The organism is Pseudomonas cannabina (genome assembly GCF_900100365.1).
In the GTDB taxonomy this organism is placed as follows: Bacteria; Pseudomonadota; Gammaproteobacteria; order Pseudomonadales; family Pseudomonadaceae; genus Aquipseudomonas; species Aquipseudomonas cannabina.
On sequence record NZ_FNKU01000001.1, the window covers coordinates 2,873,903 to 2,987,715 of the forward strand.

106 protein-coding genes, 4 tRNA genes, 2 pseudogenes and 1 riboswitch (2 of these 113 running past the window's edge) are annotated in these 113,813 nt (G+C 59.1%); of the genes and pseudogenes, 41 read left to right on the forward strand and 71 right to left on the reverse strand.

Annotation, left to right across the window (positions count from 1 at the left end):
* Both alaS and ltaE read right to left on the reverse strand, forming a co-directional pair.
* Window positions 1-338, reverse strand: partial view of an alanine--tRNA ligase gene (alaS, locus tag BLT55_RS13445; protein WP_054079652.1) — the 5' end (the start) only. Its footprint begins 2,287 nt before the window's first position; only the first 338 of its 2,625 coding nucleotides appear in the window; its start codon is at window positions 336-338; its stop codon lies beyond the left edge, outside the window.
* A 144-nt stretch (window positions 339-482) separates the two neighbouring features.
* Complete coding sequence (gene ltaE, locus BLT55_RS13450) at window positions 483-1,496, reverse strand: low-specificity L-threonine aldolase (RefSeq protein WP_055001259.1); 1,014 nt, start codon at window positions 1,494-1,496, stop codon at window positions 483-485.
* Window positions 1,497-1,708: 212 nt separating this feature from the next.
* Window positions 1,709-1,875, forward strand: a riboswitch (FMN riboswitch).
* 127 nt (window positions 1,876-2,002) lie between these two features.
* Here ltaE and BLT55_RS13455 point away from each other — a divergent pair.
* Window positions 2,003-2,515 (forward strand): 6,7-dimethyl-8-ribityllumazine synthase, encoded by a 513-nt coding sequence (locus tag BLT55_RS13455; protein ID WP_007251353.1) that lies wholly within the window; start codon window positions 2,003-2,005, stop codon window positions 2,513-2,515.
* A gap of 436 nt (window positions 2,516-2,951) precedes the next feature.
* On the opposite strand, the gene astE is transcribed toward BLT55_RS13455, so the two are convergent.
* The 14 genes from astE to acs form a co-directional block, all read right to left on the reverse strand.
* A complete protein-coding gene (gene astE, locus BLT55_RS13465) occupies window positions 2,952-3,959 on the reverse strand; it encodes a succinylglutamate desuccinylase (RefSeq protein WP_055001839.1) in 1,008 nt (335 codons plus the stop codon).
* An 11-nt stretch (window positions 3,960-3,970) separates the two neighbouring features.
* Complete coding sequence (locus BLT55_RS13470; protein WP_007251355.1) at window positions 3,971-4,258, reverse strand: hypothetical protein; 288 nt, start codon at window positions 4,256-4,258, stop codon at window positions 3,971-3,973.
* Window positions 4,259-4,319: 61 nt separating this feature from the next.
* Entirely contained in the window at window positions 4,320-5,666 is a 1,347-nt protein-coding gene (astB, locus tag BLT55_RS13475; RefSeq protein ID WP_055001838.1) for an N-succinylarginine dihydrolase, read from the reverse strand.
* Between the two features lie 49 nt (window positions 5,667-5,715).
* Window positions 5,716-7,185 (reverse strand): succinylglutamate-semialdehyde dehydrogenase, encoded by a 1,470-nt coding sequence (gene astD, locus BLT55_RS13480; protein ID WP_162234996.1) that lies wholly within the window; start codon window positions 7,183-7,185, stop codon window positions 5,716-5,718.
* Window positions 7,182-8,207, reverse strand: coding sequence for an arginine N-succinyltransferase (astA, locus tag BLT55_RS13485; protein ID WP_007251358.1), 1,026 nt, complete (start codon window positions 8,205-8,207; stop codon window positions 7,182-7,184). The genes astD and astA overlap by 4 nt, the downstream gene beginning before the upstream one ends.
* A 63-nt stretch (window positions 8,208-8,270) precedes the next feature.
* Window positions 8,271-9,302: an arginine/ornithine succinyltransferase subunit alpha gene (aruF, locus tag BLT55_RS13490; RefSeq protein ID WP_055001836.1), complete on the reverse strand. Its 1,032-nt coding sequence runs from the start codon at window positions 9,300-9,302 to the stop codon at window positions 8,271-8,273.
* Window positions 9,303-9,434: 132 nt separating this feature from the next.
* Entirely contained in the window at window positions 9,435-10,652 is a 1,218-nt protein-coding gene (locus BLT55_RS13495; RefSeq protein WP_055001835.1) for an aspartate aminotransferase family protein, read from the reverse strand.
* A 235-nt stretch (window positions 10,653-10,887) separates the two neighbouring features.
* Window positions 10,888-11,880, reverse strand: a complete 993-nt coding sequence (gene argR / locus BLT55_RS13505) for a transcriptional regulator ArgR (protein WP_007251361.1) — start codon at window positions 11,878-11,880, stop codon at window positions 10,888-10,890.
* Window positions 11,881-12,016: 136 nt separating this feature from the next.
* Window positions 12,017-12,781: an ABC transporter ATP-binding protein gene (locus tag BLT55_RS13510; protein WP_054079650.1), complete on the reverse strand. Its 765-nt coding sequence runs from the start codon at window positions 12,779-12,781 to the stop codon at window positions 12,017-12,019.
* Window positions 12,782-12,803: 22 nt separating this feature from the next.
* Window positions 12,804-13,916, reverse strand: coding sequence for a succinylglutamate desuccinylase/aspartoacylase family protein (locus tag BLT55_RS13515; RefSeq protein ID WP_055001834.1), 1,113 nt, complete (start codon window positions 13,914-13,916; stop codon window positions 12,804-12,806).
* A gap of 1 nt (window position 13,917) precedes the next feature.
* Window positions 13,918-14,616: an ABC transporter permease gene (locus BLT55_RS13520; RefSeq protein ID WP_007251365.1), complete on the reverse strand. Its 699-nt coding sequence runs from the start codon at window positions 14,614-14,616 to the stop codon at window positions 13,918-13,920.
* Window positions 14,613-15,302: an ABC transporter permease gene (locus BLT55_RS13525; protein ID WP_002554442.1), complete on the reverse strand. Its 690-nt coding sequence runs from the start codon at window positions 15,300-15,302 to the stop codon at window positions 14,613-14,615. Before BLT55_RS13525 ends, BLT55_RS13520 begins: the two co-directional genes overlap by 4 nt.
* Window positions 15,303-15,375: 73 nt before the next feature.
* The gene (locus BLT55_RS13530; protein WP_007251366.1) at window positions 15,376-16,152 is read right to left on the reverse strand and encodes an ABC transporter substrate-binding protein; all 777 of its coding nucleotides are present in this window, start codon (window positions 16,150-16,152) and stop codon (window positions 15,376-15,378) included.
* A 530-nt stretch (window positions 16,153-16,682) separates the two neighbouring features.
* Window positions 16,683-18,638 carry an acetate--CoA ligase gene (gene acs, locus BLT55_RS13535; protein WP_055001833.1) on the reverse strand — a complete coding sequence of 652 codons (1,956 nt, stop codon included), beginning with the start codon at window positions 18,636-18,638 and terminating at the stop codon, window positions 16,683-16,685.
* Between the two features lie 345 nt (window positions 18,639-18,983).
* On the opposite strand from acs, the gene BLT55_RS13540 reads away from it, so the two are divergent.
* Complete coding sequence (locus tag BLT55_RS13540) at window positions 18,984-19,250, forward strand: DUF2790 domain-containing protein (protein WP_055001832.1); 267 nt, start codon at window positions 18,984-18,986, stop codon at window positions 19,248-19,250.
* A gap of 129 nt (window positions 19,251-19,379) precedes the next feature.
* Here the strand turns inward: BLT55_RS13540 and BLT55_RS13545 are convergent, their stop codons facing one another.
* Window positions 19,380-20,939 (reverse strand): sigma-54-dependent transcriptional regulator, encoded by a 1,560-nt coding sequence (locus BLT55_RS13545; RefSeq protein ID WP_055001831.1) that lies wholly within the window; start codon window positions 20,937-20,939, stop codon window positions 19,380-19,382.
* A gap of 249 nt (window positions 20,940-21,188) precedes the next feature.
* Between BLT55_RS13545 and phhA the strand changes: the two genes are divergently transcribed.
* The 4 genes from phhA (at window position 21,189) to BLT55_RS13565 (ending at window position 24,355) form a co-directional block, all read left to right on the forward strand.
* On the forward strand, window positions 21,189-21,986 hold the full coding sequence (gene phhA / locus BLT55_RS13550) for a phenylalanine 4-monooxygenase (protein WP_055001830.1): 798 nt from the start codon (window positions 21,189-21,191) through the stop codon (window positions 21,984-21,986).
* Window positions 21,987-22,020: 34 nt separating this feature from the next.
* Window positions 22,021-22,377, forward strand: coding sequence for a 4a-hydroxytetrahydrobiopterin dehydratase (locus BLT55_RS13555; RefSeq protein WP_055001829.1), 357 nt, complete (start codon window positions 22,021-22,023; stop codon window positions 22,375-22,377).
* 449 nt (window positions 22,378-22,826) lie between these two features.
* A complete protein-coding gene (locus tag BLT55_RS13560) occupies window positions 22,827-23,006 on the forward strand; it encodes a hypothetical protein (protein WP_007251375.1) in 180 nt (59 codons plus the stop codon).
* 149 nt (window positions 23,007-23,155) lie between these two features.
* Complete coding sequence (locus BLT55_RS13565) at window positions 23,156-24,355, forward strand: MFS transporter (protein ID WP_055001828.1); 1,200 nt, start codon at window positions 23,156-23,158, stop codon at window positions 24,353-24,355.
* 314 nt (window positions 24,356-24,669) lie between these two features.
* Here BLT55_RS13565 and arfB read toward each other — a convergent pair whose 3' ends face one another.
* The 8 genes from arfB to BLT55_RS13610 form a co-directional block, all read right to left on the reverse strand.
* Complete coding sequence (gene arfB, locus BLT55_RS13570; RefSeq protein WP_003314723.1) at window positions 24,670-25,083, reverse strand: alternative ribosome rescue aminoacyl-tRNA hydrolase ArfB; 414 nt, start codon at window positions 25,081-25,083, stop codon at window positions 24,670-24,672.
* A 31-nt stretch (window positions 25,084-25,114) separates the two neighbouring features.
* Window positions 25,115-26,524 carry an amino acid permease gene (locus BLT55_RS13575; protein ID WP_055001827.1) on the reverse strand — a complete coding sequence of 470 codons (1,410 nt, stop codon included), beginning with the start codon at window positions 26,522-26,524 and terminating at the stop codon, window positions 25,115-25,117.
* 267 nt (window positions 26,525-26,791) lie between these two features.
* Window positions 26,792-28,018, reverse strand: coding sequence for a 23S rRNA pseudouridine(2605) synthase RluB (gene rluB, locus BLT55_RS13585; protein ID WP_055001826.1), 1,227 nt, complete (start codon window positions 28,016-28,018; stop codon window positions 26,792-26,794).
* Window positions 28,019-28,202: 184 nt separating this feature from the next.
* Window positions 28,203-28,394, reverse strand: a complete 192-nt coding sequence (locus BLT55_RS13590) for a DUF1289 domain-containing protein (protein WP_055001825.1) — start codon at window positions 28,392-28,394, stop codon at window positions 28,203-28,205.
* Window positions 28,395-28,697: 303 nt separating this feature from the next.
* Window positions 28,698-29,465 (reverse strand): SMC-Scp complex subunit ScpB, encoded by a 768-nt coding sequence (gene scpB, locus BLT55_RS13595; RefSeq protein WP_055001824.1) that lies wholly within the window; start codon window positions 29,463-29,465, stop codon window positions 28,698-28,700.
* A 15-nt stretch (window positions 29,466-29,480) separates the two neighbouring features.
* Window positions 29,481-30,212, reverse strand: coding sequence for a segregation and condensation protein A (locus BLT55_RS13600; RefSeq protein WP_183132134.1), 732 nt, complete (start codon window positions 30,210-30,212; stop codon window positions 29,481-29,483).
* 86 nt (window positions 30,213-30,298) lie between these two features.
* Window positions 30,299-30,928: an L-threonylcarbamoyladenylate synthase gene (locus BLT55_RS13605; RefSeq protein WP_055001823.1), complete on the reverse strand. Its 630-nt coding sequence runs from the start codon at window positions 30,926-30,928 to the stop codon at window positions 30,299-30,301.
* Between the two features lie 13 nt (window positions 30,929-30,941).
* Window positions 30,942-31,805 carry a PHP domain-containing protein gene (locus BLT55_RS13610; protein ID WP_055001822.1) on the reverse strand — a complete coding sequence of 288 codons (864 nt, stop codon included), beginning with the start codon at window positions 31,803-31,805 and terminating at the stop codon, window positions 30,942-30,944.
* 65 nt (window positions 31,806-31,870) lie between these two features.
* On the opposite strand from BLT55_RS13610, the gene BLT55_RS13615 reads away from it, so the two are divergent.
* The 5 genes from BLT55_RS13615 (at window position 31,871) to BLT55_RS13640 (ending at window position 35,604) form a co-directional block, all read left to right on the forward strand.
* Complete coding sequence (locus BLT55_RS13615) at window positions 31,871-32,467, forward strand: septation protein A (RefSeq protein WP_055001821.1); 597 nt, start codon at window positions 31,871-31,873, stop codon at window positions 32,465-32,467.
* Window position 32,468: 1 nt separating this feature from the next.
* Window positions 32,469-32,768, forward strand: coding sequence for a YciI family protein (locus tag BLT55_RS13620; RefSeq protein ID WP_007251384.1), 300 nt, complete (start codon window positions 32,469-32,471; stop codon window positions 32,766-32,768).
* 88 nt (window positions 32,769-32,856) lie between these two features.
* Window positions 32,857-33,534, forward strand: a complete 678-nt coding sequence (locus tag BLT55_RS13625; protein ID WP_074800532.1) for a response regulator transcription factor — start codon at window positions 32,857-32,859, stop codon at window positions 33,532-33,534.
* 151 nt (window positions 33,535-33,685) lie between these two features.
* Window positions 33,686-34,165, forward strand: a complete 480-nt coding sequence (locus tag BLT55_RS13630; RefSeq protein WP_007251387.1) for a Spy/CpxP family protein refolding chaperone — start codon at window positions 33,686-33,688, stop codon at window positions 34,163-34,165.
* A gap of 86 nt (window positions 34,166-34,251) precedes the next feature.
* Window positions 34,252-35,604, forward strand: coding sequence for a sensor histidine kinase (locus tag BLT55_RS13640; protein WP_074800535.1), 1,353 nt, complete (start codon window positions 34,252-34,254; stop codon window positions 35,602-35,604).
* A gap of 30 nt (window positions 35,605-35,634) precedes the next feature.
* Here BLT55_RS13640 and BLT55_RS13645 read toward each other — a convergent pair.
* A pseudogene (locus tag BLT55_RS13645) lies at window positions 35,635-35,964 on the reverse strand (nitroreductase family protein); the annotation flags it as partial.
* A 173-nt stretch (window positions 35,965-36,137) separates the two neighbouring features.
* Here BLT55_RS13645 and BLT55_RS13650 point away from each other — a divergent pair.
* Window positions 36,138-37,592, forward strand: a complete 1,455-nt coding sequence (locus BLT55_RS13650; RefSeq protein WP_054999738.1) for a TrkH family potassium uptake protein — start codon at window positions 36,138-36,140, stop codon at window positions 37,590-37,592.
* Window positions 37,593-38,258: 666 nt separating this feature from the next.
* The gene (locus BLT55_RS13665) at window positions 38,259-38,570 is read left to right on the forward strand and encodes an Mpo1-like protein (RefSeq protein ID WP_055001600.1); all 312 of its coding nucleotides are present in this window, start codon (window positions 38,259-38,261) and stop codon (window positions 38,568-38,570) included.
* 18 nt (window positions 38,571-38,588) lie between these two features.
* Here the strand turns inward: BLT55_RS13665 and BLT55_RS13670 are convergent, their stop codons facing one another.
* Window positions 38,589-39,410 carry a UDP-2,3-diacylglucosamine diphosphatase gene (locus BLT55_RS13670; RefSeq protein WP_055001599.1) on the reverse strand — a complete coding sequence of 274 codons (822 nt, stop codon included), beginning with the start codon at window positions 39,408-39,410 and terminating at the stop codon, window positions 38,589-38,591.
* 94 nt (window positions 39,411-39,504) lie between these two features.
* Window positions 39,505-39,807 carry an Rdx family protein gene (locus tag BLT55_RS13675; protein WP_055001598.1) on the reverse strand — a complete coding sequence of 101 codons (303 nt, stop codon included), beginning with the start codon at window positions 39,805-39,807 and terminating at the stop codon, window positions 39,505-39,507.
* 242 nt (window positions 39,808-40,049) lie between these two features.
* Here BLT55_RS13675 and BLT55_RS13680 point away from each other — a divergent pair, with 242 nt between their 5' ends.
* The gene (locus tag BLT55_RS13680; RefSeq protein WP_055001597.1) at window positions 40,050-41,138 is read left to right on the forward strand and encodes an LLM class flavin-dependent oxidoreductase; all 1,089 of its coding nucleotides are present in this window, start codon (window positions 40,050-40,052) and stop codon (window positions 41,136-41,138) included.
* 58 nt (window positions 41,139-41,196) lie between these two features.
* On the opposite strand, the gene BLT55_RS13685 is transcribed toward BLT55_RS13680, so the two are convergent.
* A complete protein-coding gene (locus BLT55_RS13685; protein WP_055001596.1) occupies window positions 41,197-42,102 on the reverse strand; it encodes a LysR family transcriptional regulator in 906 nt (301 codons plus the stop codon).
* A 202-nt stretch (window positions 42,103-42,304) separates the two neighbouring features.
* Between BLT55_RS13685 and BLT55_RS13690 the strand changes: the two genes are divergently transcribed.
* The 4 genes from BLT55_RS13690 (at window position 42,305) to BLT55_RS13705 (ending at window position 46,914) form a co-directional block, all read left to right on the forward strand.
* Entirely contained in the window at window positions 42,305-42,925 is a 621-nt protein-coding gene (locus BLT55_RS13690) for a cysteine dioxygenase family protein (RefSeq protein WP_055001595.1), read from the forward strand.
* Entirely contained in the window at window positions 42,922-44,505 is a 1,584-nt protein-coding gene (locus BLT55_RS13695; RefSeq protein ID WP_055001594.1) for a rhodanese homology domain-containing protein, read from the forward strand. The genes BLT55_RS13690 and BLT55_RS13695 overlap by 4 nt, the downstream gene beginning before the upstream one ends.
* 193 nt (window positions 44,506-44,698) lie before the next feature.
* Window positions 44,699-45,688, forward strand: coding sequence for an ABC transporter substrate-binding protein (locus tag BLT55_RS13700; RefSeq protein ID WP_055001593.1), 990 nt, complete (start codon window positions 44,699-44,701; stop codon window positions 45,686-45,688).
* A gap of 47 nt (window positions 45,689-45,735) precedes the next feature.
* Window positions 45,736-46,914, forward strand: coding sequence for an acyl-CoA dehydrogenase family protein (locus BLT55_RS13705; RefSeq protein ID WP_055001592.1), 1,179 nt, complete (start codon window positions 45,736-45,738; stop codon window positions 46,912-46,914).
* 15 nt (window positions 46,915-46,929) lie between these two features.
* On the opposite strand, the gene BLT55_RS13710 is transcribed toward BLT55_RS13705, so the two are convergent.
* On the reverse strand, window positions 46,930-47,838 hold the full coding sequence (locus BLT55_RS13710) for a LysR family transcriptional regulator (protein ID WP_055001591.1): 909 nt from the start codon (window positions 47,836-47,838) through the stop codon (window positions 46,930-46,932).
* A gap of 128 nt (window positions 47,839-47,966) precedes the next feature.
* On the opposite strand from BLT55_RS13710, the gene BLT55_RS13715 reads away from it, so the two are divergent.
* From BLT55_RS13715 to BLT55_RS13725, 3 genes are all read left to right on the forward strand, one after another.
* Window positions 47,967-49,397, forward strand: a complete 1,431-nt coding sequence (locus BLT55_RS13715; protein WP_055001590.1) for a mechanosensitive ion channel family protein — start codon at window positions 47,967-47,969, stop codon at window positions 49,395-49,397.
* A 141-nt stretch (window positions 49,398-49,538) separates the two neighbouring features.
* Window positions 49,539-50,261: a pirin family protein gene (locus BLT55_RS13720; RefSeq protein WP_055001589.1), complete on the forward strand. Its 723-nt coding sequence runs from the start codon at window positions 49,539-49,541 to the stop codon at window positions 50,259-50,261.
* Between the two features lie 221 nt (window positions 50,262-50,482).
* Window positions 50,483-50,839, forward strand: a complete 357-nt coding sequence (locus BLT55_RS13725) for a cupin domain-containing protein (protein ID WP_310886917.1) — start codon at window positions 50,483-50,485, stop codon at window positions 50,837-50,839.
* Window positions 50,840-50,932: 93 nt separating this feature from the next.
* Here BLT55_RS13725 and BLT55_RS13730 read toward each other — a convergent pair.
* The 4 genes from BLT55_RS13730 to BLT55_RS13745 form a co-directional block, all read right to left on the reverse strand.
* Window positions 50,933-51,008: transfer RNA gene (locus BLT55_RS13730), tRNA-Gly, on the reverse strand.
* 4 nt (window positions 51,009-51,012) lie between these two features.
* Window positions 51,013-51,088: transfer RNA gene (locus BLT55_RS13735), tRNA-Glu, on the reverse strand.
* A gap of 100 nt (window positions 51,089-51,188) precedes the next feature.
* A tRNA-Gly gene (locus tag BLT55_RS13740) sits at window positions 51,189-51,264 on the reverse strand.
* Window positions 51,265-51,266: 2 nt separating this feature from the next.
* Window positions 51,267-51,342, reverse strand: a tRNA-Glu gene (locus BLT55_RS13745).
* Window positions 51,343-51,668: 326 nt separating this feature from the next.
* Between BLT55_RS13745 and BLT55_RS13750 the strand changes: the two genes are divergently transcribed.
* Window positions 51,669-52,427 (forward strand): hypothetical protein, encoded by a 759-nt coding sequence (locus BLT55_RS13750; RefSeq protein ID WP_055001587.1) that lies wholly within the window; start codon window positions 51,669-51,671, stop codon window positions 52,425-52,427.
* 50 nt (window positions 52,428-52,477) lie between these two features.
* Here the strand turns inward: BLT55_RS13750 and BLT55_RS13755 are convergent, their stop codons facing one another.
* Window positions 52,478-52,960 carry a GAF domain-containing protein gene (locus BLT55_RS13755; protein WP_007251404.1) on the reverse strand — a complete coding sequence of 161 codons (483 nt, stop codon included), beginning with the start codon at window positions 52,958-52,960 and terminating at the stop codon, window positions 52,478-52,480.
* A complete protein-coding gene (locus tag BLT55_RS13760; RefSeq protein WP_054079645.1) occupies window positions 52,957-53,847 on the reverse strand; it encodes an ATP-binding protein in 891 nt (296 codons plus the stop codon). The genes BLT55_RS13755 and BLT55_RS13760 overlap by 4 nt, the downstream gene beginning before the upstream one ends.
* Before the next feature lie 89 nt (window positions 53,848-53,936).
* Between BLT55_RS13760 and BLT55_RS13765 the strand changes: the two genes are divergently transcribed.
* Entirely contained in the window at window positions 53,937-56,288 is a 2,352-nt protein-coding gene (locus BLT55_RS13765) for a hybrid sensor histidine kinase/response regulator (protein ID WP_055001586.1), read from the forward strand.
* Window positions 56,289-56,294: 6 nt separating this feature from the next.
* On the opposite strand, the gene BLT55_RS13770 is transcribed toward BLT55_RS13765, so the two are convergent.
* Window positions 56,295-56,780: a glutathione peroxidase gene (locus tag BLT55_RS13770; RefSeq protein ID WP_055001585.1), complete on the reverse strand. Its 486-nt coding sequence runs from the start codon at window positions 56,778-56,780 to the stop codon at window positions 56,295-56,297.
* Between the two features lie 111 nt (window positions 56,781-56,891).
* A complete protein-coding gene (gene msrB / locus BLT55_RS13775; RefSeq protein ID WP_007251408.1) occupies window positions 56,892-57,287 on the reverse strand; it encodes a peptide-methionine (R)-S-oxide reductase MsrB in 396 nt (131 codons plus the stop codon).
* Window positions 57,288-57,474: 187 nt separating this feature from the next.
* Here msrB and BLT55_RS13780 point away from each other — a divergent pair, with 187 nt between their 5' ends.
* The 3 genes from BLT55_RS13780 (at window position 57,475) to BLT55_RS13790 (ending at window position 60,923) form a co-directional block, all read left to right on the forward strand.
* On the forward strand, window positions 57,475-58,686 hold the full coding sequence (locus tag BLT55_RS13780) for a pyridoxal phosphate-dependent aminotransferase (RefSeq protein WP_007251409.1): 1,212 nt from the start codon (window positions 57,475-57,477) through the stop codon (window positions 58,684-58,686).
* Between the two features lie 266 nt (window positions 58,687-58,952).
* Window positions 58,953-59,840: a protease HtpX gene (htpX, locus tag BLT55_RS13785; protein WP_007251410.1), complete on the forward strand. Its 888-nt coding sequence runs from the start codon at window positions 58,953-58,955 to the stop codon at window positions 59,838-59,840.
* 315 nt (window positions 59,841-60,155) lie between these two features.
* A complete protein-coding gene (locus BLT55_RS13790; protein WP_055001584.1) occupies window positions 60,156-60,923 on the forward strand; it encodes a DODA-type extradiol aromatic ring-opening family dioxygenase in 768 nt (255 codons plus the stop codon).
* Between the two features lie 12 nt (window positions 60,924-60,935).
* Here the strand turns inward: BLT55_RS13790 and BLT55_RS13795 are convergent, their stop codons facing one another.
* The 10 genes and pseudogenes from BLT55_RS13795 to BLT55_RS13845 all read right to left on the reverse strand — a co-directional run bounded on the left by BLT55_RS13795 (window position 60,936) and on the right by BLT55_RS13845 (window position 72,755).
* Complete coding sequence (locus BLT55_RS13795) at window positions 60,936-61,607, reverse strand: type II secretion system protein GspK (RefSeq protein ID WP_050775048.1); 672 nt, start codon at window positions 61,605-61,607, stop codon at window positions 60,936-60,938.
* Between the two features lie 59 nt (window positions 61,608-61,666).
* Window positions 61,667-62,062, reverse strand: coding sequence for a type II secretion system protein (locus BLT55_RS13800; RefSeq protein WP_055001583.1), 396 nt, complete (start codon window positions 62,060-62,062; stop codon window positions 61,667-61,669).
* Window positions 62,063-62,142: 80 nt separating this feature from the next.
* Window positions 62,143-64,443: pseudogene (locus BLT55_RS13805) on the reverse strand (TonB-dependent receptor).
* Window positions 64,444-64,542: 99 nt separating this feature from the next.
* A complete protein-coding gene (locus tag BLT55_RS13810) occupies window positions 64,543-64,947 on the reverse strand; it encodes an ExbD/TolR family protein (RefSeq protein ID WP_055001582.1) in 405 nt (134 codons plus the stop codon).
* 1 nt (window position 64,948) lies between these two features.
* The gene (locus BLT55_RS13815) at window positions 64,949-65,635 is read right to left on the reverse strand and encodes a MotA/TolQ/ExbB proton channel family protein (protein ID WP_007251415.1); all 687 of its coding nucleotides are present in this window, start codon (window positions 65,633-65,635) and stop codon (window positions 64,949-64,951) included.
* Between the two features lie 9 nt (window positions 65,636-65,644).
* A complete protein-coding gene (locus BLT55_RS13820) occupies window positions 65,645-66,352 on the reverse strand; it encodes an energy transducer TonB (RefSeq protein WP_082438202.1) in 708 nt (235 codons plus the stop codon).
* Window positions 66,353-66,934: 582 nt separating this feature from the next.
* Window positions 66,935-68,071 carry a glycerophosphodiester phosphodiesterase gene (locus BLT55_RS13830; RefSeq protein WP_007251417.1) on the reverse strand — a complete coding sequence of 379 codons (1,137 nt, stop codon included), beginning with the start codon at window positions 68,069-68,071 and terminating at the stop codon, window positions 66,935-66,937.
* A gap of 90 nt (window positions 68,072-68,161) precedes the next feature.
* Entirely contained in the window at window positions 68,162-69,319 is a 1,158-nt protein-coding gene (locus BLT55_RS13835; RefSeq protein WP_055000274.1) for a hypothetical protein, read from the reverse strand.
* Window positions 69,320-69,859: 540 nt separating this feature from the next.
* The gene (locus BLT55_RS13840) at window positions 69,860-71,539 is read right to left on the reverse strand and encodes a DEAD/DEAH box helicase (RefSeq protein WP_007251419.1); all 1,680 of its coding nucleotides are present in this window, start codon (window positions 71,537-71,539) and stop codon (window positions 69,860-69,862) included.
* Between the two features lie 454 nt (window positions 71,540-71,993).
* Entirely contained in the window at window positions 71,994-72,755 is a 762-nt protein-coding gene (locus BLT55_RS13845; RefSeq protein WP_055000273.1) for a spermidine synthase, read from the reverse strand.
* A gap of 171 nt (window positions 72,756-72,926) precedes the next feature.
* Between BLT55_RS13845 and BLT55_RS13850 the strand changes: the two genes are divergently transcribed.
* On the forward strand, window positions 72,927-74,273 hold the full coding sequence (locus BLT55_RS13850) for a class II 3-deoxy-7-phosphoheptulonate synthase (protein WP_055000272.1): 1,347 nt from the start codon (window positions 72,927-72,929) through the stop codon (window positions 74,271-74,273).
* Window positions 74,274-74,292: 19 nt separating this feature from the next.
* On the opposite strand, the gene BLT55_RS13855 is transcribed toward BLT55_RS13850, so the two are convergent.
* The gene (locus BLT55_RS13855) at window positions 74,293-74,526 is read right to left on the reverse strand and encodes a DUF1127 domain-containing protein (protein ID WP_055000271.1); all 234 of its coding nucleotides are present in this window, start codon (window positions 74,524-74,526) and stop codon (window positions 74,293-74,295) included.
* Window positions 74,527-74,593: 67 nt separating this feature from the next.
* Here BLT55_RS13855 and BLT55_RS13860 point away from each other — a divergent pair, with 67 nt between their 5' ends.
* Window positions 74,594-75,475 (forward strand): LysR substrate-binding domain-containing protein, encoded by an 882-nt coding sequence (locus BLT55_RS13860; protein ID WP_055000270.1) that lies wholly within the window; start codon window positions 74,594-74,596, stop codon window positions 75,473-75,475.
* Here the strand turns inward: BLT55_RS13860 and BLT55_RS13865 are convergent.
* Complete coding sequence (locus tag BLT55_RS13865; RefSeq protein WP_055000269.1) at window positions 75,465-76,211, reverse strand: sulfite exporter TauE/SafE family protein; 747 nt, start codon at window positions 76,209-76,211, stop codon at window positions 75,465-75,467. The two genes, BLT55_RS13860 and BLT55_RS13865, sit on opposite strands and share 11 nt — an antisense overlap.
* A 293-nt stretch (window positions 76,212-76,504) precedes the next feature.
* Between BLT55_RS13865 and BLT55_RS13870 the strand changes: the two genes are divergently transcribed.
* The 3 genes from BLT55_RS13870 to BLT55_RS13880 all read left to right on the forward strand — a co-directional run bounded on the left by BLT55_RS13870 (window position 76,505) and on the right by BLT55_RS13880 (window position 78,679).
* Window positions 76,505-76,978: a MarR family winged helix-turn-helix transcriptional regulator gene (locus tag BLT55_RS13870; protein ID WP_007251426.1), complete on the forward strand. Its 474-nt coding sequence runs from the start codon at window positions 76,505-76,507 to the stop codon at window positions 76,976-76,978.
* Window positions 76,979-77,215: 237 nt separating this feature from the next.
* The gene (locus BLT55_RS13875; RefSeq protein ID WP_054999579.1) at window positions 77,216-77,635 is read left to right on the forward strand and encodes an organic hydroperoxide resistance protein; all 420 of its coding nucleotides are present in this window, start codon (window positions 77,216-77,218) and stop codon (window positions 77,633-77,635) included.
* 24 nt (window positions 77,636-77,659) lie between these two features.
* On the forward strand, window positions 77,660-78,679 hold the full coding sequence (locus tag BLT55_RS13880; protein WP_054999578.1) for an alpha/beta hydrolase: 1,020 nt from the start codon (window positions 77,660-77,662) through the stop codon (window positions 78,677-78,679).
* Between the two features lie 102 nt (window positions 78,680-78,781).
* Here the strand turns inward: BLT55_RS13880 and BLT55_RS13885 are convergent, their stop codons facing one another.
* Window positions 78,782-79,351, reverse strand: coding sequence for an elongation factor P (locus BLT55_RS13885; RefSeq protein WP_002554550.1), 570 nt, complete (start codon window positions 79,349-79,351; stop codon window positions 78,782-78,784).
* A gap of 98 nt (window positions 79,352-79,449) precedes the next feature.
* A complete protein-coding gene (gene earP, locus BLT55_RS13890; protein ID WP_054999577.1) occupies window positions 79,450-80,586 on the reverse strand; it encodes an elongation factor P maturation arginine rhamnosyltransferase EarP in 1,137 nt (378 codons plus the stop codon).
* A gap of 154 nt (window positions 80,587-80,740) precedes the next feature.
* Between earP and BLT55_RS13895 the strand changes: the two genes are divergently transcribed.
* The 3 genes from BLT55_RS13895 to BLT55_RS13905 all read left to right on the forward strand — a co-directional run bounded on the left by BLT55_RS13895 (window position 80,741) and on the right by BLT55_RS13905 (window position 81,955).
* Window positions 80,741-81,139: a hypothetical protein gene (locus BLT55_RS13895; RefSeq protein ID WP_007251430.1), complete on the forward strand. Its 399-nt coding sequence runs from the start codon at window positions 80,741-80,743 to the stop codon at window positions 81,137-81,139.
* 3 nt (window positions 81,140-81,142) lie between these two features.
* The gene (locus BLT55_RS13900) at window positions 81,143-81,625 is read left to right on the forward strand and encodes a GreA/GreB family elongation factor (RefSeq protein WP_054999576.1); all 483 of its coding nucleotides are present in this window, start codon (window positions 81,143-81,145) and stop codon (window positions 81,623-81,625) included.
* A 123-nt stretch (window positions 81,626-81,748) separates the two neighbouring features.
* A complete protein-coding gene (locus BLT55_RS13905; protein WP_054999575.1) occupies window positions 81,749-81,955 on the forward strand; it encodes a hypothetical protein in 207 nt (68 codons plus the stop codon).
* 74 nt (window positions 81,956-82,029) lie between these two features.
* On the opposite strand, the gene BLT55_RS13910 is transcribed toward BLT55_RS13905, so the two are convergent.
* On the reverse strand, window positions 82,030-83,307 hold the full coding sequence (locus BLT55_RS13910; RefSeq protein ID WP_054999574.1) for an aromatic amino acid transport family protein: 1,278 nt from the start codon (window positions 83,305-83,307) through the stop codon (window positions 82,030-82,032).
* Window positions 83,308-83,706: 399 nt separating this feature from the next.
* Between BLT55_RS13910 and BLT55_RS13920 the strand changes: the two genes are divergently transcribed.
* Both BLT55_RS13920 and BLT55_RS13925 read left to right on the forward strand, forming a co-directional pair.
* Complete coding sequence (locus tag BLT55_RS13920) at window positions 83,707-84,546, forward strand: TlpA disulfide reductase family protein (RefSeq protein WP_054999573.1); 840 nt, start codon at window positions 83,707-83,709, stop codon at window positions 84,544-84,546.
* Between the two features lie 73 nt (window positions 84,547-84,619).
* The gene (locus tag BLT55_RS13925; protein ID WP_054999572.1) at window positions 84,620-85,189 is read left to right on the forward strand and encodes a TetR/AcrR family transcriptional regulator; all 570 of its coding nucleotides are present in this window, start codon (window positions 84,620-84,622) and stop codon (window positions 85,187-85,189) included.
* A 101-nt stretch (window positions 85,190-85,290) separates the two neighbouring features.
* Here the strand turns inward: BLT55_RS13925 and BLT55_RS13930 are convergent, their stop codons facing one another.
* The 15 genes from BLT55_RS13930 to mtnA all read right to left on the reverse strand — a co-directional run bounded on the left by BLT55_RS13930 (window position 85,291) and on the right by mtnA (window position 104,599).
* Window positions 85,291-85,620, reverse strand: a complete 330-nt coding sequence (locus tag BLT55_RS13930; RefSeq protein ID WP_054999571.1) for a ComEA family DNA-binding protein — start codon at window positions 85,618-85,620, stop codon at window positions 85,291-85,293.
* 149 nt (window positions 85,621-85,769) lie between these two features.
* Window positions 85,770-87,773 carry a polysaccharide biosynthesis protein gene (locus tag BLT55_RS13935; RefSeq protein WP_054999570.1) on the reverse strand — a complete coding sequence of 668 codons (2,004 nt, stop codon included), beginning with the start codon at window positions 87,771-87,773 and terminating at the stop codon, window positions 85,770-85,772.
* A 97-nt stretch (window positions 87,774-87,870) separates the two neighbouring features.
* Window positions 87,871-88,887, reverse strand: a complete 1,017-nt coding sequence (locus tag BLT55_RS13940; RefSeq protein ID WP_054079640.1) for an MraY family glycosyltransferase — start codon at window positions 88,885-88,887, stop codon at window positions 87,871-87,873.
* Window positions 88,880-89,884, reverse strand: coding sequence for a UDP-glucose 4-epimerase family protein (locus tag BLT55_RS13945; RefSeq protein ID WP_054999569.1), 1,005 nt, complete (start codon window positions 89,882-89,884; stop codon window positions 88,880-88,882). The genes BLT55_RS13940 and BLT55_RS13945 overlap by 8 nt, the downstream gene beginning before the upstream one ends.
* 201 nt (window positions 89,885-90,085) lie before the next feature.
* Complete coding sequence (locus BLT55_RS13950) at window positions 90,086-91,513, reverse strand: MBL fold metallo-hydrolase (protein WP_054999568.1); 1,428 nt, start codon at window positions 91,511-91,513, stop codon at window positions 90,086-90,088.
* 385 nt (window positions 91,514-91,898) lie between these two features.
* A complete protein-coding gene (locus BLT55_RS13955) occupies window positions 91,899-92,876 on the reverse strand; it encodes an IS5 family transposase (protein ID WP_007247761.1) in 978 nt (325 codons plus the stop codon).
* 254 nt (window positions 92,877-93,130) lie between these two features.
* On the reverse strand, window positions 93,131-93,373 hold the full coding sequence (locus tag BLT55_RS13960; protein ID WP_054079639.1) for a lipopolysaccharide assembly protein LapA domain-containing protein: 243 nt from the start codon (window positions 93,371-93,373) through the stop codon (window positions 93,131-93,133).
* Between the two features lie 24 nt (window positions 93,374-93,397).
* Window positions 93,398-93,694 carry an integration host factor subunit beta gene (ihfB, locus tag BLT55_RS13965; RefSeq protein ID WP_003218804.1) on the reverse strand — a complete coding sequence of 99 codons (297 nt, stop codon included), beginning with the start codon at window positions 93,692-93,694 and terminating at the stop codon, window positions 93,398-93,400.
* Between the two features lie 215 nt (window positions 93,695-93,909).
* Window positions 93,910-95,601 (reverse strand): 30S ribosomal protein S1, encoded by a 1,692-nt coding sequence (rpsA, locus tag BLT55_RS13970; protein ID WP_002554562.1) that lies wholly within the window; start codon window positions 95,599-95,601, stop codon window positions 93,910-93,912.
* Window positions 95,602-95,722: 121 nt separating this feature from the next.
* On the reverse strand, window positions 95,723-96,412 hold the full coding sequence (cmk, locus tag BLT55_RS13975; protein WP_055000932.1) for a (d)CMP kinase: 690 nt from the start codon (window positions 96,410-96,412) through the stop codon (window positions 95,723-95,725).
* Window positions 96,409-98,013: a prephenate dehydrogenase/arogenate dehydrogenase family protein gene (locus BLT55_RS13980; protein WP_055000931.1), complete on the reverse strand. Its 1,605-nt coding sequence runs from the start codon at window positions 98,011-98,013 to the stop codon at window positions 96,409-96,411. The genes cmk and BLT55_RS13980 overlap by 4 nt, the downstream gene beginning before the upstream one ends.
* Before the next feature lie 57 nt (window positions 98,014-98,070).
* Window positions 98,071-99,165, reverse strand: coding sequence for a prephenate dehydratase (gene pheA, locus BLT55_RS13985; protein WP_007251444.1), 1,095 nt, complete (start codon window positions 99,163-99,165; stop codon window positions 98,071-98,073).
* Window positions 99,165-100,250 (reverse strand): 3-phosphoserine/phosphohydroxythreonine transaminase, encoded by a 1,086-nt coding sequence (gene serC, locus BLT55_RS13990; protein WP_055000930.1) that lies wholly within the window; start codon window positions 100,248-100,250, stop codon window positions 99,165-99,167. Before serC ends, pheA begins: the two co-directional genes overlap by 1 nt.
* Window positions 100,251-100,433: 183 nt before the next feature.
* Complete coding sequence (gene gyrA / locus BLT55_RS13995) at window positions 100,434-103,220, reverse strand: DNA gyrase subunit A (RefSeq protein ID WP_007251446.1); 2,787 nt, start codon at window positions 103,218-103,220, stop codon at window positions 100,434-100,436.
* A gap of 302 nt (window positions 103,221-103,522) precedes the next feature.
* The gene (gene mtnA, locus BLT55_RS14000; protein WP_007251448.1) at window positions 103,523-104,599 is read right to left on the reverse strand and encodes an S-methyl-5-thioribose-1-phosphate isomerase; all 1,077 of its coding nucleotides are present in this window, start codon (window positions 104,597-104,599) and stop codon (window positions 103,523-103,525) included.
* A 120-nt stretch (window positions 104,600-104,719) separates the two neighbouring features.
* Between mtnA and BLT55_RS14005 the strand changes: the two genes are divergently transcribed.
* From BLT55_RS14005 to BLT55_RS14025, 5 genes are all read left to right on the forward strand, one after another.
* On the forward strand, window positions 104,720-106,051 hold the full coding sequence (locus BLT55_RS14005) for a TRZ/ATZ family hydrolase (RefSeq protein WP_007251449.1): 1,332 nt from the start codon (window positions 104,720-104,722) through the stop codon (window positions 106,049-106,051).
* Window positions 106,052-106,133: 82 nt separating this feature from the next.
* The gene (gene ubiG / locus BLT55_RS14010) at window positions 106,134-106,832 is read left to right on the forward strand and encodes a bifunctional 2-polyprenyl-6-hydroxyphenol methylase/3-demethylubiquinol 3-O-methyltransferase UbiG (protein ID WP_007251450.1); all 699 of its coding nucleotides are present in this window, start codon (window positions 106,134-106,136) and stop codon (window positions 106,830-106,832) included.
* 3 nt (window positions 106,833-106,835) lie between these two features.
* The gene (gene mupP / locus BLT55_RS14015; protein ID WP_055000929.1) at window positions 106,836-107,507 is read left to right on the forward strand and encodes an N-acetylmuramic acid 6-phosphate phosphatase MupP; all 672 of its coding nucleotides are present in this window, start codon (window positions 106,836-106,838) and stop codon (window positions 107,505-107,507) included.
* 26 nt (window positions 107,508-107,533) lie between these two features.
* Window positions 107,534-108,274 carry a YciK family oxidoreductase gene (locus tag BLT55_RS14020; RefSeq protein ID WP_055000928.1) on the forward strand — a complete coding sequence of 247 codons (741 nt, stop codon included), beginning with the start codon at window positions 107,534-107,536 and terminating at the stop codon, window positions 108,272-108,274.
* Between the two features lie 190 nt (window positions 108,275-108,464).
* On the forward strand, window positions 108,465-109,391 hold the full coding sequence (locus tag BLT55_RS14025; protein WP_055000927.1) for a GGDEF domain-containing protein: 927 nt from the start codon (window positions 108,465-108,467) through the stop codon (window positions 109,389-109,391).
* Between the two features lie 23 nt (window positions 109,392-109,414).
* On the opposite strand, the gene BLT55_RS14030 is transcribed toward BLT55_RS14025, so the two are convergent.
* The 3 genes from BLT55_RS14030 to BLT55_RS14040 all read right to left on the reverse strand — a co-directional run.
* Window positions 109,415-110,167 carry an iron-containing redox enzyme family protein gene (locus BLT55_RS14030; RefSeq protein ID WP_375233506.1) on the reverse strand — a complete coding sequence of 251 codons (753 nt, stop codon included), beginning with the start codon at window positions 110,165-110,167 and terminating at the stop codon, window positions 109,415-109,417.
* Between the two features lie 65 nt (window positions 110,168-110,232).
* Window positions 110,233-112,689, reverse strand: a complete 2,457-nt coding sequence (locus BLT55_RS14035; RefSeq protein WP_055000925.1) for an EAL domain-containing protein — start codon at window positions 112,687-112,689, stop codon at window positions 110,233-110,235.
* A 121-nt stretch (window positions 112,690-112,810) separates the two neighbouring features.
* A protein-coding gene (locus BLT55_RS14040) for an ABC transporter ATP-binding protein (protein ID WP_055000934.1) crosses the window boundary here: on the reverse strand, window positions 112,811-113,813 show its 3' portion. 815 nt of this gene lie beyond the right edge of the window; the window shows 1,003 of its 1,818 coding nt (coding positions 816-1,818); its start codon lies off the right edge, out of view — the gene reads right to left on this strand; its stop codon occupies window positions 112,811-112,813.

Below are 113,813 nucleotides of genomic sequence, written 5' to 3' on the forward strand. Positions count from 1 at the left end.
AGGAAGGTCCAGGCGTAGGTAATGGCGTCACGCTTGAAATAGTCACCAAAGCTGAAATTACCCAGCATTTCGAAAAAAGTGTGGTGACGAGCGGTATAGCCGACGTTTTCCAGGTCATTGTGCTTGCCACCGGCGCGCACGCATTTCTGACTGGTGACTGCGCGGGTGTAGGCGCGTTTTTCCTGGCCCAAAAAGCAGTCCTTGAACTGGTTCATGCCTGCGTTGGTGAACAGCAGGGTCGGGTCATTGCCCGGAATCAAGGAGCTTGAAGCAACACGGGTGTGGCCTTGCTCTTCGAAGAAGCCAAGGAAGGCTTCACGGATTTCTGCGCTTTTCATAGGTTCTTCCACGGAGACTGCGGCCAGAGGCTAGTGCATGACGTCAACTGACGTCGCAACGGCAAAGGGCCGCATTATATAGGCGTTGCGCCCTCGGTACAGTGTGTTTGTGCGATAGAAACAAGTAACTGGATTATCGGCATGTCATGGGTGTTCAAAGGCTGCGAATGCTGCGATCACCTGCTCTGCCTGAGCACGTGAAACATTCAGGTGCGTGACCATGCGCAGTCGCGGCGCTGCGGTGAGCACGATGCCACGCCCGGTGCAAAAAGCCCTGAGCGCTGCGGCGCGGTCACCAACTTGCACATAGACCATGTTGGTCTGTACCGGCTCGACGCTATAACCCAGCTCGCTCAGGCCCGCAGCCAGAAATGCTGCGTTGGCATGATCGTCCGCCAGCCGCTCGACCTGATGATCCAGCGCGTAGAGCCCTGCCGCCGCAAGGCTGCCAGCCTGACGCATGCCGCCGCCAAGCATTTTGCGCAGGCGGCGCGCCTTGGCGATCAGCGACTGCGAACCGCACAACACCGAACCGACCGGCGCACCCAGGCCCTTGGACAGGCACACGGACACGGAATCGAAGTGCCGGGTAATCTCGCGCGCGTCGACGCCCAGTTTGACCACTGCGTTATACAGCCTGGCACCGTCGAGATGCAGCGCGATGCCCTTATCCCGCGTCAGTTTGCGCGCGGCGGCCAGATAAGCCTGAGGCAGCACTTTGCCTTGCATGGTGTTTTCCAGTGCCAGCAAGCGTGTGCGGGCAAAGTGAAAATCATCGGGCTTGATGGTGTCGAGTACATGCTGAAGGTCGAGCGAACCGTCGGCCTGCACTTCCAGCGGCTGTGGCTGGATCGATCCCAGCACTGCAGCGCCACCTCCTTCATATTTATAGGTGTGCGCCTGCTGGCCGACGATGTATTCATCACCGCGCTCACAATGCGCCATCAGCGCCATCAGCGCCAGCAGATTGCTCATGGTGCCGGAAGGCACGAACAGCGCGGCGTCAAACCCGAGGCGTTCGGCCAGCGTCGCTTCGAGCAGGTTGACCGTCGGGTCTTCCCCGTACACATCATCGCCCACGGGCGCATTCGCCATGGCGTCAAGCATGCCCGGCGTAGGCAGAGTCACTGTGTCGCTGCGCAGATCGATGACATTCACAAGAAAGCTCCCTGAATTCGAAGGTCGATAATGCATGCAACCTTTGGCTTGCAACAAGGCATTACTCAAGCCGCAGGACATGATAATCAAGCGCCGCCGCTGCCGATACACCGTTCCCTTAGAAGAAAAAGGCAGGTGCACCGTACGAAAGTGTCCATGCATGTAACGAGGATCTGTGATAAAAATCCTCCGCCGGCCACGTAACGTGACGGCAACGTTCTCAGGGCGGGGTGCAATTCCCCACCGGCGGTAATGACGCGCAATGCGTCTAGCCCGCGAGCGCTTGGAGGTCGCGGCTTTGGCTGGCGATCGGCAAGGTCAGCAGACCCGGTGTGATTCCAGGGCCGACGGTCATAGTCCGGATGAAGAGAGAGCGGGATTGGTGTCTGCAAGAACGTCTGCAAAACCTCATCATGAACGACATCGTTCAGGAGGCTTTCCTACGCGACTTGAATCCCTTTCGATCCAAAATGCCCTGTTTTTTTCATAAACAGGAGTCAGAACACGTGCAACCTACTGCAATCGACAGCAAAAGCAAAAGCCATTCGAACGAACGCGTCGCTTTCATCCAGGCCTGCTGGCACAAGGATATTGTCGACCAGAGCCGTAAAGGCTTCATCGCTGAAATGGCCAATCAGGGCTATGCCGAAAGTGACATCGACATCTTTGAAGTCGGCGGCGCCTTCGAAATCCCGCTGCACGCAAAACTACTTGCCAATACCGGTCGTTACGCAGGCATCGTTGGCGCCGCGCTAGTGGTGGACGGTGGGATCTATCGTCATGAATTCGTTGCGCAATCGGTCGTCAGCGCGTTGATGCAGGTCCAGCTGGAAACCGAAGTACCGGTCTTCTCGGTAGTCCTGACACCACACCACTTCCACGCAGGCGAAGAGCACCAGAAATTCTTCTTCGATCACTTCGTGCACAAAGGTGAAGAAGCGGCCAAGACTTGCGCGGATACCCTGAACAAGGTACGCAGCCTGCGTCGCCTGGAAGCACAGCACAAAGCGGCCTGCTAAGGTATCGACCCTGCGCGCTCGTCGGTATGCACAATTCCAGATGAGCGCGCAGAGCGGGGCTTCTGCCCGAAGGGCGTGGGAGATTCAGGAGTTTACGACGGCTGCGAAGCGGCCCTGAAACAGGTCATTTCGGCTGTACCTGTTGGACCGTATGTGCTGGCTTTGCTGCCGGTTCCCGGCAGTTCGCGGACAAGTCCGCTCCCACTTTAACGTTCGCACCTGTGGGAGTGGACTTGTCCACGAAGACTGACTATCAAACACCGACTGGGTCATTGAAGAGACCTGTTCAGGCATAAACCCAGAAACATATTGCTCACATGCTGCGCAGCAGAGGGCGCCAGGCCGGACCTCTTCGCGGACAAGTCCGCTCCCGCTAAAACAGGCAGTTCGCGGACAAGCGGAACGTCGCCCGGTCAGCTCCCACACAGGCGAAGCGTCAGCCAAGCCCATTCGCATCAGCCGGCACAATCACGATCCCCGCCCGCAGGCCGTTTTTGACCTTCGGGTTGGGGAAGATGATTCGCGCGCCCTCTTCTTCCACCACCCAGCGTGAATCACTGACGTCTTCGGCCAGCACGTAGCCTTTTTGCAGTTCGGAAAAGTTTTCCACGTCATCGGCCAGGTTAAAGGTGAACGCGTCACTGCGCTTGATCACTTCCCGGGCGACGCTGAACAATTGCAGCCCCTCCAGACACTCATCCAGCTCAGGCTCGGTGCCTTCTATGATCTGCTCCAGACGCATACGCAACGGCGCGAGGTTGACTTGCTGGTTCTGGCCGAACGGCCGCGCCTTGCCAAGCTCCAGCGTGAACGCCTCGGCCCCCAACTGCTCGTAGGTGTAGGCGCTGAACACGATGGACGGCTTGTTCTGCAACAGCACCGCGCTCATGCCCGCAGCGCGCAGCCGCGCCAGTTCGCGACGCGAGTGCTGGCGCCCCTCTTTCCACGGGTACAGCGCAAACTGCTCGATCTTCGAGCCACGAATCGCGGTGTGCAGGTCGTAATGCAGGCGATAACGATCCGGCACGCTGAAAAAACTCGCCGCCAGGCGTTCCAGTTCGCCAGCGCGCAGGGCTTCCGCACCATCACTTTGCTCGTGCCGACCGTTGAACAGCCGGTTGACGTCCTGCTCGACATACCGTGTGCCAGCCCGCATGGCGGCAGGGTTGCCGAACAGGAATAGAATACGTGCGCGCGGTTTCAGATCTCCGCGCGCGATGCTGCGGATCAGTTCGTCCAGCAGCTCGACAGGTGCAGTCTCGTTGCCATGAATACCGGCCGACAGCAGCAGATCAGTGCCATTGCCACGAGCTTCTGGCGGGCGGACTTCCAGAGCCCCCTCTCCCAGCCAGCGCATCCGCACGCCGTCGACGGTCAGTTGAGTCTTTTCCGCTGGCTCACGTCCAGCCAGGGTCAGTTCAAGCAGTTTGCCGAGGGCGAGCATGCTGGGTTTCCTCAGTGATTGCAGTCAGGACCGTGGACGTGACCGTCTTCTTCAGCGCCGATATCGGCCGGTTCCATTTCCAGCTGCAGGCTGACCAGATTGGTCGCCAGCGGGCGCAACAGCAGGTTGGCGTATTCGGCGTCGTCTTCCTCGACGTCAACACCGATCAGCAACTGGCCACGGCCGTCCTGCTGAATCCACAGTTCCTTGCCCTGCCAGATGATGGCAACGCGGGTGCAGGATGTTTCCAGCTGGGTGCCGTCGGTGTCTTCAAGGATCAGTTGCAGGGCGTCGCTCATATCGGAATGCTCTCTATCAAGAAAATCGTGCGCCGGACAGCTGCCCGACGCGCAGGGTGTTTCAATTCAGTTGAAACGGATAAACGGCGCCCAGTTTAAGGATTTGCGTCAGTTCATCCAATGCCGTCCGGCATTCCGTCAACAATCGCGGGTCAGCCAGATCGTTTTCACTCATGCGATCACGGTAATGCCGGTCCACCCATTGCGTCAGGGTTTCGTACAACGGTGCAGTCATAATCACGCCCGGATTCACTGCCGCCAGCTCGGCTTCATTGAGTGCCACACGCAAGCGCAGGCACGCCGGACCGCCACCGTTCTGCATGCTTTGCTTGAGGTCAAATACCTTGACCTCGGCCACCGGGCTTTCATCGGCGATCAAACGTTGCAGGTAGCCCCAGACAGTGGCGTTGGCCTGGCATTCCTGCGGCACGATCAGCAGCATCGAACCATCGGCGCGCGACAGTAACTGACTGTTGAACAGGTACGAACGCACTGCATCCTGAACCGAGACGTCGGCACGCGGCACGCAGATCGCCCGCAATTGCCCGCCCACCCGGCCGAGTTTATCGCGCAGCTCGCCGAGCATTTTCTCGGTATGGAGAAACGCATCCTCGTGATAGAACAGCACCTCGCCATTACCGACCGCGATCACGTCGTTGTGAAATACACCCTGATCGATAACCGCAGGGTTCTGCTGGCCGTAGACCACGCCCTCGTCACTCAAACCGTGCAGGCGCGCGACGGCTCGTGACGCCTCGAGTGTCTGGCGCGCGGGATACTTCTGCGGCGCGGGGTAACGGGTGTCGAAAGCACTGCGGCCAAACACGAAAAACTCCACACCGGCCTGACCGTAGTCCTGACAGAAGCGCGTGTGGTTGGCCGCACCTTCGTCGCCAAACTGCGCCACGGGCGGCAACGCCGGGTGATGGGCAAAATGCCGCGCATCGGCAAACATCGCCCCCAGCACGCGGCTGGTGGTCGGGTGCTCGATGCTGCGGTGGTATTTGCAATTGAGGTTGGCGGCGGTGAAATGCACGCGACCATCAGCAGTGTCGGCGCTGGGGCTGACCGTCGCCGCATTGGCCACCCACATGCTCGAAGCCGAGCAACTGGCGACCAGCAACGGCATGTCCTGACGGGCCGCTTTTTCGATCACCTGCGCATCGCTACCGGTGAAACCCAGTTGCCGCAGACCGGCAACGTCGGGGCGCTCCTGCGGCGCGAGCACACCCTGAGTAAAACCCAGGTCCATCAGCGCTTTCATTTTTGCCAGGCCTTGCAGCGCCGCCTCGCGCGGGTTCGCACTCTGCTGGCTGTTACTCTGGGAGGCGACGTTACCGTAGGACAACCCGCCGTAGTTATGGGTTGGCCCGACCAGACCGTCAAAATTCACTTCACAGGACTTCATCGGCAAGGCTCCGTGGATCTGTTTTTATAAGCAATCGTGGCGCGCACTGTCAGTTCAGCCTGATACCGGGAGTCAAGGTCGCTGGCAAGGTCAGGCTGCCGGTTTCCAGCGATGCGACCGGATACGCACAATAATCGGCCGCGTAATTGGCGCTGGCGCGGTGGTTGCCTGAGGCCCCGACGCCGCCGAACGGCGCGCTGCTGGCAGCTCCGGTCAATTGCTTGTTCCAGTTGACGATCCCGGCGCGGCTTTGCAGCCAGAACTGCTGATAGCGCGCTGCGGAATCGGACAGCAGACCGGCCGCCAGCCCATAGCGAGTAGCATTGGCTTCGGCGATGGCCGCATCGAAATCGGCGTAGCGAATCACTTGCAGCAACGGACCGAACAGCTCTTCGTCGAGCCTGTCGGGCACCGCGCTGACATCGATAATGCCCGGCGACAGTAACGCAGCGCCAGGCTGTGGCTGGCGCATTTCCAGCAAGGTCACCGCACCGTTGGCGAGCAGGTCGCGCTGCGCGTCGAGCAAAGCGCGCGCTGCCTCAAGCGAAATCACCGAGCCCATAAATGGCGCAGGCTGCTGGTCAAACGCACCCACCTCGATGTTCGCACTCACCGCCACCAGTCGCGCCAGCAAGGCATCACCCCAGTCACCTTCGGGAACCAGCAAACGACGCGCACAGGTGCAACGCTGGCCCGCCGAAATAAACGCTGACTGAATGATGGTGTACACCGCGGCTTCGATGTCTTGAACCTGATCGACCACCAGCGGATTGTTGCCGCCCATTTCCAGAGCGAGAATTTTGTCCGGGCGCCCGGCGAATTGCTGATGCAGCACGTTGCCGGTGCGGCTCGAGCCAGTGAAGAACAGCCCGTCGATCCCCGCATTGGCCGCCAGCGCGATACCGGTTTCGCGACCACCCTGCAGCAGGTTCAGCACACCGGCAGGCAGCCCGGCCTCGATCCAGCACTTGACCGTCAGTTCAGCGACTTTCGGCGTCAGTTCGCTGGGTTTGAACAGCACGGTATTACCGGCCAGCAACGCGGGAACGATATGGCCGTTAGGCAGGTGCCCGGGAAAGTTGTACGGCCCGAACACCGCGACCACGCCATGCGGCTTGTGGCGTAGCACAGCCGTAGCGTCGCCCAGCGGACCGCTCTTCTCGCCGGTTCTTTCACGATAGCTCTGCACTGAAATGGCGATCTTGTTGACCATGCTGGTCACTTCGGTCGCCGATTCCCACAACGGCTTGCCGGTTTCCTCACCGATGCACTGCGCCAGTTCGTCAGCGTGCTGCTTGAGGCTGGCCGCGAACGCTTCCAGCACGGCGATGCGCTGATCCAGCGAGCGAAGTGCCCACTCAGGAAACGTCTGGCGTGCTGCCTGCACGGCCTGTTCGACCTGCTCGGCCGTCGCGCCTTGCCCGGACCACAGCGTTTGCTGGGTCACCGGGTTCAACGAAATGAACGGCTCGCCCTGCCCGGCCTGCCAGGCACCTGCGATATACAGCGTACTCATCAAATGCCCTCCCGCGCCGCAGACAGCGGCACCGCGCGCACATTGTCACCGGCACTCATGCGCAGGCGTCTGGCCGTTTGCGGGTCGACCACCAGCGTACCGGCGGCAAAGCGCGCAGCACCGACGGTCACCCGGCAGTCTTCACGCTTGCGGTTGTAAATCAGAAATTGCGGCGCGTCGTCACCCGGTGTACCGATGGCCAGCACCAGGGTCTGACTGTCCTTTACCGCGCGGATCTTACCGGTCTCGCACTCGATGGCCGGCCCCGCATCGAAGATGTCGACGTAGCCCTGATACGAGAAGCCCTCGGCCTTGAGCATGGCCAGCGCTGGCTCGGTATCAGCGTGCACACGACCGATCACGTTGCGCGCGTCCTCGGACAGAAAGCAGCTGTACAGCGGAAACTTGGGCATCAGTTCAGCGATGAAGGCCTTGTTGCCGACGCCGGTCAGGTAATCGGCCTGGCTGAATTCCATCTTGAAGAAATGCCGTCCCAGACTTTCCCAGAACGGCGAGCGGCCACTCTCGTCGGACATGCCGCGCATTTCGGCAATAATCTTGTTACCGAACAGTGTCGGAAATTCGGCAATGAACAACATGCGCGCTTTCGACAGCAAACGACCATTGAGGCCATTGCGCGAATCGCTGTGCAGGAACAACGAGCACAACTCGGAATTGCCGGTCAGGTCGTTGGCCAGAAACAGCGTCGGGATTTCCCGGTAGATGTTCAGTTCCTGCGAGGCGCTGACCGTCAGCCCGACCCGGTAGTTGTACCAGGGCTCACGCAGACCGACCGCGCCCGCGATGGCAGAAATACCCACCACGTTCCCGTCGTCGTCCTCGAGCACGAACAGGTAATCGGCGTCGCCGCGCTCGGCTTCCCCGCGAAAGGTCTTTTCAGCCCAGCCGACACGGTGCGCCAGGCGCTGCTCGTTGGCAGGCAGGGTGGTCAGACCGGCGCCGGTGCTGCGCGCCAGCTCGATCAACGCGGGCAGGTCGCTGCTGCGTACGGGACGAACGATCATGGTATCTCCTCAGCGGCTCATCGAGAGCCTTGAAACTGGCTAATCAGCAATCGAACGTCAGGCTCAGACCGCGACGATCCGCACACTGGCACCTTCACCGACACCCAGTGCGTCGGCAGCTTGCAGGCTCAGCACCACCGGTCGGCCGGGCGCCCAGTCGAGTTCCAGCAGCACGGCGCGGTAATCCTGCAGCAGGCCATTGGCGACCAGATACAGCCGCCCGCCTGTGCCGACGTCGCTGCTTTTCGCAGTCTCGATCTTGACTGGCACCAGACGGCTCTGCGCAATGGAACGAATCCCCGACACCTTGGCATGCAGGGTCGGGCCGCCGTCAAAGATGTCGATGTAATGATCGGTTTCAAAACCTTCGCGCATCAGGATGTCGAAGGTGATCTGCGCACGCGGATGCACCTGGCCCATGGCCTCCTGCGCAGCATCGGGCAGCAAGGGCACGTAGATGGGGTAATGCGGCATCAGCTCGGCGAGAAAGGTCCGGCTTTTCAGCCCGCACAAGCGCTCGGCGGCGGCGTAATTGAGGTCGAAGAAGTTGCGCCCGATGGCGTCCCAGAACGGCGAATCGCCCTGCTCGTCGCTGTACCCGACAATCTCGGTCACCACCGAATCGGCAAAGCGCTCCGGGTGACTGGCAACAAACAGCAGACGGCCGCGCGAATTGAGTTCCGACCAGGACGTGCCCACCAGCTCCGGAACCACGTAGAAGCTGGTCAGCAGACTGTTGCCGGTCAGGTCGTGGCACTGGGAGAGCACGTGGATCTTGTTATGGATTTTCAGCTCGCGAGATGCATGCACGAAGGTTTCGTTGCGAAAACTGTAGAACGGCTCGGAATAGCCCGCCGACGCGACGATACCCGAACAGCCCACCAGCTTGCCGCTTTCGCTGTCTTCTAAAACGAAGAAGTAGGTTTCTTCGCCGTTGAAGCTGACCTCGGCGGCGAACGAGGCCTCCGACGAGCTGATTTTGTCGGTCAGGCGGCCAGCATCGTCGGGCAAGGACGTGACACCGATAGGGCTGTCGGCAGCGAGGCGTTGGACCTCGGCCAGATCAGCCATTTGCGCAGGGCGCATTACCAGCATGGTGCCACTCCTTGTAGATCGACCGGACGCTACGACCGCTTTGATAAACGCGCCATGCAGCGTCAGGCTGCACAGCACAGAAAAATGTCCGGTGCCGCCCGATGAGGCAGGCACCGGAATACAACCGATGAATCAGGACGTCAGCTTGACGATGGCGCGCTCGAAGCGGTTCAGACCTTCTTCGATGTCCGCGTCTTCGATCACCAGGCTCGGCGCGAAACGAATCACGTCAGGACCGGCTTGCAGAATCATTAGGTCCTCGGCTTCTGCGGCGTTGAAGATGTCCTTGGCCTTGCCTTTCCAGGGCTCGGACAGCACGCAACCGATCAACAGGCCCAGACCGCGCACTTCGGTGAACACGCCGTATTGCTGGCCGATGCTTTCCAGACGGGTCTTGAACTGTTGATGCTTGCGCTGTACGCCAGCCAGCACTTCGGGTGTGTTGATGACGTCGATCACTGCTTCACCCACCGCACAGGCCAGCGGGTTGCCGCCATACGTGGTGCCGTGCACGCCGACGGCGAAGTGCCTGGCGAGTTTTTCAGTGGTCAGCATGGCCGCCAGCGGGAAGCCGCCGCCGATACTTTTCGCGCTGGAAAGAATGTCCGGGGTCACGCCGTAATGCATGTAAGCAAACAGATGGCCGCTACGGCCCATGCCGCTCTGCACTTCGTCGAACACCAACAGTGCGTTGTGCTCGTCACACAGTTTGCGTGCACCTTGCAGGTAGTCGAGCTGGCCCGGCAACACGCCGCCTTCGCCCTGAATCGGCTCGAGCACCACGGCGCAGGTCTTGTCGGTCACGGCCGCTTTCAGCGCTTCAAGGTCGTTGTACGGCACATGGCTGATACCGGTGATCTTCGGCCCGAAACCGTCGGAGTACTTCGGCTGGCCGCCGACGCTCACGGTGAACAAGGTGCGGCCGTGGAAGCTGTTGACCGCAGCAATGATTTCGTACTTCTCGGGGCCGTACAGGTCGTGCGCCACACGACGCGCCAGCTTGAAGGCGGCTTCGTTGGCTTCGGCACCGGAGTTACAGAAGAACACCCGCTCGGCGAAGGTCGAATCCACCAGTTTTTTCGCCAGCCGCAGGGTTGGCTCGTTGGTGAACACGTTGGACACATGCCAGAGATTATTGGCCTGCTCGGTCAAGGCACCGACCAGCGCCGGATGGCAGTGGCCCAGAACGTTGACGGCGATCCCGCCCGAAAAATCCACCAGTTCGCGCCCCGCCTGATCCCAGACCCGGGAGCCCGCACCGCGCACAGGGATGAACCCGGCTGGAGCGTAATTGGGGACCATTACCTGGTCGAAATCGGCGCGTTGCACCGCAGCATGCTCAACGGACATCGGAGTCTCCTGATGAGGAACGCCTGCCTGAAACTGGCGAGCGATGGGAAGATTGTAAGGACTGAATTCTGTTCGGCCTTGCCGCCAGGCGACAACTTGTTACAGCGCAAAACCGGGTTTTTTCAAGGTTTTCGGCAATGCGACATATTGCGTCACAAAGGCGCAGTTTAAACAGATTGAGCGTGGGTGTCTGGACCTGCGCTGCCGAGGCAACGCATCTGTTACAACGGCGAAATCAACCGCGCTCGGCAGGCACCGGCGAAAGCTCGAACGGGCTGCTGCTGCGTCGCTGATTGCGGTCTTCACGCGGTGTGGCGCCGAAGAAGTTGCGGTAGGCGCTGGAGAAATGCGGTCCTGACGAGAATCCGCAGGACAGGCCGATCTGGATGATCGATTTGCTGGTCTGCATGAGCATCTGGCGCGCCTTGTTCAGGCGCAGTTCCAGGTAGTACTGGCTGGGCACGCGGTTGAGGTACTGCTTGAAGATCCGCTCCAGTTGACGGCGCGATACGCACACGTGCTGGGCAATTTCGTCGGTGGTCAGCGGCTCTTCGATGTTGGCTTCCATCAGCAGCACGGCCTGGGTCAGCTTCGGATGGCTGGAGCCGAGGCGATTCTGCAGCGGAATGCGCTGGCGCTCGCCGCCTTCGCGAATGCGCTCGACCACCAGTTCTTCAGACACTGCACCGGCCAGCTCCGCGCCATGATCGCGAGACAATACCGCCAGCAGCAGGTCGAGCACCGACATGCCACCGCAGGCGGTGAGGCGGTCGCGATCCCAGTCGAACAGATGGCTGGTGGCAATGACTTTCGGGAAACGCTCGGCGAAGTCATCCTGCCAGCGCCAGTGCACGGCAGCGCGATAGCCATCCAGCAAGCCCAACTGCGCGAGCGGATAAACCCCCGCCGACAGTCCGCCAATCGAACAACCTGCGCGCACCAATTGCTTGATCGCACTGCCCAGCGCCGGGGCCACCGAAGCGGGTGGCTCGTCGGCCAGCAGAAACAGTTTTTGAAAGCCGTCCAACTGGCCTGCCCAGGGTTTGCCCGGCAATTGCCAGGCACCGGCATCCGCCGCAGGTTCACCCGCCTCGGCTTGCAGAAACGCCAGCTCATAGACCACCTCAGGATGAACCCGCTGAGCAACGCGCAAGGCTTCCTCGGCAAGCGCCAGGGTCAGGGCTTTGGTGCCGGGCCAGACAAGGAAACCGATTCGATGGGCAGTCATTGGGACATCCGCTACGTATTGCCGCAAAAGCCAAGCCCGCAATAAAGGGCTCGATCTGGAACATCCAGGTCAGGTTGCGCGCCGCGCAGCATGCCCTGTTCTGCTGTAAAAAGGCACCGCCCGGCGATGCCGATCGTCACTTGAGGCTGCCGGACAGAAACTGTTGCAAACGCTCGGTTTGCGGGTTGGCCAGCACTTCACGCGGATCGCCACGCTCCAGCACCACACCCTGATGCAGAAACACCAACTGGTTGGACACTTCGCGGGCAAAGCCCATTTCGTGGGTCACCACCACCATGGTCCGGCCTTCCTGCGCCAGGCCCTGCATGACCTTGAGCACGTCACCGACCAGCTCCGGGTCGAGCGCCGAGGTCGGCTCGTCGAACAGCATCACTTCGGGCTCCATCGCCAGCGCGCGGGCAATCGCCACACGCTGCTGCTCGCCACCGGACATGTGCCCTGGGTAAGCATCTTTGCGATGCGAGACACCGACCTTGGCCAGATAGTGCTCGGCCTTTTCCAGTGCTTCCTTCTTCGAAACGCCCAGAACGTGAACCGGCGCTTCAATGATGTTTTGCAGCGCGGTCATATGCGACCACAGATTGAAGTGCTGAAACACCATGGACAGCCGCGAACGCATGCGCTGCAGCTGTTTGGCATCGCCAGCCTTGAGGCCGCCGTCCTTGTTCGGCACCAGCTTCAGCTCTTCGTTGTTGAGCAGAATCTTGCCGGCATGCGGCTGCTCGAGCAGATTGATGCAGCGCAGGAAAGTGCTTTTCCCCGAACCGCTGGAGCCGATGATACTGATGACATCGCCAGCCCTGGCAGTCAGGGACACGCCTTTGATCACTTCGTGACTGCCATAGCGCTTGTGCAGGTCCTGCACTTCCAGTTTGTTCATGCTTTCGGTTCTCATAGAACGGTCAGTCACTGAGCAGACGCCCATGACGCAACGCGGTGCGCCCCGCCACTTTGGCCAGCCAGAAACCGGGTTGAGCGTAGCGAAGCCGCTCGATGGCGAACAACACCCCGGCGGTATTCGCGCAAATGGTACTGACCTGATCGGACAGCGGATCGATGACCTCGAACAACGGCTCGCCGACTTCCACAGAGTCGCCGGCAGCACGCAGGAACGTCACCACACCGGGATGCGGCGCATAAAGCAATTCAGTGCCTTCGAACGGCATGCCTTCGCAGGCTTCGTGCGCGGGCTTTGGCCAGTCGCCACTGATGAAGCCCTGTTCGGCCAGAAACGCCAGAATGCCCTCGGCATGCGCTTGCGCCTGCGGCTTGCCGGTATCGGCCTGACCGCCCAGCTCGATGGTGGTCGACAGGCAGGCCAGCGGAATCTGCGCTTGCGGAAAAATCCGCGACAGACGCAGCCACGGCAGCGAGCAGGCTTCATCGAACGAGCTGCCGCCGGAATCCTCGGCCAGCAACGCCACTTGAATATTCAGGTGCGCCGACAGCGAACGCCACTGCGGCCAGTGCTGTGGCAAGGCGTACATGTGCAATGCGGCGTCGGCATCGCAATGCAGGTCGAGCACCACATCGGCGATACAGGCGTGCTTGAGCAAAATGCGCTGCATGCCTTGCAACTCGGATTGCGCTGCGGGCAGATTTTCCAGCGCAGTGGTCATCGCCTGACGAATCAACCGGGTGTTGGCGCGCAGGTCATCGCCCAGTTGGCCTTCCAGCAATTCGGCGACCGGCTCGCTCAATTCGGTGAAGTCACGGTTGAAGTTCTTGCCGCTGCCGAACTCGAAGCGTCCTTGATGCGCGCCTTGCAGCAACTGGCCCAGGCCCAGCGGATTGGCGACCGGTACCAGCTCGATCACACCCTTCAGCGCACCCTGCTGCTCCAGCCGGGTCAGGCGTTTTTTCAGTTCCCAGGCGGTGCGCATGCCCGGCAACTCGTCTGCATGCAGGCTGGCCTGAATGTAGGCTTTGCGCTCGCCGGTACCAAATCGAAAGACACTGAGTGTGCGCTCGGTGCCAAGGGTACTCCACGGCAATACATGATCGATTCTTTGCATGTCAGGCCTTTCTTGGGGCGAGGTAGCCCAGCCAGCGGCGTTCGGCAATCTTGAACAGCCGCACCAGAATGAAGGTCAGGCACAGATAGAAAACGCCTGCGGTGACGTAGGCCTCGAACGGCAGGTAGAACTGCGCGTTGATCGTCCGCGCCGCGCCGGTGATATCGATGAGGGTCACGATGGAGGCCAGACTGGTGGTCTGCAACATCATGATCACCTCATTACTGTACTGCGGCAGCGCCCGGCGCAAGGCCGACGGCAGCAGAATGCGGCGATACATCTTGGCTTTCGACATGCCCATGGCCCGCGCCGCCTCGATCTCGCCCGCCGGCGTGGCCTTGAGGCTGCCGGCGATGATTTCGGCGGTGTAAGCGCTGGTGTTGATGGAAAATGCCAGGCAGGCGCAAAAAGTTGCGCTAGACAGCCACGGCCAGAGGAAGCTTTCACGTACCGCGTCGAACTGCGCCAGCCCGTAATAGATCAGGAACAGTTGCACCAGCATCGGCGTGCCGCGAATCACGTAGGTGTACAGCCAGGCCGGCAGGTTCACCCACGGGTTTTTCGAGACGCGCATCAGGCCCAGCGGCAACGCGGCCAGTAACCCGAAGGCGAGGGAAATCGCCAGCAGCTTGAGGGTGGTCAGCAAACCGCCGAAATACAGCGGCAGGTTTTCCCAGATCATGTTGTAGTCGAAGATCATAGGTCAGCCGCCCTGACGCCTACCGAGTAGCGTTTTTCCAGATAACGCAAAGCGAGCAGCGACACACTGGTAATCACCAGGTACATCGCTGCAACCGCCAGAAAGAAGGTGAAGGGTTCGCGGGTGGCATCGGCCGCCTGCTTGGCCTTGAACATCATGTCCTGCAAGCCGACCACGGAAATCAGCGCGGTGGCCTTGGTCAGCACCAGCCAGTTGTTGGTGAAGCCGGGTATCGCCAGACGGATCATCTGCGGCACCAGAATGCGGAAAAACACTTTGCCGCTGCTGAGACCGTACGCCATGCCTGCCTCGGCCTGACCTTTGGGGATCGCCATGAAAGCACCGCGAAATGTCTCCGACAGGTACGCACCAAAGATAAAGCCCAGGGTGCAGATACCGGCCAGCAACGGATCGAGGTCGATGTAGTCGTCGAAACCCAGCAACGGCGCGACGCGGTTGAGCAAGTCCTGACCGCCGTAGAAAATCAGCAGGATCAGGACCAGATCCGGTATTCCGCGAATCACCGTGCTGTACAAATCGCCCAGCCAGGCGATCCAGCGCACCGGCGACAGACGCAGCGCCACGCCGATCAGACCGAGAACGATCGCCAGAGCCATCGACGACAGGGCCAGCTGCAATGTCAGCCATGCACCTTCGAGGATGACAGCCCCGTAACCTTTCAACATGATGTGCGGTCCTCAAGCGTGGAATAAAAATGGCGCAAGCCAGGGTCTGCTTGCGCCATCTCGTTGCAGCGAATTACTTGCCGTAGATATCGAAGTCGAAATACTTGTCCTGAATAGCCTTGTACTTGCCGTTGGCGCGAATCGCGGCAATCGCAGCGTTGAGGCGGTCAAGGTTGGCCTTGTCACCTTTGCGCACGGCGATACCGATGCCGTCACCGAAGTATTTCGGATCAGCGAACGACGGGCCGACAAATGCATAGCCTTTGCCTGCGTCGGTTTTCAGGAAACCGTCCTGCAGCAGCGTGGCGTCAGCGATGGTGCCGTCCAGACGACCTGCACCGATGTCCAGGTAGATTTCGTTCTGCGAACCGTAAGGGGTCACAACGACACCCTGCGGAGCCAGCACTTCACGGGCGAAACGCTCGTGGATCGAACCACGCTGCACGCCGATCTTCTTGCCCTTGAGTTCAGCCAGGCTGTCGCTGACCGTGGTGCCGTCCTTCATCACCAGACGCGCTGGAGAGTTGTAGTACTTGCCGGTGAAATCCACCGATTTCTTGCGGTCGTCGGTGATGGACATCGACGACAGGATGGCGTCGATCTTGCGCACTTTGAGCGCCGGGATCAGGCCGTCGAATTCCTGCTCGACCCAGGTGCACTTGACCTTCATTTCTTCGCACAGCGCATTGCCGATGTCGTAGTCGAAACCGACGATGCTGCCATCCGGGGCCTTGGAGGCGAATGGAGGGTAAGCCGCTTCGATACCGATTTTCAGCGGTTTTTCGTCAGCGAAAATCGGCTGGGCAAGCACGGACAACGCCAGCGCGCCAATAAGCATGAGCTTTTTCATTTCAAGAACTCCATCGGTGAAGCACGACAAGTGGCAAAGTGAGCAAGCGCCCAATGTGCGAAAGGACTATCTCGGAGAGAACGACGCCAGACGTGGGACAGCACATTGGCAGTCCGCAGCCCTCGGCGAATGAGGGGCATTTTAACGACAGGCTCGAAGTCGATATTTCTTCAATGCGACAACTAGTTACAGAACCACGGGAAAAGCCACTTTACCCTATTGACGGTAAAGGTTTCACCTGATCTTTGAGCGATGACTTAACCGGCTGATGCAGCAAGAAGCGCGCCCATTATTGGCAAACCCTTCTGATCCGGCAAGCCCGGCCTTTCGCCTGCCAAAAATTCACCTGGATTCGACGTATTTTCGCGCACGAAACGAGGAACACGTCCTACAAGGAAGCACTCCTTGTCCACACCGTGTAAACCCGTAACAACCCGATATATATCTCGTTTTCCGGCCAGCGCCGCGCCCGGATACAAAAACGCCCCGCCCGGCTTTCACCGGACGGGGCGCAACTGACGCTGAATGGATCAGGCAGCGTTCATGGTTTTGTGCGTTTCGATCAAGTGCTGCACCACACCTGGATCGGCCAGGGTGGAGATGTCGCCCAGCGCATCGTATTCCGAGGTCGCGATCTTGCGCAGGATGCGGCGCATGATCTTGCCCGAGCGGGTTTTCGGCAGGCCAGGGGCCCACTGAATGAAGTCCGGCGAAGCAATAGGGCCGATTTCCTTGCGCACCCAGTTGCGCAGTTCAGTGCGCAGTGCGTCGCTCGGCTCTTCGCCAGCGTTGAGGGTGACGTAAACGTAGATGCCCTGCCCCTTCAGATCATGCGGCACGCCGACCACTGCAGCTTCGGAGACTTTCGGGTGGGCGACCATCGCACTTTCGATCTCGGCCGTGCCCATACGGTGGCCGGAGACGTTGAGCACGTCGTCCACGCGCCCGGTGATCCAGTAGTAGCCATCTTCGTCGCGACGCGCTCCGTCACCGGTGAAATACATGCCACGGAAGGTCTTGAAGTAGGTGTCGACGAAACGGTCGTGATCGCCGTACAGCGTGCGCGACTGGCCCGGCCAGGAATCGAGAATCACCAGGTTGCCTTCGGCTGCCCCTTCGATCAGGTTGCCCAGGTTGTCCACCAGCGCCGGAATCACGCCGAAGAACGGCCGGGTGGCCGAGCCCGGTTTCAGCGCGGTAGCGCCCGGCAGCGGGCTGATCAGAATGCCACCGGTTTCGGTCTGCCACCAGGTATCGACAATCGGGCAGTTCTGCTTGCCGACCGTGTTGTAGTACCAGCCCCAGGCCTCCGGGTTGATCGGCTCACCAACCGAACCCAGCAGACGCAGACTGGAACCGTCCGCGCCTTCGACGGACTTGGTGCCTTCGGCCATCATGGCGCGAATCGCGGTCGGGGCCGTGTAGAGGATATTGACCTTGTGCTTGTCGATGATTTTCGACACGCGGGTGATGTCCGGGTAGTTCGGCACGCCTTCGAACAGCAAGGTGGTCGCGCCGTTGGCCAGCGGCCCATAAACGATGTAACTGTGCCCGGTGACCCAGCCGACGTCAGCGGTGCACCAGTAGATTTCGCCGGGTTTGTAGTCGAACACGCGCTCGTGAGTCAGCGCGGCGTACAACAGATAGCCTGCTGTGGTGTGCAACACGCCCTTGGGTTTACCGGTCGAGCCGGAGGTGTAGAGAATGAACAGCGATTCTTCAGCGCCCATTTCCTTCGGTGCGCAGGTGCTGGAAGCCACTTCGAGCAACGCGTGATACCAGATGTCACGGTGACGGTTCCACTCGATCTCGCCGCCGGTGCGCTTGCAGACAATGACCTTCTGCACGCTGCTGGTTTCCGGGTTGGTCAGCGCGCGGTCGACGTTGGCCTTGAGCGCGGTCTTCTTGCCGCCACGCAGGCCTTCGTCGGCCGTGATGACGACTTTGGAACTGCAATCGATGATGCGGCCCGCCAGTGCTTCCGGCGAGAAACCACCGAATACCACCGAGTGAATGGCACCGATCCGGGCGCACGCCAGCATGGCGACCACAGCCTCGGGGATCATCGGCATGTAAATAGTCACAACGTCGCCACGGTGCACGTCCTGACCACGCAGGGCGTTGGCGAATTTGCAGACTTCTTCGTGCAGCTCGCGGTAGGTGATTTCACGATGCTCGGAGGGGTCGTCGCCTTCCCAGATGATCGCGATGCTGTCGCCGCGCTCGGCCAGATGGCGGTCAAGGCAGTTATAGGCAACGTTCAGCGTGCCATCGGCAAACCATTTGATGTCGACACGGTGATCGTCGAACGAGGTCTGTTTGACGACGCTGAAGGGTTTGATCCAGTCGAGTCGCTGAGCCTGCTCACGCCAGAAACCATCCGGGTTGACCACCGACTGCTGGTACATGGCCTTGTAGGTCGCCTCATCCGTCAGCGTAGTCGCTGCGACTTCTGGGCGGACGGGGTACAGGGAAGCTGCACTCATCTTGGTTACCTCGGTGGATAGTTGTTGTTTTATGCACACGTTGTATCCCGCCCCCCCCCGAGGAACCATTCGACGTTGGTATTACCGGGCGGGGCCGGGGCGGCAAGCTAGTGAACTGTGAGCTGCAAGCTGCTCCCCGATTATTACCGTTTTGATGAAAGCGCTTATCCAAAGCCTTTATAGATGCAGTCTTGCAACAGGCATAGAATTCGTTCCGCCAGCAAGGCAAACATCAGTTGCCCCCACGCAGCGTTGTTCTGGATCAGAAAACTTATCAGACAGAGTTCGCACATGACGTCAAAAACGTGATGCGGCCGCGCTCACTTTCAAAAAGGTAAAAACGCAATGAAAGCTTCATTAGTGATATTGGCACTGTGCGGTATCAGCAGCCTGGCGATGGCCGAAGAATCGCAGACCAAAGTGGCTGCGCAACAGGCCCGGGTCGAGCAATATACTTACGGCACTCATCTGGACATCGCCCGAGTGATCTCCACCAGCCAGATCCCCAGTGTCTGCGCAGTGGTGCCGGCGCGCATGATCTATGAAGACTCGCAAGGCGCGCGGCACATCATGAGCTATCAGGTAATGGGCAACGGCTGCAGCAACGGTTGATGGTTCGCACCGTTGTAACGGATGCACGACGCCTCGCAGATCCAGCGGCGAGGCGCATGCCGGGCGCTGTTTGTCATGTATTCGACTGACAGTCTGCTTATCCGTTTTTTCTTCTTTGCGTGATTCGGCTTATTTGGCTTCCTGGCTTATTTGATAGGCGCGCAACTTATTGGCAATCGTTGTATGAGACACGCCCAGGCGTTTTGCCAATTGGCGACTGCTGGGGTGCTGTGCATATAACTGCTTCAGCACCGACCTTTCAAAACGCCCGACAATCGCGTCGAGATCCCCGTCCAGAGAAACATCGGCCAGCCCCGGGCGCACGCCGTAATCCGGCAGCCGAATGTGCTCGGCCTGCACCTTGCCGCCCTCGCACAGTGACACGGCCTGAAACAATACGTTTTCCAGTTGCCGGACGTTGCCGGGCCAGTGGTATTGGCTCAGGCGTTTGATGGCCGCAGGTACTATGCCCGGCAGCGGGCAACCGATCTGGCGGCTGGCGTGATCGAGAAAATGCTCCACCAACGGTTCCAGGCCGTCCAGGCAGTCGCGCAACGGCGGTATGTGCAACGACAACACGTTGAGCCGATGGTAAAGATCCTGCCTGAACTCGCCTCGGGCGCACAGCTCCGACAGATCGACCTGGGTCGAACACACCACCCGCACATCGAGAAACATGTCTTCGTCGCTGCCCACGCGACGAAAGCTGCCGTCCTGAATGAAACGCAGCAGCTTGGCTTGCATGCGCGCACTCAATTCGCCCACGCCGTCCAGAAACAGCGTCCCGCCTGCAGTCAGCTCCAGCAGCCCGAGCCGGCCTTCCAGCCGCGCGCCCTCGAAAGCCCCCGGGTCATAGCCGAACAGCTCGATCTCGGCCATCGACTCCGACAGCCCGGCGCAGTTGAGCGCCATCAGCGGTGACTGACCGCGCGGGCTGGCGAGGTGACAGGCGCGAGCCAGCAGCTCCTTGCCGGTGCCGGTTTCACCTTCGATCAGCAACGGAGCGTCCAGCGGTGCCATACGCCGCGCTTCGCGAACCACGGAAGCCATGACTTTCGAACTCTGAAAGATGCTGTCGAAGCCGCGCAGCTCTTGCTTGCGCACATGATAGATGCGCTCGCCGACCCGATCAGCGCGATGCAGGGTCAAAACAGCACCAGCCATGGCCTCGCTGTCATCGTGCTCCGATTGCAACGGCGCGATGTCGGCCAGAAACACATCACCACGCACCTTGACCCGCAGGCCATTGATGCGCGACTTGCTGGCGCGCACCAGCTCGGGCAGGTCGAAGTCCTCGGCGTAGCGCGACAGCGGAATCCCCGGCACTTCATCGACCCGCACGCCCAACAACTGCGCAGCGGCGCGATTGGCAGCCACGATGGCGCCGGCCATGTCGATGGACAGCACCGGAAATTCCAGCGCACCGAGCAAGGCATTCAGCTCCATATGCCGCCGCTCGCTGGGCATCAGCCCGACGCGCTTGACCCCGAACACGCCGGTGATCGCTTCGAACTTCGGTCGTAAGGCCTGGAATTGCAGGTTGATCAGATTCGGGCAGTGCAGATAGATCGCATCGCCATGTTCGCCGCCCACCTCGCCGCACGCCACATTGACGCCATAGGCGACCAGCAGATCGAGGATGTCGCGAAGGATGCCGATCCGGTTTTGACAATGCACCTTGATGCGCATGAGTGATTCGCTCTGGCTTTTTGTCGTGCGCTGAAGTTTAGCGTCAACATTACGTTACAGCACAGCTCAATGCAGGGCTGCTCGGCTAAGGATCCGATCCTCAAGAAAAACATTCGTAAAGTTTTCGTTACGAAATTGAGTGCCATGAAGCTGATCCAAAAGCCTCTGCACGCTGAAGCCCCGCCCAAAGTAGGTTATTTCTACGTTCAGGCCTTACCAGAACAACACCCTTGATCGAGGATCATCAGCATGGCCCAGACGCACTACGTGGCACGCGAGCCGGACGCCTCGGGTTTCATTGATTACCCTGCGGCAGAGCACGCGGTCTGGAACACCCTGATTACCCGGCAGATGAAGATCATCGAAGGCCGCGCCTGCCAGGAATACCTGGACGGCATCGAGCAACTGGGCTTGCCTCTTGATCGCATCCCGCAGCTGGGCGAAATCAATGCAGTGCTGGGCGCAGCCACGGGCTGGCAGGTAGAGCGAGTGCCCGCGCTGATTCCGTTTCAGACATTCTTCGAACTGCTGGCCAGCAAGCGCTTTCCAGTGGCGACGTTCATTCGCAGCGAAGAAGAGCTGGATTACTTGCAGGAGCCGGACATCTTTCACGAAATCTTCGGCCACTGCCCGCTGCTGACCAACCCATGGTTTGCCGAATTCACCCACACTTACGGCAAACTCGGATTGAGCGCGACTAAAGAGCAACGGGTCTATCTGGCGCGGCTGTACTGGATGACCATCGAGTTCGGCCTGGTCGATACTCCCCAAGGGCGGCGAATCTACGGCGGTGGCATTCTTTCTTCACCGAAAGAGGCAGTCTACAGTGTGTCTTCAGCGCCGGAGCATCAGCCCTTCGATCCGCTGGAAGCCATGCGCACGCCCTATCGGATCGATATTCTGCAGCCCGTGTATTTTGTCCTGCCAAACCTGAAGCGCCTGTTCGATCTGGCCCAGGAAGACATTATGGCGCTGGTCGAACAAGGGATGCAGTCGGGTTTGCACGCGCCCAAATTTCCACCGAAAACCAATAGCCACGCGGCCTGACCGCAGCCAGGTATCTGAAAAGGACCCCCTGTTTATGAGCACCTTGAATCAAGCCCACTGCGAAGCCTGTCGCGCCGATGCCCCGCAGGTCAGCGAAACCGAACTGCCGGCGTTGCTCAAGCAGATCCCGGACTGGAACATCGAAGTTCGCGACAGCGTGATGCAACTGGAAAAAGTATTTCTGTTCAAGAATTTCAAGTGTGCACTGGCGTTCACCAATGCCGTCGGAGCAATCGCTGAAGCAGAAGGCCATCACCCAGGCCTGCTCACCGAATGGGGCAAAGTGACCGTGACCTGGTGGAGCCATTCGATCAAAGGGCTGCATCGCAACGACTTCATCATGGCCGCGCGCACCGATGAAGTGGCCAAGGACGCAGAAGGCCGAAAATAATTTTTTCAGCGCAATGAGCCGTGCTCAAGCGGGCCAGCCCAATAGAATCAAGCTGTACAGCACCTCGCAAGGTGAAAGCCGGGACAGTGAAAACTAGATTTTGTTTCCCGACAGGCGCAATCAGGGTAAAAAAATATCCTGATTGTCATTTTCAGTGGGGTATCCTGCCCCTGCTTTTTAAAGCACGGTTCTTTCTGCACTACCTTGCGAGGAGCGATGACGATGCACGAAATTCCAAACTTCCCACCAAGCCAACAGGAACCACAGCAGTCGATTCTGGCTCAGCAAGAGCTCGGTCAACCTGCCGCAATGAAAACAGCACCCTCGGCTCAAGACAGCCAGAAAGCCGGCAGCAAAGACTGACGGCGATTGTTTTCAGGCGTATCGAAAAACGGTTTTGCCGATTTTCAATACGCCTGAAACACCAGCAACAGGCAAACCGCAGATTTATGACTGACTTCACTGAAACCCAAGCCAATGCCCTGATTGGCACTGCCGAGAAAATGATCGAAATCTGGTCACGCCTCAGCCCGGAAAAACAGAGCGCCCTGCTCGCACGTTTCGGGACGCAGGAAAACGCTCTTGCCGCACTCGTGACCACACAGCTCGTGGCGCCAGCGTCTGAATAACCCCTCGCTCATCGAGCCTCTTCAGGTTTATTTCCGTCTGTAGCACCTGCACCGCTCGATGCGTCGGTATGATAAGCACTTCGAGAGCTTGCTAAGGGTTTCCCCTGCCCGCTCGAAAGCCATGCGTACACAGAACGAAAGCCTGCCCCATGCCCGAGACACAGCACACCGCGCCGCAAACCCCGATGGCCGTTACCCGAACCGTCGTTTCCATCGTGATGTTTACCTTCATCGGCTATCTGAACATCGGTATTCCGCTCGCCGTTCTGCCCGGCTATGTGCACAGCGATCTGGGCTTCGGCGCGGTGATCGCCGGGCTGGTGATCAGCGTGCAATACCTGGCGACGCTGATCAGCCGGCCATGGGCGAGCCGCATCATCGACAACCTGGGCAGCAAGAAAGCCGTGCAGATCGGCCTGACCGGATGCGGGGTGAGCGGCGTGTTCATGCTGGTGCCGATCTGGCTGGAAAGCTGGCCAATGGCGAGCCTGGTGATTCTGCTGATCGGTCGGGTGATTCTCGGCAGCGCGGAAAGTCTGGTCGGTTCGGGCTCGATTGGCTGGGGCATCGGTCGGGTCGGCGCGCAGAACACCGCCAAAGTGATTTCCTGGAACGGTATTGCCAGCTACGGCGCACTGGCCATCGGCGCGCCATTGGGCGTGTGGATGGTTGACTCGCTCGGCCTTTGGACCGTCGGCGTGAGCATTATGCTGCTGTGCGCACTGGGGCTTTATCTGACTTGGCACAAGCAAGCCGCGCCCATCGTGCAAGGCGAACGGCTGCCGTTCATGCACGTGCTGGGGCGGGTGTTTCCGCATGGCATGGGCCTGGCGCTGGGCGGTATCGGGTTCGGTACAATCGCGACGTTCATCACCCTGTATTACGCCAGCAATCACTGGCCGAATGCGGCGCTGTGCCTGACCCTGTTCGGTGGCAGTTTTATTGCCGCACGCTTGCTGTTCGGCAACCTGATCAACCGCCTGGGCGGTTTTCGGGTAGCGATTGTCTGCTTGTCGGTGGAAACGCTGGGGCTGCTACTGCTGTGGATGGCACCGACGCCCGGCCTGGCGCTGGCCGGCGCAGCACTGACCGGCTTTGGGTTCTCGCTGGTGTTCCCGGCGCTGGGCGTGGAAGCGGTGAACCTGGTCCCGGCCTCCAGTCGCGGCGCGGCAGTAGGCGCGTACTCGCTGTTCATCGACCTGTCACTGGGCATCACCGGCCCGCTGGCCGGCGCAATTGCCGCCGGCTTCGGCTTTGTGTCGATCTTCCTGTTCGCGGCGCTCGCATCACTCACCGGGCTGGGGTTGAGCGTTTATCTGTACAAGCAGGCGCAGGCGTTGCGCCAGTGATGCCTCATACTCATAGTCATACAGGTCCTGAAGAGCCCGGAAAGCGGAGTTTTTCAGGTTTCTGCCCGAAGGGCGTAGGAACAACCGGGCGACGCTTAGCTTGTGTGCGAGCGGACTTGTCCGCGAAGGCTATGGTGGGAGCGACAAGTTTTTTGAGAATGTACCACCCTCTTCGCGGACAAGTCCGCTCCTACAAAACACACAGCTCGCGGACAAGCGAAGCGTCGCCCGGTCCGCTCTACACCGTCTCTAAGCTTGTCAGGACCTGTGTATCACGCTGAGCGCTCCGGAGTGGCACGAGGCTGAAAAACACCTCAGAAATCCACTTTCCCGCGCCCGGCCTTGATCGAGCCGCGTTTGCTCTTGGATTCCAGCCGACGGGTCTTGGAGCCCAGGGTCGGGCGGGTCGGGCGGCGTTTCTTTTCGACTTTGGCAGCGTTGACGATCAGTTCGCTCAGGCGCAGCAACGCATCGGCGCGATTCTGCTCTTGAGTCCGGTATTGCTGGGCCTTGAGCACAATCACGCCATCGCTGGTAATCCGGCTGTCGCTCAACGCCAGTAGCCGTTCTTTGTAGAACGGCGGCAGCGACGAAGCGTTGATGTCGAAGCGCAGGTGCACGGCACTGGAAACCTTGTTGACGTTCTGTCCACCCGCACCCTGAGCACGGATGGCAGTCAATTCGATCTCGGCGTCCGGCAAATGGACATTGTTGGAAATCACCAGCATCAGCGCATCTTCTTTTCTGGAACAGACGTGTTCACCTGCCGGAACCGGCAGGCAGAACAACGCTACGCCTGTTTTTGGCCCGATAACAGATCCACATCACCGCCAGCCATACCGGTATCGCATAAACCGAGATCTGAATGCCGGGGATCATCAGCATGATACCGAGGATGAACACCACGAACGCCAGACACACGTAGTTGCCATACGGATACCACAATGCTTTGAACAGCGGCACTTGCCCGGTGCGGTTCAGGTGCTGACGGAATTTCAGGTGCGAGTAGCTGATCATTGCCCAGTTGATCACTAGTGTGGCGACCACCAGCGACATCAACAGCTCCAGCGCCTGATGCGGCACGAAATAGTTGAGCAGCACGGCCACCAGCGTCACGGCGGCAGACGCGAATATCGCCTTGACCGGCACGCCGCGCTTGTCGACCTGCGCCAGCGTCTTGGGCGCATCGCCCTGCTCGGCCATGCCCACCAGCATGCGGCTGTTGCAATAGGTGCCGCTGTTATAGACCGACAGCGCGGCCGTCAGCACTACGAAGTTGAGAATGTGCGCCGCCGTATCGCTGCCGAGCATCGAGAACACCTGCACGAACGGGCTGCCACTATAGGAATCACCCGAAGCGTTGAGGCTGGCCAGCAGGCTGTCCCACGGTGTCAGCGACAACAGCACCACCAGCGCACCGATGTAAAAAATCAGGATGCGGTAGATGACCTGATTGATCGCCTTGGGAATCACGGTCTTCGGCTGTTCGGCCTCGGCAGCGGTAAAGCCGAGCATCTCCAGACCACCGAACGAGAACATGATGATAGCCAGCGCCATCACCAATCCGCTGACACCATTGGGGAAGAATCCGCCATGCTCCCAGAGGTTGCTGACCGACGCCTGCGGGCCACCGCTGCCGCTGACCAGCATGTAACTGCCCAGCGCGATCATGCCGATGATCGCCACCACCTTGATAATCGCGAACCAGAACTCGGTCTCGCCGAACACCTTGACGTTGGTCAGATTGATGGCATTGATCAGGATGAAAAAGGCTGCTGCCGACACCCAGCTCGGGATGTCAGGCAACCAGTAATGGATGTATTTGCCGACCGCGGTCAGCTCCGACATGCCCACCAGAATGTACAACAGCCAGCAGTTCCAGCCCGACAGAAAGCCGGCGAAACCGCCCCAGTAGTTATGAGCGAAATGGCTGAACGATCCGGCCACTGGCTCTTCGACGATCATCTCGCCAAGCTGGCGCATGATCATGAAGGCGATGAAGCCGCAGATGGCGTAGCCGAGAATCATCGACGGCCCGGCAGATTTCAATACGCCCGCCGAGCCGAGAAACAGGCCAGTACCGATGGCACCACCCAAGGCGATCAACTGGATGTGTCGATTCTTCAGGCCGCGTTTCAATTCGCCCGATGGTGCGGTTGTTTCAGTCATTCAATAGCCACCTGATTGTTCTTGTTCTGTGAATAGAACCTGCTGTGCTCGTGGCACAACAGAATTGCAGCACCCGAGGCGTTTGGCCCAAGGCGTTGAACAGCAATGATTCACAGAAAAAAGCGCAGTATTGTACACCTGCATCCAGATTGAGGTTCAAAACAGAGAGCTGGATGCGCGACGGCTGTGTGACAACGCTTTTCACGTTGCCGGAAACGACAACGCCAGCCCTGAGGACTGGCGTTGCTGTTCATTCACACCACGCAATCACTCAGGCTTGCGACGACCGAAGCCGGGACGCTGACCTGAACCGGCCGGAGGACCGCGACGCTTGCCTGACGGCGCGTCATCGTTGACCAGCTTGATGCCGACACGTTTCGGCCCAGGCTTGGCCGGACGCTTGTTCATGTCGCTCGGACGCTCGGCGACCGGGGTGCCACGGCTGTTGTCGGCCGGGCGCGGGGCACGTGATCCAGGTTTGCCCGAATCCTTGCGCGGCAAAGGACGCTGAGTCGAATCGCCGCCACGCGGACGGTCGCGCTCGCTGCCGGTGATCTGCGGTTGACGCGGTGCGCGCTCGCCAGTCGGGGCTCCCGCAGCAGGACGCAGGGTACGAACAACGCGCTCGCCCTTGCCCAGCGGCCGCGACGATTGACGTTGCAGACGCTCCATCTTGTCCTTGGTCTTGGCATTCATCTGCGGCTGAGCCACAGGTTGCAGACCGACTTCGGCAGACAGAATGTCGACTTCGTACTGGCTCATTTCGCGCCAGCGGCCCATCGGCAGATCGGAATTGAGAAACACCGGCCCGTAGCGCACACGCTTCAGACGGCTGACCACCAACCCCTGGGATTCCCAGAGACGACGTACTTCACGGTTACGGCCTTCCATCACCACGCAGTGATACCAGTGGTTGAAGCCTTCGCCGCCCGGCGCCTGCTTGATATCGGTAAAACGGGCAGGCCCGTCTTCGAGGATCACGCCGTTCTTGAGGCGCAGCAGCATGTCGTCATCCACTTCGCCACGCACACGAACCGCGTACTCACGGTCCATCTCGAACGACGGGTGCATCAAGCGGTTGGCGAGTTCACCGTCGGTGGTGAACATCAGCAGACCGGTGGTGTTGATGTCGAGACGACCGATATTGATCCAGCGACCTTCTTTAGGGCGCGGCAGACGGTCGAATACGGTCGGACGGCCTTCAGGGTCGTCACGGGTGCAGATTTCGCCATCGGGCTTGTTGTACATGATGACGCGACGGACTGTTTCAGCCGCTTCTTCGCGCTTGATGACGCGACCATCGACACTGATGGCGTCATGCAGGTCGACGCGTTGACCGAGGGTCGCGTCCTTGCCGTTGACCTTGATACGGCCTTGGGTAATCCAGGCTTCTACGTCACGGCGTGAACCCACGCCAATACGCGCCAGAACCTTCTGCAGCTTTTCGCCTGCGGGTCCGATTTCCTGGCTGTCCTGCTTGTCTTTTTCACTCATCTGGGCACCTCCCGGTGTGTCGAATCAGGGCTGACCGAGAACCGGTGAGACCTGTGCCCGGCGCGCTGTGGAGAGCGGCAAGGCGAAATACTTGATAGCCCGCGCGACCACTGATCGCTGAGGGTCGGCCATCATACGCCCCTGCGGCGGATTAAGCATCACGCAGCAGCGGCAATAGCCGGAATCACTTCTTTTTTTTGCGACGGGCGGCCTTGAGCTTCGCCAGGCGCTTGGCTGATTCTTCAAGCACCGTGCGCTTGTCGTCCTTCTCCAGCTTCTTCCAGGCTTTGATTTCCCGCTTGCTGCGACCGCAACCCAGGCAAATATCATCATCGAATTTGCACAGGCTGATGCAGGGGTTCTTGGTCGAACTCATGGGCAGCGGATCTCATGGCGGGTGGTATCAGATGTGACCGTGGGGTGGCGTATGAATTCGACCGAAGTGCGCGGAGCGTTGGCACGATAGTCAGAGAACATCGTTCCGCACGCGTCAGGACGAGGTATCAAGAGGACAAGAGCGCTCATGTTTATACATAGGTCTTGTGGGAGTCGAGCTTGCTCGCGAACGGGCCCGTACAGACTCCGAAAAGCGCGCGCCTGCACCATCGCCTTCGCGAGCAAGCTCGCTCCTATAAGACTTGTGTATAACGCTGAACTCTCCAGCGTGGGAGATAATCAGTCAGACCTCATCGTCGCCTTTGCCGGCTTCAGCCTCCGGCTCCGCGCGCAACAGGTCGTCGAAATCGGTCTTCAGGCCTTCTTCCATCGAGTCCAGTTCCACCAACAGGGTACGGAAGCTGGTTTCGTCGCGGGGGGCTTCGGGCTCGGCGTCGGGGTCGAGGCTGGCGTCGGCGAGGGCTTGCAGGTGTGCGGGCACAGGGGCCTCTTCGAAATCCATGACCGGTTCTGTTTCCATCTCGCGCAGGTCGGCCAGTGGTGGCAGTTCGTCCAGGCTCTTGAGATTGAAATGGTCGAGAAAGCCTTTGGTGGTCGCGAACATTGCCGGTTTGCCCGGCACGTCGCGGTAGCCCACCACGCGAATCCACTCGCGCTCCAGCAGGGTCTTGACGATGTGGCTGTTCACCGCCACGCCGCGCACGTCTTCGATTTCGCCACGGGTGATTGGCTGGCGATAGGCAATCAATGCCAAGGTCTCCAGCATCGCGCGGGAGTAACGCTGCGGGCGCTCTTCCCACAGCCTTCCAACCCATGGCGAAAACCGGTCGCGAATCTGCAGGCGATAGCCCGACGCCACTTCCTTGAGCTCGAACGCACGGCCTTCACAGGATTTGCGCAGTACGTCCAGCGCCTTCTTGAACACTGGCGGCTCGGGACGTTCGCCTTCCTCGAACAGTTCGTAAAGCCGCTCCAGCGTCTGCGGCTTTCCGGAGGCCAGCAGAAATGCTTCGAGCAACGGGGCCAGTTCGCGAGGTTCGTTGAGGTTCATGGGTGTGTTCTTGCTCTACTCGGCTCGCGCCCGGACATGGATCGCCGCAAAGGGCTCGTTTTGGACCAACTCGACCAGCGACTCTTTGACCAGCTCCAGCACAGCCATGAATGTCACGACCACACCCAAACGCCCTTCTTCTGCGGTAAACAGCTCGGCAAACGGCACGAAACCACCGCCTTTGAGGCGTTCCAGCACGTCACTCATGCGTTCGCGGGTGGACAATGCCTCGCGACTGACTTGATGGCTTTCGAACATGTCGCCACGGTGCAGCACTTCAGCCATGGACATCAACACCTCTTCAAGGCTGACATCCGGCAACAATTTGCGCGCACGGGCTTCGGGAGCGTCGAGTTTCGGCACGATGACGTCGCGGCCGACCCGCTTCAAGCCATCGATGCCTTCGGCGGCGGCCTTGAAACGCTCGTACTCCTGCAGGCGACGGATAAGCTCGGCACGCGGGTCGCCCTCTTCCTCTTCGATTTCCGCCGAACGCGGCAGCAACATGCGCGACTTGATTTCGGCCAGCATGGCGGCCATGACCAGGTATTCCGCCGCCAGCTCCAGGCGCACGGTCTTCATCAGCTCGACGTAACCCATGTACTGCTTGGTGATTTCCGCCACCGGGATGTCGAGGATGTCGATGTTCTGTTTACGAATCAGGTACAGCAGCAGGTCGAGCGGCCCCTCGAACGCTTCGAGAAAAACCTCGAGCGCATCCGGCGGAATGTACAGGTCCAGCGGCATCTGCGTGACCGCACGCCCATAGACCAGCGCGAACGGCAGTTCCTGCTGGGCATCGGCCTGGCTGTCTGCGGCCTCGACGACGGTCATTAAGCGCGGTCACCGAATGGCGTCGGATCGCCGCAGCCGACCCGCACGATCTGCGGCTCACCTTCGGAGAGGTTGATGACGGTGGACGCCGAAATGCCGCCGATACCGCCATCAATGATCAGGTCGACATGGTGCTCGAGAATCTGGCGCATTTCATAAGGATCGCTGAGCGGCACGCTGTCGCCGGGCATGATCAGGCTGACGCTCATCAGCGGCTCGCCCAGTTGCTCCAGCAGCGCCTGGGCGATGGGATGGCTCGGCACCCGCAGGCCGATGGTGCGGCGCTTGGGGTGCAGGACCAGACGCGGCACTTCGCGGGTAGCGATGAGAATGAAGGTGTACGGCCCCGGCGTGTGCGCCTTGAGCGCGCGGAACGCGCCAGTGTCGACTTTGGCAAACAGACCCAGTTGCGAAAGGTCGCAGCACATCAGGGTGAAGTTGTGTTTGTCGTCCAGCTGGCGCAGGCGGCGAATGCGCTCAATGGCGCTCTTGTCGCCGATCTGGCAACCCAGCGCGTAGGACGAATCTGTCGGGTACACCACCAGCCCGCCGGCTTTTATGATTTCTGCGGCCTGTTTGATCAGGCGCGGCTGCGGGTTTTCCGGATGGACCTGGAAAAATTGACTCACGGTAACTTCCTGTTCAGACGGCGGCGGTAGGCTGTTCATGTTTGAATCTGCACGACAAAAGCGGTAGATCCTCGGGCACCGGGCGGTACGTGCCGATCTCGCCCCAGGTGCCGGGGCCGTGGAAGTCACTGCCGGCACTGACCAGCAGACCGAACTCACGCGCCAGGATGGAGAGGGTTCCGACCTGATCGGCAGGCTGCATGCCATTGACCACTTCGATGGCGTGCCCGCCGGCCTGGACGAAATCGCCGACCAGTTTACGCCGTTTACTGCGCGTAAAGTCATAATGCGAAGGATGCGCGAGGCTGACCCACGCGCCGGAGGCACGCAAGGTTGCAACGGTGTCTTCCAGGGTCGGCCAGTGCTGCTTGACGTCACCCAATTTGCCCGCACCCAGCCATTTGCGAAACGCCTCGCCGCGATCCTTGACGAAACCGGCACGCACCATGAAATCGGCGAAGTGCGGTCGCGCCGGCGCGTTGCCGCTGTCGCCCAGCTCCTGCTGGATCGCGCGAGCACCTTCCAGCCCGCCAGGCATACCTTTGATCGCCAATTTCCGGCTGATTTCTTCGGCCCGCAACCAGCGTCCTTCATGCAATCGGGCGATGGCTTCGGTCAGCGCCGGGGCCTGAGTGTCGAACCCGTAGCCCAGAACGTGGATGGTCGCGCCGCCCCAGGTGCAGGACAACTCGACGCCGTTGACCAGCTGCATGCCCAATGAATGCGCCGCCGCGCGGGCTTCTTCAAGCCCTTCGAGGGTGTCGTGATCGGTCAGGGAAAGGACGCGCACGCCGTTTTCATGAGCACGGGCAACCAGCGCCGTGGGCGAGAGTGCCCCGTCGGAAGCGGTGCTGTGGCAATGCAGGTCAACATTCATAGTGGTGCTTTCGTGTTCATTGATGTTTGTTATTATGCCGTCACATCCTGCTTCTGGCTGCCATTGTGAAACAATTCATCGACTTCATCCCGCTGCTGCTGTTTTTCATCGTCTACAAAACCGAGCCACGTGCCGTGGATATCCTCGGCAACAGCTACACGTTCGGTGGCATATTCAGTGCAACAGCCATGCTCATCATCAGTTCGGTGGTGGTCTACAGCATTCTTTACATCAAGCAGCGCAAACTGGAAAAGAGCCAATGGCTGACGCTGGTCGCCTGTCTGGTGTTCGGTAGCCTGACGCTGGCTTTCCATAGCGAAACCTTCCTCAAGTGGAAAGCCCCGGTAGTCAACTGGCTGTTTGCCGTGGCGTTTGCCGGCAGTCATTTTATCGGTGATCGCCCGCTCATCCAGCGCATCATGGGCCACGCGCTGACCCTGCCGGCGGCCATCTGGACAAAACTGAACATCGCCTGGATCATTTTCTTCCTGTTTTGCGGCGCGGCCAACCTGTACGTGGCGTTCACTTATCAGGAATTCTGGGTCGACTTCAAAGTATTCGGCAGCCTGGGCATGACCCTGCTGTTCCTGGTCGGCCAGGGCATCTACTTGTCACGCCACCTGCACGATACCGCCCCCAATACGACCAAATCCGAGGACTGACATGCTCTACGCAATCATTGCCACTGACGTCGAAAACTCGCTGGAAAAACGCATGAGCGTCCGGCCTGCGCACCTCGAGCGTCTGAACGCGCTCAAGGATGCAGGCCACCTGGTCCTGGCTGGCCCGCACCCTGCGGTCGACAGCAACGACCCCGGCGCTGCCGGTTTCAGCGGCAGCCTGATTGTCGCCGAGTTCGAATCACTGAGCGCCGCCAAAGCCTGGGCCGAAGCCGACCCGTTCGTTGCGGCGGGCGTCTATGCCAATGTCGTGGTCAAACCGTTCAAGCAAGTCCTGCCCTGATCTCAGCCTGACCAAACCCTACGCAGCTCTGCTTCCTGATCGAGGCAGGGCTGTGCTGCATGAAGGCAGTGGCCAAAATGAGTGAATCATGAGCGAGCTGTTACTGATCGACGATGACCAGGAGCTCTGCGAGCTGCTAAGCAGTTGGCTGAGTCAGGAAGGTTTTCAGGTGCGTGCCTGCCACGATGGCTCCAGCGCGCGCAAGGCGTTGGCCGATTCAGCGCCGTCTGCGGTGGTGCTGGACGTCATGCTGCCCGATGGCAGTGGTCTGGAGTTGCTCAAGCAGTTGCGTTCCGAACACCTGGACCTTCCGGTAGTGATGCTGTCAGCACGCGGCGAGCCGCTTGACCGCATTCTCGGGCTGGAACTGGGCGCTGACGATTACCTGGCAAAACCCTGCGACCCGCGTGAACTCACCGCCCGCCTGCGCGCGGTACTGCGCCGCAGCCATCCGGTTGCGTCGTCCACCCAGCTCGAGCTGGGCGACCTGACCTTCAGCCCGATGCGTGGCGTGGTCAGCGTCGATGAAAAGGAATTGACCCTTACGGTGTCCGAGAGTCGCCTGCTGGAAGCGCTGATGCGTCAACCCGGCGAGCCGCTGGACAAGCAGGAACTGGCGCAATTGGCACTGGGCCGCAAACTGACGCTTTATGACCGCAGCCTCGACATGCACGTCAGCAACCTGCGCAAGAAGATCGGACCGCACGCTGATGGCCGGCCGCGCATCGTCGCCCTGCGCAGTCGCGGGTATTATTATGCTCTTTGAGCAGCGGCAAGCGGCAAGCAAAGCGCTTCTAGCTGACAGCTTGTACCTGCCCCCTTACACAAGCTTTACCAAGCGCTGACCGCGCTTGACCTTGTTCTCCCTAAACTGGGCTCATCGGCATCGAGCCGCACTAGAGACAAGGAGATACACCATGCGCAAGACCCTGATCGCTTTGATGTTCGCAACTGCCCTGCCTGCCATCGCCATGGCCGCTCCGCCAGCGCCACCCGCCGGTGGCCCTGATGCAGACGCACCCGGCATGCACATCGAGCGTGATGACCGGGGCCCAGGCCCAGGCATGCATCGCGGTCCAGGCCCGAAAGGACCAATGGCCGAGCTGGACCTGACACGTGAACAGCGTCAGCAGATCGACCGTCTGATGCGCGAACAAATGCACGAACGCCGCGAAATCACGCAGAGCTACCTGGAAAAAATGCCGGCGGCGGACCAAAAAGCAATGCGCGACGAAATCGAAGCCAAGCGCTCCAAGACCGACAGCGAGATTCGTGCACTGCTCAAGCCTGATCAGCAGAAGCAGTTCGACGAAATCAAGAAGAAGCAGGACGAGCGTCGCGCCGAATGGGCCGAGTTCAAAGCCTGGAAAGCGGCAAAAACTGCAAAAACGCTGTAATCGTCAGGCCTTCTGGCCTGATGAGTTGAACCGAACCCGGCATGCACACGCATGCCGGGCTTTTTTACTAGGATCGAGGAAATCCCGTGCGTTCATTGTTCTGGCGAATCCTGGCCAGCTTCTGGCTGGCGATTGCCCTGGTCGGCGGCTTGTCGGTCCTCATGGGGCACATGCTCAATCAGGACGCCTGGATCCTCAACCGCCATCCGGTGCTCAACGTGCTGCCGGAACAATGGACGCAGCGCTTCGAAGAACAGGGCGCGGATGACGCCCAGGCATTTCTTCAGGACATCAAGCGGCGCAACCGCATCGACGTTCAGGTGCTGAGTGACAGCGGTGAGCCTGTGGTGCGCGGCACCTTTCCACCTCGCGCCGCCGCATTTGAAGCCCGCCAGCAGGAAGATGCCGATGACAACGGCCGGAAGTTGCCCTGGAGGCGTCTGGCCACGGAGTACACGAGCCCGAAAACCGGCGAAACCTACCTGTTCATCTACCGTGTCCCCCACCCGGAACTTGACGCGTGGCATCGCCAGAGCCTGATGTGGCCACTGAGTGCGCTGGGCATCGCGTTGGTGGTGCTGACCCTGTTCAGCCTGTTCGTGACGCTGTCGATCACCCGTCCGCTGAATCGTCTGCGCGGCGCAGTGCATGACCTGGGGCAAACCAGTTATCAACAGCACAGCCTCGGGCAGCTAGCCAACCGGCGTGACGAGTTCGGCGTGTTGGCCACAGACTTCAACCGCATGGGTGCACGCCTGCAAAGCCTGATCGGCAGCCAACGCCAGTTGTTACGCGACGTTTCCCACGAGTTGCGTTCGCCGCTGGCTCGACTGCGCATCGCCTTGGCGCTGGCCGAGCGTGCGGAGCCTGCCGAACGCGAAAAGCTGTGGCCAAGACTGAGCCGCGAATGTGACCGCCTGGAAGCGCTGATCAGCGAGATTCTGGCGTTGGCGCGGCTGGATGCTGATTTTGGCCACCCTGAACCAGTGCATCTTGACGAATTGCTACAACGCCTGAAGCACGACACGCATCTGGACGGCGCCGAGCAAAACATTCGGGTCGAGGTTCAGAACGGTCTGCAATTGCAAGGCTGGCCGGACATGATCGAGCGGGCGCTGGACAATCTGCTGCGCAATGCCCTGCGTTTCAATGCGCCGGGGCAGAGTATCGAGTTGCAGGCCGTTCAGGTCGGCGATCATATCCGTCTGAGCGTCCGTGATCACGGCCCGGGGGTTGCCGCAGAACACCTGGCGCAACTGGGCGAACCGTTTTACCGCGCCCCCGGCCAGACCACACCGGGTCACGGCCTGGGCTTGGCAATTGCCAGGCGGGCAGCGGAGCGGCATGGCGGAACCCTGATGCTCGGCAACCACCCGGACGGTGGCTTCGTCGCCACACTGGACCTGCCGCTGGAACCGGTGACGCCCGCTTCGGCCTAGCCCTGGCCCTGCCACTCGCTGACGAACTCACAGCTGCTCCGCACGCGGGACCTTGAAATGATCCTGCAGGCGGGCGATCACCACTACGACCAGCGGCGCACGCAATGGGCCGAGCCGGGCCTTTTCCAGTGCCTTCGGGGTGACTTCTGCACCGCTCTGTTGCAGCGCTTCGACCAGCATTTCGCCCATACGCTCACGGGCCGAACCTTCAACCGTCAGAAAGCGATACGGCTTCAGCTGACCGTGATCAGGCGAGCGCAACGCTGCGCCAAACATGATTTCCCGCTGCGCAGCGTCCGGGGCCGGGTCGACCAGTCGCGGAACCGATACGCGATTGAGCAAAGCGTCGAGCGCCTGCATGGGCTTTCTCCTTGAAAGATGGGCTGGATATTCTAGAGCCTGTTGACTGTCAATAACGAGCCTGGCGGACAAATCCTTACCTGCCTTGTCGAAACGCCCCACGTCTGCACTGGTTTACATGCCCCCAAGCGCAGGTAGAATGGCGGCTTTCCTTACGCCAGCCAGAGTCTTTCATGTCGTTGCCGACCTTTCGCATTATCGGTTTCATCATCGGCATCTTTTTGATCACTCTGGCGGTGGCCATGGTTGTGCCCATGGCAACACTGGTCATCTACGACCGCTTCGAAGACTTGCGCGAGTTTCTGTGGGCCAGCGCGATCACGTTTATCGCCGGGCTGGCGCTGGTGGTGCCCGGCCGCCCGGATAATGTTCAATTGCGCCCCCGCGACATGTACATGCTTACGGTGTCCAGCTGGATCGTGGTGTGCATCTTCGCCGCCCTGCCCTTTCTGCTGACCCAGCACATCAGCTACACCGACTCGTTCTTCGAGAGCATGTCGGGCATTACCGCCACGGGCTCTACAGTGCTCAGCCACCTGGACAGCATGTCGCCGGGCATTCTGATCTGGCGCTCGATGTTGCACTGGCTGGGCGGCATCGGCTTTATCGGCATGGCGGTGGCGATTCTGCCGTTGCTGCGCATCGGTGGCATGCGCCTGTTCCAGACCGAGTCCTCGGACCGCTCGGAAAAGGTCATGCCGCGCTCGCACATGGTGGCCAAGTTCATCGTGCTGGCCTATGTCGGCTTTACCGCACTGGGCAGCCTGGCGTTCTGGGCGGCAGGCATGAGCCTGTTCGACGCGATCAACCACGCAATGTCGGCCATTTCCACCGGTGGTTTCTCCACGTCCGACCTGTCGCTGGCCAAATGGCCACAGCCTGCGGTGCACTGGGTCGCCATTGTGGTGATGATTCTCGGCAGTCTGCCGTTCACGTTGTACGTTGCCACTTTGCGCGGCAATCGTGGCGCGCTGATCAAGGACGAACAGGTGCAGGGGCTGATCGGCTTGTTGCTGGTGACCTGGCTGGTGATGACCGTCTGGTACGCCAACACCACTGATCTGCCGTGGACCGAGGCGTTGCGCCATGTTGCGCTGAACGTCACGTCCGTAGTGACGACTACCGGCTTTGCGCTTGGCGATTACAGCCTGTGGGGCAACTTTTCGCTGATGCTGTTTTTCTATCTGGGTTTCATCGGCGGTTGCTCCGGCTCGACAGCCGGCGGGGTGAAGATTTTCCGCTTTCAGGTCGCTTACATTCTGCTTAAGACCAACCTCAATCAATTGATCCACCCGCGTGCGGTAATGAAGCAGAAGTACAACGGCCATCGGCTGGACGACGAAATCGTTCGCTCGATTCTGACCTTTTCGTTCTTTTTCACCATCACCATCTGCCTGATCGCGTTGATGCTGTCGCTGCTCGGGCTGGACTGGATGACGGCACTGACGGGTGCGGCCAGTACGGTTTCCGGTGTCGGGCCCGGGCTAGGCGAGGTCATCGGTCCGGCCGGCAATTTCTCGACTCTGCCAGATGCGGCCAAGTGGATTCTGTCCGGCGGCATGCTACTCGGCCGGCTGGAGATCATTACTGTGCTGGTCCTGTGTGTGCCAGCGTTCTGGCGACATTGAGGCCTGATGCCACCCACTTGGGTCATACGCCAGTCCCGAAGGTTCCAAAAGCGTGCTTTGACCGTATTCGCGATGTGAATAAAGCTCCCTGTGGGAGTGAGCTTGCTCACGAAGAGGCCAGTATGATTATCGTGCCGATGCTCCGCGTCGGCATGCCGTTCTGGACGCTCTGCGTCCGATCTTGAGTGTGCGGTGCAGACCGGTGACGCTCCGCGTCACTCAGCGGTTCTGCGGTGGCAGTGATGTTTGTTTATGGCTCAGGGCACCTTTTCGCCCCTCGGCGACCTACTTTGATGGGGCCAAATTAGGCAAATCCCTTGGCTCCGTTTCCGGCCCGACTTCGTCGGGTTCCTTCGCCCTGACACTGATCCGGGGGCCGCCGCAACGGGCCATCCTTGGCCCGGATGCGGCTTGCTCGGCGTCCTGCCTCGCATCCCCCGGATCAGCGCCAGGACTCAGCCGTCACTTACGTCGCACTCTGCGTCGCCAGTGCCATCGTGATAAAAAAGCGCTTTCTTTTATGTGCAGTGATTGCGGGCAAGGCATTACACCGTGCCGCAGTTGCTGCGTTACGCAGAGCGTCACGAACTGCATGCCAACGCGGAGTAGCACGATAATCGGCCAAATTTGTGTATAACAACAAGAACCAACACGAGGGTGCGCGCCGTGGATACGATCAAGCGTTTCTCAAGCTTTGCCGAGTTTTATCCTTTCTATCTTGCCGAGCACAGCAGTAGTTCGAGTCGGCGCTTGCATTTTTTCGGTACGTCGCTGGTGATCTTTTTGTTGGCGTTTGGGGTGGGCAGTGGCCGCTGGGAGTTGTTGTGGTGGTTGCCGGTTGCGGGCTACGGGTTTGCATGGGCCGGGCATTTCTTTTTCGAGAAAAACCGGCCGGCCACGTTCAAGCATCCGTTTTACAGCCTGCTCGGTGATTTCGTCATGTACCGTGACATGTTGTTGGGCAAGGTTCCTTTTTAAGGAGCGCTTTTCCGCCGCTCAGGCAACCGGCTCGCTGACAGGCTCCTGCACCACCACCTGTTGTGCCTTCAAATGCGCATCGGCCAGGCGGAACAGTTCGATGTTGCCGTCCAGGTGCTCGATCAGGGCGGTGCAGGATTCAACCCAGTCGCCGCAATTGAGGTATTCCACGCCGCCCACCTGACGGATTTCTGCGTGGTGGATGTGCCCGCATACCACGCCGTCCAGCCCGCGCTTCACGCATTCGTGAGCAATGGCTTCCTCGAAGTCGCTGATGAAGTTCACCGCACTCTTGACCTTGTGCTTCAGATACGCCGACAGCGACCAGTAGCCATAGCCGTACCTGGCGCGCCAGTGGTTCAGCCAGCGATTGAGGGTCAGGGTGAACTCGTAGGCCGAGTCGCCGAGAAAGGCCAGCCAGCGGTGATAGCGGGTAATCACGTCGAACTGGTCGCCGTGAATGACCAGCAGTCGACGGCCGTCGGCGGTCACGTGTTCGGCTTCGTCCACCAACTGGATATTGCCCAGCACCAGTTTCGAGTAACGGCGCAGAAATTCGTCGTGATTGCCGGTGACATAAATCACTTCGGTGCCACGTTTGCTCATCGTCAGCAGGCGGTGAATCACGTTGGTGTGCGCTTGCGGCCAGTACATGCCGCCGCGCAGTTTCCAGCCGTCGATGATGTCGCCGACCAGGTACACCTTGTCCGCCTGATAGCGCTTGAGAAATGCAGACAAGTGCTCAGCCTGGCAATCACGCGTGCCGAGGTGGACGTCGGAAATCCACAAGGTCCGCACACGTTGTTTGCGGCTGGGTGTGGCGAGCTGAGCACTGCTCATGGGACGACCTCCGGCATGGTTTTTAAAAGAGTGGAGCATGCCGGTTAACTGAATGTGACACGCGCGTGGCGATGTCGTGACAATACGCCTCGTATTACTGCGGACCGGCGGGTGCGGGTCGGTCGTTGTGGCCCAGATCACGCGCCGGGTCAATCTGGTCACGGATGCGCTGCTTGAGTACCTTGGCCTCGGGAAAGCCGCCGTCTGCCTTGCGCTCCCAGATCTGCACGCCGTCGCAGGTAATGCGAAACGCGCCGCCAGTGCCCGGTTGCAGGGACACCTTGCCAAGGTCGTCACTGAAGGTGCTCAACAGTTCCTGAGCCAGCCAGGCCGCGCGCAGCAGCCACTGACATTGAATGCAATAGGTGATGATAACTTCGGGTTTTTCGGCAGGCATGGATGCCCCTCCAGCAAATACAGACGAACATGATACTCATCATATGGCGAATCAACGAGGGTTGATGATGCCCTGCCCTGTACAGAATGTCTTCGCACAAAACTTTAATTATCAGCCAATTTAATAATGCATATTTTTTATAATTAACTTAGACCGAAATCGAATTTCACAGCACCTGCCGATTGCCTTTATGGTGCTTCTCGACACGGTCGAACGGACCTCAACCATTGGCAGGAGTTTTCATGAGCATTGAATTCATTGGCTATATCGCCACTCAACCCGGTTCTGAAATTCATCCCCGCAGTGGCGCGACCATTCAGCCCGACTACGTGCAGAAGGTGGCCAGGGCTCATGAAGACGCAGGCTTTGATCGAGCACTGATCGCTTACCACTCCAACAGCCCGGACAGCACGCTGGTTGCGGCGCAGGCTGCCAGTGTCACCAGCAAACTGAAATTTCTCGTCGCACATCGCCCCGGTTTTATTTCGCCGACCGTCGCTGCCCGGCAGTTTGCGACGCTGGACGTGTTCAATGGCGGACGCACTGCGGTGCATATCATCACCGGCGGCGATGACAAGGAACTGCGCGCTGACGGCAGCCACATCGGCAAGGACGAGCGTTACGCCCGCAGCGACGAATACCTCAGCGTGGTGCGCCAGGAATGGACCAGCGACACGCCGTTCGATCACCAAGGCACTTACTACCAGTTCGAGGGCGCACACTCATTGGTCAAATCGCCACAACAGCCGCATATCCCGCTGTACTTTGGTGGCTCTTCGGCAGCAGCGATTGCCGTGGCCGGCAAGCATGCGGATGTCTACGCGCTGTGGGGCGAGACCTACGAACAGGTGCGCGACGTGGTCAAACAGGTGCGCGCCGAAGCCGCCAGACATGGCCGCACCATTCGCTTCAGCCTGTCACTGCGACCGATTCTGGCCGATACCGAAGAGCAAGCCTGGGCACGCGCCGACAGCATTCTGGAACAGGCCAAAGCCTTGGCAGACAGCAACGGCTTTGTACGCCGTGAACCACCGAATGAAGGATCGCGCCGCCTGCTGGCCGCCGCTGCGCAAGGCTCGCGGCTGGACAAGCGCCTGTGGACCGGGATTGCCGGCCTGCTCGGCGCGCAGGGCAATTCCACGTCGCTGGTCGGCACCCCGGAACAGGTGGCCGAAGCGTTGCTGGATTACTACGACCTGGGGATCACCACCTTCCTGATTCGCGGTTTCGACCCGCTGGAAGATGCCATCGATTACGGTAAAAAGCTGATCCCGCTGACTCGCCAACTGGTCGCCCAGCGCGAACAGCAGGCACGCGAGCAGGTTGCCTGACAGACGGCAACGCGGAACGGCTGACTTGATTCAAGGCAGCCCGCCCGCGATGTCAGCCTCAGGCGGCAGCCGAGACCGGCTTGAGGGATCGAGCCACCAAGGCACCAAACGCGTCGACCGGCGCTTGCAGGTTGCCCAGAAAGCGCGGGTAGAACAGCCACAAATCCATGACCGGTTTGAAGTCTTTCAGGGGCAGCGCTATCAGTTGCTCGCGGTGCGCGCTGCGTTCGAGCAGCGGCCTCGGCACCAGGCCCAGCCCCATACCGTCAGCCACCAGCCCCAATTGCAACTCGGTGCCAAAGGTTTCCAGGTTGACCTTCATGCTCAGGCCCTGATCGGTCAGGGTGCGCTGCAAACCTGCGCGAAACCCGCAGCCATCCGGGTTGAGCACCCAGCCCTGCTCATAGCAATCCGCCAGCTTGCCGGGCTTTTTCGGCGCCGAGCCTTTGGCGCACACCACCACCAGCTCCATCTTGCCGATGGACTGCCCGATGATGTTGTCCGGGAAAATCTTGCCTGCCGGGAACAACGCCGCTGCAGCGTCCAGTTCACCGTTTTCGATTTTGCCGATCAGGTGGCTGCCCCAGCCGGTGCTGACCTGCGCACGCAACTCCGGGAATCCACCGCGCAGTTGCTTGAGCGCATCCAGCAACACGACATCGCCGATGGTTTGCGGCACACCAACGCGCAGCAAACCGCTGGGCGGCGTGTCGCTGGCCACCAGCTCACGCAGCGAATCCATCTCGCGCAGGATCGCCAGGCATTTCTGATACACCTGAATCCCCATCGGCGTTGGTTTGAGCGGCTTGGTGTTGCGATCGAACAACTCGACGCCAAGGGCCTGCTCGAAATTCTGTACCCGGCGCGTGATGGCCGGCTGGGTCAGGTCGAGTGATTCAGCCGCGTGGCTGATCGACTGACAGCGGATGACTGCAACGAACGCATCGATATCATCAATTTTCATTCGGACCGCACATAAATATGAGAAATCAACATAGGCAAAAAGCATAGTACCCGCGAGCACCGATGCATAGCCCGGCTTGTGACTTCCTGCATTGGCGAAGAAAAGCAAAAGACGTTTTCGTTATAACCTAATCATTAAAAAATAGCATATTAAATACAGGTATCATGCTTATATCTAACCATTCCCTGATCTGGAAATGGACATGACCGCGCCAAGCCGCCCGCAGCGACACCCCGAACGACTCGACGCCTTTGTCGACGCGCTGACCGAGCTGATCGGCGGCAAACCGCATGAGGTCGACCTGCTGCGGCGCGGCGGCAAGCTGCTGGCGCAACTGGTCAGCCACGATGACTGGCTGCCCGCAGAATTTGCCGTCGCCGATCCTGCTCGTTATCAGCAATTTCTGCTCCACGCCAACTCGCAGCAGCGCTTTTCGGTGGTCAGTTTCGTCTGGGGGCCGGGGCAACGCACACCGATTCATGACCACCGTGTCTGGGGCCTAATCGGCATGTTGCGTGGCGCGGAACACTCACAGGGTTACGTGCGAAACGCACAGGGACACTTTGAAACCAGCGGGCCGCCCATTTTGTTGCAACCAGGCCAGGTTGAAGCCCTGTCGCCTTCCAGCAACGACGTTCATCAGGTCAGCAACGCGTTCGACGATCAGGTCTCGATCAGCATTCATGTGTATGGCGCCGATATTGGCAGCGTGAAGCGCGCCGTCTACGACCTCGACGGCAACGAAAAACTGTTCATTTCCGGCTATTCCAATGCCGGCACCTCTGCTCGTCAGGACTCGTCAACAGGGAGCGTCATCCAATGACCACAGTCACAACCCGATCATTCGCCGATATTCGTCAGGCATTACTGGACCGCCAGGAGCTGGCGCTGGTCGACGTTCGCGAAGAAGCACCCTTCGCCGAGGCTCATCCGCTGTTTGCGGTGAATATCCCGCTGTCGAAACTGGAGCTGGAGGTGTTCTCGCGGATTCCACGGCGCGATACTGCCGTCACTCTTTATGACGATGGCGAAGGGCTGGCGCAGATTGCTCTGCAACGCCTGTACTCCTTGGGTTATAGCGACGTGAGACTGCTCGACGGCGGCTTGCAGGGCTGGCGCGATGCGGGCGGCGAGCTGTTCATTGACGTTAATGTGCCGAGCAAGGCGTTCGGCGAACTGGTGGAGCATCAACGCGCGACGCCCTCGCTGGCCGCCGAAGACGTCAAAGCCCTGCTCGACAGCCACGCCGATGTGGTGGTGCTGGATGCGCGCCGCTATGACGAATACCAGACCATGAGCATACCGGGCGGCATCAGCGTACCCGGCGCGGAACTGGTGCTGCGCGCGCGCGAGCTGGCACCTGATCCGCACACCCGGATCATCGTCAATTGCGCGGGCCGCACGCGTAGCATCATCGGCACTCAATCGTTAGTCAACGCAGGCATTCCCAATCAGGTGCATGCGCTGCGCAATGGCACTATCGGCTGGCTGCTGGCCGGGCAGACGCTGGACCACGGGCAGCACCGACGCTTTGCAGCGGTCAGCGAAGACACCCGCGAAACGGCCAGCGCCGATGCTCGCAAGGTCGCCGACCGGGCCGGAGTAAAGCGTGCCAGCCGCAGCGAACTGCAACGCTGGCAGGCCGAGCCGGCACGTACCACGTATCTGTTCGATGTGCGCACCCCGGAAGAATTTGCCAAGGGCCATTTGCCTGGCGCGCGCTCGACACCGGGCGGCCAGCTGGTGCAGGAAACCGACCATTTCGCCAGTGTGCGTGGCGCACGCATCGTGCTGGTGGACGACGACGGAGTACGCGCCAACATGTCGGCGTCCTGGCTGGCACAACTGGGCTGGGAGGTGTCGGTCATCGATGACCTGCATGAGGCGGATTTCAGCGAATCGGGCGACTGGGACGCGCCCTTCCCTGCGCCGCAGCAGGTGGAAGCCATCAGCGTCGAGACCCTTGCTGACTGGCAGCAACAGGTCGAGGTGGCGGTGCTGGATTTCACTGCCAGCGCCAATTACGACAAACAGCACATCCCCGGCGCCTGGTGGGCCTTGCGTGCCGATCTCAAACAGGCGCTGGCCAGAATACCTGCCGCCGACCGCTACGTATTGACCTGTGGCAGCAGCCGTCTGGCGCGTTTCGCGGTGGCCGACGTCGAAGCGCTGACCGACAGGCCGGTGTTCCTCCTTGAAGGCGGCACGGCCAGTTGGGTCAAAGCCGGTCTGCCACTGGAACATGGCGAAAGCCGACTGGCCTCACCGCGCATCGACCGCTATCGCCGCCCCTATGAAGGCACCGAGGCGCCGCGCGAAGCCATGCAGGCGTATCTGGATTGGGAGTTCGGGCTGGTCGAACAATTGGGGCGTGACGGGACACACGGGTTTTACGTGATTTGATGTCCGGTTTTAAGTGCGCGGCGCCGCATATCGGTCTCGATGAGCACGGGAAACCGGGCTTTTGTGGGAGCGAATTTGTTCGCGAAGGCCTCGTTTCAGACAGTGAATATTCTGTGGATGCACGCACCCTTTCGTGAACAAGCGAAGCGTCGCCCGGTTCATTCACTCATAACCATACTGGAGACCCATTTAAATGCTGCCTTTTTTCAAATCCCCCCTGCCGTTCAAAAGCCTGTTGCTGGGGGCATTGCTGAGCGTAATGGCGGGTCAGCAGGTTCTGGCTGCAGAGCTGGCGCCCCTGCTGGTGGCCAATCAGAAATCATTACTCAAAGTGCTGTTGCAAGTCTCCGGCGAGCTCAAGGATGTGCCATATGAAATCAGGTTCTCCGAGTTCCCTTCGGCCGCGCCATTGGGCGAAGCCCTTAATGCCGAAGCCGTGGATATCGGCGCGCTGGGTGATGCGCCCTATGTGTTTGCCCTCGGCGCGGGTGCGCCGTTAAAAGTGGTCAGCATCACCCATGCCGAAGGCCGCTTCACCACCGCTGTGCTGGTGGCGAAAGATTCGCCGATCAAGACCGTGGCCGACCTCAAGGGCAAGCGTATTGTCACCGGGCGCGGCTCCATCGGTCATTATCTGGCGATCCGCGCGCTGCAGCATGCCGGGCTGAAGACCAGCGATGTCAGCTTCATCTACCTGTTGCCCAGCGAATCACGTCTGGTGCTGGCCAATGGCGACGCCGATGCCTGGGCAACCTGGGACCCGTACACCACGATCTCCATCAGCCAGAACGATGCGCATGTACTGGTCAGCGGCGACCAACTGCTGAGCAATCACCTGTACCTCGCCGCAACCAGCAAGGCCATCGACAGTAAACGCGTGCAACTGGAGGATTTTGTGGCCAGGGTCGAGCGGGCCTTCAACTGGACCAACGCGCATCCCGAGGCGTACGCCGCAGCGCAGGCTAAAGTGACCGGCCTGCCTGTCGATGTGCATCTGGCCGTGGCGAAAGCCACGAAAATGCAGCGCACACCGATTGACGACCCGATTATTCAAGGGCTGCAAGAAACCGCCAACACCTATCTGGCGGAAGGCATCGTCAGCAAACCGATCGACGTCTCGACCGGTTTCGATAAAAGCTTCAACGCGTCGCGCGCCCGGATTGCCCAGGCCACAGCCCAATAACCACTGCGCCCGATCACCACTGCCTACTGCTGCGAAAAGGACCCCGCATGACACTTTCACCGCTTCGTCAGCACCGCGAGCCGCCCGAATCTGCCGCAGACTTCGCCACCCGACTGCGGGGAATCACCGCAACGCTGGCCGAAACTGCCGAGCACTACGATGCCAGCGGCGCCTTTCCCCACGACAACTTCGCCTTGCTGCACCGCCACGGCCTGCTCGGTTTTACCGTGCCGGCCGAGCTGGGCGGCGGCGCGGCGAATCTGGCGCACGCGCAACAGGTCGTCAGCGCTGTGGCCAAGGGCGAACCGTCGACCGCGCTGATCCTGGTGATGCACTACCTGCAGCATTCACGCCTGCAGGAGAGCAGCAAATGGCCGACTGATCTGCGCGTGCGGGTGGCCGAAGAGGCCGTACGTGACGGCGCCCTGATCAACGCGCTGCGCGTCGAACCGGACCTCGGCACACCGGCGCGTGGCGGTCTGCCGGGCACCGTCGCCCGCCGTACCGCCGAAGGCTGGCGAATCAGTGGCAGCAAGATCTACTCCACCGGCAGCCATGGCCTGACCTGGTTCGCGGTGTGGGCGCGCAGCGATGACGATGACCCGCTGGTCGGCACTTGGCTGGTGCACAAGGACACGCCCGGCATCACGATCATCGAGGACTGGGACCATCTGGGCATGCGCGCGACCAACAGCCACGAAGTCAGGTTCGACAACGTGCTGGTGCCGCTCGAACAGGCGGTCAGCGTCAGCCCGTGGAGCGCGCCGCAGGCCGAGCTGGACGGTTCGGGCATGCTCTGGATGGCCGTGCTGCTGTCCTCGGTGTACGACGGCATCGCCCATTCCGCCCGCGGCTGGCTGGTGCAATGGCTGAAACAGCGCAAGCCGTCCAACCTGGGGGCGGCGCTCTCGACGCTACCGCGCTTTCAGGAAACCGTCGGGCATATCGACACCCTGCTGTTTGCCAACCAGAACCTGCTGCACTCCGCCGCGCAAGGGCACACGCCCGTCGAGCATGCTGCGCAGATCAAGTTTCTGGTGACCGGCAATGCCATACGCGCCGTGGAGCTGGCGGTCGAAGCCTCGGGCAATCCGGGCCTGTCGCGCAGCAACCCGCTGCAACGTCACTACCGCAATGTGCTGTGCGGCCGGGTGCATACGCCGCAGAACGACGCAGTGCTTGCCAGTGTGGGCAAAGCGGCGTTTGCCAGGCGCAATGACGGATAGCGCGAGGCGCACCGGTCACCCCTGGCGGTCATCCAGCCGGACAGCCGAATCCAGACGCTCGCGCAGAAATTCGATGAACACTTGCACCAGCCGTGACGCCTGGCGGTGTTGCGGGTACACCGCCGACAGCGTCAACGGCTCGGGCCGCCGGTCGTCCAGCACGCGGACCAGACTGCCGTCGCGCAGGGCTGCTCCGACGATGAACGTCGGCAGGTAGGTGATTCCCAGCCCGGCGACTGCGGCATCTCTGAGCAACTCGCCGTTATTGACCCGCATTCGCCCGCTGACACTCAGGCTCGACACTTTACCCGCGCCCTGAAAACGCCACTGCACCTGACGGCTGTGACCATAGGGCAGGCAATCGTGCTGGTGCAGGTCGTCAGGCGTTTGCGGCGTACCGCGCGCGGCGAGATAGCCTGGGCTGGCGCAATAGACCCGATCGATTGAAGCGATACGGCGCGCGATCAGGCTGGAATCTTCCAGCACACCGATGCGCAGCGCCAGATCGTAGCCCTCGCTGATCACGTCCACCGGCCGGTCGCTCAGGTCGACTTCCACCGCGACGTCCCGGTAGCGCTGCAAGAACTGCGGCAGCAGGCAGCCCAGATGAGCAACGGCAAACGATAACGGCGCGCTCAGACGCAACATGCCACGCGGTTCACTGCTCTGCCCGGTAATGCCCTGCTCGACCTGTTCGACTTCGGCCAGCAGGCGCAAGGCCGATTCGTAATAGCTCTGGCCCAGCGGGGTGACATCCAGACGCCGCGTCGAGCGGTTGAGCAAACGCACACCCAGCCGTTCCTCCAGCTGCATCAGACGACGACTGACGAACTGCTTGGACAGCCCGAGTTTGTCGGACGCCGCTGTGAAGCTGCCGGATTCCATGACCTGGCAAAAAATACGCATGTCTTCAAAAGGGTTCATGATCGCGACCGGCTGACAATTAAAGGCTTTATAGCGTTTTTTGAAATATCTGACACAGTATCAATGCGAGCGACTGGCAGACGCCAGTTGTCAGGCCATTACCGTCTTCTCAAACCCAGGAGCTGTCGATGTCACTGTTGTCGAGCCATCCTCTCGTGTGGGGCGCAGTGTTGTTGCTGGCAGACGCAGCGGCCTGGCATGCCACGCCGACACGGCTACAGATCATTCGCGTCGCAGTGCGTCTGGCGCTGTTTCTGGCGTTCAGCACGGTGATCACCAACGCCGGGATCAGCCCGCTACAGGCGCCGTCTTGGCCGGATGACAGCGTTATGCAATTGGGCAACACAGCGTTGGCGATTGCCTGGTGGATGTATGCCGCGCGGGTGCTCACCGGGCTGATAGGCCTGGCCCTGATGCCGCGCCTCGGGCGCCAGGGCGGGCACCTGTTACAGGACGTGATCGGCGCATTGATATTCTTGATTGGCGTGGTGGCGGCCGCAGGTTATGTGCTGGAACTGCCCGTCCGAGGCTTGCTGGTGACCTCGGGCGCGGTCGCGATCATCGTCGGCCTGGCCTTGCAAAGCACGTTGAGCGACGTGTTTTCCGGGATTGTGCTGAACACCACAAAGCCTTATCGGGTTGACGACTGGGTGTCGATCGATGGCGTCGAGGGAAAAGTGGTGGACATCGACTGGCGAGCCACGCATCTGCTGACGGCCTCTGGAAGCACCGCCGTTGTGCCCAACTCGGTCGCCGCCAAAGCCAAGATCGTCAACCTTAGCCGCCCGGCTCATATGTACGGCGTGTCGATCAGCATTCAGGTGCCCAACCATATCCGCCCGCGACGAGTGCTCGACGCACTTGATCGAGCCCTGCAAGGCTGCGCCAGCCTGCTGCCGACGCCAGCGCCGAAAGCGCTGCTTCAGGCGTCTGGAGAAACCATGTGCGAATACGTGGCCAGCGGATTCATTGCCGACCTGACCACTAAAAGCGAAGCGCGCAACCAACTGTTCGACCTGGCCTATCGGCATCTGGAAGCTGCGAACATTATCCGCCAGCCCGAATCGAATGGCGCGCCTTTTTCCAGGGCGCGTGCGTTGCTCGAAGACATGAAAGTATTTGGCTCGCTGAGCTCGGAAGAGCGCGATCATCTGGCGCAGAACATGAGCGCGCAACGCTACTCGGCCGGGCAAGTGTTACTGGATCTTGATGCAATGCCCGACGGCCTGTTGGTGATCGCTGCGGGTGTGATCAGCGTCGTAATCGCCGACGGCGAACGACGCATCGAAGCGGGCCGCATGGGGCCGGGCGAGATTCTGGGCGAACAGGGCATTCTTGATAACACCCCCTCGCAAGCATGCTTTACCGCACTGACGTCCAGCCTCGTCTACCGCATCGAAAAAAATCTGGCCCGTGATTGCCTGGCCCAGTCCACCCAGGTCAACACGGCGCTGCACAAGCTTCTGGCATTGCGCCAGAAAAATGCTGAATCGACCTTGTTGGCCCGGACGCCTCAAGTGAAGAAAGGCGGATTTCTCGGCTGGCTGCAAAATCGCTGAATAGCCACCTCACACTGTCAACCACAGCGAGACAGTGATTCATCTCCCAGCTACTTATTGCACCGCTGGATAACCAGTAATCTTGATCTCACTTGATCGATTGCTGAATGTGCAGCGTCGATATCCGATGGAGAAAGAATCATGCTGACTCTTCGCAAAGCTTCCGATCGCGGCGCAGCAGATCATGGCTGGCTGAAATCCTTTCATACCTTTTCCTTTGCCAGCTACCGCAATCCGCAGGAACAGGGCTTTTCCGATCTGCTGGTCATCAATGACGACCGCGTAACGGCCGGTAAAGGGTTTGGCCAGCACCCGCACCGCGACATGGAAATCTTTTCCTACGTGCTCGAAGGCGCGCTGGAACACAAGGACACACTGGGCACCGGCTCGGTGATACGCCCAGGTGACGTGCAGTTGATGAGCGCCGGCAGCGGCGTGGCACACAGCGAGTTCAACCACTCGCAAACCGAAGGCGTGCATTTTCTGCAAATCTGGATTGTGCCGAATGTTGCAGGTGCAGAGCCACGCTATCAGCAGGAGCACTTCAGCGCTGAACAGAAACGCGGTCGCCTGCAGTTGATCATCTCACCTGAAGGTGAAGACGGTTCGCTCAAGGTTCGCCAGGATGCGCGTGTGTACGCCGGTCTGTTCGATGGCGATGAAACCGCCGCGCTTGAGCTGGCCGCCAATCGCTATGCCTACGTGCATGTCGCCCGAGGCAGCGTGGTACTGAATGGCGAGCAACTGGGCGAAGGCGACGGTGTGCGCGTGCGCAGCGAACAGTTGATCAGCCTGAAAGACGGGGTCGACGCAGAAGTGCTGGTGTTTGACATGCGCCCCAATGAAAGGCCGCAGATGCCCTGATGCATAGCAATGGCATCAGGAAAACTTAGCGTTTCTTTCACTTGATCGGTGCTACGGCCTGATCCACGCTCCGTCGAACCGCCCTTGCTCGCGGCCCTGAACCGGCCGCGAGCATCCTGGCTGTTTGATCGGACATCAGGTGAGGAGAAAACATGCGCCCTGATCAATAACGTGATTGTGTTCTTCTGAAGCCCGCCCGTACCTCTCACGGCAAGCAAGGGCTGGATTATCAAGTCGGTATTTCAGCCCAAAGCGCAGGCGCTCGTCATATTCACATGCAGTTGCTGACGATCCCGCCCGGCGGCAAAGGCAAGGCACACAAGCATCAGGAACATGAAACCGCTATTTATGCACTGAGCGGGGCTACTGGGTGCTGGTATGGGGAGTCACTGGAAAAACATGCTGTCGTAGAAGAAGGCGACTTCTTCTACATCCCGGCAGGCATGCCGCACGTGCCCTACAACCGCAGCAACATGCATGCAGCCACAGCTCTGGTTGCGCGCACCGATCCTGATGAGCAGGAAAGCGTGACCTTGCTACCGGCGCTCGACGAGGTATTAGCTTCCAGGCAGAGCTGAGCAGACTGCTCAGCGGGGACAATCTTGCTGGTGCATGCTCTTCAAAACGCACAAACAAAAACGCCGCTATAGTGAGCGGCGTTTTTGTGAATATGGAGCGGGAAACGAGACTCGAACTCGCGACCCCGACCTTGGCAAGGTCGTGCTCTACCAACTGAGCTATTCCCGCAAAATGGCGTCCCCTAGGGGACTCGAACCCCTGTTACCGCCGTGAAAGGGCGGTGTCCTAGGCCACTAGACGAAGGGGACACTGCCTGAAACACCATGGTGTGTGTTTCAGTTCCAGACACCATCCGGGGATGTGTACTGGTTTCACTCAACCCTGCCCGAAAGCAACGCTGCTTAAAAATGGAGCGGGAAACGAGACTCGAACTCGCGACCCCGACCTTGGCAAGGTCGTGCTCTACCAACTGAGCTATTCCCGCAATGGCGTCCCCTAGGGGACTCGAACCCCTGTTACCGCCGTGAAAGGGCGGTGTCCTAGGCCACTAGACGAAGGGGACACACGTACAACATTCACTGCTTATTTGCGCTAGGCTGTGTGCTTTACGCTGTAAGTGGCGCGCATTTTATGGATGGTTTGAGGGGTCGTCAACCCCATTCTGAAAATTTATTGAAATCAATAACTTCGCTGCCGTTCAGACGCTGACCAACCTCAGCCGACCGCCTGCGTGCCTGAGCAATATCGTTCAGTTGCCTGATCAGCCCTCATCTATATAGGAGAGATGCCGACAAACTCCGAAAGGGACATCTATGCGCAGTAGTGCTTAGCCACTACACTCGCATTAAAACTAATTGCACAAATGAGGTTTGCACAGTGACTCCACTCATGATCACGCTGATGGTAGTAGCAGGCATCGCACTGCTCATCGCGATCGGCTACCTGAATCACGTCGCTGAAAACGGCAAACTGGAAAAGGCCCGCACCAAGGTTGAACTGAGTGATCGACTGCGTCGCTGCAGCGAGATCACCGAGGTCTTCCCGGGTCAATTGATGTCGCCAGCGTTGAAGCTGCTGTTGGCGCGCCTGGAGCTCAACGTTGTGCAGCGCATGCTGAACATGGAAAAAGGCAACGCTCAGCTCAAACACCGCATCGGCGAACTGGAAGAGCAGATTGCCAAAGGTGAAGGCATCGAAATACCCAACCCGGTCACGCCGATTCAGACCGAAGCCAAGGCCAAGGACGTTCGTTTTCTGCTCGAAGCCCTGCACGGTCAGGTCACGCGGGCTGCGCATGACGGTTTTCTGCAGACCAGCGAAGCCAAGCACTGGATCCGTGAAATCCGCACCATTCTGGTCAACCTGCACATCGAGTTCTTCAACAATCTTGGTCAGACTGCGCTCGCTCAGGATCAGCCAGGTCAGGCGCGTCTGGCGTTCGAGCGCGGCGTGCAGTACTTGCGCAATCAGCCGGACCCGGTCACCTATCAGCAGCAACTGCTGGCCATGGAAAAGCAACTGGCCCGCGCCAACTCGGTGGTCTTGACCAACACTGCGCCGACCGAAGACGACGACAACGCGTTGACCGAAGGCCTGAAACAGGACGACACCGAGTCGGAATGGAAGAAGAAAGTCATCTACGATTGATGACCGCCCCGCCGCTGCCCGCTCATTGAAACGGGCAGCGACCGACCGGCTCAGCAGTCGGTCGAAGCCAGAAAGATAGCGGCCAGACGCTCGATCCCTACCTGATCCTCTTCCTTGAAACGCCCCACGCTCGGACTGTCCAGGTCCAGCACGCCGATCAGACGCCCGTCCTTGACCAGCGGCACCACCAACTCACTGTTCGATGCGCTGTCGCACGCGATGTGTCCGGGAAATTCGTGCACGTCCTGAACACGCTGGGTTTGCCGACTTTGCGCTGCAGCCCCGCAGACACCGCGACCAAAGGGAATGCGTACGCAGGCGATCTGCCCCTGAAACGGCCCGAGCACCAGTTCTTCGTTGCGATTGAGGTAAAACCCCGCCCAGTTCAAATCCTCGATCTGGGTGTACAGGAACGCCGAAAACTGTGCAGCATTGGCGATAAAGTCGCGCTCATCGGCGAGCAGAGCCTCAAGTTGCGCCGCCAGCAGGCCATAACCATCCAGTCCGCTGCCGGTGTTTTGCAAATCAATCATGTGTGTTGCTCCAACAATTCAAGTCCTACCCAATAACGCGCAAATTGATAAGCACAGCGGCCATTGCGATTGCCCCGCGCGGTGGCCCAGCGAATCGCGGCCTTTTCCAGTTGTTCGTCGCGCTGCCACTGCAACCCGGCCTTGTGCGCCAGTTGGGTGATCCAGTGTTCGACCACATTCAGGTAGTGGTCCTGCGTGAACGGATAGAACGACAGCCACAGGCCGAACCGGTCGGACAGGGCAATCTTGTCTTCCACCGCTTCACTGGGGTGCAATTCGCCGTCAACGTGCGCCCAGTTGGCGTTGTCGCTTTCCTTTTCGGGCACCAGATGGCGGCGATTGGAGGTCGCATACAGCAGCACATTGTCCGGCGCTTGCTCCAGCGAGCCGTCGAGCACGCTTTTCAGCACCCGATAATCGCCTTCGCCCGACTCGAACGACAAGTCGTCACAGAACAGCACGAAACGCTGCGGCAGCTTTTGCAGTTGCTCGACCACGCGGGGCAAGTCACCCAGGTGATCACGCTCGATTTCTATCAGGCGCAGACCTGCCGGGGCGTACTCGGCCAGCAGTGCGCGGATCAACGAGGACTTGCCCGTGCCGCGCGAACCCCAGAGCAACGCGTGGTTGGCTGGCAGCCCTTCAATGAACTGGCGAGTGTTGCGGCCTAGCTGGTCGCGCTGAAGGTCGACGCCGATCAGATCGGTCAGGCGCGTCTCCAGACTGACCTGCAGCGGCAGCAGATAGCCACTGCGCCCCTCGCGCACCCAACGGGCGGCAAGCACCTGCGTCCACTCGACCGGCTCGCGTATGGCGGGCAGCAGAGGCTCCAGACGGGCCAGCACCGCATCGGCGCGTTGCAGAAAAGCATCCAACCGAGAGTCCACGGGATCTCCTTATATTTAACTGATTGGTCACCGATGCCGATCAGCTATGCTTGGCCGGCACAGTGCACCCGAAGTGGCAGTAGGTATTCATGGATATTTCGCTCAAAAACAGGCTTTCGTTCAAACAAGCGCGCCTGGCCGTGTTGATCGGCTTCGCGCTTGGGACCTTGCTGAGCTTTGCGCAGATTGCGCTTGATTATGCCAGCGAAGACGCCTCCATCAATCGCGAAATCAAATCCCTGCTGGAAATCACCCAGAATCCTGCCTCGCGTATCGCCTATAACATTGACGCTGAGCTGGCTCAGGAACTGACCCTCGGGCTGCTGCACTCCCCTGCCGTGGTCAGTGCGAGGCTGACTGACAACAATGACACGGTGCTCGCCAGTGTTGAACGACCGATGGCCACCGGCCGTTATCGGATGTTCAGTGACTGGCTGTTCGGGGAAAGCCGACAGTTTCAGGAAAAGCTGCACCTTGACCATCTGCCGGACGAAACCATCGGCACACTGTACCTGACCGTCGACACCTTCGCGTTCGGCAGCCACTTCCTGCAACGCGCGGAAATAACGCTGCTCAACGGCTTCGTGCGCAGCCTGGCGCTGGCGGGAATTCTGACCATTCTGTTCTACGCGACGCTCACCAAACCGCTGGTCCGGGTGATCCGGGAACTGAGCAGCCGCGATCCGCGCAGCCCGGATCAGGCCAGGATCAACTGCCCGCCACACCATGAACAGGATGAAATCGGTGTGCTGGTCGCCACGTTCAATCGTCAGATCGAGACCATGAGCGCCGAGTTTTCCAGGCGGCGCGCGGCCGAAGACCGCCTGACCGATCACCTGAATCAGCTGGAAAACATCGTCTCGGCACGCACCAATGAACTCAAGGCCAGCAACATGCGCCTGCGCCAGTCCAACGAAGAACTGCAGATCGCGCGCAGTACTGCACTGGACATGGCTCACGCGCGCTCGGCATTTCTGGCGCACATGAGCCATGAAATCCGCACCCCGCTCAACGGCCTGCTGGGCATGCTGGCCCTGTCGCTGGACAGCCCGCTCGGGGCCGAGCAACGCCAGCAACTGATGATCGCCCATGATTCGGGCAAAGTGCTGGTGGAACTGCTCAACGATATTCTCGACATGTCCAAGTTCGACGCTGGCCATCTGGAGATCGAACGCATCCCGTTCGACCTCGGCGCGCTGATCGAGGACACCGCCAACCTGTTGTCGCAGAACGCCGCGCCGAGTGTGGAGCTGACCTGCCTGATCGCGCCGGACTTCCCGGCGCTGGTCACCGGCGACCCGACCCGGGTCCGGCAGATCGTCAGCAACCTGCTGTCCAACGCGCTCAAGTTCACCCGCTTCGGCCGGGTGGACGTGCGCCTGACACACCATCTGGATTCCACCAGCGGGGAAAACCGGGTGCGCATCGAAGTGCGTGACACAGGAATCGGCATCGCGCAGGACGCTCAGGCAAAAATATTCCAGCCCTTCACCCAGGCGGAAGCAGCCATCACCCGCCAGTACGGCGGCACCGGGCTGGGGCTGGCGCTGACCAACAACCTGTGTGAAGCCATGAACGGCCAGTTGAGCATTCAGTCGCAGTCCGGTTTTGGCAGCCAGTTCTGCGCCGAACTGCCCTTGCCGATCAACCTGCCCGCGGTCGCCCAGACGCCGCTCAAGGGCCGGGTGACGGTGATCAGTTCCGCAGGCAGCAGTCTGGTGGAACTGCTCGGCAACCTGCTTCCCTTCTGGGGCGTGGACCTCAAACGACGCAGCATCGATGACCGTCCGGACGATCTGGACCTCGACAGCGGCCCGGACCTGGTGATTACCGACTGCCCCGAGTGCCTGTTCGCGATCCGGCCGACCACGCCCGTGCCGATTCTGCTGGTCACCGCTTACGGCAATTTCATGCCCGCCGAGCAGGTCGCCGCCCTCGCACCGCTGCAGCAGCAAGCCCGGCCGCTGGCGCGTAACGCGCTCTACCACACCTTGCGACGGGTTCTGAATCAGGAAGAGCCAGGCTCACGCGACCCGATGGCCCTCGAACACGCGACGCAACATCAGGCGCGCGTGCTGCTGGTGGAAGATAATCCGGTCAATCAACTGGTGGCCAAGGGCATTCTCGGCAAACTCGGCTGTGAAGTGGTGATCAGCAGCCATGGCGGTGAGGCGCTGGAGCAACTGGAACACAGCCACTTCGATCTGGTACTGATGGACTGCAATATGCCGGTCATGGACGGTTACGAGGCCAGTCGGCAGATCCGCAGCAGCGGTCGCTGGCCGAACCTGCCGATTGTCGCGCTGACCGCCAACGCCATGCCCGACGAACGCGAGCGCTGCAAAGCGGCGGGCATGAACGATTATCTGGCCAAGCCATTCAGGCGTGCCGAACTGGTCAGTATTCTCGATCAGTGGATTCCGCTCACCGAGGAGCGCTGAAAGCACTTAGCGCAGCAGCGCTTCGATTTCGCCAGTCAACTCTTCCGGCTTGGTCAACGGGGCAAAACGCTTGACCAGTTTGCCGTCCTTGCCGATCAGGAATTTGGTGAAGTTCCACTTGATCCGCTCCGTGCCCAGCAAGCCCGGCGCCTGCTGCTTGAGCTTGACGAACAGCAGGTGGGCCTGATCGCCGTTGACATCGATCTTCTTGAACAGTGGAAAGCTGACGCCATAGTTCAACTCGCAAAAACCGGAAATCGCGCCATCATCGCCCGGCTCCTGTTTGCCAAACTGATTGCAGGGAAAACCAAGCACCACAAGCCCCTGATCCTTGTAGTCCTGCCAGAGTTTTTCCAGCCCCTTGTATTGCGGAGTAAAGCCGCATTTGCTCGCCGTATTGACCACCAGCACTGCTTTGCCCGCGAAATCGGCGAGGGTTTTCTGTTCGCCTTTGATCGTGGTGACGGGGATGCTCAGCAGGTTTTCGCTCATGTACAAATGCCTCGGGGCTGTGACGGTGTCAGGACGCTTGACGTTAGCGTGCAATTGAACAGCACGCACGCCGATTTCCGGAATTGATACCGCTGAATAAACGCGTGCGCGTTATCCGCGAGGCTCCAGCGTCAGGCACACCGAATTGATGCAGTAACGCAGACCGGTCGGTGGCGGACCGTCGGGAAACACATGCCCCAGGTGCGCATCACATTTGGCGCAGACCACTTCGGTACGAATCATGCCGTGACTGACATCGCGCACTTCGACCACCGCGCTGCCTTCCAGTGGCGCATAGAAACTCGGCCAGCCGCAGCCGGAATCGAACTTGGTGGTGGAATCGAACAGAGCCTCATTGCAGCAGATGCAGTGATAGACGCCGTCTGTTTTTGTGCTGTTGTACTTGCCGGAAAACGGCCGCTCGGTGCCTTTCAGGCGGCAAACGTTGTATTGCTCGGGGTCGAGCATCTGCTTCCACTCTTCGAGCGTTTTCTGCAACTTGTCCACAGGTACACCTCCGAATCGGAAAAAGCCCGATCTGTATCTTTTCCGCAGATCGGGTGGCACGTATGATTGCGCCAGGTCAGACGTCAGTCTGGCACCCGCGTTTGTCGCACACAAACCCATTTTCATGGCGTGTGTGCCGCGACCCTCGTTGCAAGCCGGCAACCGCTCCACTTTCGGGATCATCACCATGCAGTTCAGCAAATCGAACAAGCTCGCAAACGTCTGCTACGACATTCGCGGGCCAGTGCTCAAGCACGCCAAACGACTGGAAGAGGAAGGTCATCGCATCCTCAAGCTGAACATCGGCAACCCGGCACCGTTTGGTTTCGAAGCGCCGGACGAAATTCTCCAGGATGTGATCCGCAACCTGCCGACCGCGCAGGGTTACAGTGACTCCAAAGGGCTGTTCAGCGCTCGCAAGGCGGTCATGCAGTATTACCAGCAGAAGCAGGTCGAAGGTGTCGGCATTGAAGACATCTACTTGGGCAACGGCGTTTCCGAACTGATCGTGATGTCGATGCAGGCGCTGCTCAACAACGGCGATGAAGTGCTGGTGCCAGCGCCCGACTATCCGCTGTGGACCGCCGCCGTGGCCTTGTCCGGTGGCAACCCGGTGCATTACCTGTGTGACGAGCAGGCCAACTGGTGGCCCGACCTGGAAGACATCAAGGCCAAAATCACCCCGAACACCAAGGCCATGGTGATCATCAACCCGAACAACCCGACCGGCGCGGTGTATTCGCGGGAAGTCTTGCTGGGCATGCTGGAACTGGCCCGCCAGCACAATCTGGTGGTGTTCTCCGACGAAATCTACGACAAGATTCTTTACGACGACGCCGTGCACATCTGCACAGCCTCACTGGCACCGGACCTGCTGTGCCTGACCTTCAACGGCCTGTCGAAATCGTATCGGGTCGCGGGCTTCCGCTCCGGCTGGATCGCCATTTCCGGGCCCAAGCACAACGCGCAGAGCTACATCGAAGGCATCGACATTCTGGCCAATATGCGCCTGTGCGCCAACGTACCCAGCCAGCACGCGATCCAGACCGCGCTGGGCGGCTATCAGAGCATCAACGACCTGATCCTGCCGCCAGGCCGCCTGCTGGAGCAGCGCAACCGCACCTGGGAACTGCTCAACGACATTCCCGGCGTCAGCTGTGTGAAACCGATGGGTGCGCTGTACGCGTTTCCGCGTATCGACCCGAAAGTCTGCCCGATCCTCAACGACGAGAAGTTCGTGCTTGACCTGCTGCTCTCGGAAAAACTGTTGGTGGTACAAGGCACGGCGTTCAACTGGCCCTACCCTGACCACTTCCGCGTAGTGACCCTGCCACGCGTTGACGAACTGGAGCAGGCCATCGGCCGGATCGGTAACTTCCTCAAGGGTTATCGTCAGTAAGAAACCCGGGGGTTGATTGCTTCGCCTCTGCCCCGGCCTGTTCGGGGCAGTTTATTTCAGCCCCGCCTCAATCGCCCGAGCCAGCGCCTCACAGGCCTTCAGGGGCCGGACACCTTGGCTCAGCTGCCGTTCAGCTTGCCGGTATTACCATCGATTACGTCAAGACGACACAGTTTGAAATAGTCCCTGTGTTGAATAGCAGCGGTCACCACCTTATATACCCGGCATCGAGTTACATATTTATACCTGAGGAGAACGTTTCGACCATGATGCGCATTTTGCTGTTTTTGGCCACTAACCTTGCGGTCGTGCTGATTGCCAGCATCACCTTGAGCCTTTTTGGCTTCAATGGGTTCATGGCGGCCAACGGGGTTGATCTGAACCTCAATCAGCTGCTGGTTTTCTGCGCTGTGTTCGGTTTCGCGGGCTCGCTGATTTCGCTGTTCATCTCCAAGTGGATGGCGAAGATGAGCACCGGTACTCAGATCATTACCCAGCCCCGTACTCGTCATGAGCAATGGCTGCTGCAGACCGTTGAACAATTGTCCCGCGATGCAGGCATCAAGATGCCGGAAGTCGGTATCTTTCCGGCCTACGAGGCCAACGCGTTCGCCACGGGCTGGAACAAGAACGATGCACTGGTTGCGGTCAGCCAGGGCTTGCTGGAGCGTTTTTCGCCGGATGAGGTGAAAGCCGTACTGGCGCACGAAATCGGCCACGTTGCCAACGGTGACATGGTCACGCTGGCGCTGGTGCAGGGTGTGGTGAACACCTTCGTGATGTTCTTTGCCCGCATCATCGGCAACTTTGTCGACAAGGTGATCTTCAAGAGCGAGAACGGTCAGGGGATCGCCTACTACATCACGACGATCTTTGCAGAACTGGTACTGGGCTTTCTGGCGAGCGCTATCGTCATGTGGTTCTCGCGCAAGCGTGAATTCCGCGCTGACGATGCCGGTGCCCGTCTGGCGGGTACCGATGCGATGATCGGCGCGCTGCAACGCCTGCGTTCCGAACAGGGCGTACCGGTGAACATGCCTGATAGCCTGACGGCGTTTGGTATCAACTCCGGTCTCAAGAAAGGCCTTGCGGGCCTGTTCATGAGCCACCCGCCGCTGGAACAACGCATCGAAGCGCTGCGCCGTCGCGGTTGATCATGCCAGCAAGCGGGGGCTGACGTTCGCCCCCGCGCTCTTGTTACCCCGCGCTTTTATTAATGGCTCCGCCCATGCTGCGCGCGCAGCGTTGTGCATAAATCTTATGGAACGACCGGGGCGGCGATCCGCATTGCTCTCCTGACTCTTCAAGACCTGTGTATAACGATGCACGCCACGCATGGCGCGAAAGCCTCACTTACCGACCCAAACCATCTGAAAAATCGATCAGAAAGCGCCACAACTTATATTGGATCTAGATCATGAGAATGACTGACTATGGGTCATTCTCATTAGCCTGGAGCCTACATCCAGATGTTCCCTAGCCTTTTTATTTCCCACGGTTCCCCCACGCTGGCGCTGGAGCCTGGCGAGAGTGGGCCAGCCTTGACGCAGCTTGCGGCCAGCTTGCCGAAGCCTCGCGCGATTGTGATGGTATCGGCCCACTGGGAAAGCCACGAGCTTGTCGTCAACGGCAACCCTCAGCCGGAAACCTGGCATGACTTCGGCGGATTTTCGCCTGAGCTATTCGCTATTCAGTACCCCGCGCCAGGGCTGCCGGAACTGACCCGGACGGTGGTCGAGCTCCTGGCTGCCAGCGACCTGCCTGCGCGTATCGCCAGCAGACGCCCTTTTGACCACGGCGTCTGGGTGCCGCTGTCGTTGATGTACCCGCAGGCTGACATTCCGGTGGTGCAGATTTCACTGCCCGGTCGCCAGGGGCCGGAACTGCAAACGCGGGTTGGCCGGGCGCTGGCGGGTTTGCGTGCGCAAGGTGTGTTGATGATCGGCTCTGGCAGCATTACCCATAACCTGCGCGATCTGGACTGGAACGCCGGGCCGGAAAGCGCCGAGCCTTGGGCTGCCGCGTTTCGCGACTGGATGATCGACAAGCTGCGACACGACGATGAAGCCGCCCTGCACCGCTACCGCAGTCTCGCCCCGCATGCCGTGCGTGCACATCCAAGTGACGAGCATCTGCTGCCGCTGTATTTCGCGCGTGGCGCAGGTGGCACGTTCCGTATTGCTTATCAGGGCTTCACCCTGGGCGCACTCGGGATGGACATCTATAGGTTCGATTGACGCTGACAACGCTCAGTTCTCCCAGCGTAAAACCTCATAAGCCTTTTCTCCTCCCTGCGCGGGGGTCAGCAACACCGTTACCTGCAAACGGGCGGTATACCCCCCTGGCATGAGTGCCCTGCTGTCGATCACGACGACGTCACCCGGGTCTCCAGCAGACGCACCCGGTCGAGGCAAATCCAGTGCAGCGCGCATCAAAGGGCTGGCGAACGCCGGGTCCGGTCGGTCAAACCCGCTCCACAAGGTGATTTCAGGCAGCAGCCTGCGGTAAAGCGTCTGGGTCATACCTGGCAACTGCTGCACTTCTTCCAGCAGCCGAAACGGCGACTGGCCGTTATTTCTTCGTGCTTCGAGTTCGCCGGCAATCTCGCTGGCCTGAGCCTGAGTAGCACCGCAAGCGACCGCAAGGCGGGAAAAATCTTCAGGTTCGGCGTTGTTCAGGTAGAGCTTTCCATTCTCGCTGTGCAGGCTGATGTACAACGGTATGTCATTGAAGGTCAGGGGGATTTCACGTCCATCGGCCGCCCACTTCTTGCGTTGCCCAGGGTCAGCCAGGGCCTGAACCGCCAACTCGACGCCCGCTTCGGCAGCCAGCAGTCCCTGAGTGTGTTGACGCAGGAGCAAGGCCTGACGACTTTCCAGCTGGACCCAGCCGGCCAGCGAACCCAGCAACAGGCTGAGCATGGCCAGCACCCACAACACGAGCAGTAATGCGACCCCTCGTTGCCCTTGGGATGCGCCGTTCACAGGCGTCCCGTGTCAGCGGCGGCGCGAAGCCTCAAGGTGCTGAATAGAGCCTGGTGACGAGCGTCGCTGACGCTCAAGTCCAGACGAAACAAACGCGGGCGACCAGGACGTGTCGGTTGTTGGGCGATGCTCAGTTCCCAGTTGATACCTTCGCCCATACTGCCGCGGCGTACTCCGCTGACCAGCGGCCCGATGGTTTGCTCATCCAACACACTCATGGCTGCCTGACTCAGACGGTCGCTCTCGTTTACCTGCGAGAGGGAGCGCGCGCTCTGGCCGAAGGCGACCAGCAATACCGTGCTGCACAGGGCCATGAGGGTCAATGCGGCGAGCATTTCCAGTAGCGTGAAACCACACTGACCTTGTGCAGGCTTACAGTGGCGACGCATCATCCGCTTGAATCCTCGCCAGACTGATCGACAGCACCGCATCAGCCACGCTAATGCAGGCTCGTGATGCTACGTTGTTGCGATTACAGACGAACCCCCAGCGTGACGAAAGCGGTGCGCGGGTTGCACACTTGAAGGATCTGCAGGTTGCCAGCCGAATCGCTCGCTGCACTGGCGTCGGTATTCAGGGTCGAGATGTAACGTTTATCAAACAGGTTCACCACGTTCAGCGATACGGTCGTGTCCTTCACTACGCCCAACTTGCCGAAGTCGTAGCCCAGCGTGGTGTTGCCCAGCCAATACCCTTCAACGCTCGAATCATTGGTGTAGGTGTAATAACGCTTGCTCATGTAACTCCCCTGTAGCCCGGCATTCCATTGTTGCCAGTGCCAGTCCAGACTGCTGGAATACATCAGCTTGGGGGTATCGACCACGGTTTTGCCTTTGACGTGCACTTGACTGGTGCCACTCTGATAATCGTCGTCGTAAGTACTGCGGTTATAGGAAGCGGAGTTCGACCAGCGCCAGTTTTCATCGGGCGTCAGCGCGAAGGTGACTTCAAGGCCTCGACTGGTGACCGATCCGACGTTGGCCACGCTGTTCTGACAGATCACGATACCGGTGCAATTGGTGATCGCTACAAGGCGATTGTCGAATTTGGTGTTGTAGACCGCAGCCGACGTCGAATACAGCGGCGTGCTGCGGCGCACCCCCACTTCAACGGTTTTTGAGGTTTCCGGCTTGAGGTCCTTGAACCCGCCTGCCGCATCGACCGCTACCTAGGTGGTAAAGAAAGGGCCGTATCCGCCACTGGGGAATGCGGCGACGTTCTCGGAATAGGAGGTGAAAACCTCGTCTTGTTCATCGAGTTTATAGGTAGCGCCCAACTGCGGCAGAAAACGATCCCGCGCTTCCAGCGAGCCACTGGCATACCCGCCGCCCTTGCCTTCCGCCGTCGAGGTGGTAACCGTATTCTTGGCGCCGAACTCCAGTTTCAAGCGGTCGTCAAGCAAGGTGTAGCTGTCGCGCAGGTAGAACTGTCGGGTCAGGTCGTTGTAATCCTGCGCAAGAATGGTTGCCACCCGCGGCAAACCGTCGGTTCTCACAATGTGATTTTGCGGCGCAGTGCCTGTCGGGTCGTACAGGTAGCGGGATACGTCGTTCTTGTTGGACTGAATCCAGAACCCGCCCTGTATTTCATGCTGGCCAAGGAAGTACGTCAGCGACGTCTGAAAACCCGTGCGGTTGATGCCGTAAACCGTGCTGCGAATGGAGTTGGTGGGCACGGTGGTGCTGCCACTGGTGTAGACGAACGGATAGTAAGAGTTGCCTCGGCCCAAGTCGTGATGGTGGTAGACCGCCGCGTCCAGCAGCACATCATCGCTGAGTGAAAAGTTACCACTCAGGATGTCCAGTTCATCGTCCCGCAGGCTGCTGCCGTTGTAGGTTGCATCTGCCGCGCGGGTGACACCGCCGGTGAAGATACCGTTGGCAGCGTTGACCGCACGTTTCCAGTCAGGCGTGTAATAACTCCAGTTATAACCCAGACGCTTCAGCATACTGCTCGACATCGCCGGCAAGTTGGCCTCGTTATGCGTGGACGTGCTGTGATAGAAGCTCAGGTGGTTGCTGCCGAAGTCATAAGTTACCTTGGCGTTAAGGGCATTGGACTCCTGAGGATTATCATGGCCCTTCCAGGCATCGGCATCGTACTTCTCCGCGGATATATAAGCCGCCAGACCGTTGTATTCGCCGGTGTCGACGCGCATGTAGGTGCGTGTGGTGTCATAGCTGCCCAGTGTTTGCGACAGCCGCGCGCCGAACTCCTTGTCAGGGTTGGAGCTGGTGAACGCGATGGTGCCACCCAGGTTGCTGTTGGATGCGGTGCCTAGCGCGCCAATGCCGGCCGCGACTTCACTGCTGGCGATGTTTTCCGCGATGATCGCGCGGGTAATGCTCAGGCCGTTGAAGTTGGCGAAGCTCATGTTGCCGAGGGTGACGCCGTCCAGTGTGTAGCCCAGATGGTGCATGTCGAAACCACGCAGGCTGATCCGCTGGCTGCTTTCCTCGCGCCCCAGCGGATCGCCCGATTGAAAGCTGACCCCGGCCAGACGCTGGAGCACTTTCATCGGGTTGGTCGCTGCCGAATACGCCTGAATATCCTTTTCACTCACCCGCTGCACCTGGCGCGTTTCTCCCTGGCCGATCACTGAAACGGTGCCCAGCGTTGTCGCAGTCGCACCTGCTGCGGGTTCCTCCGTCGACGCTGTTTCAACAGCCCCGTCCTGCGCGTGACTGGCCAGGCTTAATGTGTACAGCCCGATCAACAACACCAGGCGTTGGAGATGAAAACGTGAGGCGCGCGCGTTCGATAACGAGATCATGAAAGAATATCCAGGACGTAATGAGGCGACAGGTTGTGGCCCTGTTTTAGCTGGCCGGGCTTGCTTGAATCAGGAACGCTTGAATCAGGGCTGCTTGAATCAGGGGCTTTCGGTGATCACTGACAGGCGTGTGATACCTGACCTCTGCACGTCGGCCAGTACCCGGGCGACATGTCCGTAGTCGGTGACAGTGTCGGCACGCAGGGTCAGTGAGACCTCTGGGTCACGCGCATGCAGGTTCTGCAAAGTGTCGGGCAGCTGCTCTTCAGCCAGGGCGTCGCCGTCGATAAACAACCCGCCTTTGGCGTCGATACTGATGGCGACCGGCTTGGCTTCATCGAGCGGCGCAGTGGCCACCGTCTGCGGCAGGTTCAGGGGTATGGCATTGGTCAACAGCGGCGCCGTCACGATAAACACCACCAACAGCACCAGCATCACGTCCACCAGAGGTGTGATGTTGATGTCACTGATCGCATCGTCGTCATTGCTTGAAGAAAAGGCCATTTCAAGCGACCCCGCTGAGGTTACGGACACCGTCACGCTCGCCTTTCAATCTGAAGGCGTGGCGCTGGGCCCGGTTAAGCAGATCAACCGCGAAGGCGTCCATATCGGCCACCATGAGTTTCAAGCGACGGCCACAAAAGTTGTACGCCAACACTGCGGGCACTGCGACGGCAATGCCGATACCGGTGGCGATCAACGCCTCGCCTATAGGCCCTGCTACCACGGCAATGCTGGCTGACTTGGCCGTGCTGATTGCTTGAAGCGCGTGAATGATCCCGAACACCGTACCGAACAGGCCGATGAAGGGCGCCGTACTGCCGATTGAGGCCAGGACGATCATGCCGCTTTCAAGGCTGCGTCGTTCACAGTGAATCTGTTGGTGCAGGCTGCGCTCCAGCAGCTCCTGACGGCTCCAGCTGTCAACCGGCTCATGACCATCCTGGCTGCTGGAGAGCGCTTTGGTGGTCACTTGCGCAAGACGTGCCAACTGGCTTTTTTGCGGGGCGCTACGCAATGCAGTATCAAAGTCCTGAGCGGCCCAGAATGCCTCGGTATAGCGTTTGTTCTGGCTTTTCAACCTGCCCTGCTGCCACGCCTTGAGCAGCAGAACCGCCCAGGTCGCCAAGGAAAACAGCAGCAGAATGCCCATGGAGCTTTGCTGAATCAGAGTTGAGTAATCGATAGTCATGATGGAGCCTCAAGGCGCGAGTGTGAAGGCAAGCGGAACGTTGACCCAGCCATCGACCGGGGTATCGCCACGCTTGGCAGGAGTGAATGACCATTGCCGGACAGCGGCCTTGGCCGCATCGTCGAGGGCCGGAAAACCGCTGGACTGAGCGACTTCGACCTGATCAGGATGGCCGCTGGCCAGAACGTGCACACGCAACAGCGTGGTGCCTTGCTGACGGCGTTTGGCGGCTGCGGGTGGGTAAACCGGTGGCGGATTGTTCAAGTATCCCGCACGGCCAATGGGCGCAGTGGTGCGTGGCTCGCTGCTGGGAGGCGCAGCCGCCGCTTGTGGTGGTTGTGGTTGTGCTGAAGGCTTGGCGGCGGCCTGCGGTGCATCCGCAGCTGCTTTCTCGACAATTGCAGGCTTGGCCTGTGGCTTGGCAGGCTGCTGATGGGGGGCCGCGGGCTTGGGTTTCGCTGCGGCGGCCACGGGTTTGGGAGGCTCCACCGGCATCGCAGGCGGAAATGGCGGCGCTTGTTCAACCGGAGGCGTTGCGGCGGCGGGTGCTGACGGCGTGGGCGGTTTTGGCGCAGCGACCATCTGCATGGCGATCGGCATCGGCTGAGTGACGGATTGTAACGGCTGCGCAGGCGCACTGTTGCGTAACCATAAAAAACCTGCCGCATGCAGGCTCAACACGATAAGGCATGCCAGCGCAATGTAACCAGCGCCCATACGCGGTACCGCTACAGAGGGTAATGGCGCGGCCGGAACATCGAACCTGGATATCGGCAGTGTCTGCAGCGGCGCCTGTTCGCGAAACAGTAGGGGTGGACGACGGGATGAAAGTAACGCAGGCATAACATCACCAGTTCAGGGCGGAACATCAAAGAATGTGCCGCTTTTAAAAGTTGGGCGATGCTACTATGGGCAATATGTACGTAATGTGACGAACAAGAAACTTGCTCCTAAGGAGCCGCTGATTTATTCGATTTTTCGTCCCTGCAACGCTCTGGAGGCCTTGATTTATCAGGGGGCAACAGCTGTGCTTTAGAATAAATCAGCGTCTCCCTAAGTTTCATGTTTGAGTGGTTAGTGTATCGACAACATGACGCTTCCAGCGTCGAATAATGATCGGCCATCTTTTTAAACAGGGGCGACTGCATGATAATTTCATGCTGGTTTTATGACAGCCCATTAGTGAGCTAGCTAATTAAAACTCCTGCATTGAAGTATAAAATACTGCGCTTGGCCGGGCGCTTTATCAGTGCCCGGCCAACGCAGTAAAGGTCTAGACGATGAGCAACTATGCGGCTGTCAGTTTGAAATCAGCGCCGTATTACGCCGATTATCATTCCTCAACGCCGTGATGGCGGTGAGAGGATCATCCGTGATGATGTATCGAAAACTTGCCCCTGCGGTATTCATCAGCCAGTTGAGGCTGGTCCGGTTGTCCCCTGTCTCCTGTCCATTGCCACGCTGAGACTTCCAGAGCCAGTATTTCGGTTCTGTACAGCAATGGCCGTCGGCGGAAAAGAAACTGTAGAACTTGGTTTCAGGCACGGGTTGATAGGCGCCCATCGTCTTTACCTGATGCTGTGTCGTTCTCATGCCGTAGTACGTGTTCATGATGTTGTTCAGCGGAAACCTCAGCGTGCTGTCGTACTCCTTGAGGCGAACTTCAGTCGCATACACGTAGTTTTTGCCAAAGTAGCTTTCCCAGTTGCGCAGTGCATTTTCTCTCGTGCCACTGGTGTCAATGAAATCGGCGCCAAAGACCGGTATCAGGCGGAAGCGGCCTGCTTCACTCTGCACGTTCATGATGCCCTTGGACTCGAAACCGGCCGGGGTGACACCAATCGAGCTTACCGGCATCTTGAAATACACCCATTTCTCAGCGGGTGTTCCCCACCAGTTGGTATGGTTTTTCACGCTTTGCCAGGCTTTTTTCGCCGCCTCGATATTCTTCACATCCAGCAAAAGGATCATGGCAATCTTGTCATTCTTGATGGTATCCAGAATGGCGTCGAAGCTTGGCAAGGTCTGATTGCTGAAGCCGTTCAGCGAAGGATTGCGAAGTGACAGGCCCAGGGTATTGCCAAAGTAATTAGACAGGCTGGGGTTGTAGCCGATTCGGCTATAAGGGTCATATTCACCTGCGCGTCCGGTGGTGAAAACGTTGGTGGTTCGACCCAGATTGCTGTCATGTATGACAACAACTCTGCCAGCACTGTCCAGTTGCAAATCGATTTCCGAACACTCAATTCCTGCACTGGCGGCCTGCCTGATAGCCGCAATCGAGTTTTCCGGTACATTGCGTAGCCAGTCCTGGTGGGAGTTGGTACCTATGGCGGTGCCGTGCAGACCCCGATGAGCACAGACGATCGTCAGATCATTGTGCGCATGCATGAGGACGTCACCGATCTTGTCGGTGTTGTACTCTGCAAAGGCCATGCAGGGCGTAATCAGCAGTGCACTTGCGCATGTTAAAACCCATCTCGGTATACGTAACATAAGCTTAATCCCCTTCAAGTGAGCCTTACGTCAGTCGGGCAGTGCCGATGGCAGGTCTTTACCTGTCATCGCTTCCACATACACAGAGGGTGGTGCGGGAGGTGGTTGCGTGGGAGATCGCAGAACGCCGGTGTCCGGGTCGTAGGAAAAAACCTCCACGACGTCATCGATACGGACGCTCAGCCGACCCTTGTGCAGATCGTCATGGACGTTGATGGTGCGTTTGGTGCCAGTTGTGCAGGTGATGCTGGCGCCACTTGCAAAACCCGATTCTTCGGCCCTGGCGGGCTCGATCACGCACATAGCCCCATCCGGGCGACTGATCTGCAAGAAGCCCTCGGGGGTGATGCGATGGGTATACACAGCAAGACCATCAGGCCCGACAGTGGTAAATGAAGCCCCCCGCTCGAAGCGCCTTTCTGGGGTATCGGAGCCTTTCACGCCAACAATGTTATGCGTCAGCAAACCGTCGGTGCCGATGTAGTAATGGGCGATTTGCGTACCCGTATTGGCCGGCCAGCGCAGGTGCATGTGCACGTGAGGTGGCGCGTCCAGGTGGCCATGGGGGGCGTTGGTGTCGAACCCCATGATCTGAATGTTGCCCAGCCCGCGGCGCTGCACGTGAACACCAAGCTCCAGGTCGCGTACAACTTCCCGCTGCGCAAACTCGAGTACGTTCGCAGCAGCACGCTGGACAGCAGGATCGGGTTGCTGCGCATAAAGACCCGCGTAGCGCACGGGATCAGCATGTTCAAGGCGCAGGACCATGCCTGGCTCAACAATGTGCGTCGACACTTCGGCGGCCGTTATCGCGTCAGCTGTCAGCGGAGCAAGTGCCACAATCAACCGATCGTCTTCGAGCCTGAACGGAATGTCGCCGCTCTCCAGAATGACCCGGGTAACATTCTCTACCGCGCCGCTGAAGGCCAGTTCGAGGGAGCGCGAGCGCGGCACTTTCAACGCAATGACCGTTTCGCGAACATTGTCGGCGTTCCAGTACGCATCAGTGACAGGCGCGCAGTCAGGGCAACTGGCCGGATCGAAGCGTATGACAGGACCACCTGCCCGTTTCACGAACTTGATGACTGCGACGACGGTTGTTTCAACGGGCGGCTTCGCGCCACTTGCCGCGCAACTCGCGGCCAGTATCGCGCTCATCGCCAGCGCAATGGTCCATTGCGTGGTCATGGGTGCGAACTGCGTAACAGGTCAAGTTTCTTTAAGAGAGTCGCGCTTGTCATCTGTAGTACCTATCCGTGTCGGCCGGGAAGTAACCGTCGGGTGGCGTACATTCAAGGGCACGATTGCCAGACCAGACAGATCACTTGGATGTTATGCGTCTACACCGCTCGAGGCCTAAATTTCCAGGCCGAAACAGGCTCATAACAGTCCCTGACCTACACCAACAGCAGTTGGCGAAGCGCTATTGAACTTCATTCACCGGAAATACTTCCTTACATTTACGCGGACAGTACGGTGCCCATATGACAGTCTGAGGACATCAACGCACCTTAGTCAGTTTCTTCATAAATGGACGGTACTGGCATGAAATCATGACTGACATCCAGTGGCGGCGAACATCGCTCTTGCTGCGTCAACGGGAGATGGCTTAGTTGTTCAATCGCACTTGAAAATCAAACTACTGTCCCGTGCCCGGTCAAATTCAAAGCAAAAAAAATCCCCGAACCAGTCGGGGATTTTTTATTGGCCGATCAGCTCAAGAGCCGATCAGTCTTCGCGATAGCGACGCAGCTTGAGCTGCTTGCCAGCAACGCGGGTGTCCTTGAGCTTGGTCAACAGACGCTCAAGACCATCTTCCGGCAGTTCGACCAGGCTGAAGCTGTCACGGACCTGGATACGGCCGATCGCTTCGCGAGCCAGACCACCTTCGTTGAGGATGGCACCCAGCAGGTTCTTGGCAGCGATGCCATCACGCGCACCCAGCGCGGTACGGCAACGGGCACGGCCTTCGGCCAATGGAACCGGCGCACGACGCTCACGCTCAGGACGATCACCACGGTCGCTGCTGCCGCTGCGCTCTGGACGATCACCGCGAGGTGCGTTGTTCGGGACCAATGGACGCTCGCGCTCGATGGCGGCCAGGGTCAGGGCCTGACCGTTGGTAGCCTTGCGCAGCAGTGCGGCAGCAAGGGCACGAGGGCTGCAACCGATGTCGGCAGTCAGACGATCCAGTAGATCACCGTGAGTCGACTCGGCGTCGGCCACCAGCGGCGACAGGCTGTTGGTCAATTTCTTGATGCGCGCATCGAGAACAGCCTGGGCATCCGGCAGGCGGACTTCCGCAACCTTCTGACCGGTCACACGCTCGATCACTTGCAGCATGCGGCGCTCGCGAGGAGTGACCAGCAGCAGTGCACGACCTTCGCGACCTGCACGGCCGGTACGGCCGATACGGTGAACGTAGGACTCTGGATCGTAAGGCATGTCCACGTTGAAAACGTGGGTGATACGCGGAACGTCAAGACCACGGGCAGCCACGTCGGTCGCTACAACGATGTCCAGACGGCCATCCTTGAGGGATTCGATAACGCGCTCACGCTGGTTCTGGGCGATGTCGCCGTTCAGTGCGGCAGCCTTGTAGCCTTTGGCTTCAAGGGCGCTGGCCAGATCGAGGGTCGCCTGCTTGGTGCGGACGAACATGATCAGGGCGTCGAAGTCTTCGACTTCCAGCAGGCTCAATACAGCCGAGGTCTTCTGGTCAGCGTGAACCAGCAGGTGAGCCTGCTCGATCGCGGTAACGGTCTGAGTCTTGGTCTGGATCTTGACGTGCTTCGGATCGCGCAGATGGCGTTCGGCAATGGCACGGATCGACTGTGGCAGCGTCGCCGAGAACAGTACGGTCTGACGGGTTTCAGGCATGGCCTTGAAGATGACTTCGAGGTCGTCCATGAAGCCCAGTTTGAGCATTTCGTCCGCTTCGTCGAGAACCAGATGGTTCACGGTCGCCAGAACTTTCTCGTCACGACGCAAGTGGTCGCAGAGACGGCCCGGGGTGGCAACAACGATCTGTGCGCCATTGCGGATGGCCTTGAGCTGAGGGCCCATAGGCGCGCCGCCGTAAACCGCTACCACGGTTACGCCCGGCATTTGTTTTGCGTAGGTCTCGAACGCGGTGGCAACCTGAAGTGCCAGTTCGCGGGTCGGGGCCAGGATCAGTGCTTGCGGCTCGCGCTTGCTCGGGTCGATCAGGTGCAGGATAGGCAGTGCGAACGCAGCGGTTTTACCCGTACCGGTTTGCGCCTGACCAATCATGTCGTGACCGGCGAGAATAATCGGGATCGATTGCTGCTGAATGGCCGAAGGCTCTTCGTAGCCAGTGGCGACGACAGCTGCAACGATATTGGGATGAAGTTCGAGAGCGGCGAAGCCGCCGATTTCCTGGGTCATGGGTCTGCCTCTAGTGCATCCGCAAAGACCCATGCTTCAAAGCTGCGCGTGCCGTGTACGACCTTGAGGTCACCCTGGCTGCTTTGTCGGCGGGGATTTGCGAAAACGTTTGATGAATGAATCGTCTAGGCTAGTCCGCTATGCGAACAAGCGACCGAAGCTGGCTTCGGGGAACTGCAATACCTCGACGAGGGCCCTGTTAAGGCCGGCGCGTACTATACCGGAATTACGCGCATGAGTGAGTCTTTTTTTTACGAAACATTACCCTCAACCCGAGCAATAGCAGGCCTTCAACGCGGGGCGAAACTGACTCGACACGGCGCGGCCCTGCATTTGCGGGGCTTGTCGCTTAAACGTTTCATCTGTTCCTGCAACTGATGCGTATTGCGACCTGCATGGTGTGGCGAATTGTCTCACCTGGAATTCAGACCACGCTTGCCATGAGCGACCCCGTTCAGGTTGCAGAGCGAACGGCGCTGATCAACGATTCCAGCGAATAGCCCAATCGAGGCGCAAGCGCTTCCGCTCGCTGGCGCAACGCCCCGATATCGAGCGTCTGATCCAGATCGGCAGGGACGATCAGAATGACGTTACCTTCCTTGACCGGCAGTTCCCAGTAATGGCGATGGTACAGACCGCGCAACAATGCCGCGCCCAGCGGTTTGCCATCGTCGGTGGCCCACTGGTTGATAATCAGCCAGCCGCCGGGGTTGAGGCGCTGCTGGCAGCTCTGCAGAAAATTCCAGGCCAGATGCCCGACGCCAGGACCGACATCGGTGTACAGGTCGACGAAGATCAGGTCGGCCGCTTCGGCGCTGTCCAGCAGGTCCAGCGCATCGCCGATGCGGATATACAGACGCGGATCGTCATCGAGGCCCATGAACTCCATGGCCAGACGCGGCACGTCCGGGCGCAACTCGATCACTTCCACGTCTTCCAGCGGCAGAAACTTCATGCACGCCTGCGTCAGTGTTCCGGCACCCAGGCCCAGAAACAGCGCGCTGTCCGGTGCGTCGTGACACAACGCGCCAATCAGCATGGCGCGGGTGTAGTCGTACTCCAGCCAGCTCGGGTCGGCCACGAACGTGCAACTCTGCTCGATTGCATCGCCAAACTCGAGGAAGCGGTAATCCTCCACTTCCAGCACGCGGATCATGCCGAAAGCGTCATGCACCTCGGCCAGTATTCGCTCTACGCGCTCACGCTCTTCCGTCATTACCGTTCCTGGTTCTGGTTGCGCCGGGCGCAAAACGCGAATTGTCAGGCAAGCGCGCAGCTTTGTCACATCTTGCGGCCTGCAAGGCTATTTGACTGCTGCGTGCCACACTGCCAGGGCCACGACTAACTGCTAACATACCGGTCCGATTGCACAACCCTAGAGCCAATAATGAGCCAACCCTGGAGCCCCGACAGCTGGCGGGCAATGCCGATTCAGCAGCAACCTCACTACCCCGACGCCGCGCATCTGCTGAAGGTCGAGCAGACGCTGGCCAGCTACCCGCCGCTGGTGTTCGCCGGCGAAGCCCGAGAGCTGCGTCGCCAGTTTGCCGAGGTGACCGAGGGGCGTGCGTTCCTGTTACAAGGCGGCGATTGCGCCGAAAGCTTCATGGAGTTTTCGGCGGCGAAGATTCGCGACACCTTCAAGGTGCTGTTGCAGATGGCAATCGTGATGACCTTCGCGGCCGGTTGTCCGGTGGTCAAGGTTGGACGCATGGCCGGGCAATTCGCCAAGCCGCGCTCGGCCAATGACGAAACCATCGACGGCGTTACGCTTCCGGCGTATCGCGGCGACATCGTCAACGGCATCGGTTTCGACGAGAAAAGCCGTGTGCCAGACCCGGAACGTCTGGTTCAGGCTTATAACCAGTCCACCGCGACCCTCAACCTGCTGCGCGCGTTTGCCCAGGGCGGGTTCGCCGACCTGCATCAGGTGCACAAGTGGAACCTGGATTTCATCGCCAACTCGGCGCTGGCCGAAAAGTACAGTCAACTGGCCGGGCGTATCGATGAAACCCTGGCGTTCATGCGTGCCTGCGGCATGGACAGCTCGCCGCAATTGCGCGAAACCAGCTTCTTCACCGCCCACGAGGCGTTGCTGCTCAATTATGAAGAAGCCTTTGTCCGCCGCGACAGCCTGACCAACGACTATTACGACTGCTCGGCGCACATGCTGTGGATCGGCGACCGCACCCGCCAGCCAGACGGCGCGCACGTCGAGTTCCTGCGCGGGGTGAATAACCCGATCGGCGTGAAAGTCGGCCCGAGCATGAACACCGACGACCTGATTCGTCTGATCGACATCCTCAATCCGGATAACGATCCGGGGCGCCTGAACCTGATTGCGCGCATGGGGGCCAACAAGGTCGCTGACCATCTGCCGCAGTTGATCCGTGCCGTCGAGCGCGAAGGCCGCAAGGTGCTGTGGAGTTCCGACCCGATGCACGGCAACACGATCAAGGCCAGCAGCGGCTACAAGACCCGTGACTTTGCGCAGATACTCAATGAAGTGAAGCAGTTCTTTCAGGTGCATCAGGCCGAAGGCACCTACGCTGGTGGCATCCACATTGAAATGACCGGCCAGAACGTCACCGAATGCATCGGCGGCGCCCGACCGATCACCGAAGACGGCCTTTCGGATCGCTACCACACCCATTGCGACCCACGCATGAACGCCGATCAGTCTCTGGAGCTGGCGTTTCTGATCGCCGAAACCCTGAAACAGGTCAGGCGCTAAACAGAGCAGAATGTCCCGCTCAGCGCTTGAGCGGGTCGTCCCAGAACGGACGCTCGACTTCCTGCTGAGTGTCGGCCCGACTCAGCCCCAGATCCTTCAGCGCCCCATCGCTCATCTGCGCCAGAAAGCGACGCTGGCGATGCAGTTCCCGCCAGCGTTGCAAGCGCCGCTTCAGCGCAATCAACGCCTTGCCCAACTGCAAATGCCCGACAGATGCGGCAACCCCTGCACACTCTTTTTGACCTTTCATCATTTAGTCCTCCATGTGAGATGACTAAAGTCTCGCGCTCGGCGTAGGATCAATCCAACGAATGTTTCTTATGCATTCCATTTGGGAGATTGATGTATTGGCCCACTATCCGAGCATTGATACCGAACTGCTGCGCACCTTCGTGGCGATTGCCGATCACGGTGGTTTTACTCGCGCAGGCGAAGCCGTCAACCGTACGCAGTCGGCGGTCAGCATGCAGATGAAGCGGCTGGAAGAAGACGTGGTGCAGCGCCAGCTGTTCCAGCGTGACGGCCGCACGCTGAACCTGACAGCGGAGGGTCAGGTTCTGCTCGGTTACGCGCGGCGAATCCTCAAGCTGCACAGCGAGGTGTTCAATACGCTACGCGAGCCGCACATGGTCGGCGTGGTGAAGATCGGTTCTCCCGACGATTACGTGATGCGCTTTCTGCCAGGCATTCTGTCGCAGTTCGCGCAGGCCTATCCGCTGGTTCAGGTGGAGGTGCATTGCGAACCTTCGGACCTGCTGTTGCAGCGCCACGATCTGGATCTGACCATCGTGACGCGCAAGCCTGGCACCGAGATCGGCACACTGCTGCGTCAGGAACGTCTGGTCTGGATCGAGGCCATCGGCTTCGCCCCTCATGAGCAGAATCCGATACCGCTGGCGATGTTCAATACCCATTGTTTCTGTCGCGACTGGGCCTGCAACGCGCTGGACAGCGTGGAGCGCGATTACCGCATCGCCTACAGCAGCTCCAGCATGGCGGCAATTACCGCGGTGGTCAGCGCCGGGCTGGCCGTGACCGCGCAGTTACAAAGCCTGGTGACACCGGAGCTGCGCATTCTGGGCGAGGCGGAGCAATTGCCGCAGCTGCCAACCGCCAGCATCGTTTTGTTGCGCAACCCGAAAACACCCTCGCCCATCACCGAATGCATGGCTGACTACATCATCGACGGGTTCAGACTTTAAGGGCGAGAATCACCGCACACAGCACCAGAAACACGCAGAACATCAGGCGCAGGGTGCGCTCCGGCAGCGAATGCGCCAGCTTGACGCCCCAACTGATGCTGGCCAGACCAGCGATCGCCAATGGGATGCCCATCGACCAGTTGACGTGATCGTGCAGTGCGTAGGTGACCAGCGTGATACCGGTGCTCGGCGCGGCCAGCGACAGCGCCAGCCCTTGCGCGACCACCTGCGTTGCGCCGAACACGCTGGTGAGGATCGGCGTTGCCACGACTCCGCCGCCCACACCAAACAGGCCACCGGTCACTCCGGAACCGACGCCCAGCAGCCACAGCCATTTTTCATGACGCAGCCCGGTGCCGGCCTGCTTGCTACGCCAATACATCTGCGCAACGTTGAATACCGTCAGCACCACCAGAAAGCCGATGAAGCCCAGGCGCATGCCTTGCGGATCGACACGCACGGCCAGCAGCGAGGTGAGCCAGGCAAAAAAGAAACTGGGGATGATCAGCATCAGCGCATTGCGCAGCAAGATCCGGTTACGCTGGTTGTAACGCCATAAGGCGAGCAATACGTTCGGCAGTACCATCAATAGCGCGGTGCCTTGCGCCAGCTGTTGATCCAGCCCGAACAGCACGCCCAATGCCGGAATCGCCACCAGTCCGCCGCCAATTCCGAACAATCCGCCCAGCGTACCCATCGCCGCGCCGAGCAACACGAACATTACAATTTCAATCACACTAGGTATCCTCTGAAAAAGCCCATTTTTTTGGAGAGGAACCGGGCTGGAGCGCCTGTATTTACTGGCTTCGACTTTTGAAGAAAAGGCTTTTTCAGACCTTCCCTAGGTCCCCAACCATCCAATGGCCAAATGCTACGCAGTCCTGCCCGCGATCAACACCCGGTAATGCCTGTTTTTTCATCTGCAGCACATGATGACATTGCCGCCCGCCTGCACACTGGGAAATTATCCGGCGCGTTGCACAGCGCAACACTGAGTTAAACTCATTTCACCGAGTACGAGGATCTGACATGAGTGCAGACAAGAGCCCGCTTCACCTTCAAGCCGCCGACTGTGACTCGTTGCTGCTGGACAACCAATTGTGTTTTGCCCTCTATTCCACCTCACTGATGATGACCAAGGTCTACAAACCTTTGTTGCAGGCACTGGGGCTGACCTATCCGCAGTACTTGGCGATGATGGTGTTATGGGAGCAGGACGGGCTGACCGTAGGTGATGTCAGCACGCGGCTGCTGACCGATCCGGGCTCGCTGACGCCTTTGCTCAAGCGCCTTGAAGGCGAAGGCTTCATCAGCCGAACCCGCAGCAAGGAAGACGAGCGCGTGGTGTTGCTGCACCTGACCGAACAAGGTCGGGCCTTGCAACACAAAGCCCTGAGCGTGCCAGGCTGTATCCTCTCGTCCAGCGGCCTGACCATGGACACACTTCGTGAGCTGCAAGCCCGGTTGCTGGACTTGCGTGACCATCTGCAGCAGAGCCTTTGACATCACCTCTGCGGGCGACTTTCTGTCGCCTGCAATGAGGCATTCGCCGACCAGCCTGTCTTTGTTACATCTCGGCACGCGCCGCAAGCGCATCGATAACCCCCTCCTCTGATCAATACCTCATTGTCGCCCTGAAAATTTAACTTGCGCGCAAACTATCTGCGAGCTACCTTTGCCCTGTAATTAGTTAGTGCGCAAGCATTTTGCGCACCGAAACCAAACAAAGCGAGGAAATCCATGGACACTCTCTATACCGCAGTAGCCACCGCCACCGGCGGCCGTGATGGTCGCGCCGTTTCCAGCGACAAGATTCTCGACGTCAAGCTCGCGACTCCGAAAGAACTCGGCGGTGCAGGCGGCGAAGCGACCAACCCTGAGCAGTTGTTCGCAGCGGGCTATTCGGCCTGCTTCATCGGCGCGCTCAAATTCGTGGCCGGCCAGAGCAAACGCAGCATTCCCGCCGACTCTTCGATCACGGCGCACGTCGGTATCGGTAAGATTCCTGGCGGTTTCGGCCTGGACATCGACCTGCACGTCAGCCTGCCAGGCCTTGAACAAGCCGACGCTCAGCAACTGGTCGACGCGGCGCATCAGGTCTGCCCTTACTCCAACGCCACACGCGGCAATGTTGACGTACGTCTGCACGTAACGGTCTGAACCCACTCGCCTCTGGAAAAGAACATGAAAACGATCAGCAAAGTCTTGACCGGTACCCTTCTCGCTTTGTCCATCGGCAGCGCCTTTGCCGCAGGTGATTCAGCCATCGAGCACAACACTCAGGCATTTCTCGATGCCTTGAACTCAGGCACCGGCAAGCCCATCGAGCAGTTGTCGCCCAAAGATGCCCGTGCCGTGCTGGTTGGCGCGCAAGCGAGCGTCAAACTGACCCTGCCCAAGGCTGATGTCAGCGAGAAGACGATCAAGGTGGATGGCCAGTCCATCAGTTTGAATATCGTGCGGCCTGCTGGCGTAAAGGGGACGTTGCCGGTTTTCATGTTTTTCCATGGTGGCGGTTGGGTGCTGGGTGACTTCCAGACTCATGAGCGTCTGGTTCGTGATCTGGTGGCGGGTTCAGGGGCCGTTGCTGTGTTCGTCAACTACACACCTTCACCCGAAGCGCATTACCCGACGGCGATCAACCAGGCTTATGCCGCGACCCGGTGGGTTGCCGAGCACGGCAAAGAGATCAATGTCGACGGCAAGCGCCTGGCGGTGGCTGGCAACAGCGTCGGTGGCAACATGGCGGCGGTGGTGGCGCTGATGGCCAAAGACAAAGGCACGCCGGCGCTGAGGTATCAAGTGTTGCTGTGGCCAGTGACCGACGCCAACTTCGACACCGGTTCTTACGACCAGTACGCCGAAGACCACTTCCTGACCCGCAACATGATGAAGTGGTTCTGGGACAACTACACCACGGATGCTGCGCAGCGTAACGAGATCTATGCATCGCCACTGCGTGCGACCACTGAACAACTGAAGGGTCTGCCGCCTGCGCTGGTGCAGACGGCCAGTGCTGACGTGTTGCGTGATGAAGGCGAAGCTTACGCCCGCAAACTGGATCAGGCTGGGGTGCCGGTCACGGCCGTGCGTTACAACGGCATGATCCACGACTACGGACTGCTCAATGTGGTCAGCCAGGTCCCGGCTGTTCGCTCGGCGATCCTGCAGGCTTCTCAAGAACTGAAAGAACACTTGAAGTAGCAGTTGAGATAGCACTTGAGATAATTGCGCGCCGCAAACTTCAGGCGTAAAAAAACCCGCAGCGATGCGGGTTTTTTGCGTAACGGGGTTACAACACCATGCTTATTTGGCACGGCCTTTGTAGGAACCGCCTTCACGGGTATCGATCTCGATCATGTCGCCGATTTCGATGAAGTCAGCAACGCTCAGCTCGGTGCCGTTTTTCAGCTTGGCTGGCTTCATGACCTTGCCCGAAGTATCGCCACGAGCGGAACCTTCGGTGTAGTCAACCTGACGCACGATAGTGGTCGGCAGCTCTACGGACACCAGACGGTCTTCGAAGAACACGGCTTCGCAGACGTCGGTCATGCCTTCTTCAACGAATGGCAGAACGCTTTCGATGTCTTCGGCGTTCAGCTCGTACATGGTGTAGTCCGTGGTGTCCATGAACGTGTAGGTGTCACCGCTGATGAAAGACAGGGTGGCTTCCTTGCGATCGAGGATCACGTCGTCCAGCTTGTCGTCGGCGCTGTAAACGATCTCGGTCTTGTAACCGGTCAGCAGGTTTTTCAGCTTGGTTTTCATGATCGCGCTGTTACGACCGGATTTGGTGAACTCAGCTTTTTGAACCAGCCAAGGATCGTTTTCGAGACGGATCACGGTACCGGGTTTCAGCTCTTTACCAGTTTTCATTGCATATATCCGAATTTGGATGAATTAACCAAAGGCTCTGTACGAGAAATGGCCTGCGCAGGCACTTTTCGTACAGAGCCTAATATCAAGGCCGCGTATCATAGCGAATTTCCACAAAACTGTACCAGCGCCGTGGCAAGATCAGTCTGCGAGGCCTGTTGCAGACACCAGCGCTCGGCGTGTTTTTCGATTTCCGGCCAGTGATCCGCTATGGCCTGCCAGTCACTGACCAGGTCGCCGCCCGTATTCCAGCTGTGCCAGAACCGGTGCAAAGCCTGTCCGGCAAGTGGCGAAAGCCCGTCCAGATAGAGCTTCAGAAATGCGTCGAGCTTGGGCAGATGGGCGTCGTCTTCCTGCTGATAGATGTGCCAGAGCATCGGTCGCGCGGCCCACTGGGCGCGAACGAACGAATCTTCGCCGCGCACCACGTTGAAATCGCAGCTCCACAGCAACCAATCGTAGTGTTCCTGGCGGATGAACGGCAGCACCTGAACCGTCAGCACACCGCGCACCTGTAGCGCACCGGCCTTCAGCGCCTCCTCAATGCCAAGCCAGCGCTGCAGATCGCCAAGAATGCGCCCTTCCGGCACCAGCAGGTGAGTCGGGCGGCTGTCACAGGCCAGTAATGAAAGCCAACTGCCCAGCCCCGGATTTTCGTAGGAAAATACCGACATCAGGCGGGCGTCGGCCGTGGGCTCGACACCCAGCCCGCGCAAAAAAATCCGCTGTGCGGCGCGGTCTTGCTGAAAGGCCTGTCGCCGGCCGATCAGATCCTTTTCACGCAACAGGCCACCGGTGGTTTCCGGAAATCCGGGGAAAAAGAAGAATTTCTTCAAGCCATTGGATTGCGGAGAAGGCAAACCGTGACAGCCCGGCACCCAGTCTTCAGCACTGAGGTAATCAAGGTTCACCCAAAAAGGCCGGGGCGAACTTTGCAGCATCGATTCGACATAAGACGGCGGCAGGCGGCAGGCAAACGCTTCGATGACGGCATCCGGGATGTCGGTGTCAACCCATTCGGCAGGCCAGTGACAGACCGTCACGCCAGCATGCACCTGCTGGGAGGCCTGCGGATCGGCGTCCGGATACAACCGGGCAAAGGCGCACAAGTCGTCTATCCACAAGCGCACATTCAGCTCGTGCTCGGCAACCAGTTGCCGCGCCAGACGCCAGGTCACGCCCGCGTCACCGTAGTTGTCGACTACGCTGCAAAAAATATCCCAAGAGGCTTTCATCCTGCTCCCTGAGTCTGGATGGCAAAACGCGGATTGTCGTTCAAAACGGCCGCTCGCCACCAGCCTGCCACCCGGAAATACGTGAGTCGAGTTTTCATGCCCGGCCATCAGGCATGGCACAATTGCATCTGTTGTCCCTGAAAGGAGTCCAGCCATGTCATCCGTCACCCGCCGTCGCGACCTGTATGTGTCATTGAAGCTGATTGTCTGCATCGCACTGGGCATCTGGCTGGGTGCGATGGCTGTATTTCTGACCGGCCTGCTGTATTACAAAAGTCTGCCACCCGCCCAGACCCAGGCGCTGGAACAGGCAGCCACACAGCTCAGCGCTCCGCCTGCACAGAAGGCCGGGAAGGTAGCCGAACCGGAGACCGAAATGTTTCGCAAGTACGAGCAAAGCCTGCGTGAAAGCGAGGCCCGACAGGCTCGCGAACAGGTTGAGGAGCAGCAACAGCGCACCTTCAGCCGCTCGAAATGCGACTTCTGGCTACAGCAGGACCGCACTGCGCCCAGCGAAAAGAGCCGTGCCAGCATCAATCAGTTCTGCGGATAATTCATGAACAAGCAAGACGTACTGCAATTGATCATCCACACGCTGAAAATCGACCTGGACATTGCGCAACGCGCAGCGCAGACCGCTTACGAAACGGCCACCCACGAAGAAAACATCGCCGAGAACAAATACGACACGCTGGGGCTGGAGGCGTCTTACCTGGCTGCGGGCCAGGCGCGAAGGGTCGAAGAGATACGCCAGTCGCTTGCGCGCTATCAGAGCTGGTCGCTCAAGCCGTTTGATGAATCGCGCGGCATTCAGACCGGTGATCTGGTCGTCGTCGAAGCAGAAAGCGGGCAGACGCAGCATCTGTTTCTGGGCCCGGACGCTGCCGGGCTGAAGGTGTTCGCCAATGATCGATTGATCACGGTCATTACCGCTCGTGCGCCGTTGGGGCAGAGTCTGCTCGGCAAACTCGAGAATGATGAGGTGCAGATTGTCATCAATGGCAGCGGACAATCCTACGTGATCACACAAGCCTTGTGACACAGCCCGCAATTACAGGGTTGATCACGCCAAGTTTTTATGGGTAAGGTGGGCCGTCGCTAAAAACAACTGCAACAGGGTCTACATCAAAGCAAGCAAGGACTAACACCAAGGAGATTTTTCATGACGAACGTCATAGCATTCCCTGACGCCCATGAACGTGATCGCCTGAAGTCCAGTCAAGATCCGGCGTTGAGGTACCTGAACCAAAAAGAGCGACAATTGATCGACCAACTGCGGTCGACCAGCCATGCAGGACGGCAGTACGTTTACGATTATGCGAGCATCATGCATTTATCCAGGCCGTTATATCCTGAACGAGTGGACTGACCGGGCATTTTAGAGCTGACCGTGAGCTGCACCGACATCCCGGCGCAGCTCGCATGGCTGAAGTGATCAGCAGGTCAACGGCTCAGCGAAAAAATCAGTGCCGAGATCGCTACAAGACCCGCAGCAACCACAAAATAGTTGGACCACGCGCCTGCATATTTGCGCATGGAAGGCACCTTGTGGATCGCGTACATCGGCATCAGAAACAACAACACCGAAATCACTGGCCCGCCCAGATTCTCGATCATGCCCAGAATGCTTGGGTCGAGCGTCGCCACCACCCAGCACACCACCAACATGAACGCTGCCGTCATACGGTCCAGCGCTTTCGCCTGCGGACGGCGTCCGGACTTCAGAACCAGTCCTTTCAAGCCTTCGCTGGCTCCGATGTAGTGACCGAGAAATGACTTGGAAATGGCCACGAACGCAATCAGCGGCGCGACAAATGCGATGGTCGGGTTGTTGAAGTGGTTGGCCAGGTAGGACAGGATCGAGATGTTCTGTGCCTTGGCTTCAGCCAGTTGCGCGGGTGACAGGGTCAGCACGCAACTGAACACGAAGAACAGCACCATCACCACCATCAACACATGAGCACGGGCCAGAATCTGCGAACTGCGCACCTCGGCATGCTCGCCGTACTGGCGTTTCTGATCGACCGCAAAAGCCGAGATGATCGGCGCATGGTTGAAAGAGAACACCATTACCGGAATCGCCAGCCAAAGGGTCGACAAAAACGCCGCGGGCTCAGGCAAGGTGGTTGCGGTGCTAAGAATCCCGCCGGTCCAGTGTGGAATCAGAAACACGGCCAGAAACAGCAACGCAACGATAAACGGATACACCATTACGCTCATGGCCTTGACGATGAATCGCTCGCCGCAGCGAATCAGCGCCAGCAAGCCCATGATCAGTACGAACGCCAGCAGTGCACGCGGCGGTGGCGCGATGTGCAACTGGTGCTTGAGAAAGCTACCCACAGTGTTGGTGAGAGCGACGCTGTAGATCAGTAGGATCGGGAAGATGGCGAAAAAATACAGCAAGGTGATCATCGCACCGGCGCTCTTGCCGAAGTGCTGCTCGACCACTTCCGTGATATCGGCACCTTCACGGCCAGACAGCACGAACCGGGTCAGGCCACGGTGCGCATAGAACGTCATGGGAAACGCCAGCAGCGCCAAGGCCATCAAAGGCCAGAAACCCCCGATGCCAGCATTGATTGGCAAAAACAGAGTACCTGCGCCAATGGCGGTACCGAATAGTCCGAGCATCCAGGTGGTGTCATTACGGTTCCAAGAGGCGATGCTCTCGGGAGCTACGTCCAGACGTTCTACGACGCCATTAGCCTGATCATTCATCCGGTCGACTCTCCGTGGCCGGTTTATCAAAAAGAGAGGTGCGTCAAAAACGCCGGCAGCTCGGCACCTCCCTCGAAAACAGCGGGCGAGATTGTCCGGGATTGGCGCAAGAAGTCAAAGGCTTGTAGGACAAGAGTCGTCATGCCGTAGGGTCTTACCATGGCGCACGCCTTCTGGAGCAAGGCCTGGCGGTCAATCGACCTCTTATCGTGCGCAAGGCGTTTTTTACGCGGTCGGCTGATCGAAGGCCCATCAATCGCCTTACATTCAGGCACAGTTGCGCGTTCTGCATAAAAAGAGACAGGCGATACCATCGCCGCGCGCACGCCAAACCAGTGAGTTTTCAGCTGCGCAGGTCACTGCGCAGATCAGCGAAAGCGCCCTCAAGAGCCGGAACACATGTTGAGTATCAACGCAGGACCCTTTGCCATCGCAGTGACGCACGTGCTGCTGCTGACCGCCCTTGTGCTGGCAACATTGGTCGAAGGCCGATGCGTACGGCATCTCGAGCCGAAAAAGACCGCCGTATTCGGACTGTTCATTGTTGGCCTCCTCACGGCACGTATCGCCTTTGTCGGCGCCTATTTCCCTCAATACAGTGACTCGCCGTGGCAGATGCTGGACATCCGTGACGGTGGTTTTCTGATCTGGCCGGGTATTGCCGGTGCCGTGCTGGGCGCTTTGCTCCTCGGTTGGCGACACCCGCAGCGGCGTCGCGCGCTGGTCTTCGGGCTGGGCACCGGGTTGTTTGTCTGGACATTGGGCGGCCTGATTCTGAGAAGCTATCAGCAAGGCGCGCCATTGCCGCAAACAACGCTGCGCAACACAAAGGGCGAACCCGTCAGGATCTCTGACTACCAAGGTAAACCAGTGGTCATCAACCTGTGGGCCACCTGGTGCCCGCCGTGCAGGAGAGAAATGCCGGTACTGCAAGCTATGCAGCGGGAGCGGACGGACGTCGTATTTCTGTTCGTCAATCAGGCCGAAAGTGCCGATACGGTCAGTCGCTATCTGTCGGCACAAGGCCTGGAACTGCGCAACAGTCTGCTCGACCCGGACGGCGAGTTTGCCCGGCAAGTCGGCTCTGTGGCGCTCCCCACGACGCTGTTCTACTCGCCGCAAGGGCACTTGACCGGCAGCCATCTCGGCGAACTGTCCAGAGCTAGCCTGACCCATTATCTGGACGCCCAAAGCGGAATTGGTTCGCAGGATTCGATTTCAAGCGGCAATCAGGAGTGAAAGCCTGCTGCATCGATTCATCTATCCATGTATAAATGCGCTGACACTTTGGTCATCTCTGGAGACTCAGCGCATGCGTTACGCGCTCGATCATAAGGCCCAAACCCACCAACGCATCGTCAAGGAAGCGTCTATGCGCTTTCGCCGCGACGGCATTGGTGCTACCGGCTTGCAACCTTTGATGAAAGCACTCGGCTTGACCCATGGTGGCTTCTACGCGCATTTCAAATCCAAGGATGATCTGGTCGAACAGGCATTGAGTCACGCCCTCGACGAGGTAAAAGGAATCACCAGCGAAGTTTTCGCCAGACCGGACTCGCTCAGTGAATTCATTGATCTCTACCTCTCACTAGCCAGCCGCGACGCCCCTGATGGCGGATGCCCTCTGCCCAGCATGTGCCTGGAACTGGGGCAGCGCGACCAACCCAGCGAGGTCACAGATGAAATCATCCTTCATTTGCTCGAACTGTTTGATAAAACCCTTCCCGCGACAGGCTCCGAATCCAGAAGCCTGCCGATATTGTCTACCCTGGTAGGCGGTCTTGTGCTGTCGCGCAGTGCGTTCGACGAGGAACTGTCAGAGCGTATCCTGAATACCACCAGGGACTATCTCAAACAGGAGATCAGAAAAACTGCAAACTGATACGATGGAAGCGGAAGGCACTGCAGAATAACGTTCTACACAACGGTGGATAAAAGGAAGGCCGATCATTGATCGGCCTTTCTTTTCAAAAGCTACAACGTTCAGTGAATAGCAAGCTTGTCACGATTCCTTTCCAGAATAGCTTTGCCTATCCCCTTTACTTCAATCAATTCATCCACCGACGTGAACTCGCCATTACTTTCTCTGTAGGCAACAATGGCGTCGGCTTTGTTCTTGCCGATACCGGCCAGCTCTTTCTGGAGGGTCAGTGCATCGGCCGTATTCAGATTGACCCTGTCGTTGCGCTGCTCCTGAACAACGGCGCTGGCTGCGGCCTCCACTGGAGGCTGAGACGCGGGGGCGGCATTCACCGCAACCGAAGCACTGGTGAGCAAGGAAAATATCAGAGCACTGAAGAAAGTGGTTCGCATAGTTAAAGCTCCATAGCAGTTCAAGGCAGCATTCCACATGCTGTGCCCCAAACTTAGACCACAGCGTGCCGGTAAAAAAGAAGTGCTGCGTTGCGACGTATGTCCATATTAATCAGCGTATTTCGACACTCGCAAAAACACGCAGATTGTCAGTAAGAATCACTTTCACCACTGCGTTCCTGATACATCCAGTCAACAATTTCGCCTTCCGGCGTATAGCCATTTACTGTTTCGCGCAACAATTGACGGACGCTGTTGTAATCGTCGCGTTCAACGGCATCCAGCAGTTTGTTCAGCCGACCTTTCAACACATCCCAAGGCAGGAAATCTTCATTTGCGCTCATGATCATCGGGTGTTCGGTAGCCACGACATTGTCGCCAATCAACAGCTCTTCGTAGAGCTTCTCACCAGGCCGCAAGCCAGTGAACTCGATGGATATGTCGCCTTGCGGATTTTTTTCCGAACGAATGGCCAGGCCTGACAGGTTAATCATCTTCTCGGCCAGCTCGACAATCTTGACCGGCTCACCCATGTCCAGGACGAACACATCCCCGCCGTGCCCCATCGAGCCTGCCTGAATGACCAGTTGAGCCGCTTCGGGGATGGTCATGAAGTAACGGGTGATCTTCGGATGGGTCACCGTCAGCGGCCCGCCAGACTGGATCTGCTTGTGAAACAATGGAATGACCGACCCCGATGAGCCCAGTACGTTACCGAAGCGAACCATGGTAAAGCGGGTCTTGTTGACCTGATGTACGTTGGCCTTGTCACCAAAAATAACCGGGGCCGCTTCGCGACTCAGTGCCTGCAGGATGAGCTCGGCCAGACGCTTGGTGCTGCCCATGACATTGGTGGGCCGGACAGCCTTGTCGGTGGAGATCAGAACGAAGTTGGCGACCCCGGCCTGTAGCGCCGCCTGAGCGGTATACAGGGTGCCCACGACATTGTTGATCACGCCTTCGGCAATATTGTGCTCGACCATCGGTACGTGTTTGTAAGCCGCCGCATGGTAAACCGTGTCGACCTTCCAGGTTTTCATGATCGACAGCAGCTTGGGATGATTGCGCACCGAGCCGAGAATAGGCAGCAATTTGACCGAGAGTGACTCACGCGCCGAGCGGTGTTCGAGCTCGGACAAAATGTTGTAAAGATTGAATTCACTGTGATCCAGCAACAGCAACTGGGTGGGCTGCAGCAATAGAATCTGGCGGCACAGTTCGGCACCGATCGAACCACCGGCGCCGGTCACCAGTACGGTCTTACCCTTGATGCAGTGCTCGAGCAGATTATCGCGCGCCGGTACGGAATCGCGCCCCAGCAAGTCGGCGATATCGACTTCTTGCAGGTCGTCGACCTTGACCCGACCTGCCGCCAGATCCATGAAACCGGGAACACTTCGTACCTTGAGCGGAAAACCTTCCAGAAAGCCGAGTATCTCGCGACGACGGCCGCGCGACGAAGACGGAATCGCCAGCAGGATTTCCTGGGCCCCCGTGGTATCGATCATGCGCTGTATATTGCGTGGCTTGTAAACCTGAAGGCCGGAAATCACTCGATTGGAGATGGACTCGTCATCATCGATGAACGCCACCGGGTGCATCAGTCGCCCCATGCGCAGTGCAGCGACCAACTGATTGCCCGCCGCACCAGCGCCATAAATCGCCACCTTCTGCAAACCGTTATTGCTTTTGGCGAACGGCACGTGCTGGGCAGCCGCAAACCAGTCCCCCAGAAAGTATTGCCTCATCGCCAGGCGCAGACCGCCAATCATCACCATGCTCAACCACCAGTAGTTGAAAATGACCGAGCGCGGGACCAGTTGCTGATGATTGCTATAGACGTAGACCAGGCAGCCGAGAATCAACGAGGCCATGGTCACGGCCTTGATGATCGCAATCAGGGCATCGTTGCCGAAATAACGCATGACTGCACGGTACATGCCGAAACGGATGAACAGCGGGATGGCGGCACACGGCGCGCTGATGAAAAGCCAGGTGTGCTTTTCCAGCGGGTTGACGAGTTCATCGATGCCTAGCCGCACGACGAACGCCATCCAGAGGGCGAGCCAGACAAGAACCACATCAGCAGCAACCTGAAGGATGCGCTTCTTGCGGCGGGGTAGAGCCAGCAATCTGGCTCGCAACCTGCTCATCAATTGTTTAATGCTCCGTTGTGCACTGACTGAAACACCACTCAAACCGGGAACTGTGAAACATCTACGTGTCTGAGACAACCAGAAAATCGCTTCGTTACATCCTTTCTGCCCCGCCAGCACTGAACCTCAATGCCAGCAAAACAAGGGGTATATAGGCAATGGCCGTCCATATCAGCCCATCTCCCCCCTTCAAAGCCACCCACATCGCCACGGGCAGCAACCAGAACAGATTGATCAGGCCGACAGCCAGAGTGACAGGCAAATGCTTGCCGTAGCGCCGTGAAGCAAACTGATAGGCATGGCTTCGATGGGCTTCATAGACCTTTTCCCCGCGCAGCAGACGACGACCAAGCGTCACGGTAGCATCGACGATAAAGACACCCAGCAGAATCAACCACGACCAGAATAGCTGAGATGACGCCCAGGACGCCTGAACGGATAGCACACCCAGGACCAGCCCGAGAAACCCACTGCCGGCATCCCCCATGAATATTCGCGCAGGCGGGAAATTCCAGTAAAGAAAACCGGCGACCGCCGCAGCCAGAAGCAAAGGGCTCCACGCCAGCCCGGCGAAACCGGCCAGAACGTAAATCAGACTCATGCCTGCACATACGGTGACGGCTTCTACGCTGGCGATACCGTCGATACCGTCCATGAAGTTGTACAGGTTCAGCATCCACACCAGATAGAACGCTGCGAGAATCTGTCCGACCAGGCCGGGTGCAAAAGTCCATCCCATGATATTCAGCGGCGCCAACCCGCCCAGCCAGGCGAGCGCCCACCCAGCAGCAACGAAATGCCCCAGCAGACGCCAGCGTGCAGCGATGTGACCATGATCGTCCATGAAGCCGATCAATGCGACAAGACCTGCCGACCCGACGATGGCGACCAGTGTCGCTGTCGATACCTGACCGGCCCAGGCGAGCATCGATATCGCCAGCAAAAAGGCAACGACAATCGAAACACCGCCGCCTCGTGGCGTGGGTATCGAATGCGAGCTACGCGCGTTGGGGAGGTCGATCAGACTTTTGGCCAAGGCATACTTGCGCAACAACGACGTTAAAATCAGAGACAGAAGCGCAATAGCGATTACTGACAGCCACTCAATCATGCTTATCATGTTCCAGCTGTTCATACCGTGGCTTTTCATACCTTGAATAATATCGAGCAGTATCCCGCATGGCGTCCTCGATACTCACCGGCGGACGCCAGTTCAGCATCGTACAGGTTTTACTGATATCGACCTGCAAAGAGCTGCACAACCGCTGCGAAAACGCTCTTTTCCCCAGCAGCGCCGCTGCGCCCTTCAAGACTCCCGCAGGCACTGGCAACAATCGGGCAGGCCTGCCAAGCGCGTTGCCCATCGCTTGCAGCAACCGGGTCGTTGATACATCGTCCCCATCACTGACCAGAAAGGTCTGATTCGCCGCAGCAGGGTGATGGACGCAGACCAGGATCAGATCAGCAAGGTTGTCTACTGCCACCAGACTTCGGCGATTGTGGATCGCACCCAGCGGTAACGGTATGCCTCTGTCGAGCCAGCGCATCATGTTCATAAAGTTGGCTTTCACACCCGGGCCGTAAACCAGAACCGGGCGAATGATCACCACCTGCATGCCCGTGCGGGCCGCCAGCTCACGCAGTCCTTCCTCGGCTTTTTGCTTGGAGACGCCATAAGCATCCAGTGGCTTACAGGGGTCATCGGCCCGAAAAGGCGCATCCGGCAGCGTTAGCTCTCCATTGGCCTTGATAGAACTCAGAAATATGAAACGCCTTACGCCCGCCGCCGCAGCCTGTTCTGCAAGGTTGAGCGTGGCGGCGACGTTGACCTGAAAATACTCCTGATCCGGCTCGGCTGCATGCTCGTTCACTACATGCACACGGGCGGCGCAATGGATAACCACATCAGCGCCGGTTACAAAAGATCCCCATTGGTTATCCGCCGCAAGTGAGCTCACTTGCACACTTTCGACGCGATCCGCAGGAGACGTATATGCACCCCTGACAGCAACCAGGACTGAATGGTCAGTCTTGTCGAGCAAGTGGCGAACTACCGCGCGCCCAACAAAACCCGTCGCACCTGTTATCGCAACCAATGCAACACTCATGCAGAAGCGCCTTCAAATCAATCAAATATTCCTCATATAACGCTTTTTGACAACTAAAATATTTTCTATCTATCCGACAACTTTTTTGGACACACAGGCTTCTCCATCGTAAGGATCTTATATAGACACTCGGCAAACCGGGATTCAACTGTCGCCGTTGAAGCGACTCATGTTAAAGAGCCACTTCAACGGCATTGGTTGTCAGGGAATGATCAGATCCACGATGCGCTTTTCAAGCATATACTTGCGCGCCAGAACACTTCCCAACGCCTTCTTCGCCCCGGCCTCGCCGAGCACCAGGCGGATCTGCCCTGGCCATTCGCTCATGCCGGTCACGAACGCGACCAGGCCTGCCTGATCGGCATGAGCAGAATAGCCCTTGACCGTATGGACACCGGCACGAATGTCATAACGCTCGCGATCAAGCTCCACGTAGCCACCCAGCGTACCGTGAGCCTGAATGGCAGCGCCAGGTGTTTCCTTGCCCTGATAACCGACAAACACCACGTTATGCCGACTGTCGCCCAGCATGGCTTTCAGGTAGTTGACGATCCTGCCTCCGGCACACATACCGTTACCGGCAATAACGATAGCGGGACGCGCAGTGCTGGCGAGGTAATTGACAGTACGGATGTGCTCTTCATGCGTGTCGACAGTGACCAGTTGAGCAAAGCCCAAGGGTGCCCTGCCCTCGTCGATGCGTTCACGAGCATCGTCATCCCAGTAGTCTTCGAAAGACTGATAGACCCCGGTAAAGCGCTTCGCCAACGGTGAATCAAGGATGACTGGCAACCGCGACCAGTCCGCCGGGGCTGCGTCACCAACGCTCTTGGTGGAAGTAGCCAATAGCGCCTTGCGACGTAGAATGTCTTCGAGTTCGTAGAGCAGTTCCTGAGTGCGCCCGATGCTGAACGCCGGTATCAGAACGGTACCCTGATCTTCCAGCGCCTTGTCGATGATTTGCTCGAGGGTTTGCTGACGAATGCCACGATCCTCGTGGAGACGGTCACCGTAGGTGCTTTCCAGGATCAGGATATCAGCGCGCTCGGGTGGCTTGGGGGCCGGCAGAAAAGGCGTCTCGCTCGCACCCAGGTCGCCGGAAAAAACCACGCGCACAGAACGCTCTTCCAGCGGATAGTACAAATCGCATTCCACGTAAGCCGAACCCAGGATATGCCCCGCGCGCTGCAGCCGCACCTTGCATCGCAGCGCCTCGTTATCGACCAGACTGAACCAGTTGTCGAATGGCAAGGCGATAATGCGCTTGTTGATATCCTTCAAGGTTTGCCCGGCCAGCAGCGGATCATGCGCCAACTGGTTTTTAAGGATGTCTTCCATGACAAGCGGCAGCAGGTGGGCACTGGGCTCACTGCACAGAATAGGCCCCGTGTAGCCCGAAGCCAGCAGCTCGGGAATACGCCCGACATGGTCATTGTGTACGTGAGTGATCAGCAGCGCGCTGATCGACTCGGGGACGAATGTGAATGAGCTGGCCCCTGCCTGCCCGGTTCGTTCCTGTACCGAGCCGCAATCGATCAACAGGTTGCTAAACGCATCCATGCACAGCTGATGACTCGAGCCCGTAACCGTATCGATTGCGCCATGATGAATGATATCCGGATAATACATGCCGTTCCCTTAATTCGCCGATCTGGAGTTGTCGCCTGGCACTTTCCACCATCAGGCCCGGAGCGCATGTTTCGATACATTTCAGGCTCGAAATGCTTGCTTTCCAGATCTGACAAAAGACAGTTGAAACCAGCGCAATCAACATTGCGAAAAGAATATAACCGGAGTGATCTTTAAAATGGCGACACCAGTTTAAAAAGCGAACATTCCTACACAAAAAGGTAATTACTATTCAACTAAGGAGACGCTGAACAATTAACCCGTTCGCACCGTCCCCATTTCCAAGCCGGTTTTTTTCAACCTGCCGGCCTTATTTTACGTTTCTCGAGCAGATTTCTGCCCTCATTTTGCTGAAAGGCGGGCCAGTCCCGCCTTTCAGACGGATTTATCCTGCCGTCTGTTGTAAATACCGCTTGGCCAGCATCAGATTGGCCAACCCAAACAAACTGAACAACTGCGCTGTATTCTTTTCCAGCCCACGGTAGCGAACCTTGCGATGATTGAAGCGCACCTTGATTACCTGGAAGGGGTGCTCGACCTTGGCACGCAGTTGCGCCTTGGCATATTCAATTTTGCGCTTGACCCGATACAGCACGCTGCCTTCGCCGTGCTGCTTGTAACTGCTTGGCCGTTCTGCAATCGACCAGATAACGTCCCGTTCAGCATGCTCCGGTCGCTTGGCCGCACCGGTGTATCCAGCGTCACCCGAAACATAGGTTTCGTCACCGTGAAGCAACTGGCCAACCTGGGTGACATCCGCCACGTTAGCGGCCGTCCCTACTACGCTGTGCACCAGCCCCGACGTGGCGTCTACACCAATGTGGGCCTTCATCCCAAAGTGCCATTGATTGCCTTTCCTGGCCTGATGCATCTCAGGATCACGCTTGCCTTCTCGGTTCTTGACCGAGGGCGGCGCGGCGATCAGAGTAGCGTCGACGATAGTGCCTTCCTTGAGCAGCAGCCCCCGGCTGGCCAGATGCTGGTTAATCGTTTCAAACAGCAGCCGGGTTAGCTGATGGACTTCCAGCAAGCGGCGAAAACGCAGCAAGGTGGTGGCATCCGGTGCAGACTCGCGACCCAGGTCGATACCCATAAAACCGCGGATGGCCTGGCTGTCGTAGACGGCATCTTCGCAACCTTCATCGGAGAAACCGAAACACTGCTGCACGACGTACATGCGCAACATGCGCGACACCCCTATCGCAGGGCGTCCGCGCTTGCCTGCGGTGTTGCTATAAAACGGCGCCACTTGCGCCTCCAGCAGGGCCCAGGGCACCAACTGTTCAAGGTCAGCCAGGAAGCGATCTCGGCGAGTCTGCTTTTTCTTGCCGGTATATTCGAGTTCGGAGAAGGTCTTCTGCACGCGCGTAACGCTCACGGAGAGGGAGGCTGTTGAAGGAACTTAGTGTGCCAAGGGTGGGGACAGTTGGCTATTTTTGCAGCGCCTCCCTAAGCGGCGAATAACCTTACAAAAGTATAATGTTTTTGGATAATGCCCGGAGACAGGCAGCGCAAGACCCGGTAGCCGCGCTTCAGGCGAGAGTGCCAGAGGAGAGAAAAAAGGGGACGAGGTATCATTTCGCCGGATTTGCATCCGACGAGGCTTGCCGATGCAACTCAGACCGAGCGGGCGGTCGACGTGCGTTTTTTACGCAAGCTGGCTATCCAGGCGAACACCGGACCGATGAGCATACCCAAAAGCAAAGCAAGGACGACGGGCAGCGCCAGCGGAAGATCGGGCGCAGACCAGCCAAAAAAATTCATGGCAACGGACTGCCGGTTTTCAAGCACAAACACCATGGTCGCCAAAGCAACCAGCAACACAGCTACAGACAGAATGACTTTTTTAAAAATACGCATCGGGTGATCCTGTGATTGACGGCGTCAAACGCCCTCTTCTTCGTCCTCGTTGACCCTGTCTCGCAGCTCCTTGCCCGGCTTGAAATGCGGGACAAACTTGCCATCGAGGCTGACCGACTGGCCGGTCTTGGGGTTACGCCCTACTCGCGGTGCCCGATAATGCAGGGAAAAGCTGCCAAACCCGCGAATTTCTATCCGGTCACCGGTGGCCAGGCATTGGGACATTTGTTCAAGCATGGTCTTGATGGCCAGCTCGACATCCTTGGATGAGAGCAGCCCTTGATGGGTGACAATTCGTTCGATCAACTCCGACTTCGTCATATTTTTCCCTTCTTTTTCAAGCAGCTAGATCAGCGCTCCGAAGGTTTTAGCATGACCGGAAGAATTTGAACAGCCCATCTATTGACTTATGTTTAGCATTGCCAACCAGGCATAAACATATTGCAGACAGGTGACGCAGCAACGGGCTCGAAAAGCCTGAACAGCGGGCATGAAAAAGGGCGACCGAAGTCGCCCTTTTTCTGGTCAAGCAGAACTTAGTTCTGTTTTTCCATCTGCGCGCGCAGCAGGTCACCAATGGTGGTAGGACCAGTGCTTTCAGCAACTTCAGGCTTGCTACGCAGGCTCTGGATTGCTTCTTTCTCGTCTTCAACGTCTTTCGACTTGATGGACAAGCTGATTACGCGGCTCTTGCGGTCAACGCTGATGATCTTGGCTTCGATCTCTTCGCCTTCCTTCAGAACGTTACGCGCGTCTTCAACGCGGTCACGGCTGATTTCGGAAGCCTTGAGGGTCGCTTCGATGTCGTCGGCCAAGGTGATGATGGCGCCTTTGGCGTCAACTTCTTTAACGATACCGCGAACGATAGCGCCCTTGTCATTGACAGTGACGTACTCGGAGAACGGATCGCTTTCCAGCTGCTTGATACCCAGCGAGATGCGCTCACGCTCAGGATCAACCGACAGGATCACAGTGTCGAGCTCGTCGCCCTTCTTGAAGCGACGTACGGCTTCTTCGCCCACTTCGTTCCAAGAGATGTCGGACAGGTGAACCAGACCGTCGATGCCGCCATCCAGACCAATGAAGATACCGAAATCGGTGATCGACTTGATGGTGCCGGAGATTTTATCGCCCTTGTTGAACTGGCCAGAGAAATCTTCCCATGGATTGGATTTGCACTGTTTGATGCCGAGGGAGATACGACGACGCTCTTCGTCGATGTCCAGAACCATGACTTCCACTTCGTCGCCAACCTGAACGACTTTCGACGGGTGGATGTTCTTGTTGGTCCAGTCCATTTCGGAAACGTGTACCAAGCCTTCCACGCCCTCTTCCAGCTCTGCGAAGCAGCCGTAGTCGGTCAGGTTGGTAACACGCGCGGTAACGCGGGTGCTTTCCGGGTAACGAGCCTTGATAGCAACCCATGGGTCTTCACCCAGTTGCTTCAGACCCAGGGAAACACGATTGCGCTCGCGATCGTACTTCAGAACCTTTACATCGATCTCATCGCCAACGTTGACGATTTCCGATGGATGCTTGATACGCTTCCAGGCCATGTCGGTGATGTGCAGCAGGCCATCGACGCCACCCAGATCGACGAATGCGCCGTAATCGGTGAGGTTCTTGACGATACCTTTGACTTGCTGACCTTCCTGCAGGGACTCGAGCAGAGCTTCGCGCTCGGCACTGTTCTCGGCTTCCAGGACACTGCGACGGGAAACGACAACGTTGTTGCGCTTCTGGTCCAGCTTGATGACCTTGAACTCGAGCTCTTTGCCTTCCAGGTGAGTCGTGTCACGCACAGGGCGGACGTCAACCAGAGAACCAGGCAGGAACGCACGGATGCCGTTAACGTCGACAGTGAAGCCGCCTTTAACCTTACCGTTGATAACGCCCTTGACCACTTCTTCAGCTGCGAAAGCCGCTTCCAGAACGATCCAGCACTCGGCACGCTTGGCTTTTTCGCGGGACAGCTTGGTTTCGCCAAAGCCATCTTCGACCGCGTCCAGCGCAACGTGAACTTCATCACCGATCTTGATGGTCAGCTCGCCAGCGTCGTTGTGAAACTGTTCCAGCGGGATGAGGCCTTCAGATTTCAGACCGGCGTGAACCGTAACCCAACCTGCCTGGTAGTCGATATCCACGATGATCGCGGTGATGATCGAACCGGCCTGAAGGTTGAGGGTCTTTAGGCTTTCTTCAAAAAGTTCTGCAAAGCTTTCGCTCATTTTAATTCCTGTTGATCAAGGGCGAAGGATACGCCCATCTGCCACGCTCCAGACAACGTGGGTTTCGTTCAAGTAAAAGAAAGCCTGCGGGACTATGACTGGTCTCCCACATGCTTCTTCGTCACCCGGCAATATCGCGAAGCGCGATTTCGCTCAGAATGCGTTCCAGCACCTGCTCGATGGACAACTCAGTGGAATCCAGCTGTATGGCGTCGTGCGCCGGCTTGAGCGGCGCTACCGCTCGCTGGGTGTCACGCTCGTCGCGTGCACATATCTCATCTAGCAGACTCGACAGACTAACATCATCGCCTTTGGCCTTCAACTGCAAGTAACGGCGGCGCGCACGCTCCTCGGCACTCGCAGTGAGGAAGATTTTCAATGGCGCGTCCGGAAAAACCACCGTTCCCATGTCGCGTCCATCCGCAACCAGCCCCGGCTCTTCCTGGAAGGCGCGCTGGCGCAGCAGCAGGGCGTCGCGCACTGCAGGCAGGGACGCGACTTGCGAAGCGCCGCTGCCGATCTGCTCATTGCGGATCGCCTGCGTCACATCCTCACCCTCGAGAATGATGCGCTGGCCCTGCCCGCCTTTCGTCGCCTCGAACTGAACATCCAGATGAGCGGCAAGCAGTTTGAGCGCTTCTTCATTGGTCAGGTCGACGCCGTGATTGCGGGCGGCGAAGGCCAGCAACCGGTAAAGCGCACCGGAATCAAGCAGGCACCAGCCGAGCCGTCTGGCCAGCAATCCTGCAACCGTGCCTTTTCCGGAACCGCTAGGTCCGTCGATGGTAATAACGGGGGGTTTGATCTTCACTTTTTGTCCTCTTGCGCTACACGCATACCGACTTGAGCGCACAGCGCCAGAAAATGGGGAAATACTGTGGCGGCATCCGCGCAATCGTGAACACGGATGGGCGCCGAAGCCCGTAATGATGCCACTCGAAATGCCATGACCACACGCGGGTCGCCGCGAGCATCGATCTCGCCACCACCCGGCATACCGCCTTGAATAATGATGCCATCCAGCACCTGCTCGACATCGATGCCAAGGGCCAGCAGACCGTCGGCCATCAATTTGACGCACTCTGCCTCTTCAGCCTGCAACGCTTGCGCTCCGCGCAGAATGGTACGCCCTTCTGCGAACGCTGCGGCAACCAGCAGCACGGGAAACATGTCCAGTGCAATCGGCACCAGCGCCTCTGGAATATCCGCGCCCTTCAAACGAGCCGAACGCACATGCACATCGGCCAATGATTCACCCGCCCGTTCGCGGACGTTTTGCAGCACGATATCCGCCCCCATGAGGCGCAGAATATCGACGGCACCCGCACAGGCAGCGCTGATACCGACATCGTCGAGAAGCAGGTCGCAGCCATCGCTGATCGACACTGCGACCATGAAAAACACTGCCGAAGCCACATCGACCGGCCCTTTGATTGCATGGCTGACGCCCTCTCCGGCGCGAACCCGGGCAACCGGACCGTCCACAGCAGTGGTTTCGACCCGGGCGCGACTGGCAAGAATCCGACCGAAATGTTCGCGTGCAGCCCTGGCGCGGGTAAACACCTCCAGCAATTGCGGACCATCGCCTGCGTCTACGGCATCGCGCAAGGCGTCCAGATCGCTGCGGAACGTGTCCAGCGTGCGCAATACCGCCTCGCGATTAGCCATGAAGATGTCGTGCCACATGGTCGGGTCGCTGCCTGCAATCCGCGTGAAATCACGAAAGCCGCCAGCGGCGTACCTGAATATTTCGAGGTTCTCGTTACGTTTGGCCAGCGAATCGACCAGGCCGAAGGCCAGCAAATGCGGCAGATGGCTGGTGGCAGCCAGCACTTCGTCGTGACGCTCGACCTGCATCTGCTCGACATCGGCACCCAGCGCAGCCCATAGCTGGTGGACAATAGCCACAGCGTGAGGGTCGGTTTCGGGCAGCGGTGTCAAAATCACCTTGTGACGCCGGAACAACGCGGCATTGGACGCTTCCACCCCGCTCTGCTCGGACCCGGCAATCGGATGCCCAGGCACGAAACGCGGCATCACGTCGCCGAACGCCAGGCGGGCCGCGCGGACCACATTGCCTTTGGCACTGCCGACATCGGTCAGAATCGCATTGCCCAGATCCATGGACGCCAGCAGTCCGAGGAGTTTTTCCATCGCCAGGATCGGGACTGCCAGCTGAATCACATCGGCACCGCTGCACGCGACAGCAAGGTTCGCTTCACAACGATCCACAACGCCCAGTTCTACTGCCAGCGCACGTGACCGCGGATCAAGATCGACGCCGACCACTTCACGGCACAGACCGCTTTCGCGAACGCCTTTGGCAAAAGACCCGCCGATCAGCCCAAGCCCCACCACCACCAGACGGCAGATAACGGGCCGGGCCGGTAGCCCTGAAATCATTTCAACCACGCGCACGCACCTGATAACCCGGCAGGTCAGAAAAGGAATCGCTCATCAATGCCCCCTTCACAGGACTGCTTTGGGGTAAGAACCCAGCACCTTCAAGGCAACGGCTTCATGGCTGATCTTCTCCAGCACGGCCTTGACCAGCGGATCCTGATGATGGCCGACGAAGTCGATGAAGAACACGTAGGTCCATTTACCGCTGCGCGACGGACGAGTCTCGATACGCGTCAGGTCCAGGCCACTTTCGTGGAAGGGCACCAGCAGTTCATGAAGCGCGCCCGGCTTGTTGCTCATCGAGACAATGATCGACGTTTTATCATCACCGGTGGGCGGGACTTCCTGATTGCCAATGATAAGGAAGCGCGTGGAGTTGTCCGGGCGGTCTTCGATTTTTTCTGCCAGACGGGTCAGGCCATAGAGCCCCGCCGCCATGTCACCGGCAATGGCCGCCGAGTTCCACTCGCCCTTGACCCGCTTGGCAGCCTCGGCGTTGCTGGCCACCGCAACCCGCTCGACATTCGGGTAGTGCGCATCCAGCCACTTGCGGCACTGGGCCAGCGACTGGGCGTGGGAGTAAATACGCGAAATACTTTGCGTTTTGGTGCTTTCGCCCACCAGCAAGTGGTGGTGAATACGCAGCTCGACTTCGCCGCAGATCACCATGTCGTGTTCGAGAAAGCTGTCCAGCGTGTGATTGACCGCGCCTTCGGTGGAGTTTTCCACCGGGACCACGCCAAAATTCACTGCACCGGCAACCACTTCACGGAACACTTCGTCGATCGCCGCCATCGGCAGACTGATGACCGCATGCCCGAAATGCTTCATGGCCGCCGCTTGGGTAAACGTGCCTTCAGGGCCGAGGTAAGCCACCTTGAGCGGTTGTTCGAGCGCCAGGCAGGAAGACATGATCTCGCGGAACAGCCGTGCCATTTCTTCGTTGCTCAACGGACCACGGTTACGCTCCATGACCCGCTTGAGGACCGCCGCTTCACGCTCCGGGCGATAGAAAACCGGCACTTCGCCCTCGGCCAGCGAGGACATTTTTACGCGGGCCACTTCCTGAGCGCAGCGGGCGCGCTCGCTGATCAGTTCAAGGACCTTTTCATCGAGGCTGTCGATACGGACGCGAAGCGCCTTGAGTTCTTGCTCGGACATCAGCCGTGCTCCTTCTCGAAGTCTTTCATGTAGGTCAACAACGCGTTGACCGCGTTGAGATCGACCGCATTATAGATGGACGCGCGCATGCCACCGACCGAGCGGTGCCCTTTCAGATTGAGCAGGCCATTCGCATCGGCACCCGCCAGAAACGGCTTGTCGAGGCGGTCGTCGGCCAGACGGAACGGGACGTTCATCCACGAGCGGTCGGGCTTGTTGATCGGGTTGCTGTACAGCCCGCTGGCGTCGATGAAGTCATACAGCGTGCGCTGCTTGATGTCATTCAGTTTGCCGATGGCCTCGACGCCGCCCTGCTCCTTGAGCCATTCGAAGACCAGCCCGGACAGGTACCAGGCCAGCGTCGGTGGCGTGTTGTACATCGAGCCGTTGTCGGCCGCGACCTTGTAATTGAGCATGGTCGGGCACAGCGAACGCGCGCGACCCAGCAGGTCCTCGCGAATGATCACCACCACGATGCCGCTCGGGCCGATGTTCTTCTGGGCACCGGCATAGATCATCCCGAAACGCGAGATGTCCACCGGACGCGAGAGAATGTCCGAAGACATGTCGGCCACCAACGGCACGTCACCGGCTTCCGGTATCCAGTTGAATTCCAGGCCGCCAATGGTTTCGTTTGGTGCGTAGTGAACGTAGGCAGCGTCGCTGGACAGTTGCCACTCGTTCTGGCCGGGAATGGCGAAGTAATCGTAGGCCTTGGCGCTGGCTGCGACGTTGACCGTGCCATAGCGCGAGGCTTCCTCGATTGCCTTCTGCGACCAGATGCCGGTATCGATGTAATCAGCCTTGCCGTCTTCGGGCAGCAGGTTAAGCGCGATTTGCGCGAACTGCTGGCTGGCGCCACCTTGCAGGAACAGCACTTTGTAATTGGAGGGAATGGACAGCAGGTCGCGAAAATCCTGCTCGGCCTTGGTGGCGATGGAGACGAATTCGTCACTGCGGTGGCTCATCTCCATGACAGACAGGCCTTTGCCATGCCAGTCGAGGAGCTCCGCCTGGGCACGCAGCAGAACAGCTTCAGGAAGCGCAGCAGGACCTGCGCAGAAGTTAAAGGCTCGCTTGCTCATATCCACTCTCGTCAAATACGTTGGGGCTGTACGTGCTTGTTTCTGGATGCTGCATCACGAGCTGAAAGCTCGTTACGGGAATTCTGATCCACTCAGGCTGGCCTAATGCCGCAAGGGCTGGACTTGCCTGCGATGCGGTTGCAATCACAGACGAGCCAGCCCTTACCTGATTTACGTTACAACTCAGTTCTGAGGTTCGTCTTCGTCCGGTGCCGCGTCCAACTGCAGATCTTCACCTGCGTCATCCGCTTGCGCGTCGGCAACGTCGGCAATCCCACCGTCGACAGCCTCTTCACCCTCAAGCTCTTCGCCCTCGACTTCCGATGGCTCCTGAACGCGCTCCAGACCGACCAGTTTCTCGTCGCTGGCCAGCTTGATCAGGGTCACACCCTGGGTGTTACGGCCCAGGCTGGAGACTTCGCCGACGCGAGTACGAACCAGCGTGCCCTGGTCGGAAATCAGCATGATTTCCTCGCCATCGAGCACCTGAACTGCACCGACCAGACGGCCGTTACGCTCGTTGCTGACCATGGCGATAACGCCCTGACCGCCACGCTTGTACTCGGGGAACTCGGAAATCGCCGTACGCTTGCCATATCCGCGCTCGGACGCGGTCAGAATCTGGCTCCCTTCTTCCGGGATCAGCATCGAAATCAGCTTCTGACCTTCCGGCAGACGCATACCGCGCACACCGCGAGCGGTACGGCCCATGGCGCGAACGTCGGATTCCTTGAAGCGGGTGACCTTGCCACCGTCGGAGAACAGCATGATTTCCTGCTCGCCATCGGTGATGGCTGCGGAAATCAGGATGTCGCCTTCGTCCAGCTCCAGCGCGATCAGACCGACGCTACGCTGACGGCTGAAGGCCACCAGCGGGGTCTTCTTGACGGTACCGTTGGCAGTGGACATGAAGATGAACGGTGCCTTCTTCTTGTCAGCAGCCTTGATGCGCGCCTTGCGCTCTTCTTCGGTCTCGCTGCTGTTTTCAGCATCGTCCAGCTCGCCTTCGAGGGCTTCGCCTTCTTCGTCGGCACGCTTGCGCATGGCTTCGAGGTCGACCGGCAGCATGGTGGTGATGTATTCACCTTCGCTCAGCGGCAGCAGGTTGACCAGCGGGCGACCACGGGCCGCACGGGACGCTTCCGGAATCTCGTAGGTCTTGAGCCAGTACACTTTGCCCTTGCTGGAGAACATCAGCAGCGTGGTATGGCTGTTGGCAACCAGCAGGTGAGCGATGTAATCCTCATCCTTGATGCCGGTGGCCGACTTGCCCTTGCCGCCACGGCGCTGCGCCTGATAGACCGCCAGTGGCTGGGTCTTGGCGTAGCCACCATGGGAAATGGTGACGACACGCTCTTCTTCGGTGATCAGATCACCCAGGGTCAGGTCCAGGCGCGCATCGAGAATCTCGGTGCGGCGGGCATCGCCGTATTCGGAGCGGATCAGTTCGAGCTCTTCGCGGATCACTTCCATCAGGCGCGTGGCGCTGTTCAGGATGCGGATCAGTTCGCCGATCTGGGTCAGGATTTCCTGATATTCGCCCAGCAGCTTTTCGTGCTCCAGACCGGTCAGGCGATGCAGACGCAGTTCCAGAATGGCCTGGGCCTGTTCCGGTGACAGGAAATACTTGCCATCACGCAGACCGTATTGCGGATCGAGGTTCTCCGGGCGGCAGGAATCGGCACCGGCACGCTCGACCATCTCGACCACCGCGCTCGATTCCCAAGGCGTCTTGATCAGCCCTTCCTTGGCTTCGGCAGGTGTCGGCGAAGCTTTGATCAGCGCGATGACCGGGTCGATGTTGGACAGCGCCACCGCCTGACCTTCAAGGATGTGACCACGCTCACGCGCCTTGCGCAGTTCGAACACAGTACGACGGGTGACCACCTCGCGACGGTGACGGACGAACGCTTCCAGCAGATCCTTGAGGTTCAGGATGCGTGGACGGCCGTCGATCAGGGCAACGATGTTGATGCCGAAAACGCTTTGCAGCTGGGTCTGGGCGTAAAGGTTGTTCAGAACAACCTCAGGCACTTCGCCACGACGCAGCTCGATGACCACGCGCATGCCGTCCTTGTCGGACTCGTCGCGCAGCTCGGTGATGCCTTCGAGTTTCTTTTCCTTGACCAGCTCGGCGATCTTCTCGATCAGACGCGCCTTGTTCAACTGGTAAGGCAGCTCGGTAATGACGATCTGCTGGCGACCGCCCACCTTGTCGATGTCTTCGACGATGGAGCGGGCACGCATGTAAATGCGTCCACGGCCGGTGCGGTAGGCTTCGATGATACCGGCGCGACCATTGATGATCGCCGCTGTCGGGAAGTCCGGACCGGGGATGTACTGCATCAGTTCGTCGATCGTCAACTCGGGGTTGTCGATCAGCGCCAGACAGCCGTCGATGACCTCACCGAGGTTGTGCGGCGGAATGTTGGTCGCCATGCCCACGGCGATACCGCTGGAGCCGTTGACCAGCAGGTTGGGAATACGGGTCGGCATGACCGCAGGGATCATTTCCGTGCCGTCGTAGTTCGGCACCCAGTCCACGGTTTCTTTATGCAGGTCGGCCAGCAGTTCGTGGGCCAGCTTGGTCATGCGCACTTCGGTGTATCGCATCGCCGCGGCGTTGTCGCCGTCGACCGAACCGAAGTTGCCCTGGCCGTCTACCAGCAGGTAGCGAAGCGAGAAGGGCTGAGCCATACGAACGATGGTGTCGTACACGGCCGTGTCGCCGTGCGGGTGATACTTACCGATCACGTCACCAACCACACGGGCGGATTTCTTGTACGGCTTGTTCCAGTCGTTACCCAGCTCGCTCATAGCGAACAACACGCGCCGGTGCACGGGCTTCAAGCCGTCGCGCGCATCGGGCAGTGCTCGACCGACGATTACGCTCATTGCGTAGTCGAGGTAGGACTGCTTCAGCTCGTCTTCGATATTGACCGGGAGGATTTCTTTGGCCAGTTCGCCCATGAGAAGCCTGATTCCTTTTTCTGGTGAAACCTCATAAATCCATGCGGGATTCACGAAGCTCGCCGCTGTCAGCATTTGCGGGCAGCGACTTACGACAAATCAACGAGTTATGACATGCAGCTACGCAGGGTGGGCGAGCACTATCAGTGTCCCCGGAAAGCGCCGGATGTTACCACAATCGCGGAGGTGCTCACATCCTTTGCAGGCGCTGAAAACGAGCCCCCTGCGCACAAGTCGCCTGAGAGACGCTTACAGGCCCGCGCAGGCGCTTTGCTCAAGTAGCGAGCGGTGCGCCAGGACGATCAATGCAGATGTTTACGGCTCATCAATTGCGCCATTCGAGCTGTGTCGGGGCGCTCGACGATACCCTTCTCGGTCACGATCGCGTCGATCAGGTCCGCTGGCGTCACATCGAACACCGGATTGAACGCCTCGACATTCGCGCCGACCCTCTGCCCGCCGACTTCAAGCAACTCGCGACCGTCGCGCTCCTCGATGAAAATGTCATCGCCACTGGCCATGTCCATGTCGATGGTCGAACTCGGCGCCACGACCATGAAGCGCACGCCATGGTGCATCGCCGCAACTGCCAGCTGGTAGGTGCCGATCTTGTTCGCCACATCGCCATTGGCGGTGATGCGGTCGGCGCCAACGATCACCCAGGTGATGCCTTTGGTGCGCATCAGGTGCGCGGCGGCGGAATCGGCGTTGAGGGTCACCGGGATGCCTTCATTGGCCAGCTCCCAGGCGGTCAGCCGCGAACCCTGCAGCCACGGGCGGGTTTCATCGGCGTAAACGCGTTCGATCATGCCTTCCAGATGCGCTGCGCGAATCACCCCCAACGCCGTGCCGAAACCGCCGGTGGCGAGCGCACCGGTGTTGCAATGGGTCAGGACGGTCTGCAGATTGCCCTGATGCCTGCGGATCAGGTCGGCACCCAGCTGCGCCATGGTCAGGTTGGCTTCACGGTCACTCAGATGGATTGCCACGGCTTCGGCTTCCAGCGCGACCAGCGCGTCATCGCCTTCCTTGACCCGCAGCAGACGGTCACGCATGCGGTTCAACGCCCAGACCAGATTGACCGCGGTCGGGCGCGAATCGGTCAGCATCAGGAAATCCTCTTCCAGTGCTGCGTACCAGTCTCCGCCTTCGGCAATCCGTGCACGCGCACTGAGCACCGCGCCATAGGCGGCACTGATGCCAATGGCCGGTGCGCCCCGTACCACCATCGTGCGAATGGCCTCGGCAACGCCTTGCGCAGTGGTATAGGGGTGCCAGATTTCCTCGAACGGCAGTACCCGCTGATCCAGCAGGTAGAGAGTGTTGTCTCGCCAATCGATGGCCTTTACTTTCTCCGCAGCCAACAGTCGATCGCGCATCGCCAACTCCATCTTGAACATCCGAAACTCAGCATCAAAAGCGACTGATTATAGCGAGCCGTCCGCGAAGACGCTCGGGTATACTTCGTCATCAACGTAATAAGCTCTGGAAACCTTCTCATGCCGAACGCCATGCCACCGCTCGACCTTTTGCTCCTGCCCGCCTGGCTGGTGCCGGTCGAGCCCGCAGGCGTGGTACTCAAGGACCACGGTATCGGCATTCGCGACGGTTGCATCGTCTATATCGGTCCACGGGCCGAGGCGTTGCGGCAAAATGCCGTGGAGGTCCGGGAACTGCCTGGCATGCTGCTCAGCCCCGGCCTGATCAACGCCCACGGTCACGCGGCGATGACCCTGTTTCGCGGCCTGGCCGACGACCTGCCGCTGATGACCTGGCTGCAAGACCATATCTGGCCTGCCGAAAGCAAATGGGTCGATGAAGACTTTGTGCATGACGGCACCGATCTGGCGATTGCCGAGCAGCTCAAGGGCGGTATCACCTGTTTCTCGGACATGTATTTCTACCCCAAGGTCGCGGCCGAACGTGTCCATGCCAGCGGTATGCGCGCACAAATCACCGTGCCCGTGCTGGACTTCCCGATTCCGGGCGCCCGCACCACGGACGAAGCCCTGCACAACGGCATAGAGCTGTTCAACGACCTCGCCCATCACCCACGCATCAAAATCGCCTTTGGCCCGCATGCGCCTTATACCGTCGGTGACGACAACCTGGAAAAGGTCCGGGTCATCGCCGATGAGCTGGACGCCATGATCCAGATGCACGTGCACGAGACCGCGTTCGAAGTCGAACAGGCTGTCGAGCAACGTCAAGAGCGCCCTCTCGCACGCCTTCACCGCCTGGGCATGCTCGGCCCGCGTTTTCAGGCCGTGCACATGACGCAAATCAGCGATGACGACCTTGAACTACTGGTGGAAAGCAACTCCAGCGTGATCCATTGCCCCGAGTCCAACCTGAAACTGGCCAGTGGCTTCTGCCCGGTCGAGCGACTATGGCAGGCCGGTGTGAATGTTGCAGTGGGCACCGACGGCGCGGCCAGCAACAACGATCTGGATCTGCTCGGCGAAACCCGCACCGCCGCCCTGCTCGCCAAGGCTGTCGCCGGCTCAGCCACGGCGCTGGATGCCCACCGGGCCCTGCGCATGGCCACCCTGAACGGCGCGCGGGCGCTGGGCATCCAGGACGAAACCGGCTCGCTGGAGCTCGGCAAGGCAGCCGACATGGTCGCTTTCGATTTATCCAGGCTGGCCCAGCAACCGATCTATGACCCGGTATCCCAGCTTATATATGCCACCGGCCGCGATTGCGTGAGCCACGTCTGGGTCGCGGGCAAACAGCTGCTTGACCACGGCCGCCTGACCCGGATGGACGAGCAGGCCCTGTGCGAAACCGCCATTGCCTGGGGCAGGCGCATTGCAGGCAAGGCTGAATAACACAGCCAGATCGAACACATGACGGTCAGGCTTATCTATAACCTGACTGATGAAACGAATTTCGAGTTCAAGAGGGACACCCATGAGCAACGTCGACCGCGCAGAAATCGCCAAATTCGAGGCCCTGGCCCATCGCTGGTGGGACCGCGAAAGCGAATTCAAGCCGCTGCATGATATCAACCCGCTGCGCGTCAACTGGATCGACGAACGCGTCAATCTGGCCGGCAAAAAGGTGCTGGACGTCGGTTGCGGCGGCGGCATCCTCAGTGAAGCGATGGCGCTGCGTGGCGCAACCGTGACCGGTATCGACATGGGCGAGGCACCGCTGGCCGTGGCGCAACTGCATCAGCTGGAGTCCGGCGTGAGCGTCGAATACCGGCAGATCACCGCCGAAGACCTGGCTGAAGAAATGCCTGAGCAGTTCGACGTGGTGACGTGCCTGGAAATGCTTGAGCACGTACCCGACCCGTCTTCGGTGATTCGCGCCTGCTACCGCATGGTCAAGCCGGGGGGCCAGGTATTTTTCTCGACCATCAACCGCAACCCCAAGGCGTATCTGTTTGCCGTGATCGGCGCGGAATACATTCTGGGCCTGCTGCCGCGCGGTACCCACGACTTCAAGAAATTCATTCGCCCTTCGGAACTGGGTGTCTGGAGCCGCGACGCGGGCCTTGAGGTCAAGGACATCATCGGCCTGACCTACAACCCGCTGACCAAGCATTACAAGCTGGCCTCCGACGTAAGCGTCAACTACATGATCCAGACCCTGCGGGAGGCATGAGCCATGCGCTTGAGAGCGGTCTTATTCGACATGGACGGCACCCTGCTCGACACCGCACCGGACTTCATCGCCATTGCCCAGGCGATGCTGGCTGATCGCGGCCTTCCGGCAGTGGCGGACAAACTGATTCGCGACGAAATCTCGGGGGGCGCCAAAGCCATGGTTGCCGCCGCTTTTGCCCTGTCGCCCGAGGCACCGGAGTTCGAGGCCTTGCGCTTGGAGTTTCTGGAGCGCTACCAGCGTGACTGCGCCACCCACAGCAGGCTGTTCAACGGCATGCCCGAACTGTTGGCTGATATCGAAAAGGCCGGCCTGATCTGGGGCGTCGTGACCAACAAGCCGGTGCGCTTCGCCCAGCCAATCATGGAGCAACTCAAACTCGCCGAGCGTTCGGCGGTGTTGATCTGCCCGGATCACGTCACGCACAGCAAACCGCACCCTGAGCCGATGATTCTGGCCTGCAAGCTGCTCGACCTAGACCCGGCCAGTGTGCTGTTCGTCGGCGACGACCTGCGCGATATCGAATCCGGGCGCGATGCAGGTACTAAAACCGCTGCCGTGCGTTACGGCTACATCCATCCCGATGACAACCCGGATCACTGGGGTGCCGACGTGGTGGTCGATCATCCGCTGGAACTGCGCAAAGTGCTGGATAACGCGCTGTGCAGCTGCTGAGTAGCCCCCCATACGTGAGGCCTGACATGTTTGATTATTCCGCCCGCCCCGGCCTGCTCGCAGACCGGATCATTCTGGTGACCGGCGCCGGTCGTGGCATAGGTGCTACTGCGGCCAGAAACTACGCTGCTCTGGGTGCAACCGTCTTGCTGCTGGGCAAGACTGAAGCCAATCTCGCCCGGGTCCGTGATCAGATCGTAGCCGCCGGCCAGCGGCAACCAAAGGTCATTCCGTTCGACCTGGAAAGCGCCGGGCCGGCTCGGTATGACGAGCTGGCAACCCTGATCGACAATGAATTCGGTCGCCTTGACGGCCTGCTACACAACGCATCGATCATTGGCCCGCGCACGCCGCTGGAGCAATTGTCCGGTAAAGACTTCATGCAGGTCATGCACATCAACGTCAATGCCACCTTTATGCTGACCCACGCACTGCTGCCGTTGCTCAAACGCTCGGCCGACGCCTCGATAGCCTTCACCTCCAGCAGTGTCGGCCGCAAGGGTCGCGCGCAATGGGGCGCCTACGGCGTATCGAAATTCGCCACTGAAGGGCTGATGCAAACCCTGGCAGACGAACTGCAGGACGTCACCACGGTTCGCGCCAACAGCATCAACCCTGGCGCCACCCGCACTGACATGCGCGCATTGGCCTATCCAAACGAAAACCCGCTGAACAATCCGACTCCTGAGGACATCATGCCGGTCTACCTGTACCTGATGGGGCCGGACAGCAAAGGCATCAACGGGCAGGCGTTGAACGCTCAATAGGCTGCAGCGCATTCGCAAGACAGTCGTCCCGGATTGCAGATCCGATCGGATCGGGTCAGAAAACTGGCGCTGTCAGACAGGCAGAGTTTGCCAAGCCATTGATTTTTAATATGCTCGCATCACTGAACCGAATGGTCGGCATGTCGCTCTAACCCAGCCAAGCCAGCGATATGTGCTGAGGAGCGATGAAATGAATTCTCCTACCCAGACCCATGCGATCGATTTCGATACGGCTGAATTGCAGCGACTCGGTTTTCGAAATCGGCCCAACGCCACACTTCCACCCCCGTCACTGCCCGAGCTGGTCATCCAGCTCGGGCGCCAATTGCAGACCAGTCTGGAAGCAGAGCGGATACTCACGCTGTTTTTTCAGGGCGTGCAACGGCTGATACCCCTGAGCGGCCTGGTCTATCGTCATGCTGAAAGCGACCTGCACCTGTGTCTGGGCGAAACCTCGTCCGACAGCGCGAGGTTCCGCCTGCGCCACGAAGGCGAATGCATCGGCGAGGTTGAGTTTCAGAGTGCGCAGCCTTTCGACAGCCGCCAGTTGAGTGACCTGGAAGCGCTGCTGGCATGCCTGCTGTACCCTTTGCTCAATGCACTGTTGTACCGGATTGCCACTCAGACCGCGCTTCGCGACCCGCTGACCAATACCGGCAATCGCATTGCCATGGATCAGAATCTGGCTCGGGAAATCGAGATTTCGCGGCGCCACAAGCAGCCGTTGTCGGTGCTGATGCTCGATATCGATCACTTCAAGCGAGTGAATGACGACTACGGGCATTACACAGGTGATGAAGTGTTGAAAACGGTCGCGCACGGCCTGAAAGCACAGCTGCGCAATATCGACCGCGTGTTCCGCTATGGCGGAGAAGAATTCGTGGTCATTCTGTCGAACACCAGCGCCAATGCGGCGCAGATGGTCGGCGAACGTCTGCGCCGGGCGGTGCGCAGTCTGGAATTTCGTGAACTCGATCCGGCCCTGACCATGACCGTCAGCCTCGGCTGCTCGACGCTGCTGCCGACGGAAACCGCCGACAGCCTGTTACGCCGCGCCGATAACGCCCTGTATGTCGCCAAGCGCCAGGGCCGCAACCGACTCGCCATGGCCAGTTAGCCAGCCCTCTTTGCTGCCTGCCCTCAGACTTCCATCTCGGCCACACGTCCGCGTGGGGACTTGACCTTTTCCAGTTGCATGCAGCGTTCCAGAAACAGATACATGTAGTCGTAGCTCTTGGTGATCGCCTGGCGCAACTCGGCCTGCAATTGCGTACTCGGCGTGTTGCCCACCAGCGTACAGATGATTTCCAGCGCCTCCCAAGGGTGCGCATCATCGTACTGGGCATGCATCTTGAGCCATTTCATGGCTTTTTTGCGGGTCTCTTCAGGAAAGGCCTCGGCATAGACGCCAGTCGAACACACCACCGCCGACCACTCGCCTGTCGCCCCTTCAATTGCGTAGTTGGTTGCCGCCATGGCAACTGCCAGCGAGTCCGAAGAGCTGGTCTGCCAACACCAGTGGCTAAGCGCGTGCAGCTCGGGTGCGACCTTCTGATCATGCAGGTCTTCAAGGGTTACACCATGGGCAGCGCACCAGTTCACCCAGTAGTCGGCATGATTGAGTTCGACGCGGATATTACGCATCAGCCAGCGGCGCGCCATGTCTTCACCGGGATGACGACCGAAACGGGTCTTGGTCAGGTTTTTGGCCATGTACACCGCAAATTGCTCGACCACCGGCCAGCCGCCGATCAGGTACTGGCGCATGATGGCGGGACTGAGCGTTGCATCACGCATCTGCTGATACAGCTCGTGTTCGACCACGCGCGCCTTGGCAGCGCTGCAATCCTTGATCAGTTGCTGGGCCCAGACGGGATAACTACTGGCTTCCATGAGCGGACCGGTTCTTTCGAAAGTGTCGATCACTGTGTAGCTCCTTATAAAAGGTTGCGACTGATTTAACGTAGCGTTCCTGGCGCGCCGAACATCAAGGGGTCAGGGCGTACGGGCTCAATGTACAGACTTTCACACGTAAACAGCTCGGGGCGTCCGATCAGATAGCCTTGTGCAAAATCCACGCCCATTTCCTGCAATGCGGATTCGATCTGCGGCGTCTCAACGAACTCGGCAATCGTGAGCTTGCCCATGACATGGCCGATGTTATTAATGACCTCAACCATCGCCCGGTTGATCGGATTGTCGAGCATATCCTTTACAAAACTGCCATCGATTTTCAAAAAGTCCACCGGAAGATGCTTCAGGTACGCAAAAGAAGACATCCCGGAGCAGAAATCGTCCAGAGAAAACAGACAGCCCAGCGCTTTCAACTCGTTGATGAATCGAATCGCACTTCCCAGATCGGCAATGGCACTGGTCTCAGTGATTTCAAAGCAGATCATCTCAGGCGCGATGTTGTAGGTAGCGAACTGCAGTTTCAGGTATTCGAGAAAAGTATCGTCACCGATGCTGGTACCGGACAGATTGATTGCACACAGGGCCTGCGGTGCTTTGTGCCGGTCATCGCTTGTGCACTCGGCGATGATTTTGAATACATTGCGCACCACCCAGCGATCCAGCGTACTCATCAGGCCATATCGCTCGGCCGCCGGAATGAAACTGTCTGGAGCCACCATCCTTCCCGACTCGTCCCGCAGCCGCAGAAGAATTTCAATATGCCGGACTCCGTCGCCGGATTCCTTGATCGACGCAATTTCCTGTGCGTACAGACAAAAGCGATTTTCCTCGATGGCCATGCGCAAACGCTGTATCCAGGCCATTTCGCCAAAGCGCATCGACAACGTCAGGTCATCGATACTGTAGACCTGAACCCGGTTGCGGCCCTTCTCCTTGGCCATGTAGCAGGCCATATCAGCCGCTGACAGCGAGGTTTCCAGCGTGGCGGAGTCTTCACCTAAATGGACCAGACCGATACTGACAGTAGTCATGAATGGCCGACCTTTCCACATGAAATGCAGACTCTGCACGATCTGACGTAAGACTTCGGCGATGTCGTGAGCCGTATTCGGCGGGCAATCGACCAGCAACACGCCAAACTCGTCGCCACCCAGACGGGCCAGCGTATCGCCATCACGCAATCCCTGCGGGAGCGCTTTGCACAGCTTGCGCAACAGTTCGTCACCGGCAGCGTGACCGCCAGTATCGTTGACCAGCTTGAACTGATCGAGATCGAGAAACATCAGGCAATGGCTGCCTGTCCCGACATCGTCGAGGACCAGTTGCAGACGACGCTCGAATTCGCTGCGATTGACCAGCCCGGTCAGCGGATCATGGGCCGCCTGCCAGGAAAGGTCGGCAATGTACTGATGCTCCTGGGTCATGTCGTGCAACACCAGCACCGCGCCGCTGACCATGCCGTCCGCGTAGATCGGCGTGCCGACCAGCGCGACCGACACCGTGCTGCCGTCAAGTCGCTGGATCAGTTTGCTGTTGGCGCTGCCGCCCTTGAGTTTGCCGGCGAGTATCTGGTCGATCAGCGCCGCACTGTCGCGCTGATCGTTCTCATCCACCAGATTGAACAGTGCGGCCAGCGGCAATCCGCATGCCTGAGCGCTTTGCCAGTGGGTCAGCCCTTCTGCCGCCGGGTTCATGTAGACGATGGTACCGGTCATGTCGGTGCTGATGACCCCGTCGCCAATCGACTCGAGGGTGATCTGCGCGCGCTCTTTTTCCAGCACCAGCGCGTCGGCGAACAGTCTTCGCTGAGCAATCAGTCGACGCACGCGCAGCAACGCCAGCAGAATCAGCAGCACGGCAGTGATCAGATTGACCGCCACCAGCAATTTCAGAATGACGCGTGACCCTTCGCCCAGCGCATCGCTGAATGCGCGGGCGGCGGGCGTGACGCTTTCGTTGATGTCATTGATCTGCACCCGCCACCTGGCGATCTCGGCAGGGCTGACATTGCCTTCCGTGACGCGGGCATGAATCTGCCTGGCCAGTTCATCGAGCTGCATGAGGTAGCCGTCACCCACGGCCCAGAAGTGAATGGCCTGCTTCATGAAGCTGAAATCATGAAAGTTCAGGTACATCCAGATGACACCATTCACGTCATCCGGGTGATTGCCCCCCTGAATGATCCCTGCCCGCGCATCGGCTAACGAGGGCTTGGGCCGATCCAGTGCTTCACGCAGAGCATGGCCACCCTGCGGCACGGCAAAGGCGCTCTGATACTTCAGGTAATCACGTTCGTCGTGCCAGTTGGCGTACAGACTCAAGTAATGAATGGCGTCTTTCTGGCCCTTGGACCAGAGACTTTCGCCCACCGCGTAGCTGCGCACAGCTGACATCGTGTAGAGGCTGACGCAGCCCAGCAACGCCTGGAACAGCGCGACTGCAATGAAAGGCCATACGATGCCCAATAGACGGGGCCTGGTGAAGGTCCATGCTTGCTTCATGGGTTTCAAGTCAACGTGCCTGAATAAACGTCTAGCGCAGAGACTAGGCTAAATTCAGCCATGATGGCAGTTGAATCTCCCGGAAATGAGCGCGAGCGCACGACGCTAGAGGCCTTGCCCATCAGATTTGCTGCAGATGCCCGTACAGTTTTGCGTACAGACCTCCATCAGCGATCAACTGCTGGTGGTCGCCGTCTTCGACGATACGCCCGCCGTCGAAAACCAGTACGCGGTCAGCCTGTTTAACGGCAGACAGACGATGCGCGATGATCAGCGTCGTACGGCTGCGCAGAAACCTCGCCAGCGCCTGATGCAGGTTGTATTCGGTCGCCGCATCCAGCGCCGACGTTGCCTCGTCGAGAATCACCACTTTGGGATCGGACAACACCATGCGCGCGATTGCCAGGCGCTGGCGCTGGCCGCCCGACAGGCGCACGCCGGAACGCCCGAGTACGCTGTCCAGGCCCTTGGGCATCTCACGAATGGCCGATTCCAGCTGCGCGACGTCGAGCGCCCGCCAACAAGCCTCAACCGTGCAATCACGGCCCATCGTCAGGTTGGCGCGCACGGTATCGTTGAATAGCGCCGGATGCTGCAACACCACGGCGACGTTCTCGCTCACGGTCTCCAGGCCAATATCCTGCTGACTGACCCCGCCAAAGCGAATGACCCCGGTGCGGGCGCTGTACAGCCCGAGCAGCAGTTGCACCAGTGTGCTTTCACCGCCGCCGCTGGCACCGACAATGGCGACCTTTTCGCCCGGCGCAATGTGCAGGTTGAGTTGATCCAGCACCAGATCATCGCCGTAGCCGAAATTCAAGCCGCGCACTTCGATGCCGACCGTCTCCTGCCCTTCGAACGGGTCCGTGCCGCCCGCATACTGCGGCTCGTCAGCCCGCGCCAGCAGTTCGTTGATACGCGTCAATGCGCCGCCCGCCGCGTAGTAGGCGTATTGCAGATTCAGCAATTGCTCGACCGGGGTCATCATGAACCACAGGTAACTGAACACTGCCAGCATCTGGCCGATGGACAAGTCCGAGAACAGTACGGTGAGCATTGCTGCCGCGCGAAAGATATCGATACCGAACTGAAACAGCAGCCCGCTGGCCCGCCCGGACGCGTCG

What these genes read in the sequence shown, in the direction of transcription:
- astE (WP_055001839.1), bottom strand. Translation starts at nt 3,959, where the DNA reads ATGCTCGCCCTCGGCAAACTGCTTGAACTGACCCTGGCTGGACGTGAG.
- BLT55_RS13470 (WP_007251355.1), bottom strand. Translation starts at nt 4,258, where the DNA reads ATGAGCGACGCCCTGCAACTGATCCTTGAAGACACCGACGGCACCCAG.
- astB (WP_055001838.1), bottom strand. Translation starts at nt 5,666, where the DNA reads ATGAAGTCCTGTGAAGTGAATTTTGACGGTCTGGTCGGGCCAACCCAT.
- astA (WP_007251358.1), bottom strand. Translation starts at nt 8,207, where the DNA reads ATGATCGTTCGTCCCGTACGCAGCAGCGACCTGCCCGCGTTGATCGAG.
- aruF (WP_055001836.1), bottom strand. Translation starts at nt 9,302, where the DNA reads ATGCTGGTAATGCGCCCTGCGCAAATGGCTGATCTGGCCGAGGTCCAA.
- BLT55_RS13495 (WP_055001835.1), bottom strand. Translation starts at nt 10,652, where the DNA reads ATGTCCGTTGAGCATGCTGCGGTGCAACGCGCCGATTTCGACCAGGTA.
- argR (WP_007251361.1), bottom strand. Translation starts at nt 11,880, where the DNA reads ATGACTGCCCATCGAATCGGTTTCCTTGTCTGGCCCGGCACCAAAGCC.
- BLT55_RS13510 (WP_054079650.1), bottom strand. Translation starts at nt 12,781, where the DNA reads ATGAACAAACTGGAAGTGCAGGACCTGCACAAGCGCTATGGCAGTCAC.
- BLT55_RS13515 (WP_055001834.1), bottom strand. Translation starts at nt 13,916, where the DNA reads ATGCAAAGAATCGATCATGTATTGCCGTGGAGTACCCTTGGCACCGAG.
- BLT55_RS13520 (WP_007251365.1), bottom strand. Translation starts at nt 14,616, where the DNA reads ATGATCTTCGACTACAACATGATCTGGGAAAACCTGCCGCTGTATTTC.
- BLT55_RS13525 (WP_002554442.1), bottom strand. Translation starts at nt 15,302, where the DNA reads ATGTTGAAAGGTTACGGGGCTGTCATCCTCGAAGGTGCATGGCTGACA.
- BLT55_RS13530 (WP_007251366.1), bottom strand. Translation starts at nt 16,152, where the DNA reads ATGAAAAAGCTCATGCTTATTGGCGCGCTGGCGTTGTCCGTGCTTGCC.
- acs (WP_055001833.1), bottom strand. Translation starts at nt 18,638, where the DNA reads ATGAGTGCAGCTTCCCTGTACCCCGTCCGCCCAGAAGTCGCAGCGACT.
- BLT55_RS13540 (WP_055001832.1), top strand. Translation starts at nt 18,984, where the DNA reads ATGAAAGCTTCATTAGTGATATTGGCACTGTGCGGTATCAGCAGCCTG.
- BLT55_RS13545 (WP_055001831.1), bottom strand. Translation starts at nt 20,939, where the DNA reads ATGCGCATCAAGGTGCATTGTCAAAACCGGATCGGCATCCTTCGCGAC.
- phhA (WP_055001830.1), top strand. Translation starts at nt 21,189, where the DNA reads ATGGCCCAGACGCACTACGTGGCACGCGAGCCGGACGCCTCGGGTTTC.
- BLT55_RS13555 (WP_055001829.1), top strand. Translation starts at nt 22,021, where the DNA reads ATGAGCACCTTGAATCAAGCCCACTGCGAAGCCTGTCGCGCCGATGCC.
- BLT55_RS13560 (WP_007251375.1), top strand. Translation starts at nt 22,827, where the DNA reads ATGACTGACTTCACTGAAACCCAAGCCAATGCCCTGATTGGCACTGCC.
- BLT55_RS13565 (WP_055001828.1), top strand. Translation starts at nt 23,156, where the DNA reads ATGCCCGAGACACAGCACACCGCGCCGCAAACCCCGATGGCCGTTACC.
- arfB (WP_003314723.1), bottom strand. Translation starts at nt 25,083, where the DNA reads ATGCTGGTGATTTCCAACAATGTCCATTTGCCGGACGCCGAGATCGAA.
- BLT55_RS13575 (WP_055001827.1), bottom strand. Translation starts at nt 26,524, where the DNA reads ATGACTGAAACAACCGCACCATCGGGCGAATTGAAACGCGGCCTGAAG.
- rluB (WP_055001826.1), bottom strand. Translation starts at nt 28,018, where the DNA reads ATGAGTGAAAAAGACAAGCAGGACAGCCAGGAAATCGGACCCGCAGGC.
- BLT55_RS13590 (WP_055001825.1), bottom strand. Translation starts at nt 28,394, where the DNA reads ATGAGTTCGACCAAGAACCCCTGCATCAGCCTGTGCAAATTCGATGAT.
- scpB (WP_055001824.1), bottom strand. Translation starts at nt 29,465, where the DNA reads ATGAACCTCAACGAACCTCGCGAACTGGCCCCGTTGCTCGAAGCATTT.
- BLT55_RS13600 (WP_183132134.1), bottom strand. Translation starts at nt 30,212, where the DNA reads ATGCCGCTGGACCTGTACATTCCGCCGGATGCGCTCGAGGTTTTTCTC.
- BLT55_RS13610 (WP_055001822.1), bottom strand. Translation starts at nt 31,805, where the DNA reads ATGAATGTTGACCTGCATTGCCACAGCACCGCTTCCGACGGGGCACTC.
- BLT55_RS13620 (WP_007251384.1), top strand. Translation starts at nt 32,469, where the DNA reads ATGCTCTACGCAATCATTGCCACTGACGTCGAAAACTCGCTGGAAAAA.
- BLT55_RS13625 (WP_074800532.1), top strand. Translation starts at nt 32,857, where the DNA reads ATGAGCGAGCTGTTACTGATCGACGATGACCAGGAGCTCTGCGAGCTG.
- BLT55_RS13630 (WP_007251387.1), top strand. Translation starts at nt 33,686, where the DNA reads ATGCGCAAGACCCTGATCGCTTTGATGTTCGCAACTGCCCTGCCTGCC.
- BLT55_RS13650 (WP_054999738.1), top strand. Translation starts at nt 36,138, where the DNA reads ATGTCGTTGCCGACCTTTCGCATTATCGGTTTCATCATCGGCATCTTT.
- BLT55_RS13670 (WP_055001599.1), bottom strand. Translation starts at nt 39,410, where the DNA reads ATGAGCAGTGCTCAGCTCGCCACACCCAGCCGCAAACAACGTGTGCGG.
- BLT55_RS13675 (WP_055001598.1), bottom strand. Translation starts at nt 39,807, where the DNA reads ATGCCTGCCGAAAAACCCGAAGTTATCATCACCTATTGCATTCAATGT.
- BLT55_RS13680 (WP_055001597.1), top strand. Translation starts at nt 40,050, where the DNA reads ATGAGCATTGAATTCATTGGCTATATCGCCACTCAACCCGGTTCTGAA.
- BLT55_RS13685 (WP_055001596.1), bottom strand. Translation starts at nt 42,102, where the DNA reads ATGAAAATTGATGATATCGATGCGTTCGTTGCAGTCATCCGCTGTCAG.
- BLT55_RS13690 (WP_055001595.1), top strand. Translation starts at nt 42,305, where the DNA reads ATGACCGCGCCAAGCCGCCCGCAGCGACACCCCGAACGACTCGACGCC.
- BLT55_RS13695 (WP_055001594.1), top strand. Translation starts at nt 42,922, where the DNA reads ATGACCACAGTCACAACCCGATCATTCGCCGATATTCGTCAGGCATTA.
- BLT55_RS13700 (WP_055001593.1), top strand. Translation starts at nt 44,699, where the DNA reads ATGCTGCCTTTTTTCAAATCCCCCCTGCCGTTCAAAAGCCTGTTGCTG.
- BLT55_RS13705 (WP_055001592.1), top strand. Translation starts at nt 45,736, where the DNA reads ATGACACTTTCACCGCTTCGTCAGCACCGCGAGCCGCCCGAATCTGCC.
- BLT55_RS13710 (WP_055001591.1), bottom strand. Translation starts at nt 47,838, where the DNA reads ATGAACCCTTTTGAAGACATGCGTATTTTTTGCCAGGTCATGGAATCC.
- BLT55_RS13715 (WP_055001590.1), top strand. Translation starts at nt 47,967, where the DNA reads ATGTCACTGTTGTCGAGCCATCCTCTCGTGTGGGGCGCAGTGTTGTTG.
- BLT55_RS13720 (WP_055001589.1), top strand. Translation starts at nt 49,539, where the DNA reads ATGCTGACTCTTCGCAAAGCTTCCGATCGCGGCGCAGCAGATCATGGC.
- BLT55_RS13750 (WP_055001587.1), top strand. Translation starts at nt 51,669, where the DNA reads ATGATCACGCTGATGGTAGTAGCAGGCATCGCACTGCTCATCGCGATC.
- BLT55_RS13755 (WP_007251404.1), bottom strand. Translation starts at nt 52,960, where the DNA reads ATGATTGATTTGCAAAACACCGGCAGCGGACTGGATGGTTATGGCCTG.
- BLT55_RS13765 (WP_055001586.1), top strand. Translation starts at nt 53,937, where the DNA reads ATGGATATTTCGCTCAAAAACAGGCTTTCGTTCAAACAAGCGCGCCTG.
- BLT55_RS13770 (WP_055001585.1), bottom strand. Translation starts at nt 56,780, where the DNA reads ATGAGCGAAAACCTGCTGAGCATCCCCGTCACCACGATCAAAGGCGAA.
- BLT55_RS13780 (WP_007251409.1), top strand. Translation starts at nt 57,475, where the DNA reads ATGCAGTTCAGCAAATCGAACAAGCTCGCAAACGTCTGCTACGACATT.
- htpX (WP_007251410.1), top strand. Translation starts at nt 58,953, where the DNA reads ATGATGCGCATTTTGCTGTTTTTGGCCACTAACCTTGCGGTCGTGCTG.
- BLT55_RS13790 (WP_055001584.1), top strand. Translation starts at nt 60,156, where the DNA reads ATGTTCCCTAGCCTTTTTATTTCCCACGGTTCCCCCACGCTGGCGCTG.
- BLT55_RS13795 (WP_050775048.1), bottom strand. Translation starts at nt 61,607, where the DNA reads ATGCTCAGCCTGTTGCTGGGTTCGCTGGCCGGCTGGGTCCAGCTGGAA.
- BLT55_RS13800 (WP_055001583.1), bottom strand. Translation starts at nt 62,062, where the DNA reads ATGATGCGTCGCCACTGTAAGCCTGCACAAGGTCAGTGTGGTTTCACG.
- BLT55_RS13810 (WP_055001582.1), bottom strand. Translation starts at nt 64,947, where the DNA reads ATGGCCTTTTCTTCAAGCAATGACGACGATGCGATCAGTGACATCAAC.
- BLT55_RS13815 (WP_007251415.1), bottom strand. Translation starts at nt 65,635, where the DNA reads ATGACTATCGATTACTCAACTCTGATTCAGCAAAGCTCCATGGGCATT.
- BLT55_RS13820 (WP_082438202.1), bottom strand. Translation starts at nt 66,352, where the DNA reads ATGGGCGCTGGTTACATTGCGCTGGCATGCCTTATCGTGTTGAGCCTG.
- BLT55_RS13830 (WP_007251417.1), bottom strand. Translation starts at nt 68,071, where the DNA reads ATGGCCTTTGCAGAGTACAACACCGACAAGATCGGTGACGTCCTCATG.
- BLT55_RS13835 (WP_055000274.1), bottom strand. Translation starts at nt 69,319, where the DNA reads ATGACCACGCAATGGACCATTGCGCTGGCGATGAGCGCGATACTGGCC.
- BLT55_RS13840 (WP_007251419.1), bottom strand. Translation starts at nt 71,539, where the DNA reads ATGACCCAGGAAATCGGCGGCTTCGCCGCTCTCGAACTTCATCCCAAT.
- BLT55_RS13845 (WP_055000273.1), bottom strand. Translation starts at nt 72,755, where the DNA reads ATGACGGAAGAGCGTGAGCGCGTAGAGCGAATACTGGCCGAGGTGCAT.
- BLT55_RS13850 (WP_055000272.1), top strand. Translation starts at nt 72,927, where the DNA reads ATGAGCCAACCCTGGAGCCCCGACAGCTGGCGGGCAATGCCGATTCAG.
- BLT55_RS13855 (WP_055000271.1), bottom strand. Translation starts at nt 74,526, where the DNA reads ATGATGAAAGGTCAAAAAGAGTGTGCAGGGGTTGCCGCATCTGTCGGG.
- BLT55_RS13860 (WP_055000270.1), top strand. Translation starts at nt 74,594, where the DNA reads ATGCATTCCATTTGGGAGATTGATGTATTGGCCCACTATCCGAGCATT.
- BLT55_RS13870 (WP_007251426.1), top strand. Translation starts at nt 76,505, where the DNA reads ATGAGTGCAGACAAGAGCCCGCTTCACCTTCAAGCCGCCGACTGTGAC.
- BLT55_RS13875 (WP_054999579.1), top strand. Translation starts at nt 77,216, where the DNA reads ATGGACACTCTCTATACCGCAGTAGCCACCGCCACCGGCGGCCGTGAT.
- BLT55_RS13880 (WP_054999578.1), top strand. Translation starts at nt 77,660, where the DNA reads ATGAAAACGATCAGCAAAGTCTTGACCGGTACCCTTCTCGCTTTGTCC.
- BLT55_RS13885 (WP_002554550.1), bottom strand. Translation starts at nt 79,351, where the DNA reads ATGAAAACTGGTAAAGAGCTGAAACCCGGTACCGTGATCCGTCTCGAA.
- earP (WP_054999577.1), bottom strand. Translation starts at nt 80,586, where the DNA reads ATGAAAGCCTCTTGGGATATTTTTTGCAGCGTAGTCGACAACTACGGT.
- BLT55_RS13895 (WP_007251430.1), top strand. Translation starts at nt 80,741, where the DNA reads ATGTCATCCGTCACCCGCCGTCGCGACCTGTATGTGTCATTGAAGCTG.
- BLT55_RS13900 (WP_054999576.1), top strand. Translation starts at nt 81,143, where the DNA reads ATGAACAAGCAAGACGTACTGCAATTGATCATCCACACGCTGAAAATC.
- BLT55_RS13905 (WP_054999575.1), top strand. Translation starts at nt 81,749, where the DNA reads ATGACGAACGTCATAGCATTCCCTGACGCCCATGAACGTGATCGCCTG.
- BLT55_RS13910 (WP_054999574.1), bottom strand. Translation starts at nt 83,307, where the DNA reads ATGAATGATCAGGCTAATGGCGTCGTAGAACGTCTGGACGTAGCTCCC.
- BLT55_RS13920 (WP_054999573.1), top strand. Translation starts at nt 83,707, where the DNA reads ATGTTGAGTATCAACGCAGGACCCTTTGCCATCGCAGTGACGCACGTG.
- BLT55_RS13925 (WP_054999572.1), top strand. Translation starts at nt 84,620, where the DNA reads ATGCGTTACGCGCTCGATCATAAGGCCCAAACCCACCAACGCATCGTC.
- BLT55_RS13930 (WP_054999571.1), bottom strand. Translation starts at nt 85,620, where the DNA reads ATGCGAACCACTTTCTTCAGTGCTCTGATATTTTCCTTGCTCACCAGT.
- BLT55_RS13935 (WP_054999570.1), bottom strand. Translation starts at nt 87,773, where the DNA reads ATGAGCAGGTTGCGAGCCAGATTGCTGGCTCTACCCCGCCGCAAGAAG.
- BLT55_RS13940 (WP_054079640.1), bottom strand. Translation starts at nt 88,887, where the DNA reads ATGATTGAGTGGCTGTCAGTAATCGCTATTGCGCTTCTGTCTCTGATT.
- BLT55_RS13945 (WP_054999569.1), bottom strand. Translation starts at nt 89,884, where the DNA reads ATGAGTGTTGCATTGGTTGCGATAACAGGTGCGACGGGTTTTGTTGGG.
- BLT55_RS13950 (WP_054999568.1), bottom strand. Translation starts at nt 91,513, where the DNA reads ATGTATTATCCGGATATCATTCATCATGGCGCAATCGATACGGTTACG.
- BLT55_RS13960 (WP_054079639.1), bottom strand. Translation starts at nt 93,373, where the DNA reads ATGCGTATTTTTAAAAAAGTCATTCTGTCTGTAGCTGTGTTGCTGGTT.
- ihfB (WP_003218804.1), bottom strand. Translation starts at nt 93,694, where the DNA reads ATGACGAAGTCGGAGTTGATCGAACGAATTGTCACCCATCAAGGGCTG.
- rpsA (WP_002554562.1), bottom strand. Translation starts at nt 95,601, where the DNA reads ATGAGCGAAAGCTTTGCAGAACTTTTTGAAGAAAGCCTAAAGACCCTC.
- pheA (WP_007251444.1), bottom strand. Translation starts at nt 99,165, where the DNA reads ATGTCCGAGCAAGAACTCAAGGCGCTTCGCGTCCGTATCGACAGCCTC.
- serC (WP_055000930.1), bottom strand. Translation starts at nt 100,250, where the DNA reads ATGAGCAAGCGAGCCTTTAACTTCTGCGCAGGTCCTGCTGCGCTTCCT.
- gyrA (WP_007251446.1), bottom strand. Translation starts at nt 103,220, where the DNA reads ATGGGCGAACTGGCCAAAGAAATCCTCCCGGTCAATATCGAAGACGAG.
- mtnA (WP_007251448.1), bottom strand. Translation starts at nt 104,599, where the DNA reads ATGCGCGATCGACTGTTGGCTGCGGAGAAAGTAAAGGCCATCGATTGG.
- BLT55_RS14005 (WP_007251449.1), top strand. Translation starts at nt 104,720, where the DNA reads ATGCCGAACGCCATGCCACCGCTCGACCTTTTGCTCCTGCCCGCCTGG.
- ubiG (WP_007251450.1), top strand. Translation starts at nt 106,134, where the DNA reads ATGAGCAACGTCGACCGCGCAGAAATCGCCAAATTCGAGGCCCTGGCC.
- mupP (WP_055000929.1), top strand. Translation starts at nt 106,836, where the DNA reads ATGCGCTTGAGAGCGGTCTTATTCGACATGGACGGCACCCTGCTCGAC.
- BLT55_RS14020 (WP_055000928.1), top strand. Translation starts at nt 107,534, where the DNA reads ATGTTTGATTATTCCGCCCGCCCCGGCCTGCTCGCAGACCGGATCATT.
- BLT55_RS14025 (WP_055000927.1), top strand. Translation starts at nt 108,465, where the DNA reads ATGAATTCTCCTACCCAGACCCATGCGATCGATTTCGATACGGCTGAA.
- BLT55_RS14030 (WP_375233506.1), bottom strand. Translation starts at nt 110,167, where the DNA reads ATGGAAGCCAGTAGTTATCCCGTCTGGGCCCAGCAACTGATCAAGGAT.
- BLT55_RS14035 (WP_055000925.1), bottom strand. Translation starts at nt 112,689, where the DNA reads ATGAAGCAAGCATGGACCTTCACCAGGCCCCGTCTATTGGGCATCGTA.